Below are 110,311 nucleotides of genomic sequence, written 5' to 3'. Positions count from 1 at the left end.
GCGTCGACCTGATCGCCGCCTTGCCGAAAGGCCGGTGGCGGCCATGATCCGGTTCCCGATGCCCGGTGACCCCCGCCGCACCGTCACCATCCGGCCCTACGTGCCACCACAACCCTCACAGGACAACCCGTTTCACCCCGATGAAGGAGAACCGAACATGCCCGACCATGTCCCGTCGACCGACCTGTGGACCGCCCAACCCGAACCCGAGACCGGTGGCCTGGTGATCCTGTCGACCGACATCGCCTATGACCCGGACGATTTCGTGGCATTGGTGCTCGCGGCGCGGCTGGTGCCACCGAGCCAGCTGGTGGTAGTGACCGCGGATGAGGTCGGCGGCCTGCGCGCACAGTTCGCCCGCCGCGTGCTCGACTGGCTCGACCGCGGCGAGGTACCGGTCATCGAAGGTATCGACCTGGGCGGCAAGCGCCGGTTCCTGCCCGATCCCGGCCAACAGATCCCCGCCTACATACGCCCCACACCCGAGGAACGCGAGCACCCTCACCACGCGATGATCGATGTCCTCACCGACATGATCGCCTCGGCTGACGGCCCGGTGCGGTGGGTGGGGTGCGGGCCGATGGCCGAGCTGGCCGCTGTGCTCACCGCCGCACCGGAGTACGCCGAGCAAGTGGTCGTCACCCAGATGGGCGGATGGCTCGACCACTACCGCGACCTCGAACGCGCTTCCCACAACTTCCACACCGACATGAGTTCAGCCGGCCTCGCCCTGCGGATACTGCCCCGCCCCAGACTGGTGCTCTCCGAGCACACCAACCATCCCGCGATCCGGGTGACCGAGGACTGGACGCTGCTCGACGCCCTCGACGCCGATTCCGCCCCGGAGTGGGCGCGATGGCTGTCCACGCATTTCCACCGCTGGTTCGCGGTCAAGGACGGCTCCTGGATGCACGACCCCCTCACCCTGTCGGCCGCCCTCGGCTGTCCGTTCATCGAGTTCACCAGCGAACGCATCCGCATCGGCCACGACGCGCGGCTGTACCGCAACCCGTACGGGCGCCCGATGCAGGTATCGACCGCGGTCGACTATGAAGGGTTCCGGGACTGGATGCAGTCGGTGGTGACGTACTGGTGATGTGCCCCACCTGCGGTCAGACCACCCAGCTGGCTCGTGACCTGGACACGATCCGGGCGCGTGAGCGCGCGGTCAACGCCGAGCTGTCGGGGCCGACACACGCTCGCGTCCTCGATGCGCTGCTGCCCGTCGACCTCGACCGTCCTTACGACCCTGACCAGATATCCGGCAAGGACAACTTCGCCTGCGACCGCGACATGGCCGCCCTGTTGGACCGTCGCGCGCCGGGATTCCGCGCCAGCGTCCACGCCGGGCACATGTTCTTACTGCAAGCGGTAGCACAGCTGGCGCGGGCGGGGGTGTCGCAGTTCGCTGTCATCGGATGCGGGTTCCCGCGCAAACGCAACGTGCACACCGTCGCCCGCGAGATCAACCCGACCGCCCACGTCCTCTACCTCGATGACAGCGCGTTAGTGGCAGCACACGGGCGCGCCTTGCTCATGGCCGAATCCCGGTTCACACGGGCCGACCCGGGTGACCCGGCCGCGATCCTGGCCGCCATCGGCCACCCACACGGCCAGACAGGCTGGCTCGACCCCCGCGAACCGATCGCGCTGGTGTTCGGATCGCTGGTCCTCGAACAACTCGACGCACCCGGAGAAGTGATCGCGGAACTTGTCGCCGCACTCGCCAGCGGATACGTGGCAGTGACTCACATCTGCACCGACACCGCCACCGACGTCGCACGGCGCGCAGCCGCCGTCTACACCGCCCACAACCTGACACTGCGGCCCCGCACAACCCGCGACGTCACGACCATGCTGACAGGGCTGGAATTGCTCGGCCCCGGCCTGACGGTCGCCCAGGACTGGACACCCGCCCACGCCACCAGCCCCAGCACGGGCGAGACGAGCTGGCGCTGCTGCTGGGCCGCACTCGGAACATGGGGAGCGACCCAATGACACCCGAGAACCGCCCGGGGCGCGGCGGCCGGGGCGCGGCCAGGATCGCCCACCGCACCACACTGCCCGCGATCCAGAACAGCAACACCGCCGCCACCGATTGCGCCGTCGATCCCGGCGACCTCAGTCCCGACGACGCGATCCACACCCTCAGCGTCCACCACCACTGCCCATCGCCCTGTCATCCGCGTCAGCGGGCGCTAGCGGTACTGGGCACCGAATACAGCGCGGCAGCAACACCGGGCACGCGGCGGCCCGCGCGTGCACTGGACGAACTGGACCAACGGCTGGCCGAACTGATCCGCGAATACCTACGCCAAGTCGCGGAGCGCGCCGACCGGTAACCGCAGCCGCGACACAACGAGCCCGGACGGCACCGTCCGGTGCTCGTCTCAGTCCTTCCCGCATGTCGGATGCGGGAAGGACAAGAGGTTTCGGATTGTCACGGACAGATCATCGTCATCCGCCTCGACTGGGCCAGAGATATTCTGATGTCGGCTTGTCAGCCAAAACGTTCTGGTGCTTGGGGGGTTTGGTGATGGCATTCGATCCGTACGCCTTCGACATCGTGGTGACCAATGCCTGCGCTGATGCTGCGGCTGAACTATTCGGACTCGGGGGTCGCGAAGCTGCGCGCGCGTGGGTCGTGCAGGTGATCTCCACCAAGGGTGAGATCGTCGAGAAAGTGCCGTCGGTGTTCGGCCGACGACGCAGTCCCTCCGGCTGGTTCCTGCTCGCCGAAGGGCTACTCCTCTTGCCGCTGGCCTCCGGCGCTGACCGCACCGGTACACCGCAGTGGATCGCGACGCACTGCATCGGCCTGCCGCGCGACCATGAAGTCGACCCGTTCCGGCTCGGCAGCCGCGAATTGCTCGACCATGTCAGCTTTGCCGCGCACGCGATCGAGCGGTTCCAACTGCGCGGAGGCGGCCACCCCGATTCGGTACTCGCACGCCAGCAACTAGCCGAGGTGCTGGCGCCGAGCGTCTACGCCAGCCCGAAGCCGCCAGCATGGTGGCGCTCGGCGCAGCCCGCCGAGTTCTACCTACTCGCTGGCAGCCGCGACGAATTCTGCCTACCCTGTCGAACGGGCGACGGCCTGCAGCCCTTTACTGCCACGACATTCATGCATCAAGCGGCCGACCTGTTCGTGCTTCCGCCTGGGGAACTCGGTTCTCGGTGCCGCCTCGACCCGAGCCGTTTCCCTCCTGGTGGACGCGCCGAGCGTCGCGCCACTCGTCTGCTGGACCGTGGCGGTCAGTTGATTTGGCACAAGCCGGAGTTCGCCCCGGCAGAGGTGTGGGCGAAGTGGTGGCTGGTGTTCGCTGATCGTGTCGCCGCGCCGGTCACCTGGGAGCCCGAGAATGCCCGCCATCCACTGCTCGTGCTGGGCCTGGTGGACGCCCGTCCCTGGTGGCGGCGTCTGCTCAGCTAGCGGCGACGCGCCAGCTCGAGCAATGCGTCAACTTGCCCGCATGCAGCCGGGACGGCACCAGGATCATTCATGGCGATTGAGATGTGCGCTTGAACACGATGCTCGGCCAACCTGGGTGACCATGCCGAGGCACTATGGAAGCGGGGTCGCCAACGTGGCCGGTGCGGTGAAGGGGGGTCGGGATGGATCAGGCGTGGGATATCGGTCGGCGGGTCATCGTGGACGCGATCGAACTGAGCTACCGCACCGAGGCAACGAGCGGCCCCTATGAATGCGTCGGCTGCGGCTGCCCAGTCACTCCGGCGGCACTGACGTCCGAGCACGTCACACCATACTTCCGGGCAGGAAGACAGCAGCCGCATTTACCTGACTGTCAGATCGCCGGGGACCCGGTTCTGGTAAGGAGTTCCGGTCCGCTCGAACCCGCGCGTACCGAACGGCTGGGCGGCGGGGTGAGCGTTCCCTACCAGCTGGTCCGCGCCGAACGGCGCGAACAAGTCGACCCCCACGCGACTGAAGATCCCGAACGGCAATCCAGCCACAGCAGAACAAGCTCGACCACCACCAGCGAAGGCAAACGCGGCCTACGGGAAGCCACCGCCTCCACCATTCGCCCATTCTGCCGCACGTTCATCCGCTACCCGAACAGCCGCACCGTCCTGCGCATCAACCTCCCCGACGTGGACGCTCAGCACTATCAGTACGCATTCAAACGACTCGATCTCTACGCCATCACCGCCTACCCCCACCAGCGGATCTTCTACGCCGAGGTAGCTTGGAGCAGTCCGCCTGAATTCACCACCAACACCGCAGTGATATCGCTGTACGCCGGAGACCGAGACCCGGACAACCGGGCGCGAGTAGCCCGCCCGTACCGCGTGGTCATCGACTGGTCGGCATGGGGAACGAAACTACGTGCGGCGCTGCGCCGCGAGATCACCGCAGCCAGGCGCGAAGCCCGCGAGTCCACCGGATCCGAAGCCCGCAGCTGGTTATTCTTCCTCGCACAACAGGACCCCTTCGAACCCGAACGATTCTGGGTCGACCACCACGCCGACTACGCATTCATCACCGCCCACCTCACCTACCCGAACACAAAGAAACCCATCACACGGCCCAGAAGGACACGGCGAGCTTGAAAGACGCTGCGAGCGAGGGCATCCCACATCGCGATTGTGACAGCACTGGTTGGGGTGGCAGGGCGTTTAGTCGGTGGAACGGACCCGGATTGCGCTGTGCTTGATCTAGGGGAGACCCGGCGAGCGACGCCCCGCGCGGGAACACCCTCGGCAGATAGGACCTCGAAGCCACATGCAGTACGGTCCCCTCCCAACCAGGCGGCGGAGACGGCCGTCGAACCGCTGAGCGAGCAGATCCTTGTACGTCGTGAACGTGAGCTGTTGTCGATTCCGTTCGGTCTTTCTGTGACTTGAGGGCCGGGCCTGTAGCCCGATCGGCTCCTGCGCCCTCGCCATACACCGGATTGCGGCCGCCCAAACATGTCTAATTTTCGTCTTGCAGGCCTGCAGTTCGAGCATTCCTTCCGTACTTGCCGATGCAAGCACAGGTGCACAAAACGCCTCGGGAGGGATCGACATAGGACTCTCCCCGCGTCAAGACGAGATACTGACGTCCCAAAAGCGCTGATCAGCGCAGTTTCCGAGGTGATCTTGATTCTGCAGCAGCCCATCGACACGATGTTCGAGATACTTGAATGTTATGCAATATTAGTTTGAAACGCGGGTGCACCGATTATCTGACCACGCGCCACTAATTCACGCGAATTTCACGATAAACCAGTCGGATCACGGTTATTCTTCGATGACGATTCGGTTTACGCCACGCCTGAGGTTGGGGGTTGTCGTGGATCGCTTGCCGGTAATCGATCATCCTGCTCTGGCGGTACGTCTGTCCGTGCCACGGGAGCGTTGGGGGTGGGAATTCACAGTCCCCTCCCCGCCACAGCCGAGCCCGCTGCTGGCGCGGGTGCCGCGGTGGGTTGACCCACCGCTGCCCGCGCATGTTCAGCGGGAGCAGCGTAGAGCCATCTCCGCGCCAAAGGTTTTCGGCGCGGGGTGTGTCGTGTCGGTGTGGGCGGCTGGATTGGCGGCTGCGTGGGAGTTGGCATTGTGGCCAATGGTTCTGCCAGCGGGGGTTGTGGTGTCGGCCGGGTGGTGGGCGCAGGCGGTGCTGCGGGCGGGAGCGGCGCGGCGCATCTATTTGGACTGGCGCGAGGGCGAGCTCGCGAAATATCAACGTGCCCACGCCGAGTGGTCAGCGCAGGTAAGTGAACATGAGCGGCGTGAGCAGCTGCGGGTGTCGGCGTCTGCGTTGTGGCACCCGGTGGGCTTGAGCAGGCAAGTGCGGCGCGTCGATGTGTTTGGAGGCACTGCCGACGGCTGGGCGAGCCTGTTGGGCACCTTGGGCATGTCCTTGCTGGCTGAGGATGCCCGGTTACTGGTGCTGGACTTCACCGAGCAGCAGGTAGCTGCGGATCTTGCCGCTTTGGCGCGCGTCAGCGACCACGCCGTATCGGTCGTTGATTTCCCGGACGCCGGTGTAGGCCTACTCGAAGGTCTGTCGCCGCAGCATGTCGGCGAGGTGATGGCCGAAGCGTTGACCGGACTGCGGGTTGGTGAGGGAAGGGCTGCGCAGGTGGTGGCCTTGGACGCCGAACTGGTCACACTGGTGGCCGGGGTGCTGACGGCGCCGGTGACATTCGGTCGGCTCGCCGCAGGGCTGCGAGTACTGCGCAGCATCTATGACGCCGAGCACGAAACGTGGTTGTCCGCCACCGAAATCCTCCGGCTCAACCGGCTGCTGGATGTTGTCGGGTCCTCGGAATCGGTGCGTGAGGAGCTCCGGTTCTTGGCTGGCGTCCTGGGGCTGCTGTCCGATCGCGACGCGGAGTTGGGTGGTAGCCCGCTGGTGTGGCCACGCTCTGGACTATCGGTGATTGCGACCTCGGGCGCGAGTGCGCGTAGCAAAGACCTGCTGGATCGGGTCGTGTTTCACCGAGTGCTGCATGCTGTCCGGGCCGGCGACAACGCCGCTTCCCGCACCGTGCTGGCAGTCGCTGGTGTCGATCATCTGGGACTGACCGCCGTAGAGCTGCTCGCCCGACATGCCAGCCGAGCCGGCGTGCGGCTAATCCTGATGCTTGAGCACCTACGCGGCGAGTTCACTCAGCTGCTCGGTGGCGGTGACAGTGCGGCAATCGTGATGCGCCTGGGGAATGCTGCTGAGGCAAGCGCGGCGGCAGATTTCGTCGGCCGGGGGCATCGTTTCGTGCTATCGCAGTTGACTGAGCAGATCGGCCGGAGTTTCACCGACGGCGGCTCTGACACCGTCGGCGATTCAGTGACCTCCACGACGTCCGATAGCTTCTCGGGCGGATCGGGTAGCGTGTCGGATTCACTGTCGCGGGCGAGTACCTGGTCGCGTACCAAGAATTGGTCGGAGTCAGACTCTGTCTCCCGCAGCCGTACCTACGCCCGAGCCTACGAATACGCGGTGGAACCGACCACCTTCCAGGCTCTACCGACGACTGCCTTCGTGCTCGTCGAAACGGGTGAGCAGGGCAGACGAGTGGTCGCTGGCGACTGCAACCCCGGCATCGCCTTGCTCGACCGCGTCGCCACGAAGCCTCGGCAGCCGCACCGGAGCCGAGCATGAACGAGTTGCGGGGCTTTCGTTTTCATCAACTCGTGACTGTCCCTTCTGCGGTTGCGAGCGAACATGAGAGCGCCCGCGAAGGGCAGGCAGCGCTATTCGCGGCTCTGACGGCGGCGCATCCCGAGTTGCTTCGCGAAGGTCCGGCGGCGGGGCTAGCAGTCGCGTGGGACCGTAGGCCGGCGGAGCGGGCCATTCGTGTCTTGGTGGGAGGCAATCCTCGGTTTCCGCCGGTAGCGTCCGAAGCTGGAGAGTTGCGGGTGCTGTATCCGCCGGGTACTACCGCCCACTGTGTCGACGATGTCGTTGATCAGTGGGCGCAGCTGCCATGCTGGGTGCGCTGCGGTGGACGCGCTGATTCTCTGTGGTCGGCGGATGGTCCAGCTGGGAAGACACCGCTCCGCGGATGTTTTGAGGACTATGTTGCCCATCTTCCGGGCGCATTTGTATGGCTGGTCGTCGCGCGACCGCTACCAGACACCGATGTCGAGGCCGAGCTGGCCGACCTGGAAGTGCGGCTTCCGCGTTTGCGGGCACGCGAGAACTCCGAACCGGACCGCATCGCACTGCAGCGCGGTGAAGCGCGGTACCGGGAACTGTCCCGCGCGCGGTCAGCGGGCATGTGGGCGGTACATGTGCTCGTCGGCGGCCCGGATGAAACCAGCACCGCTCGCGCAGCTGGGTTACTCTGCAGTGCTTCGGATTTGGATGCGCTGCCCTATGTACTCAGCCCGCAATCGGAAGCGGCGCCTCTGAGGCATACGTGGGAATCGACCACGACCAACGGTACGGGGTTTGCTTCCCCGTTCAACGCCAGTGGTGAGCTGCTCGCCGCGCTTGCGCGGCCTCCGCGGCGTGAACTGCCCGGCATCCGTGTGTGCGAGCCGGTCGCCTTCGACCTGACCCCTGAACGCGACGGGCAGATAGATCTCGGGGCGATCCTCGATGACGCCGATACCGAAGTCGGGCGGTTCGGTGTCGGCCTGGACACCCTCAACCGGCACGGCTTCGTCGCCGGAGCGACCGGCTCCGGCAAGTCACAAACCGTCCGACACTTACTCGAAGGATTACATTCCGCCGGAGTGCCGTGGCTGGTGATCGAACCCGCCAAAGCCGAATACGCGGGAATGGCCGGGCGCATCGACTCCCCCGTGATCCGGATTCGGCCTGGCGATCCGGATGCGGTGCCGGTGGGGCTCAATCCGTTGGAACCCGAGCCGGGCTTCGCGCTGCAAACCCATATCGACCTCGTACGTGCACTGTTTCTGGCGGCATTCGATGCAGTCGAACCCTTCCCTCAGGTGCTCGCGCACGCCCTGAGCACCTGCTACACCAAGCTCGGCTGGGACACAGTCATCGGCGCACCGCGCCACGAGACGATCACCCCAAAGTACCCCACGCTTTCTGACCTACAGACCACCGCTCTGGCCGTCGTCGACGGCATTGGTTACGGCCGCGAAATCACCGACAACGTCCGCGGATTCATCGACGTTCGGCTCAGTGCCTTGCGCCTGGGTACCCCTGGTCAATTCTTCGAAGGTGGCTACCACCTCGATGTCGCGGATCTATTGTCGCGCAACGCGGTGCTGGAGATCGAGGACATCGGCAGCGACACTGACAAGGCCTTCTTCATCGGCGCAGTCCTCATCCGTGTCTTCGAGCACCTGCGCGTGCGCCGCACCAACACCCCACCCACGTTGCGTCACGTGATGGTAGTAGAGGAAGCCCATCGCCTCCTGCGGCGCGCCGAACCAGGCACGCCCGCAGCGCATGCTGTGGAGTTGTTCACCGCGCTGCTGGCTGAGATCCGAGCTTACGGCGAAGGAATTCTCGTCGCTGAGCAGATCCCCACCAAGATCTCGACCGATGTCGTCAAGAACACCGCGCTGAAGATCGTGCATCGTCTACCCGCTGCCGAGGACCGTGACCTCGTCGGCGCGACCATGAACATCGGCCCGCCACAATCCCGACACCTTGTCTCGTTACCAGCCGGCCGCGCAGTCGTGTTCAGCGACGGCATGGACCGCCCCATCCGTATTGATATTCCCCTCGGTGAGTCACGCGAAGCAGACCGACCAGCCCCAACACCAGCGCTTTTCCCCGCCCCAACCTTGACACCACTGACCCTGCGAGAGCTGCATCATGCCCACGCGCTCGCCGATGACCCGAGGTTGACGGTATGGATCGAGCTGATGGTGATCGCGCACCTCGTCGGCCGTCCTAGTCCACGCCCGCGCCTCGACTGGCTCTCGGCATGGGCTGTCGGAACCAAGCCAGCGATCCTGGCCGAAGCCGTCAACCGTCGCATCCGTCTCGCAATCGACCAGCGATACACCGGACTGGCGCTCTACTTTCCACCAGAGCCGCTCGCCGACCATCTTTCTGCACTCGCCACAGCAGCGCTTCACCACACGGCCACCGCGTGCTCGAAAGACGAAACATGCTGGCAGGCAGGAAGATACCGCTGGGCGGATGTCGAATACGCGCTACACGATCCCGCCGTGCCGTTGGACCGACCACACCCCGCCACGAGCATGTGGGCGCAGCGTGGACTCCACCTCCATGGCGCGACAGTCGCCGAGCAACGCGACCTTCTTCACGATCACCCGGATAACTGGGCCGACCCCTCTATCGTGACCGGTCCCGATCCTATGGTGCTGACTTCCAGCATTAAACGGCTCAGCCATGCCCGCTCAATCGAGCAACGACTGCGCCACGCTACAACGCACCTCGATGGGCTGACGAGATGGCCGCTGTCCCTGCTTGAAGCGCCCGACAATGCGCCGACACCGCTGCGAGGTGAGCCGCGATGATCGCTAGTCTTTCGCGGACACGCAGCGCAATCCAGCCGACGATGCCTGCAGGCGTGCACGCAAAGAGGCATCCGCCCTCCTACCAAGCGGCGCGGCGATCGACGTTTGGTCCTCGTCGCTGCGCATTGCTCCCCGCACATCGGCCGATACCAACGGCTTCGCGATGTAACCGAGCAGCTTCTCTCGGCACTTCGGTGACCGCTGTTCCTTCTCACCGATCCCACCGCGCAGGACTCGCCATGAACGTCGATGCACGCCGTCACCCGGATGACGATCAAAGCAACCTTGCCCCCGCCGGGGACGAGGCGTCCACGCCGGGTCGCATGCTCGACAACGGCCGCGGCACCACCGATGCCCAACAGATGCGGCACGTCGACACCGGTGACCAGTCCAATGACCGTTCGTTGCAACCGATGACCGGTGCAGACACACCCCGAACCACTGCCATCGAATGGCTGCGGCAAAACGACTACCTGGATCCCGTTGCCATCAGGCGGGAACCCGACACAGACTCCAGTGACGGAGTGCTCGGCAAAGCTGCAGAACAGACAGCGACTCACCCGACGCTCGATAAGGCCGCCGCGAGAGACAACGAGCTGCCATCAGTTGTCGAGAACCCGCCCGACGCCCGGCTCGAATCCGTGCGGGAGCGGATTTTGGCCGACGCGGCTGCACGCGCTGATCAGCAACTTGATGAAGTGTGCGCCGTTTTCGGCGTTGATACTCCAGACCGGATCAGCGCGGTCGCGAAGGCTCGGGATGTCATCGCCGAGACTTTGGCCCCATTCACCGTCGATGCCACGATCCGGTTGCTTCGCGCCGTACGCAGCGAGATCGCAGAACGACCCGACGCAACTGTTGCCATCGTCTACCGCGACGGTGCCAGCATCGGTCTGGCAATCAAGGAACTCGACCCCGACCTGTTCGAATCACATTGCCGACCGGTGTACCTGTCGCGAAAGACCACGGAGGCCGTCCTGCAGGACCAGGAGAACACCGCAGAACGCGAATTCACCCTCCCCGAGCAGTTTCGCGTGCGGGACAAGGCGGACCCCGAAGAGATTCCCGGCGCTTCCATCCGAGTCGGCAGGCATCTGGTGCTCAGCGGACTACCGGTCACCACCCCCGGTGCCCACATCATCCTGATCGACTCCGGACACAAAGGCACCATCCAGGAGCAACTGAACGCGGCGTTCCCGAAACCGACTTACAGCGGTCACTACCTGTTCTACGTCCAATCCGAACACGATCCACACCCGAACGCCAAGACCGGGCACGTCCTGCACCAATCGCCTGAACGAACCTTTCCGGCCGAAGCCGACGACCCGGCCAGAATCTACGCTGAGAAAGACCCGGCCGTGGTGTTCGAGCACCTTCTGCGCGGAACCATGTCGACCACCCACGGCCACGACAACCGCGGCAGCCCCATCCACGACCGTGAGAGCCCGTCGCTCGACGAGATCAATCCGTTGGTCGTTGCCCCCGAATACGACGATCCAGGCGTGCGGATCGCGATTATGGATATCGCCCAGCGCACCGTCACCAACTACGCCCGAACTATCGCCGAACTCGACAAAGCCGGTATCGACTACCAGCCAAACCTATCCGAACAGGCCCGTGCCTGCACCCAACGAGTGCGATCATGGGCCCACGGCCACGACACCGGTGACCCTGCGTTCAACGCGCTGGCGGACTCGTTCGTCCGCCGCGCCGATAAGGATCTGATCCCCCGATTACGCAACGTCATTACCGACCTCAAACTCGGTGAGGCCGCTACCACTGCGGCATGGCGGGGCTACCAGCAGCTCTCACTCGACGATAAGGAGCGCTACGTAGAGCAACTCGAACTCACCACTCCATCGCCGGGCTCGGCTCCACCGGAAGGGACACCCCATGGGTGACTACGACGACACCGACGAAACCATCGAATCCGCGCACGCAGCAATGCTGGAGTTCGCCACCCGCTACCCCGAGTACTCCTCCCTTGCCGCCAAACTCCGTGCCGCCGGACCACCATCACCACGAGTCCTCGGCACACCGATCATTCTGGACACCGACATCGGCGGCGACCCCGATGACGCCGTCGCCCTCACCTGCGCCGCCCGACAACCCGAGCTTGCACTGGTGATCACCGCCGACGAACACAACGGTCAGCGAGCACGGCTCGCCCGCTACCTGCTCGATCTGGTGGGGCGACCTGATGTTCCCGTCGTGGCTGGCGCCGACCTCGGTAACACCCGCGACTGGGTTGCCGAGGGACTGACCCCCACCACCATCGCCGCACAGCCAGACAACGTCATTGCCGCTGTCCGCGCTATCTGCACGGACACCGACGGACCGGTGCGCTGGGTCGGGTGTGCGCCGCTCACCAACCTCGCCGCAGTCCTGCGCGCCGAGCCCGACCTCGCCCGACAACTGGTTATCACCCAGATGGGCGGTGCGATCAACTACCGAGACCCCGCCCGTGCCGAACACAACTTCCGGCTCGACCCCGCCGCCGCCCGCTTCGTCGTCGCCACAGCCCCAGAACTCACACTTGTGCTGTCTGATGTCACATTTACCGACGAGATCGCGATCAGTGCCAGCACCGACGTCTTCACGACTCTCTCGGCACCCGAGGGACCGGAATGGGCCGCGCTGTTGACTGCTCACCTCGAGCGCTGGTTCAGCTTGCGCTACCCCGCCAGCAAGCAGCACGACCCGCTCACCCTCACCGTCGCCCTCGAACTGCCCTTCGTCGAACTCTCCCGTCCCAGCATCCGGGTCGATGCCGACGCCCGAATGAGCGTCGATCCCGCCGGCCGCCCCACCTGGGTGACCTCTGACGCCGACTACCCCGCATTCCGCCGCTGGCTTGCCACCCAACTCGCCACTTAACCCGTGTCGTTCCAGTGCCTCTCCGACAGTGCGAGCGCACGTCGGACGCTCACCTGCGGCCACGGGCCACCCGCAGGACGACCCCCATAACCGCCGCAATCGCCATGAGCCCCGCTAGCACCACACCAGCGTCGACCGATTCTCGATACCGACTGTGCCTGCCCATCTCGTGATCACTTCCTGTCTCGCGCTTGAAGATCCGGTTGTGACACGTCCGTCGGCAGCGGCCGCGGGCGTCAGGACAGAGCCTACGTCCAACCCGAACCTTCAGTCGGAAGCAATCTTTCGGCGATCTTTGGTGCGGAGCGCCACACCGTCCGCACACAGGGCATCATGTGCCTGTGAGATCATCACGGACCAACACGCCACTTGCTGATGCGCTGTTCAACTTCTTCCGCAAGGGGGCCCGGAAGCTGACGACCGAGGCGCTTGCGGCCACCGGAGATGACGTCATGCGCGCCCTAACCGGCGCTCCCGCCCCTGAAGACCTACCTACCCGCACCGCGCTAGCCAGCTGGATAGTCCACGCTATCGACGAGCAGATTGCAGCGCTCAATGACCCTATGGAAAAGGGAATCGCACAGATCGCACTTGCTGCACACTCCGATCTGCACGGAAAGTACGTCGAGGAACGTCTCAAACTTATCGGCACCGAGTGCGCACTAACATGGAACCAGTACTGGCGCCATCGCAATCGAGTCGTCGACGAGATCGTGGTTGGCCTCCTCGGCGCTTACAGGGCGCGTCCGCGGAACGAGCCATGTTCCCCGGTACAAGCTCACCACATCACAACACCGGGCATCCCCCGCAGCGCAGCCACCCCCAACGTGTTCCTCGCTGGCTACTACAGCGGCTCTTCCCTGGATCCCTATGCAACCAAGTTGGGTACTGCTCTGGCACACCAGCCCGTACCCGTCAATCTTTTGTCGATGGCATCCAAGGCTGGACTCCTGACCGGTTACGCCATGGCGGCCGAGTCCAGGAACATGAACACCTACACGCCCGAGCGCTACACCCTCGTCCGCCGCACCGGCTCTCGCAGGCGCCAGCCCATTCACCGCTACCTCGGACGGACCGAGTGCCTTCCTGGGAGTCTCGACGAAGCGCGTCTGAGCATCCTCGGTTCCTCCGATGTCGCCATCGTTTTTGCCGGTGACGCTGGAACGGCCTATGAAATCGAGTTGGCCGACCAGCTCGGCATTCCCGTCGTGCCGTTTGCAGCGACCGGAGGAGCTGCCAGGGATCGCTGGGACACGGGCAGCGCCGCCATTGCGCAGCACGACCCGACCATCACAGCTACGTATCACGATCTTGCCAACCCCGACAAGACCACTTCTTTGCACGCAACGGTTCGTATGGTCACTCACCTGCTCCTAGAACCTGCCTCCTAAGCCAAGTGGCGGGGCCTCAGCCGACGATCAAACGACGGCAGGCCGCGCCATCACGGACGCACACGTCTGGAGCTTCGTCATGACCGCCACCGGGCCAAGCCGTCGCATGTGCTGGCCTCAGCGGCGGTCATCGAACACTCGCGACGCCGAACACAGCCACGCGCACATCACATCAACGGCTTTGTACCCTGCCCCATTGTCGCCTTGACCTAACCGAGGAAGTACAGCCCAATGCCCCTTCCGTCCCCAGCCGATTCCCATTGCTCTGCTTCCGAGACTGCTCCGCAAAAACGCAAAACGATGCGAGCTCCAGGTTTGCGTCTGATCCTCATTCGGCACGGCGAAAGCTTGAGCAATGTCGACGGCGTGGTCGCCGGTCCCCGAACTTGCCTCGGGCTGACCGACCGCGGCCACAGCCAAGCCGTGGCCGTCGCTGACTACCTTGCAGCTGAATGCCACCGATTCGGCACCATTGTGGTGTACTCAACCGCAGTGCGACGAGCTGTACAAACCGCCGAGCCGATCGCAGCGAAACTCGGAGTGCCTTTTCGGCCGGAGTTCCCCTACAACGAACACGGGGACGCCGAAGGTCAACGACGGGTCGAAATCACTGCGGATCCAACACACCCACTGGCTCTGTCCCCCGACTACCCACTTGCAACAGGAGCCGACTCATGGCCGGTGGCAGCCCAACGAGTCGGCCGCAAACTCGACATGCTGGCGACACTGCACCCAGGTGCGACCGTCATACTCGCCTGCCATCGAGAGACAATCCTCGCTGCAGCTCAACACTTCCAACGGATTCCACCAACTCTCGCCTACGCGAGCGCCGAAGTCGATTACACCGCAATCACCGAATGGGAGCGCCGCCCACGGACGAGAAACCCTCAGCAGTGGCGATGGGTACTGATCAGGCATAACGACACCCGACATCTCAGGGGTTCCGGGACACCGGAAGCGGTACGGGTACCTCTTTGACAGCGATTTGGCGAGCTTGCCGAACGGGTTGCAATCCGGACGAATGCGTTTCCGGCGCAGCCTTGCGGAACGCACATCCCAAATTTCCCAAGTCTTGGCGGTGGCCCCACACCCGACGGTTCAGTCGCGCCGCGACGTCATGTGCAGGGTGATTGCCTGTGGGGGGGTGGGGCCGCGGAGTTTTTCGGTGGTGCGTTGTTGGCGTTTGTGGCCGGCGCTGTGCCACCAGGTGGTGGCTTCGGTGAGTTGGCCGCGGTAGCGCAGGCGGATGGCTAGGTTGTGCATGGCGTTGGTGTGGCCGGCTTCGGCGGCGTGTCGGTACCAGGTGAGGGCTTCGTCGTAGCGGCGGGTTTTGTCGAGCATGAGGGCGAGGTTGTACATGGCGTCGGTGTCGCCGGATTCGGCGGCACGTTGCCACCAATACTCGGCCTCGGTGTCTTCGTGGGCTCGGTGCAGCAGATCCGCGAGGTTGCTCATGGCGATGGTGTTGCCACGGTGGGCGGCTTCGAGGTAGAGGGGGTGTGCCGCGCGGAATTTTCGCTGGTTATACAGCAGGTGGGCGAGGTTGTTCATCGCGCCGGGGTGTCCCTGCGATGCTGCAGTGTGCCAAGCTTTTTCGGCTTCGGTGAGGTCGCCTTGTTCGGCGGCACGCTGGCCGTCGGCGAAGATCTGCTCGGTGGTGCTGTCCGGGGTGGCGAGCGGGTCGATGAGCAGCGGGGTCACGGCGTTGTCGGGTGTGGGCCGGTGGCCGGGTGGGGTGAACAGGCGCAGGTTGCCGGTGATGTTGACGCTTCGCCGCACGGGGCGGGGATGGCCGTTGCGGTGCAGGATTTGGTCGATGTTGCCGTAGAGCTGGTCGAGTGTGAGTCCGGTGCTGCTGGTGGCGGCGGTGAGCAGGGCGCCGGTGAACGCGGTGTGGCGCTGGCCCACGGGCGCGACGGAGGTTTCGTTGCGGGGGGAGGAAGCGATGATGTAGGTGCCGTTGATATCGATTTGGCCGTCGACGACGGTGTCGGGTGCGCTCATGGCTTCGAATGCTCGTCCGGAAAAGCAGCAGTCGAGGATCAGGATGCGGGCGCGGGCGCGGGCGGCGGTGAGTTCGTCGCGCACCGTGGCGAACGGTATCGAGCTCCATTCGGGGTGGTCGCGGTCACTGCCGGTCAAGCTCAGGTGCAGCCGTCCGCGCCGGTCCAGCAGGCCGTGTCCGGCGTAGTACACCAGCAGCACCTCGTCGGCGTGGTCGGCGGCGTGCGCGATGAGTTCACCGACCTGCGGAGGTGTGTCGGGATCGACCAGGGCGGTGCAGTGCTCGGTAGGCAGTGCCGCACCAGTGGGTGCGGTGAGCAGCCGGGTGATGTCGTGAACGTTGTTGGCGGCGGCGGGGATATCGGTGATTGCGGAGTGGGTGTATCGGCTCACCCCGATCAAGGCGGCGCGCCAGCCGGTGCGGTTCGGCGCGGGAATCACTGGCGTTTGTTTGCCTGGTCGAGCAGTGTCTGCAGTGCCTGGGTGATTTCGGGGGTTTTGACGCGTTTGGCGTCGAGGGTGAGTTCGGTGTGGTCGAGGGTGAGGGTGACTGCGATGTCGGAGCGCCGGTGGGTAAACCATGTTGTCAGCGACTGGAACAGTGCGGACGCGATTCCTTGCGCACCGAGAGCGACGACGAGCACCTCGGCCAGGTCGCCCATCTGGCCGGGTCGAATGGGCGTCGTCGGCATGCTGACCCGCCCGCGCAGTTCGTCGTCGTCGTTGAACCACTCGAGCAGACCGAACAGCTCGTCGGCGCTGCCGTCGGTGCGGATGATCAACTGCTCCTGATGTTCTGGCATGCCATGCATCCTTGTCTCGTTATCAGTGCTGGTTCGTGTGCCGCGACGCCTCGCGGCTGCGGCGGTAGTCCTCGGCCTCGGCGAACTCGGTGAACACCAGCAGTTCTCCGGCGAGTTCCTGCAGGTGTTCGCGCACCTCCGCGGGCGTGGCGCGGAAGAATTCGCGGCGGGAGTTGACCAGGTTGACGCGCCGGTGTGCCAGCCGGTCATGCAGTTCTTCTTCGATACCGGCGGCATCGGAGTCGTAGTGCATGGCGTGCACGTCGTACTTGAACGGCACCGACGAGTTGCTCAGATCGCTGATGCGGTCGTACGGGTCGAGGCGGCGGGTCATGCCGATCTGGACCATGTTCTCGCCGAACGCGCCGATGTTGGAGATGACGTAAACGTGACCGGCGCGCAGATTGCCCGCTCGGTCGGCGAGGGCGGTTCTCTTCTGTTCCAGGTCTGCGAGCTTGTCTTGCAGATCGCGTCCCTTGGCGGAGTCGGTGTCGCCGGCGGCTTCGAGCGCTGCGAGGGCAGACCTGTACTGCTGATGCTGTTTCTCGAGTTTCTGTTGCTCGCGTTCGATCTCCTGCTGCGCCTTGCGCTCCTCGCGCAGCCGGTCGCGTTCGTCGCGTTCGGCTTCTTTCTGGCGGGCGAGCTTCTCCAGGTAGTCGGCGGTCAATTCCAGTTCGCGGCGGCGGAGCTGGTGATACCACGGTGTGATGCGCAACTTCATGGTCTCGCCGAGTCGTTCGATGGTGGTTGCCAACCGCTCGAGGCGTTGCAGCGCGGTGTCGACCTTGTACGGTTTGAGAGTCCGGACGAGGTTGTCGGCCTCAGTGTTGTAGGCGCGCAGCATCAGCTTCGAATACTCGCGCATCAGCTTGCGGCCCTGGGCAGCAGAGCCGTTGACCTCCCAGCTCTGCGCGGTTTCGATCGCGCCGCCGTCACGTGCCGCGGCGGACTTGATTTCGCCTTGCAGCTGATCGAGCGCGGCGCGGTAGGCGACCACGTCCGACAGTGGATGACGGTATCGGTAGATACCGATCTCCTGGAGCACCTGTTCCTCTTGGGTGTTGATCACCTGCATGCGCACACTCTCCAGGCGCGCCTGCTCCGCGGTGATCTGCGCGGCGAGTTGCTCACGGTAGCGCTGAAGCTCGGCGACCTCGAGGCCACCCACGCCGGCCAACTCGACTCGCAGCCGTTGGATCTCGGCCAAGGCATCGGCCAGATCCTGAGCTTGGCGCTTCGCATAGGCGCGAGTGCCGAACATCGGCACCTTCGCAACCGTGGCCACGCCCCGCGGGGGCTGTGCAGCAACGTCTGCCGCTGGGGCGGGTACCGGGTCGCCGGTCCAGTCCACGCCGTTCCAGTATCTGAGAAGGCCTGGATTCTGCGGGTCTGGATACCAATTAGCGGGCGCAGAGCTCATGATCTTCCCCCTTATTGCAGTCGCTCCTTCGAGAATGCCATCACCGGCCCGCGCCGCACGACCCAAACGCACGATTGCGGGCGTTGTCAGTGCGGTCGTCCTACGGGGTCGCGGCGTTCGACCCCACGGCGCTGGCGGGCGGCGCGCATCGTTCTATGGCATCGCGAGCCGCCGACTTCGAGCCCTCGCCGCACGGCACGCCTCCGCGACAGCGGGTATTGCCGGGCTGGGGCCGGTTGTCGAGACCTCACCTGACCTTGGGGCCGGGTCGCGAAGTCACGCGCCGGTGTGGGCCGCCATCACTAGGCAGTCGAGTCGGCCGGTCGACATACATCTCGGACCGCCGTAGTATCGGTGTGGGTCGCATGTAGCCATAACGTCAATCCTGAAATGTTCTGGCGCTCAGTGTAACTGAAAATTCTCTAGAGCGACGAGCTCGCCTGTACTGACTTCGAGCCGGACCACCTAACGCATCCTGAGTCGAATAGCGCGGCCCCGCAGGGCTTCCCGCAGTGTTGTGCTGCTGGGAGGCGGTCGCCTATTCCACGAAGGGTGTTATCGAGGTGGGTACCTCCAACAATCTGACGGTGGCGCTGGACACGCTGAGCGATCAGTATGTTTGCGCGCCAACTGATGCCGTAGATTGTCGCCTCGATGATCTACGGGCCCATGGCTACACCGGTGATCGAACACTGGTGTGCGCACTGTGTTACGCGGGAGTCGGCGCACCGCCGGGCACTGTGGTGCCGGTGGTGGTGAAAGGCCGGGTCGGCGGTATGCGCCGACCGCACTTCGCGCATCCGGCGGGTCGTGGGCCTGTGGGCGGTGCGCACGATCCGGAATCGGTGTGGCATCTGATCAGCAAGACCGTTCTGGCGGAGTGGTCGCGAACCCAGCCGGGCGTCATCGACGTCCGCACCGAGATATGGCTGCCCAACCGTGAGCGGCGATCCGATGTGCAGGTGGTGTTCGCCGACGGCAACCGAGTCGTGCTCGAGGCACAACGTTCGCCCGTGACCGATGCGGATTGGAGCCGCCGCCACCGCGACTACGTACACAACGGCGTCGTCGATGCCTGGCTGTGGCACCCGGACAGTCCTCTCCCGTGGGTCGTCCTCGCCGACACCGACCACCCCCAGCAGATGTGGCTGTTCGATCCCTGGGCACCGGCGATTACGCTGCTGGTCGGCGCACCGCACACGCGCCCACACCCCGCAGCCGGGCCCCGCTGTGGTCGACCGTGTCGAGCACCTGCCGCCGTGTATCGGCGATGATCTGCGGCCCTACCGGTTTGCGCTGCATGACGTCGCGCTGACCCCGGCCGGCGTGCAAGTACCGCTCAGCCTGCAAACACGATTGGCTGCGGCGGCCGAGCAGGATCGGCGACGCATTCTCACCTCCACGCCCGAAGGCGGATGGATTCGCCAGTTATCCAACTCATTTGAGATCCGACCCGCAGCACGAAGATGAGGACGCGGAATGTCGAGGAGAAAGTCTCCCCCGCAGAGGAATCCGTCGATTCCGCAGCGCAGACCCAGCTCGACTGGCTCGCACTTCAAAACGCTGTGATGGCGGCCGGACACGACCTCGATTACCGCGACGCCCCCAACCTGCCTCTGCCGCCGACCAAGCCGCGCACAGTGCGCTGTACGCACTGCGCTGCAGTGATCCCACCAACTCTGGGACCCGATGCCGTCGCGCGGTGCCCGCAACGGCATCAGGCTACCGAAGCCGCGGCGCCGGTCGAACCCGGCATTGGTGTCGGTGGCGTGGGCTATCTTGGGGCTTCGGCAGATCCCACCGGGCTGTCATGGGGTGGATCGTTGAGGAGGGGCGCGTAGTGACCGTCGATACCGTCGTGGAGCTGGCCCTGTCCTGGGGTATTCGCGACTGCACCGTCGCTGTGGACCGATTCACTCAGCCCGTCTGGTCATACGAGGAGACCCTGCTGCTGGCGTGCCCGAGCCAACACACGACAGTGCATGTCGTGCGAAAGTCGTTCGAGCGCAATGGTAAACAGCTTCGCTACGTGGCATTGATCTGTCCCGGCTGCGCCCACGCCTACCAGATGGCCGATCTCGGATTCACCACGTACGCAGAAGTGCGAAACGCCTCCCGAGGACGCGGACCTCACCCTGGCACATCAGGAGCCGGCCAACCCCGCACCCCAGCTTCCACGGCCTCGGCGCGACCGAAGCACCGACCAACCCCGGAACAGCAGGACGTCATCGCTACTGCTCGGGCGGGGAAGAATCTAATCGTGCAGGCCGGAGCCGGTGCGGGTAAGACGAGCACCCTGGAGATGGTCGGCCACGCGTTGACCGGCCAGAAGGTCGCCTACATCGCCTACAACCGCGTAACCAAAGACGAAGCCAGAAAACGCTTCCCACGCCATGTCCACTGCTACACCTCCCACGGCCTGGCGGGCGACTATCTGAAGCGCTACCGTGACCGCCTGAACAACGCCCAACGCCAGCGGTCCGCCGACCAAGCTCGCATTTTGGGCATCACCCGCCACATCCCGCTCGCCTCCACCGTGTTACTGCCCCGCGACCTGGCGAGGATGGCGATGGAGACCGTGACCAGATACTGCCACTCCGCGCACACCGACATCGTGTCCCAGCACGTGCCTGCGCAAGTCGGCATCAGCACAGAAGAACTCGCCTACCTCGCCGACGCGGTGGTGCCGTATGCCCAGCGCGCGTGGGCGGACATCCGAAACATCGACGGCAAGTTGAAATTCGAACACGACCACTATTTCAAGATGTGGGCACTGAGCAACCCCCGGTTGCGTTTCGACGTCATCATGCTCGATGAGGCCCAAGACACCAACCCCGCCCTCGCAGCGGTCATCGCCGCCCAGGACGCCCAGCAAATCCTGGTCGGCGATTCCAACCAGCAGTTGTACTCCTGGCGCGGCGCTGTCGACGCCCTCAAGAACTGGGACAACGCCGACGAGCATCTAACGCTGCGCCAGTCCTGGCGCTTCGGTCCGGCGATCGCCAACGAGGCCAACCTATGGCTGGCCATGCTCGGCACCGATCTGAGGGTCCTCGGCAGCCCGCACCTGGCATCGACCGTCGGACACGTCAAACGCCCCCATGCCATCCTGTGCCGCACCAATGCCGAAGCGATAAAACAAGTCATTGACATCCTGCAAACCGGGCAACGCCCCGCACTGGTCGGTGGCGGCGGACCCATCAAACACCTCGCGGAGGCGGCGCGGCAGCTCAAAAACGGTCAGCCCCCAAGCCACCGCGAACTGTTCGCCTTCCGAACCTGGGCAGATCTGCAGGACTACGCCGAAAACGACGGCAAAGATCTCAAACCCTTCGTCGATCTCATCGACGAACACGGTGTCGAGGAGATCCTCGGCACCATCGAGCAACTCGCCGACACCGAAGACGAGGCCGACGTCGTCGTATCCACTGCCCACAAAAGCAAAGGCAGAGAATGGGACACCGTCGCCATCGCCGAAGACTTCCGCGAACCCGCACCCGATGACGACGGCAACCCCACCCCGATACCGGCGGCCGATGCCATGCTCGGCTACGTCGCCGTCACCCGAGCAAAACAACGCCTCGATCTCGCAGGACTCGAATGGATCTACGACTACCTCGAAGACGTGGCCACCGCCGCCCGCCGGCAGACACACCAGACCCCCTCACCCCCACCACGACAGTCAGCTCCCCCGGTGCAGATCTTCCCGACCAGAGTCCATGGCCGGAGCGCACTGGTCACCAACGCATTGATCGACCACCTGCAACGGTATGCAGGGCTGGTCACAGACCGCATAGAAGCACACGACTTGACAGGCAAGACCAGCGGTTACACCGTGCTCGTCTGCCACCATCAGAGGCACCCTGTCGTCACCGTCGCAACCACGGGACTGCGACTGTGCATGCCCGCCGACACCGAAATCGTGGTCACCGCCTACAACGACCAACTCGACCTCGCCCGCGCCCTGCTGGAACGAATCGCAATGACAATCCTCGTCCAACCCGGCAGCCTCGAACCCGGCCACCAGCTGGTCAGCACCACACCCATTGTCCGCAGCACCGATATCCGCGGTGTACTCGCCGCAGACCATCCCTACTTCAGCACCGCGTTCACCACCGTTCACGACGCGATCGGCAACGAACTCATCCAGCTGAGAACCCTGCTACCGCTCGTAGGCCAGGAGGTCGAAACACCCACCGCCACGGGGCAGAAACTATGATCAACAAATGGCTGCGGACCGACACCCGGCTACCCGATCTGACCCGTGGCAACATCGTATGACCAGCGATGCGCGCCAGGACAAGACGCCGACGACCGGTCGCGCCAGAGCGAAGCGATGTCCCGATGGCGGCGCACAACTCCATACCCGCTCGAATGCGGTCTACCTGTTGCCGCACGAAGGCGAGCAGGGTGCCATCGTGCGGCTGGCCCCCGATACCGATCTGCGCCGACAGCGGGCTACCACCGCAGCTGCGGTCACTCGCTGGCTGAGCGATCAGACAACTGAACCGCTTTGCCTCCGGCCGCTTCCGGGTGAACAGCCGGTGATCGCAGCCGGTGCGGTTGCAACCTTCTGGCCCTACTGTCCCACCACCGCTGCGGCGAACCTAGCCGACGTTGCCAGCTTGCTGCAGCACACCCGCCTCGCGAGCTTGTACTGGCGCAATCGCGGTCCCGAGCGACTTTGAATGCGCAAGGCTATGCGGATTCACAGTCGGAGGTCAAACTTGAAACGTTCCGCCGATTGATCGTAGTTAGGAAGCCCGGACGGTCGGCTCGTACGCCGAGCCGACCGCTTCAAAGGATGACCTCATCTTGCAGCAGGGCAACCGGCGAGGGCGTGCAGCGTAATAACGACTTCACAGAGTGCCGAGGTGGGTGAGTAGTAGCACGGTTAATGTGACTGTGCCGGCGAATCCAACTGCGCCCTCGCGGATGGCGACGGCAAGGTGTGCTCCACGTGTGCGAGCCAGCAGTGCGGTGGCGATGCCCACGATGGTGCCGAGCAGCAGCGCGATAGCCAGCAGCAGGGCTCTGGTGGTGCTGTACATGGTGGTCGGCCTTTCGATCCAGCAAATGTTGATACCCGTCCAGCAGACAGGCATGGATCACTTCCGCCAACCACGTCGGACGAGCTAGGGTACGTGAATGCGCATGTCAGGCATATATTTTCGCGCTCAGGATTCGTGTCGACTCGCTCCGACTCACCGCGAGTCGCCCGATCAGTCACCCGGTCGATGACCAAAGGCGGGTCACGAGAGCAGTTCTTCACCAAGCTGCACGCCTTGTATCGCGAGGCGCAGTCCCCAGACTTGCCTTTGGTCGCAAAGGCGACCGGAATATCTGTCGGTACGCTCAAGGGCTGGTTCGGAGTGGAGTCGAGGGAGCCGAGGGTCCCCCGCACCGACAAGCAGTTCAAGCCGTTGCTGGAGTTTCTGCTGCACCGGACCGGGAAGACCCGCATCACCCAGCATGAGATCAACCTCTGGGCCGAACTACGGAGTGCTGCGTATCAGCGGAAACGAAAAGGACCGGCGGCCCTTGCCTCGTCTGAGGTGTGGGCTGGATTGGCGCAGCAGCTCGGAGCCGATCGCGGGCTGCCTTGGGGACGAGATCTTGATCCCTATCAGCTGGGGGCCACGCCGACTCAGTTTGGTCAAGCCGGGCGGGCGGAGTCTGCTGAAGACCCATACCTGCCGCGTACCGCCCGAAAGGTCGACGCCGAGATCGACGCGGCGCTCGACCGGCAGGGCATGGTGCTCATCACAGGACCCTCGAAGGCGGGCAAGACGCGCAGCCTGTTCGAAGCTGTCCGCCGGAAGCTGCCCGATGCCCGGATCTTGGTCCCTGACCGACACGCCCTGCATCTGATCCCAAATCATCCCGGGTTTGTCGGCAGTACTGACACGATCGTTGTCTGGCTGGATGACGTGCAGAAGTTCTTCGCCACGGACAATCCGCTCACCCTGACGATGCTTGCGCATCTGACTGCACGTTCGGCGCAAACCGTCGTAGTTGCCACGCTCCGCAGCGAGGCGCTTGACCGCCTGACCCATGACACCAGTGAACTGACCCACGACATCCGCGCCCTGTTGGAGCAAGCACACAAGATCGAGATTGCCTCGACCAGCGAGGACGCCGACGAGCAGGCCGCTGCAGCCGCGCTATACCCATCCTTGCAGCTCGAGTTGCATAGTCCGGACAGCGAGCAACCTCGCCCGCGATTCGGGCTTGCGGAAGTGCTTGCGGGAGCACCCGCTCTTCTACGCCAATACGACGTGGCTCGTTTCCAAGACCCGCCGCTGCACGCCGTCATCCAGGTGGCAATCGACTGGGCGCGGATCGGCCGTTTCGACGCCATACCCGAAAGGACGTTGTCAGAACTTGCCTTGGCAGCCACCGACATCGCACGTTGCCCGAACCTGAGCCTTCCCCGCATCGAGGCCGCGATCTCCACAGCACGAGAGCCGGCTGAGGAAACCGGGTACACCTCTGCCCTGATCGCCACGCTGCTCCCTGACGGTGGCATCGGCTACAGGCCCTTCGACTACCTGGTTGCCGCCGACGACGGCGAACACCAACGCACACCCCGCCCCATCCCACGCCCCTTCTGGCGCACAGCGACAGACGGAGCCGAAACCGCGATCCGGAACATGGTGGCCATTACCGCACGGTTGCGCGACGAGACAGACGAAGCGATGTGGTTGTGGCGCTGCGCCGCTGATGCTGGCGAGCCCACCGCCATGTATAACCTAGGCTCTCTATCGCGTGAATGCGGCCGCGACCGGGACGCCGAAACCTGGTACCGCCGCGCCGCCGAAACCGGCGAGCACCAAGACGAGGTCGCCCTCGATGCCATAGAGAGACTCGCAGCGCTGTCAATCAAGCGCGGCGACATCGACGAAGCGATCTCATGGTACCGCCGCGCCGCCGACAGAGGTGCCGCCAAGCCCATGCTCCCCCTAGCGGCCTTGCTCCGCAGTCGCGGTGATACCAAGGGTGCCGAAGACTGGCTCCGACGCGCCGCCGGAATCGGCGATACCACCGCGATGGTGCAATTGGGAGCGATGCTGCGTGATCGCGGTGATTCCAAGGGTGCCGAAGCCTCGTTCCGACGCGCCGCCGAAATCGGCGACCCCGAAGGCATGTCCGCACTTGGAGTTCGGCTGTATGGCCGCGGCGAAACCACGGAGTCCGAATACTGGTTGCGACGCGGCGCTGAAGCTGGATGCGTCTACGCTGAAACCAATCTCGGAGTGCTACTGGCTGAACGAGGCGACGAGGATGCCGAAATGTGGTTACGCCGCGGCGCCAACAGCTGGGAACCCACCGCCATGATCAACTACGCCGTATTTCTGCGCGACCGAGGCGACACGGACGAAGCCAATAAATTCTTCAATTTTGCCTACTTTCTTAACGAGTATCCGGGCCTCCGATTCCCGAAAAGCTTCACTGAAGCTGTAGAAATCCCTTTTGTTTTGCACGGTCAGCGCTCGGCGCGAAACAACTAAGGGCATTCTGACACATATCAGCGCGATCGTTATGTCGGCAAATATGCAAGAACCTCGCCAGCGAGCGGTATCCCCCATCACGCATGCAGCCGGCTGCCCCCCGGGTTACAAGTGTCTATCTCGGAACTCAAGAACCACTGTTCGATCGCACGAAATTAACACGTGAGTTTCGAACGTTTGGGACTGCTGCAGGATTCGGCGACAGGTTCGGTCACGCGGCCTGACTGGCCGATGGGGTCATGATTCCTTCATATCGACGGGCGTCAAACGCCCGAGGCTGTTCTGCCGGCTACGGCGCTCGCGATACGGCTGGCTTGCTCGACGATGCGGTCCGTCGGCTGCGAGAGATCGAATACCCAGGTGTGGAGCTTGGTGCCAGCCTCGCGCACAGTACAGGAGCTGCGTGCGTCCCCCGAGGCGTATACGAGGTGTCCTTCGGGCACTCCGAGAGCGGTGCAGTAGGCGAGCATCTGGTAGAGGTCGGTGTTGGGCCGCTCGTTGTCCTCCACCCGCTTGTATTTGGCGTCAAGGACTGCGACAGGTCGACCGCGCCGTTCCCATACGAGATCGGGACGGATGCGCACTTGCCGCATCGTGTCGAGATGACCGGGGTATTGACCGCGCAGTCGGCCTCCGTGAGTTTCGAGTGCACGTCGGAGTGTGAACGTGAGCCAATCTTCGAATACCTTGTTCAGGTCGAAGAGGAACCCGCTGGCCGCAGCGGATCCCGGAGGCTGATCAATGCTTCGTCCGGCGAGAACGATACGAGCCAGTCGGAGCGCCGGTTGATAGTTGCGTGTCAGCCTGCTCGACGGGGTGGCGGGCAGCATGTCCCCGACGATCAGCGGGGTGACGTCAGCCAGAGTGGTCAGCAAATGACGAAGACCCGCGTGGGTTCTCTGCGGTAGGCCCGGGACACGGAGCAAGCGGCGAGTGGCGCTGAGCAGGATTCGGTTCTCTGGGATGTCGACGGTGTAGTCGTCGTAGCGGATTTCCAGCGGCACGGCGAGGCCGAGACGACTGCGCATCTGGTCTGCTTCGCGCAGGCGGCCACGCAGAAGCGGAAGCGCTTCTTCGACGGTGCGGTAGCCCTGGAGCACTCCATGGGAGAGAGCTCGGCGGGCTGCGGCGTGAAAGGACACTGCTACCGCACTGACGAGGTCGTCGACAGTGGCGAGGTCGACGATGTCGTCCTCGCGCCACCCGCTGGGGTCCTGGGCATGGCCGAGCAGCCACAGCAGCCGGTGGATCCCGATCTTCGGGGTGATTCGAAGTTCGACCTCGCCGCATCGAAGCACGCCGACGTATGACGAGGCTTTGAGTACGGTGCGGCCTTCCAGGTCTGCGCTTACTTTGACCGCGCCGGTGGCTGTGAGAGCATCGGCGATGGGCCGGGCGATCGGGCTGAACGCTCGGGCTTGATGTTCGGCCAGGGTCAATCGCCTCACGTCGGTGGTTCGCCAATCTCTTCCTCTGGTATGGCATCCTTTCGTGGTCGGGTGGGCGTGGTGGTGCGGTTGCGGAGGGCGTCTAGGCCGTAGAGGGCGTGGAGATCGACGTTATCGCCGATATGCCGTTCTTCCAAAAGCGGCATGATGTGGTGTTTCCAGATGCGGGCGAGACCTGCGTCGGTGCCCGCCCGCGGGTTCATTAGGTAGGAGGGCCCTATGGCGGTATCTCGATCGGCGACGCGGGCGTTGAGTGCGTCCAGCAGGTCGGCACGGTCGGCCGGTAGGCCGTGGGCGTGGAGCCAGCAGCGCAGCATGTCGGCGACCGGGGGTTCGCCGGGAAACAGTCCCTGCCAGGAGAATCGCCGCCGCATGGCCGAGTCGACGAGGGCGATCGACCGGTCGGCGGTGTTCATTGTGCCGATCACGTAGAGATTCGGTGGTAGCCGGAAGTCCTCGGTCGGCGAATATTGCAACTGCACCGAACGGTCCCGGTATTCCAGGAGAAAGTAGAGCTCACCGAAGACCTTGGCGAGGTTCGCGCGGTTGATCTCATCGATGATCAGCACATAGGCGCGGGTGACGTCCTTGTTAGCTTCATTGACGAGCAGTTTCAGCGGTCCGTCTTCCAACTCGAACGCGACGGTGCCGGGTGTGGTGCCGCGCTGCGGTCGGAAGCCTTCGAAGAAGTCCTCGTAGGAGTAGGACGGGTGAAACTGAACGAGTCGATGCTCGCCACCAGTCTGCTCAGTGAGGAACTGGGCCAGCTCCTGTGCCAGGTACGTCTTGCCGGTGCCTGGCGGCCCATACAAGATGATCTGCTTCTTCTCCCGCAGTAGGTCTACCGTCTCCGACAGCCACTCGAGGTCGACGAACAGCTCATCGGCGAGCTCGGCAGTGGGCTCGGGCAGCACGACCGGTTCGCTGACCGGCGGTTCAGGGATGTCTTCGGTGGGGTCGAGGTCGGGGTCAATTCCGGCCAGCGCAGCAAACTCGGCGACCTGGGCCCCGAGGCTGCTGACAGTCATCTGCCCGGAGAGCCGGTCCCTGGCGGTGGAGGTCAGCTGATCCCTGGTGAAAGGGGCGTCCGCGTTGGCCCATTGAACGGTACGTCGGCGGCTGTTCAGGTGCTCGGGTGATTCGGTCCATGTCGCCGGGCCGGCGACCGTGCCGACATAGACCTCCGTGCCATCGACGGTGACGATCATGTCGCCTGGTTGTATTTGGTTGAGGAACCGATCGAGCACGCCGACATGGATCGAGCGCTGCTTACTCGTGAGATCCGGTTGTCTTTCGGCGAGCTGAGCATCGATCTGGGAACGAGAACACCCGACTGGCAGTTCGCCAAGCTCGGGGTACGCGAGCGAGCAGTAGCCCTTGGCCAGCCACTCGGGAACCAGGTTGCGGCCATGTACATTGGCTCCCCGCACAAGCCAGCCCCGCAGTTCAGCTTCGCCGTCACCGGAGGCTGCGCGTGGGCGCCAGCGCCTCTCGATTTCGCTGTCGTAGAAGTCGATATCCTGGCCCCGTTGCCGTTCGAGTTCATCTCGCAACGCGGCGAGATCGCGGTCTTCGTCGCCGGTCGGGTAGGCCAGGTCGGCGGCGAGTCCTTCGACGATCAACTGCTTATGACGGCGGGACACGATGCGTTCGAAGGTGTCAGGGAACACCAGGTGCAGCAGAGCGTTGCGCTGGCTGTACGCGCTGTTGATTGGGATGGAGTCGGCGATATTGCGGAATGCCCACGGGTCGGTGAGTGCATTCTGCCGGGCATCCAGTGGGAGCGCCTTCCACGCCACGACGAACCGAACCAGCCAAGCGAGTTGCCGGTCGCGGTACGTGCGGTAGGCCGTGCCAGCGCTGCCGAACCCGGTCTCAAGCGCCGCATCAAGTTCCGCTGGCACCTGGATCGGCTCGGGCGCGAACGCCAAGACTGTCAGCAGAAGGTCGCGTTTCGCCGTTCCGCCGAAGTCGTTTGGAGCGAGCAGGTGCAAATACAGCAGCTCGGCCGCGAGCTGGACCGTCTCTTGGGGAGCCTCAGCGAGCTGCCGTCCCAGCTTCTCGGTGAAACTGGCGGCGCCGAGCTCCGGCGCGTTGACGAACCGCTGGAGTAGATCATCGGCGGCTACGGCTGTCCACACTGGACGGCCACGTGTGAAGGCGGAATCATCGTTGGCGAGGCCGGCGTCGATGACGTGCCGGGCGGCGGTGTACAGGCGACTGTTCTGGTGGGACACGGTTACGACCTCCGGTCCGGGTGGCGATGCCCCTGCCCAGGAGGGGGATGGAGCGGGCTGACGAACTGGCCTTCGGCCATCGCGTCGTACGCCGCCAGCACCAGTCGCTTCGTACGGAACTCGCCGTATTGCCGCTCCTCGTTCTTGCGCAGCACGAAGAACGAGTCGATGACATGCTCAGCGTCGCTCCTATCGAGCCCATAAAGGTGCAGATAGGCCGCGTCCAACTCGGCCCGCAACTGCGCGCGCCGCTCTACGTTCCATAGAAAGGGGGAGCCATCGTCACCCAGGTCGCGGGCGTATGGCTGTATGTCCCACGTCGTGTACGACAACTCCAGTACACGTGCTGTGATCCAGGCATGCAGGGTCAGACCCTCGTCATTATTCCATTGCGGCGTGCTCGAATAGACCGCGGGAGGCAGAACCGGCAACTGCCTAACCAAACCGAAGGTAAGGTGGCTTCCGCTCAGTTTCACCCTTGCGCAGTAATCTAAGACCAGTGCCGACAAGTTCGCCTGCAGGCAAGCAACAGGATCGTTCTTAACGTAGATCAGCGGAGCCGTGTGCCCTACAGCAGAGGTAGGAATCGCGGTAGCTATCATAGACCGCTCGTTTACCGCCGGCCCGACGTCACGCCAAATCAGTAGCCAGTCGCGATCCCATCTATTGTGCAGCTCTTTTCGCACAAGTGACTCGTGAACCCAATGACGGGGCTGCGACACAATGGACGGATCCGCATGCTGTTCACTAGTCAACTTTGGAAGGGTTCCCTTGTTGAGCTGAGCTTGCGTCGCCCCTTCATATGTCGCATACCGATGATCGAAGTGATGAATCATCTTTCCCTCAAACAGCGGCATCATGCATTCATCACGCTTTTTGAATTTGCCGCCCTCAAGTCGCCAATCGTCCTGGACAAGGGTCTTCATGCCACGGAATAGACTTGACTTGGAAGACATGTTAAATAGACCTTGATCAAAATCAACATCCCACGGGTTTCGCCCCCCTTGACCTCGGGCCCAAAAGATAGGGACGCGACCATGGATAGCGATGGTGATCTCCGCATCGCGGCGACTTCGAAAAACTGGCAAGGTTCCACTGTTTGGGTTCACGTGCAGCACCTCGGACGGATGGAGTGCGAACCGACGGGAGGGAAGGTCTCTCACATGTCTGACCGAGAAAGCAAATGAAGCTTCCAACACTGGAGCTCCGCCAGTTGCAACGAGTACTGCGAATCGAAATTTGTTGGTAACCCCAGGGAAGATCTTGGCTTCATTCTCAAAGTCAAAGAAGCACGCCACGCTGTTAGTTTCGACCAGTTTACTGAAGAAGAGGGAAGTAGAGTCACCGGTGGCGATTGCCGTCTCAAGAACGAGGCCCACTCGACCACTCTTGTTAACAATCTCTATGCCAACCTCGGCAAACAGCGCGTAGGTGTTCATGCGACCGCGAGCCGATGTTGGAAGACGTCCACTCGCTTGATAGAAGCACTTCTCTGCGTCGACAGATCGCATTGCATTTTGATACCGCGCCCACAAGGCTGGACGTTCCGACTCCAATGCGGCGATGAGTTCCTTACGCTTCGCCGTCGTCTCGGCTGACGCAATCTCCGGCGCTACGGATGCAAAGAACTCCTTGTCTTGGAACTCAACCTGCTCCCATGGAGGGTTGCCGACAACGCAGGTAAACCCATCGGGAAATATCTCGGGAAATTCCAGGTGCCAGTGAAAGAAATCGTACTCGTCGCGGAGTCGGCCTACCTCGGCTAGTTGTTCGGTCGTGATTCCAGATGGCCCCTGCGTGACAATTCGGCGGATGTCACCTGCAGTGAGACCGGGAGTGGTGTCGGGCTGGTGGTGCCAGACGAAGGCAGCGCACCAGGCGTCGGCCGCGAGCCGTGCCTGTGTCAGTGCCGGATCTTTCTCTGCAGCATGCCAGGCGGCGGCCTTGGCGTGTACGTCCGTGAGAGTGTTTTCGGGGGCGTCGGCCAGCTCTTGAAACGGCTTGCCGAAGTCTCGTGAGGGTGTGCCGAAGTCGAGCTCCGCTTGCTCCGAGTGGACGGTTTCGTCGCGGTTACGCCGCCTACGCTTCGTTACGGTGTTCGAGTCATCGCCGGTCAGAGCTGTAAAGGCTGCGTCCGGAAGACCGTTGTCGATGAGTTCTGGTCCAGCGGTTCCGAGCAGTGCGTTGCCGACCTTGATGTGTGCGTCGAGGAACGACAAGGGACGGCCTGGTTCGAGTGCTTCGAGCCAGAGCGCCACTTTGGCCAGTTCGGCTGCAAGCGGATTGAGGTCGACGCCGTACAGGCAGTGACCGATGACGTCACGCATCGCATCGCGCAGAGCTGGTTCAGGTGGTTCGGCCTCGCCAGTTCTGTGCGATGCGAGTCGGCGCGCTATGCGCCGTCCAGCCGCGACGAGAAAGTGCCCTGAACCGCAGGCGGGATCGCAAACGGTGACGGTGAGAAGCGCTTCTTCAGGATCGGAGCTTGCTGCAGCCTGGTCGAGTACAGGCTTGAGTGTTTCGTCGAGGAGGACGTCGACGAGGTCAGACGGCGTGTAATAGGAACCGCTCTTCTTGCGATCGTTGCCTGCTGCCACTTCGAGGGTGTAGCGGCCAGTCTGTGCGTCATAGTCCGGGACAAGTTCGAGCAGTGATTCGTAGACGCTACCGAGTTCTTCGGCACCAAGGTTTCGGTAGTCCACTGCGCGGGCCATGCCGGTCTCGTCACGTGTGACCGACAGGGCCCGGATGGCGGCGAGGAGGTCGCGGTTGGTCAGGGTGGCGTCTTCGAGCGGGCCGAGCGAGCCGCTGTCATAGATGCCACCGAGGCCGGGCAAACCGAGTGCTGGGAGGCCTTCTTCGTTGCCGAGGCCGCGGGTAATGAGGCGCAGTGCGCTCCATTGGTCGGTGTGGCGGTCGGTGGTGTGGCGGCCTTGAGCTTTGCTGCGCAATCGATCGGTGGAGAAGTGTTGGGCGTAGCGGCGGCGTTGTTCGGTGGTGGCGTGGTCGTGGTGGAGGAGGTTGCGGTCTTCGGCGACGAACAGGACGAGTAGTTGGTAGACCACGCGGAGCACGAGTCGGTGGTAGTCGCGTGGGGTGAGGCTGCCCTGGCGGAGTTGTTCTCGCAACGCGGGTGTTGCGGAGAGGAATCCGGCGCCAAGGATGTTGAGGGCCTGCTGGACTCCTGCCGACAGGCGTTTGAGGGCGCGGGTTCCGCGGGTGGTGGAGTCTTCTCGCCAGCGTTCCAGCCAGCAGGTTGCGGGCGCGGCAGATGGGTCCGGTTGCGGTTCAACGCGGCTGGCGTGGCAGAGCTGCCACATCAGGGTGAAGTCGGCGAACACCTCGCCGTCGAACATTCCGGCGAGGTCGAACTGGATGTAAGCCTGCCGGACTAGGGCGGCAGAGTCTCGCAGCAGGCGCAGCTCGAGGCCGTTGCTGAGGATGCCCCACAGGTGGTCTGGGGAGCGGTTGAGGAGTTCTTGGAGCATGGAGTGCGGTGCTTGGCGCGCTGCGCCAGCTACGCTGGGTGTGCGGTGGTCGAGGTCGACGCCCACTCCGAGCAGGTGCAGCGGGGTCCGTTGCCACAGGTGACTCACCGGATAGGTGGTGTCGCCGACAGTTAGGCCCCCGGCGGGGACGGCCGGAAGGCGGCCGTAGCCGAGTTCGTCGAACAGGACTCGGAGCCATTGGGAGCGGGTGGTTTCGATCTGGTGGCCGCTGTCTTCTCCGAGGGGTACCGCGCGCCGGAAGGCCAGCCAAGCGCCGCGGAGCCGCTCCCAGGAGCGGTTGGCTGCTTCGCGCACAGTTTCGGATTCAGCGAGGCCGTAGCTGCTGGGTTTGAGTCCGTCGAGTTCGCCGGTGGTGATGGCTTCGAGGGTTTCTGGGGGCAGCAGGCCACCGACGGTGCGGATGGTGCTGACGGTATGGGCGCGCATCACGTTCCTGCGGGCAGGTAGAGGTAGACGCCGAGGATGTCGGCAGGGCGTTGAGCGGTCACAGCGAGGCCTCGGCGGATGAGTTCGCCGGTGCTTCCGGCGGCTTCTCGTACTCGACGGTGGCTGGCGAGGAGTTCGGCGGCCAACCGGTCTCCCTCCTCGTCAAGGTGGGGAGTCAGGTGGTCCAGGCGTGCCAGCACTCGATGGATGTCTTCGGCGGCAAGGTCGCGAGGCATGTTGCCGGCGGGCCGGGCCGTCAATAGGGCGGTGACCTCGTTGTCTGGCAGCCATTCGGGCGCGGTGGCGCTGCCGCGGTACGCCAGCAGCCGAGCTTCTTCCACGACCATCGACCGGCGTTCGGTTTTGGCGGGCAGGGTGAGGTGCAGGCGGTAGCGCAGTAGAAGCAAACTGGTCCGAGTGTCCACGGCGTCGGTGACAAGGACTCCGCACCGACGGGCCGGTCGGTCGGTGCCAGCCTCGGGGTCGAGTGCAGTGTCGAGAATGTAGCGGGCGAGCGTTTCGACGATCGGGTCGGTGCGGGCCAAGACCGCGCCACCGTCGGGGGCTGGCGGGGTTCGTACGAGGAGCAGATCGGTGATGCCGCCGAGTTCTTCCCGCAAGGTGGACGGCAGTCCGTCCAGTGCGGCGACGTGTCCGTCGGGGGCGGTGGTCACGGTGGCTCGCAAGGAGGTGAGTGCGTCCACGACGAAGGTCTCGGTCTCAGCCGGTCCTCCGAGAGCCGCGCGCAGGGCGTCGACCTCGCGGGAGACCTCGTCGGGTTTGATCTGTTCCTGGGCGAACAGGCTGCGGGAGCGTTTCTCGCGTTGCGCTGCACCGTCCCACCGCTGATGCAGGTTGGCACGGGCGGTTTCCTCGACACCTTCCAGTTGGAGTTGGCCGCCGGTCTCAGCGCGCAATACACCTTCCAGCACGGCGGTCAGGACGGCGTCGCTGTCTTGTGGGACAGGAACGGCCACCCCGGTGTCGGCTTGGATGACGCGGTGGCGACGCAGCAGCACATCCAGGACGAGGCCGTCGATGCCGTTGTCTTCGCCGTAGTAGGTGATCGCGTGAACCTTGGGCACGCGTTGTCCGAATCGGTCGACGCGACCTTCGCGTTGCTCTTGGCGGGTGGGGTTCCACGACAGGTCGTAGTGCAGGACTGCGGTGAAGTGGTCCTGTAGATTAACTCCCTCGGACAGGCAGTCGGTGGCTACTAGGACGCGGCGCTCGGCTTTGCCCAGTTCGGCGACGCGCCGTTCGCGTTCCTCCGGTGGTTGGGCGCCAGTGACCCAGGCGACCTCGACGTTCGGCAGAGCTTGGCGCAGGGCGGTTCCCACGTATTCGGCGGTGGCGATGTAGCGGCAGAACACTACGATGGCGTCGCCCGCTTCCACCTGGTCGCGGACGAGCCCGATTCCCTGCTGGAGCTTTGCGTCCTTGGCGCCGCGCAGTCGATCAGCGTCCTTGGCCAGCCGCAGTAGACGAGCCCGCGGGGTGTCTTCCGCCGGTAGTGCTCCAGCGATGGTGTCGCGGCCGTCGATGGCTTCGTCCTCGTCGGGGAGGTCTAGGACACCGGCTTGGCCGCGGAGGTCGGCTTCCTCGACGGTGGTCACGTCGTCCTCGCCGCTGCGGTTGCGTAGGGTCGCGGCGGCCGCGGCCGGGGAGGAGGCCATCGCCCGCAGCAGCGCGAGGATCGACCACCACCGCACCCGCTGGTGCACCGGGCCTCCAGCCGAGCCGCGCACGCTCTCGCGGGCGTAGCGCAGGACCTGGTCGAACAGCTTGCGGTACTCCGGGGTCAGTCGATAGGTGGCCTCCAACGGGAGACGGGTGGGGAACGGGGTGTCTTCGTCGAGGTAGGTCTTGATGTCCCCGCGCTGGCGTTGTACGACGTGCCGGGCGATATGTTCGCGGTCGCGCCGGCGCGCGTCGCCGGACAAGTCGTCGGGCAGTTCCGCGAGAGACTTGTCGAGCAGTCCGAGTAAAGCCCGGAATGCTTCCGGCTTGCCGCTATGCGGGGTTGCGGTGAGTAGCAACAGGTGCCGGTCAGGATCGGCGGCGAGGCGCGACAACAGCGTGTAGCGCTGCTGGCTGGCACGGGCGGTGCGACCATCGGCGGCACCAACACAGGTGTGGGCTTCATCAACGATCACCAGTTCGGGACAGGCCCGGATGAACTCGTCCGCACGCCGTGACGACTTGATGAAGTCAGTGGACACCACCGTGTACGGGTAGCGCTCGAACAGTGACTCTCCAGCGGGCAGGTCGCGTTCCAGTCGGCCGGCGGTGGAGGGCAGGACCAGTTCAGCGTCGAGTCCGAACTTATCGGCCAGCTCGCGCTGCCACTGTGGCGCCAGAGCAGGGCTGCACATCACGGTGAATCGACCAACGCTGGCTTGAGCGAGCAACTCGGCAACGATCAGACCAGCTTCGACGGTCTTACCGACGCCTACAGCGTCGGCGATCAGAAGTCGGACCGTGCGCATCCGCAGCGCCATCAGCAGCGGGACCAGCTGGTAAGAACGGGGGCTCACAGCGATCTGTGCCAGGCTGCGGAAGGGGCCGCCGCTGGAGCGGAAGCCCAAGCGCAGCGCGCTGCGTAGCAGGCGCGCGCTTACTGCGTCACCGAGATCGTCGGGGTCCGGGGGCGCGAAGGTCGCGGACTCGACCGATTCGAGGTCCGGGAGTACTCCGGCGATGTCCTCCGCGCCGCCGCCCAGTGGACGAAGCAAAAGCAGATCGTGGGTGCTGTCGGGCAGCACGACCCAGTCACGGCCACGGGCTCGGACCAGGGACCCAGCTACCCAGCTCACGAACGTCCTCCTCCAAAAACAGTTGGCATTCGGTCGATCACCGCGCTCCAGTCTTCGCCTTCGCGGAGCCGAAGCACGTGCCACCGGGGCCGGGCCAGAAGCCGTTCTTCGGCGTCCTCGTCGGTGAGAGGGTCATTATTGCCATCGTCGATGAATATCGCGTACCGCCCGACGGTCAGGTCGTACACAAAGTGCGGCCGCGCTTGTGCTTCCTCGACGAACACGTTGACGGCGTCCGGGAGCCGTGCACCCGAGGCGCGCAGCAGGTCGATGAACGGGTGTTCGCTCGCGCCCCCGTTGGAGGGTGTGTCTGTCAACGGCGAGACAGCGCCCGGCGCAGGTGGTGCCGGGACAGTAGTGGCGTCGGCGAGGTCTCGCAGCATTGTGATGATCGAGTGGCGGTCCAGTAAGAGGTGGTCGGGCTGGTTGCCGTAGGACAACAGACAGTCGTAGCAGGCACGTTCGCAGCGTTCGGTACCGGGCTGGGCGGAGCCCCGGTCATGACCGTCTGGGTCGAAGTGCAAGATGTCGAGCGCTTCACGGGCGACCAGGCCAAGGTCGTAGTGCTCGCCAGCGACGAGGTTGCGCAGCACGCCGGCACCGCCTTCGGCGGATTCGTACAGCAGGATCCGGCGGCGTTCTCGGGTGTTCGGCAGTGCTTCGGCAGCAAGTTCGTTGTCTTCGAGATCGAACGCGGCCTGAATGCCCCTTTTCAGTGCCCATTGCAGCGTTGCCAGCCGCTCCGGGGACACCTGATCCGACCAGTGCACGACAAGGGTGTTACGGCGGTCTTCGACGAAAGGGATCACCAGTTCAGGCGGCGCACCGGCCGCTGCTGCGGCGCGGCCTTGGCGGTTGCGTTGAGGGCGTGGCTCCCACCGTCCGCTGGTGGGGTTGATGAAGTAGCCGTCGGGCGTGCCGGGTGCGCGCCGCCGCAGGCCGATGTTCATCCGGCGGATTGTCGCGGTGTCGGCGTAGGTCAGCCGCGCGAGTTCGCGCCCATCAGCGGCGACGACTCGCGCCTCGCGTCGGGCATCGGGGCCGCTGGTTGGCAATCCCACTGCCGTGACCAGGTCGAAGCCCTGGCGGCGGCGTTCCTCCTCATCGGAGGAGATCCGCTCGCGGCGGCGCGTAGTCGCGGTCGTCATCCGGAGCAGGTTCGGGACGGACGCTCCAAGATCGACATGACAGATGTCGCAGTGGTCATCGGAGTCGCTCCACAGCGCGCCGCAGCTCTCGCAACGTTTGGCTCTTTCCAGCGCGAGTCGGCCGTCGGCCTCGCCCCGAGACGGCACTGACACCTTCACGACCTCGTAGCGAGCACCCTCGTGGTAGACGAAGGCACCGGGCCCAAACTCGCTGATCGCCAAGAACCGCGGACGGGACAGGTAGTCGCCGTCGCGGCGGCGGCCCCCGGCACGAGCCGGGATGAATGCGGACACCGGCAGTCGCGGGAACGAGTAGCCGGGCAGGAACCCTTCGGTGGCGAAATAGCGGTAGCTGTAGAAGTCGCTGTAACCCAACTCGTCCGATTCGTTGCGCAACAGGTTCAGCTTCGTCGCGGCTTCCAGATATTGCGCCCTGGCACGGTTGACGGCGTCCGCCGAAGCGGCTGCGTCCGTGAGGACCCGGTTAGCCGCTGCCATCTCGGAGCGTGCCGCCCGGAACGCCTCGCGCCAGCGGTCGCAAGCGCGGTCGAACTCTCCGACCGCGTCCTCGACGGTGCGTCGGACCCAGTCCTCGTCGAACCACGGCGCGTCATCGATCTCCACGACGGTACCCAGCACCTGGCGAGCGCGATGCAGCGCCGCTTCCGCCGCCACTGGGTCGGACAGGGCATGCCTCACAGTGGGATCGAGCTCTAGGCTCGGGTCGTCACCACTGACATCCAGCAGCTCGACCAGCGACTTTCCCAGTGGTTGGCGCGTCTCGGCCAGCCAGATGGCGTGGATGTGGGACCGCACGAGGTCGGCGTTGGCCAGATCAAGGCGAGGCGGAGCGACGGCACCAGCCACCATCCGCGCGGAGCGGTGGAAGTAGTACTGGTCGTGCGCGCTACCGGTGGTGCAGTAGGTGACCACGATCGCGGGTTGCCCGGCACGCCCGGCACGCCCAGAGCGCTGGGCGTAGTTGGCCGGGGTCGGCGGGACGTTGCGCAGCACAACAGCGTTGAGGGTCGCGATGTCGACGCCCAGCTCCATCGTGGGAGAGCAGAACAGGGCTTGCAGACCGGCGTGACGGAACGCTTCTTCCCGCTCCTCTCGGATCGGCGCCGGGACCTGTGCGGTGTGTTCTGCCGACCGCAACCCGGTCAGCCCGGCTGCGAGGGTGCGGTAGAAGTCGACGAAGTACGGGTTCGGGGCTGCGCCAGTCTCACCCGGCGCATTGCGTAGTGGATCCGGTGTCCGTGTGACGCCATCGCCAGCCAACCAACGCAATGCGGCCGCGTTGAGCTGGTACGCCCGCTCGCCTCGGTCTTCCTCTACCACAGTCACCAACCCGTAGAGCGCAAGTGCGTCCAGCATGCCAGCGATGGTCAGTTCGGTGTCGGATGCGGTGATCCGCGGCCCATCCCCGCGCAGCTGGCGGCGCAGGTACCGGCCGTATGACGAGAGGCCGGAAATGAACGCATCCCCCCTGGTGTCGTCCTGCCGCCGGGACCGAGGCCAGACACGGCCAGCGATAAATCGCTCTTCCTCAACGATCGTCCACGGATCACGCAGATGCTGGTCGGAGAGGTTGCGGACGGCCTCGAACCCGTCGGCGGTCAGCGCGGCCACCCTGATCGCCAACGATCGGCGCATTTCATCGAGCAGAACCCGTGCGAGGGCCTCACGCCGCTCGGCGGACACGTCCGCCAGGAGCCCACCGCGCCAGATCTCGTGGTCGGCACATGCCTCGTCCAGCGCGACGTAGTCGATTCTGAGCAAAGCGGACTGTTCCAGGTTCGGCATCGTGATCCGCCAGCCTCGCTGTAGATCCTGGTAGAGCCGGTAGGCCACCGCTTCCCGAAGTGCCCGTTCGGCCTCTTGTCGGGCGAGACCGCGAACATCTGGTTGAAGCGCGTACTCCTCACGCGGCAGCCCGAGCGCTTGGACGACGGCACTGGCCATCGTGTCGTGCCGCAACCCGTCCGGACCGGCCTCCGTAACCGCCCGGTGCAAGGCGCTACGCAGCAGGCCGACCTGAACGAAGTCGTTGAAATGGCCTGCTTGCAGTGAGGCGTCCTGCCGATTGTCGGTGAACGACAGCACTTTCCGGGCGTCGTCATGCAAATTCTCGCCGCGCAGGGCACGCACCAAGCTGGAAGCCAACACCGTCGTCGCCGAGCTTCGGCCCTCCGAGCCGAGACTGGACAACTTCGCGAAGTCCTGCTGACGCGCCGACTCATACGACACGCGGCACCGCAGGCAGAACCGGAAAGGGGCGGACACGAACGCTGCTGGGACACCGCCTCGCCCGTACACTTCCTCGTGACCGTCTGGCTGCACTACGACGCGGACAGGCAGGTGATCAGTCTTGGGCGGATCGACCTGCTCCGCCCCAGCGCGACCGACCAGCCAACCCGCAGGGAGTCTGTCCATCACGTCGATCGGGTCCGCAGGCCACGGGGTTATCGAGTCGACGTACAGGTAACCGCTTCGAGGATCACCAGCAGCATCGTCGGGCAACCTCGGACGGAAGCCGTCCGACGTTCGAATGACTGACAGGTACTCCTGACCGCATTCACGGCAAAACGCTAGCGGTGCGAGAACTGCGTCCGGACGACCTGGCACTGCCAGTTGATACCGGGTCGTCAGATACCGGTCGGCTTCCGACTCGATCGAGCAATAGACGGTGTCACCCTTACCGATGAACTGGTGCAGTCGGAACGCGAAAAGCGAACGACCGAAGTCATCGAGCTGGTCCGCACCAGCCAGCAGCACCTGTCGAAGCGCACCGGTGCAGGTAGCCTCGTTCAGCCCGGTACGACGTGCTAGATCCGTCGCCGCGTCGGACAGCTTGGCAGGCGGTTGACGAACGAGCCGCCCGCCGACTGTCGCTACGCCAAAAGTCGACTCCACCCACGCGGCCAGAGGATCATCCCGAAGATCCTCGACTGCCCCGACGCTCTGAACAGCGGCCCGCAAAACCTCGTCGTCCGGGTCGGGAGCGCTGCGAGTGGCTCGACGCAACGTCTCACCGATCACGTGCTGCGGTTCCACCCGCGTACCGAACAACCGCTCGGCTACCTCGGCGATCGCCGCACGCTGCTGCTCCAACGTGCCCGGTCCGGCCAATGTCGCAGAAGTACCTACGTACTGAACCGAAGGACTACCACACGCATCACGCACACGCCTAACCAGCATCGCGACGTCAGCGCCCTGGCGTCCGCGGTAGGTGTGCAGCTCGTCCAGCACGAGGAACCGCAGCTCACCAGCCTGATCAATAAGCCGACGCCGCTCATCAGGGCGAGTTAACAACAGATCGAGCATCACATAGTTTGTCAGCAGCACATCTGGTGGGTGCTGCAAGATCTGCTCACGCTGCTCGTCGCTTTCCTGTCCCGTGTAGCGGGCGAAGGTCACTCGCCGATCCGTATCACCCAAGAACTTCGCAAGCTCCAGCTCCTGGCTGTTGGCCAGCGCATTCATCGGATACACCACGATGGCACGAACACCACGACCACTACCTTCACGCAGCACGTGATCAACAATGGGCACGAGATACGACAAGCTCTTGCCCGAACCGGTACCCGTCGTCACGACGTAACTCGCACCAGCCTGTGCGGCCGCAACCGCGTCTCGCTGATGCTGATGCAACTGCAGCGTGCGCCCACCCACCTGGAAGATCTCGGCGCACGCGGAATGCAGCACCTCTTCCGTGACCAGCTGCCGGATATCGCCCCCACCGGCGAACGCGGGATTGAGAGAAAGCCACGGCTCCGGCCACAGCAACCCGGCGTCTAGCTCGCGGTCCACCAGGCTGCGGATCCGGTCATCGCGTACCCGCAGGAAACCATCGACGTACCTGCGGTAATCATCAATCAGCCGATCACGCACCGCGAAGACATCCACCGTGTCCCCAACCCCCATATTCTTGTTCCGACGCCGAGACTCAACAGAGAGTAGTAGCGCAGTCCGACAACCGAGCAGCCCCTCACCGGCCCTCGAAAACACCACCATCCTGATTAAGCGCCGTAGGACGAACCGCCGTTACGAGAGTTGATGCTCTGGTTAAGCATCGTGTCACATCATGTGACATGAACTGCCCGAGACGGCCGTGAGGGCACCGGCAGTGCCACGAGAAGCTCGAAGTGGGAATGGTCTTCACCAGGCCTCGAAGGCGCGGAGCTGCCCTTCGGCGGCGTCAAGCGATCCGGCTTCGGACGTCAACTCGGCCGGGCCGGCATTTACGAATTCGCCAACAAGAAGTTGATCCGCACCGCCCAGAACTGACCTGACTGCCTGGCCCTCAGCTCTGCCCAGACGCCCACGCCCACTGCGGAGCGGCCCACGAGTGAACCGGCTCAGACGCGCCCGACCCACATTCCCGTCCTGGTGGCCGACACCCAACGTCAAAGGCATTCCGGTCTGACCATCGAATTCGACGCCGCCGTCTTCAGAACACCGAACGCCCCACTGACGATCGAGAAGTCACACTGGCCTCGGATCCTCCACCCAGCGAGGTACTCGTCCGGATCGAAGCAAGTGGACTGTGCCACAGCGACCTTCACGCGCTGATCGGCGAATGGGAAATCCCTTCTCTCATGATCCTGGGTCATGAACGTGCCGGGATAGTGGAAAGTGTCGGAGACGGAGTGACGACACTGACCAAAGGCGATCACGTCGTACTGTCCTGGACTCCGTCCTCTCGCCGGTGCCGGTACTGCATCAGCAGCAGACCCGTCCTGTGCGACATGGTGCACCAGCACTCCTCGAACCACCTCTCATTCGACGGGCGGTCACGCATCACTACGGTAGAAGCCTAGGACATCTACAGCTTCGCCGGCCTCGGAACGTTCGGTCGATAAACACTGGCGCCCGAGTCCGGCGCAATACCCATCCGTGACGAAGCTCCCTTCGAGCAGTCCGCGCTGGTCGGATGCGCCGTCACGACCGGTATCGGTGCGGTGGTCAACACCGCGCACGTGCGTCCGAGCGACAACGTCCTCGTCATTGGCTGCGGAGGTGGCGGGCTGAACGCGATACAAGGTGCTCGCCTGGTCGGCGCGCGACAGATATCGCTGCCGATATCTCCCACGAAAACTCGACAACACACGCACTTTCGGAGCTACCGCGCTGGTCAACAGCGCCCGAGAGGATCTGGCCGAACGGGTCGCGCAACTCATCGACGGCCGCGGTGTCGAGGTCGCCATCGAGGCCATCGGCCTCCCGAAGACCATCGAATCCGCCTATGCGGCGCTGGCCCGCGGCGGCACAGCCGTTGTCGCAGGTCAAGTGGCCGACGGACTGAAGATCACGATCGATCCGTTCGTCATGTCCGATCCGAAGCTATCGCTCATCGGTTCGAGCACACCCACCGCCGACTTTCCCCAGCTCGTCGAGCAGTACCTGCACAACCGCACCGACCTCGACTCGCTGGTGACACGCGTCATCGACCCACAAGACATCAACGAAGCAATCGACGAGATGAAGCGCGGCATCGGCATCCGCTCGGTCATCCGATACTGAGTCCGAACGTTCGCACCGCACCGCAGCGGAATCGAACGCACGACCGGTGCAGGACGACCGCCGTAGTCCAGTGTGGGGCACATGGCGGCCGCGTTCAGTCAGCCGACTACCCAGCGACAGGGAGCAAGCCGACCGTTCCGGCCGACGATGTCCTCCTGAACTCTCGTGGGCGCCGACAGCCGGATCCAGCTCGGCGAACTCGGCGGCCCGGAGGCCCTGCAGTCTTTCAACGGCACGTTCGGTCTTGACGAGGTCCGCGCACACCTGCGGTTGCAAGGAGCAGAAGGAGGTGCCTAGAGCGCTTGCCTTTTGGAGCGAACAAGACTTGTCCGATCCGCACGGCCGATCAAGGCGCAGCCCAGGTCGGCAATGGTTCGGTCGAACTCACCGGTGTTGCCCCTCGGATCGGCGCTCGCACACCCGGTTCAGCACGCCTGAATCACCCCGTTCGTACGGTGCCGTGAAACGGCGGCCGATGCCCGCGGGAAGCGCCTCGACGCGGGCTCGAGCGCGGTGAGTATTTCGTCGAGGTCGCGGCCGCCGGCGCGCCTGCTCACACTCCGCCGTGTGCCGAAGAGCTTGGAGGGGAGCCTGTTCGAGCGCTTCCTCGGCCACCATGATGGCCACATCCTTTCACGAGCGCCGCTCATCGACCGTTCCATCGCAGCCGTGCGGCATCCGTGGCGGTCGGCCGGGCAATTTGCTACCGAACACTCAGCAGTTCGGATACCCCATGATCACCGCTGGGCCAGCCTACAGTTGGTAGTCGGCTTCGATCCTCAACTGACCGCGCGAAAACGCAGGTCGTCCCGTTCCCATCTTCGATGTGCCCGCCGAGGGCACCAACCTGCGCATCATTTGCGCAAGTTCAGGGCGATGTATGCAGAACTCAGGTCACCGGACCTCGCAAGAAACCCGAGGTCACGCGTCGCAGGTTCGCGCCCTAGGCACGCGCACCACACTGACCAAACTGCCAGACACGCCGATCAACCAGATCGCCTGCCTGGCCAGCACCGCCCCGATTCAGCTCACACCGCCACCGTCTCCATGATCGCGGAGCCAGACCAACAGCTCGGCAATCGCCTTGGCCTGCACCGCGGCGAGGCGCTCTCCTTCCGCACCGTCGACATAGCGAATCTCGAACGACGCCGAGATGCCACCGCGCGCACCAGGTAGCTCGCCCAGACGACCACGACTAACATCCTGGCCTTCCGCTCTTGCGGTACCAGCAAACCCCTGACTCGGCGATACTTCCAATCCCGATGCCGTCGAGTCGGCGGGATCGACCTGTTCCTCGCCAGCCATACCGACAATTGTCGGCCACCCACGCACCGAGCGCGGGCAACTACGCGAACATTCTCGCCGACAGGCTCACACAACGCGGTCCAACTACCCCACACTTCGCGACGGCAGCCGATGACCGTCGCGAACCCGGCTCCATGCAAGTAACCGAACTCGACGCTGTACTTAATGCCTGGAGTAGACCAGGCTTTCGACGCTCGCGGCCATCCACCGGAGGCCCTACGATCAGCGGCACGGGTTGCGTGCCGCTTCGCCTGTGGCGGGCGAACCAGGGATGCGTGAGGGGAGCCCACTGTGGAGAACGTCGACATCGAAGCCCTGCGGTCGGCATTCCGGAGCACCGTTGGTGACGAGGCAGATCCGGTGCTATTTGCCGCAGCAGCGATCGCTCAACGGGCGTGGCGCAACTCCGAGGTCGAGCTCGCTCACGCCGGTGACGGACTCAACCGGATCAGCGACGGCGAGATGTTCGCCGCGAACGTCGTGATGTTCCGGATCGTGCGTGATCATCTGCGCATGCCCGGGAGCGAGTGGCCAGAGCTGGCATCGGAATTGATTCGCGCAGACAGAGTGATCGCTGGCCGCACGGCCGCCGACCTCCTCGGCACCCTCCACGAGCCTTGGACCCACACCGTCACCAGCGTGTTCGACACCTGTTCGCAGATCGAGGGCCAGCACGGACGCGACTACTTGATCGGTATGAACGCCGCACTGGCGTCCCTCAGGGTCAGTGCCACTGACTGGGGGATGCCGCAATGGCCCGCTGTCGTCGACGCTTTCGTCAACGACCTCGACAGTACGCCGCCGGTGGATACCGAGGATCTCCGTCGCGAGTTGATGACGGCTCCTGACACTCTTGGAGGCAAGGTTCTTCAGTGGTGCATCGACCAAGGAATCGGATTCACCTGTACCTGAGACCCGCAGGGCCTCCACATCTTCGGCAGTGAACTCGCGCGCCGTAACGTTCGTGTAGCAGGCCAGCAGTTTAGGCGACGAGTCGCTGTGACCTGACCCCGTGAGGTCGGTCCATCGGCTGTGTGGGTCTTGCGGGCCCACGTTGTGGGCGGGAAGGCTCGATGGCGATGACCACGAGGAAGAGGCACACCCCTGAGCAGGTCGTGCGCAAGTTGACCGAGGCCGATCGGCTGCTCGGCGAGGGCAAGGACGTCGCTGCTCATTGGTGGCGACGTTCAGGCAGGTTTCGGGGCGGAACTGGGCCATCTTCAACCGGCCACCGCCGATGTACTGCCCCCCGTTTGCAGGATGTTCGGCGTCCCATCACCGTGTTCGAAGGGCTTGTCAAGTGCCGAGGGTCAGCACGACGAGGAACTTCGCCTCCGCCCCCGCGGCATTCAAGGCTTCCTCGTACCCCGTCTGCTCCACCCAGGCGAACAGGTCCTTGAGGAAGAGCGGCCGCTCGCGGTCATAGGCGGTGTCGTCCACCGAGTACGGTCACCGGTGGCCCTCCAACTACGCACAGATCTCGGACTCGAAGAGGACGTCGATGTGATCGGCTTCCTCGTCGGTAACTCCGATCGTCGGCTACCGTTAATGACCTTGTGGTCAGGTCTTACGCGGCGAGAACGTAACTTTGGCCGAGTGGGCAAAGGAGGGGACGAGCACGGTGCGGGTACGTCGGATTACGATCAGCAACTTCCGCGGTGTCAGATCGGGACAAGTTCTACTCGACGGCCACGCCCTGCTAGTCGGTAGCAACAGCGTTGGCAAGTCGACGATCTGCGAGGCACTCGACCTCGTACTCGGCCCCGAGCGAATGTCCAGGCGCCCCGTCATCGATGAGTATGACTTCCATTCAGCGGCATACCTGCCCACTGACGGTGAACAACCAGAGATCTGCATCGAGGTCGTTCTCGTAGGCCTGTCGGCGCAAGCGGAACGCCGATTCGGCGGCCACCTTCGGAAGTGGAACGCTGAGCTCGACGACTTCGCCGACACCATGGCCGACGCCATCGAGCAAGCAGACGGACATGAGTGGTGCCTGCCGCTGATGTTCTGCGGCAGGTTCAACCCGGCCGAAGATGACTTCGAAGGCGGAACATTTTTCGCGCACCCGGAGCCTGTGGTCGACGACCTGGCCGAAGAGTCCACACAGCTCGGTCACGGGCGTCGCGTCTTCACCCGAGACGACAAGCGCCACTGCGGATTCCTGTACCTGCGTCCGAACAGGACCGGGTCGCGCGCCTTGAGCTTTCAGCGAGGGTCGCTTCTCGACACCATCATCCGTCTGGAGGCAGAGACAAAGGATGCACTATGGGAGAAGGCCCGCACCGATTTGAAGGAAGTGGACCTCGCCGACGGATCCGCATTCACAAGCATCTTGGAAGGTCTGGAAGAGCGCATCGAGCGCTTCCTGTCTTTGAGTGGTGCCGACGACGACGTCCGGGTGCACGCATCTGAACTCACCCGGGAGAACATCCGGGAGACCCTGCGAGTCTTCGTCGCAACTACGCCGGGTGCGTTCCCCGTCCCGTTCAGTCGACTTAGCACTGGATCGCTCAATCTCATGGTCTTCGCGTTGCTGACCTACATCGCCGAACTGAAGGGTGACGATTCCGTCATATTCGCGATGGAGGAACCGGAGATCGCCATCCCACCACACGCGCAGCGACGCCTCGTTGACTTTGCCACCCAGCGAATGGGACAGGTGATCGTCACTTCACATTCGCCGTACGTCATCGAGCGATTTGCTCCTGAACGGCTGCTGGTCCTCACCCGCGACCGGGACGGCCGACTCAGCGGTGGGCCGATTACCTTGCCAGCAGGTTTCAAGATGAAGCGCTATCGGGAGAATCGCCGTCAGTTCGCCGAAGCCGTGCTGGCGCGGGCGGTGTTGGTCGTGGAGGGGGCCACTGAGTCATCGCTGATCCCGATAGTGGCGGATGTGTTGGAGGGAGATCACACGGTCGCGTACACCCATCTCGACCTGGCGGGTGTGTCAGTCTTCGATGCCGGTGGCGACACTTCCGTCCCTCTCTACGCTCCACTGTTCAAGAGCCTCGGAAAGCCGGTGTACGGCATCCACGACAAACCCCAGGAACCTTTCAACGAGGAGCTCCAGGCGAAAGCACAGGACTTCATGTTGTACGAGCAGATCTCGTACAGCGGAATCGAGGACCTGCTGATCGCCGAGATGCCACCCGCACCGAAAAGACGCTTCCTAGAGAAGTCCGCAAACATCGACGACTACCCAACCCAGTGCGGCGTGGTCGCCCTGAGCGACACGGATGAGGATGTCGACCGACTGCTGAAGAAGGTGCTGAAGGCGCGAAAAGGAACCTACGCTGCGGCACTAGTTCGTGAGGCGCACAACGTCTCTGAGCTTCCTGACACGCTCGTATCGTTCTTGAAACGCGTCGACCGCAGCCTCTCTCCTTCAGCCGACACGACCAGCACAACGGCCGAAGCTTCCGATCCCGACTCTTCACCCGCGAGTTCGTCTGAAGCTGAGGCAGCCGAATCGGCGACGGGCTCCGACCCCAGATGACCGCAGCAGCCGTTGAATTGCACTTGGACGACCAGCGACAAGCGATTCTAACCGCCTCAGGACACCTCCTCATCGAAGGTGGCCCGGGGTGTGGCAAAACCACGATCGCACTACTCAAGGCGCGCGTGACCATTCCAGCGTTGGAATCGGACCAGCGCATCCTGTTTCTCAGCTTCTCACGAGCGGCGGTCAGACAAGTCCTCGACCGCACACAAGGCGTCTTGACGCGAGGCGATCGCGACAGAATCGAGGTTCGGACGTTCCACGCGTTCTTCCTCGATCTCGTGCGGAGCCATGGCCGTCTGCTCACTGGGAACCCCGCCAGGTTCATCACACCGGAGCGCGAAGCCCAACGCCAGGCCGATCACGAGGGCGACTGGGCCACTGAGATCGGACGGCTTGCTCGTGAAGAGTCTTTGTTCGTGTTCGACACGCTGGCTCCCACGGCGGCGAACCTTCTCGAACGCTCCAGAAGCCTGCGTTTGCTCTACAGCGATATCTACCCGCTCATTATTGTCGACGAGTTCCAGGACACCGATCGCGACCAGTGGCGGGTCGTCAAGGCTCTAGCTGAGGCCAGCACCATCGTGTGCCTTGCAGACCCTGATCAACGGATCTTCGACTACATGGACACTGTCGACGCGCACCGTTTGCTCGAGGCCGAGCTATTCCTACAGCCACAGAAGTTTGACCTCTCGACGGACAATCACCGCAGCCCGGGCAGCGGGATCCTGGACTACGCAAACGCTGTCCTCAACAACAGGCCGACGAGCCCACCGACAGAAGTTCGCTCCGGCGTCTACGGCTGGCAAGAAGCTATGGAGGCAAAGACACACCAGGCCGTGCTGTGGGTGCGGCATCTCCTCTCCGAGCAACTCGGGCGTACCCCGACTATCGCTGTTCTCACCCGCACAAACGCGCTCGCTGTACGTATCTCCGAAACGCTCGGACAAGAACAAGCGGGATCGAATGGCGCCTCGTTGGCCGCCGTCGATCATGTGCTGCATTGGGAGCCTGAACTGTCAGCGGCGGCCGGTCTAGTGGTTGCCAGTCTGCTCGAGTGGCCCGCCATGATCCGACACGAGGCAGTTGCCCACACGCTGATTCACATCGCGGACTTCTACCGACTGAAACTGGGGCGCGGCACCGCAGGAGCGCGCGGCACGATCAACAAGCTGGATCGTGCCGTCACCGCCGTCGGCGAGGGCAGGACACCAACAGCGAAGGCGGCAAAAGTGTTGCTGGCGATCTTCGACAGCTCCACGGAACTTACCGGACAACCAGTCCACGACTGGCGGATAACGCGAAATCGACTTGCCGGGTCAGTAGAGCTCGATGAGATCTTCAAGCAAGCCCGGCTGCTCCGACTCCTACACGCGACCGACACCCTCGCCTGGGCATTGTTGGACGCATGGGACGGCGCCACCAGCTACCGCAACGCCGCAGACGTCGTACGTGTCGCCCTTGCAGACGAGGTCGTAAACGCAGCTCGAGTGGAGCTACCTCTGGTAAGCGTGATGACCATACACAAGGCGAAAGGCAAGGAGTTCGACGCCGTCCTTATCGCCGAAGGTCGCCACCAGGGCACGCTATTGAGCGAAGATCCGAACGATCAAGATGCCGACCGCCGCGTCTTACGTGTGGCGATCACCCGCGCCCGACACTTCGTCGGGTTCGTCCGGCCGCACGACGCACCCTCGCTGACACCAGTTGGCCCACAGACTCCATAAACCACATCTCGCCGCGGTCCAGCGCCTCATCGAAAGTTGCGTGCGTCGTGACCGACCGTGCGAGTTGTCTGACGGCGTGCCGACAGCCCCAGCCGATGACGAAGCCCTTCGAGGGTTCCTCAGGTCATCGAGTTGTCGCGTCGCACGTCGGCGGCAACGGTGTTTCGCCCTGTTCCTGTCGTGGATCGGTGAACCGGTGACACCGAACCGACATCGGCGCGCCGCCGTTCAACCGTTGGAAATCTGGCCCGGAAACTTTGGTGTATTCCTGGCTACACACCGATAAAAGAAGCAGGTCAAGCCGAACATCCGGCTTGACCTGCTGTTTCTGCTCCCCCATCTGGACTCGAACCAGAAACCTGCCGTCAACAGTTCGAGGTGTCTCCATGATCACCGCTGGCTCCACCTTCGGGTGGAGTCGGCTTCGATTGAGATGGGTGTGGCTGTTCCGTCCGTTGCATCGGCGGAACCCCGCGACGGTACGAGCGGATGTTCGGCCGAGGGAATCTACAGCCTCGTGTGTCCGCCATGGCTTGTCATGACTGGCTGTACGTTGAACACCCGTCGTCGGTCCCCATCTTCGCCCCGGCGACAGCAGCGTCTCGACGAACCGCCCGCCTGTTCAGAGCCGCAGCCACGCCCGGTTCGTCGGTTGCCCGACGGCACCTCTCTACGATTTTTCTACGATTTTCAGGCGGGTCAGCACGGGCAGCGGTGGGAATGAAGGGAGATCACCGGGTGCCAGAAACAGTCATCTACCTGCACAGACAGGGAAGGCATGGGAAACGTTGGGCGACGTCGGGGACCTGCAGAAACGCTGTGCCGACTTCATGACCTACAAACCCTATCCCACCGCGACCTGCGCATCTGCGGGGTATCCCGCCGCTGTCTACGATTTGTCTACGATTCCCGCACCACATGCAAGCCCAGCCGGGCGCGACGGTATTCCCTCAACCCCCACGCCAACGCCTCTTCCAGCATCAACGCCTCCGCCGGTTGTCCGTCTATCAGGTGCGTGTAGACGTCCAAGGTGGTCGTGTTGTTCTTGTGACGCATCCGCCGTGTCACATCCGCCAAGCTGTAGGCTCCGGCGGCCAACAGCGACCCGTACAGGTGCCGCAACGAGTGGAACCCCATCCGCTGGCGCGGCCTGCCGTGCCTCACACGCAGCGCTCAGATGACATGGCCTCAAACGCCGAAACCGCCCTGGGCCAAACCCGCAACAAGCCGTGGCTGGAAATTGAGTGCTTGCGAGAAGCGCTGCGCCACACCCAACTCGAACGTGCACGGTCACTCTGTCGCCGCGGTCCTCATATCAGAACACGACGAGGCTCACATGGAGCCGCCGGTCAGCCCCTCCGGTTCAACCCGCCACCCCGGCGGTTACCACATCAAGCTTCTCAGACGTGGCACTAGTAACCAGATTTATTGATGAAGTCGACGACAGCAGACAAAGCAGAGGCAATATCCCGGTATATTTGCACCGGATCCTCGATCCCGATAGAAAGCCGCACCAGACCATAGCCTATCCCGAGGTCGGATAGATCTCTGGATTTTCTCGTAAAGGTTCCGAAATGATATGCGAGTGATTCGAGATTGCCAAAAGTAGTCGCAACGCGCAGCAAACGAAGGTTTCGCAGAAATTCTGTGCCACAAGCCGCCGACGGCAAGGTCAGAGAAACTACCCCCGGCACTCCGGTTATGTTGTTTTCAATAAAATGGTCGGCGTCCTTGGCGGTCCGAACCGGAAACTTACCGAAATTAGCTCGAATCAATCCGACCACAAATTCTGTGTTGACAGAATGTCTCTCGAGACGAAGGGGCAGAGTACGCAGTCCACGAATGGTCAGCCACGCCGAGAAAGGATCCAGTATGGTTCCGGTAAGGTCACGGTATGCCGATAAACGTCGAAACAGACGAATATCATTCGTGCAGACAACACCGCCCATCACATCACCATGCCCATTTATCGTTTTCGTAGTAGAGTACAATGTCAACGCAGCACCCAGTCGTAGCGGATTCTGATACAACGGCGTCAGCAAAGTGTTGTCGACCACCAGAATCACCTCACGCTCTCGACAGGCATGGGACAATTCTCGGATAGGCACGTCCGACAATACAGGATTAGTCGGCGACTCCACGAAGACTAGTTTTGTACGATCAGTTATCGCAGTGACGAAATCTTTCACCGAATCGCCGTCGACAAACGTCACATCGACACCAGAGGGCTTGACACCATAAGAAAGCAAGTCAGAGATTTCATGGTAAATAGCATGCTGCGTCACTATATGATCCCCCACCTCCGTCAAGGATCGGAATATCGCATAACATGCAGTCATCCCGCTGTTGAAAGCCAAGCAGTGGTCGGCACCCTCGAGTTGGCTGAACTTGTCCTCAAGTACCGCTACCGTATGATTCGAGTAGCGCTGATACGCAGTATTGGCCACCTCATCATGAGTGAGTTGCTCCCAGCCTTGCTCGATCGACTCGAGCGGTATTGCTGCTCGTACCGAAATAGGTGGTGCTGGCAGGTTCTCGATTTCCGACTGGCCTCCGTGCACAGCAATGGTATACGAGTTATCGCATACCCGAGGAACGGAATTCGGCGTAATTGGCACTGGTCTACCTCTCAGACAAATGGAATAGATCGAATTCGACATAGTCTGCCATGTCTTAAGGACCTCAGCTTTACATCACGTGTGCCGCCCAATCAAGCAGATCCAACTTCAATTTATCAATTTCGGCAGCAAAGGATGCCGTAAAGCAGTACGGACCTATACGGGCGACTGGATCACCGCTTAGCCACCCCTCCTCAACCACCGCAATTGCGGTCTAGTGCTGCCTCTACCATAACGGACCGATACATAACGCAACCCGTACGACTCCGTCCGGCCTCGACCGGGCTTTCGGCCATCGACATCGTTCGCGATTTTCACCGCAACAACATGCCTACAATCGGAATTCGACCGTATCTTTCGGAAGAAGACAGACCATGATCGCTGTTTGGACCTCCCTGGCGGGAATCGCCGCAACCCTGCTCGGCGCTTTCGTCACTCTCTATATCCAGTGCAATATCGTTGATCGCACAGCATGCCGGGAAATGGCGGAACGAGCCCGGCAGGAGCGGCTCGACGTCTACAGCCGCTTCGCCGGAGTGGCTATCCGCTATCGACTCAGCGAACTCGATCGATGGCGGCACGAGCACGAGTCACCCGGTAGCGACGCGGCACGAAAAGCGATAGACGAAGCGCATCGCCAGCGGTCAGCGCTGTTCGAAGTCCTTTCGCGCTTGCAGATACTGTCCGACGATCCCGCGCTCCGGGCCGTAGCCACCGGTACTGCGGAGCTGATCGATGCTATTCACAGGGCGGTCGACGCCGAGGAACGACGACAGCGTGGTATCAGAGCAGGCAAACAAATCGAGTTGTTCGTCACGAAGGCCACCACCGACATTCGACCGGAACACGACGGCGGCGTCGTTCTACCATTCAGACAATGAGTTCTCGTGCCTTCGATCATTCTGTCCGACCATATTCGCAGCAGGCTCCGAACCTCGGGCGGCTTCACCACAATGCAGGCTCGCTGTCGTTCGATGTAACCGGGTCGGGGCCCGCCGTAGTTCTGATCCACGGTTTCTCTTTGGATCGGCGCTCCTGGCTGCAGCAACTGTGCGCATTGTCCGCGTCGTTTCGCGTCATCACATATGACTGCCGGGGATTCGGCCGCTCCTCGGCGCCTGCCGGTCCTTATAGCCATGCCGAAGACCTCGCGGTGCTGCTCCGACATATCGGTGTCGATTCCGCGCATATCGTCGGATCATCCATGGGCGGTCGCATCGCGTTGAATTTTGCGCTGTCGTGCCCCGAACTAGTCGAGACGGTCGCGTTGATCGGCACTGATGTCGGAGGATACGGATTCCGAATCGACTGGGACGTGCCGGTGAACTCGGGGGATCTCACGGCAGCGCGCTCGCATTGGCTGTGCCACGAACTCTTCGATACGGTCCGGTGCAGGCCCCTCGCATGGCGTCGGGTACGCCAGATGGTCACGGACTACTCGGGTTGGCACTGGCAGCACCCCGACATTCGGTCACCGGGCGACACCGACGTCGTCGATCGATTGGCTGATGTCGACGCGCGTGTGATCGCGATTGTCGGTCGACACGATCTGCCCGACTTTCATACCGTGGCAGACTTGGTGGCCGCGCGGGTGCCGCGGGCTCGCACTGTCGTCGTGGAAGGTGCAGGGCATCTGGTCAATCTGGAAGCGCCGACGATATGCAACCAGATTCTTCGCCGTCATTTCATGGGACCGCGGTGAGTTATTCAAAGGCGCCGCATTCGGTCCAGGCGGCTCGTTCGTACCATTGACGGTCGAATGCTGTGACGACGGGGGCAGCATTCCCCTCGTTCACTTGTGCTGCCACCGCCCGCCACAGGGCATCGACGAGCCCGCTGTAACGCACCGCGGTCCACAGATCTTCCCGCGCGAAGGGGCTACCGCTCATCCGCACGGCGCGAATATCGAAGCAACCACGATGGGGATTGCCGCCGACATTCAATGCCGCGCGCCACAGTTGGGCACCTGGCGCACGCAGCGAATATCGAACCCGCGCCGCGATATGGCCGCCGTGCCACAGATCGCTCGACTCGGCGACGTCCGGCATCAGCGGCGGGAAGAAATAGTGCCTTTGGGCGGGCACTTCCGCGCGGTCGAAGTTGCCGGGCAGGAAGTGCCAACGGTTGTATTGCATCCGTTGCGCAACCAACCACAGCATGCGCTGGATCTCGGCGTCCTCGCGCCCGGCCAACCGGCTCGGATTCGGGACGACACAGCAGAAGAAGTCGGGCTTGCGTAGGTCGAGAATTGTGCCGAGCCGGTTCTCGGTCATCGGCGCCAACCGACCGATGTCGCGTACAGCGCTGGACATCGCGTAGTCGGCGTCCACGTCGATAGCGGCTGACCGCACAATGGTGGCCAGCAGCTGTTCGATGGCGGTCACCGCGGTATCCGGCGGCAACCTCAGGGCATGTTCGACAACCTGGCCGAGGGCCGCCTCCGCGGGCAGCATCGGGTCCGGGGAGATGCCCAACGTGTCCAGGACGCAGGTCCGAATCAGCGGGGGCAGGACGTGGTGGCTGCGTCGAGATCGGGGAAGTTCGACAAGAACTTCGGACTTGGCGAAAGTCGGTCCCGCGACGCGGCGGAACCGGATCCACCCGGACTGGTCCACGGCACCACTGAGCTCCCGAATCTCCAGGGCCAACTGTTCGAGGGGCAGGCAGGCCAGGTCGGCGGGGATCGCCTGTCCTGCCGCGTGCGCATAGCGTCGCCGCGTGCCGACCAACCACTCACGCAACGCGGTGGCGGTGAGTTGTCGGCCGTTGAACTCCTCGAACCGGATCGAACGCCCCGTCGCGAACAACAGGTGAGCTGCCGAGACGAATAAACGCTCCGCGGCAGACCACGAATCCAACGCGGTTGTCTCCAAGCGTGCCAGGACTCCGCCTCGCAGCAGGGTATTCGTTCCCGCGTCCGACCGTGTGAACACCTCGTCACCGATGTAGATCAACACTGTCTCCACGTGGTCTACCCAATCCGCCACCTGCCGCACCTGCTCGGCGAGAACGCCGGTGTCAGCCCACCTGCGCAGCATCGCGTCCAGTTGCTCCCGATCAGCGCGCTGCGCGAGTTCCCATTCGGCGACCTCTTCCTCGACCCGCTCCCGCATCGAGGAGGTGAGGCTCAGCGCCGCCACCGTCATAATGTCGGTGGATACATCGACGCAGGCGGAATCCATGAACGACAGCCGACCCTGCGCCGATTGACAGACAAGCAACACATCGGGTGGGTCGTAGTCGGAGGGTAGACGCAGCCGCAGGGATTCGACGCCGAGCAACTGGTGCAGGACAGCCATATCACGCGGCGTGAGCGCGGCCATCCCCTGTTGAAAGGAGATTCGCCCACCGAAGGTGAGCAACCTTATCAGCGCAATGTAGGCCGGCTCATCGGTCCGTACGTCGCTGCGCAGCGCCGCGAAGACGTCTGCCGCGCTGTTTCTCACGATTCTTCACCACCTGCGATCGGCTCACCGTGTATATCTCCACCCAGAACGGTCGTTTCTTGCGGCACGGTGGCCGCCGCCGCCAACGCGGTCTCCACTCGAGCGATCCAGGCGCCCATGAGGGCCGGTGCCGGGAAGCCGCCCGTGGATTCGACGGTGCCGACGCACTCGCCCGAACCACAGCGACATCGGAACCGCCACGGCTGCTCGTACCGGAAACCTCGGTAGTCGCAGGTCACCTCCTCACCGGCATGGATGTCGCGCACCGCGATGCCTACCGACAAACCGATATCGAGGACCGATGCGGCACACGAATGGTTAAGCAGGAATGCACCGCCACATGGTGTGATCAATCCGCCGTCGGCGCGGCGGTAGCCGTATTCGTCGATCCAGCGCCTGACCTCCGGCGGCATGGCGGCCAGTTCGCCGATCGGCACGACCGCGCACCGCGGGCACGGCCACCACAAGGCGGTGCCCATTGGCACGTCGCGCCGCGCGATGACGCCCATACCGTCTATGCGGCTATATCCGGGGTGCAGTGCGGAATGCATCATCAGCTGATCCTCAGAAGATCGATGACCTCATGTTCGACTGCCGCGACTGCACCCGCGGTGCGACCGGCGACCAGATACCGCCACTTCCCGTCGACCGCGAGGGTGTCGACGATCAGCACCGCCCGCGCGTCTGCGTTCTCGTCGCCGAGTCCCGCGCTGTCGATGCGGCGCAGCGCCTCATGGAAGGACAGTGACGAGGTTCCGGTACGCGCGTCCGCCCGCCAGTACACGGCAGTGCCGGGGAACAGCTTTCGTGCCAGCTGCTCGAGATACGTTCCTCCGGTGCGGCGGACATTTGCCTCGGTTACGACGTATCCGTCTCCGACGAGGCCGCCATCCACGTCGAAGAATCCGCGATAGCCATGTTGATGCAGCCATTGGCCGATCCGGTGGGCGGCGGCGGCGAACCGCGTGGACGCGACGGTGAGCTGCGGGGCGAATGAGGCCGGTGTGATCATGCCCGTCCAGGCATTGTCGCGGGTCCGCTGATCGCACAGATAGAAGTCCTGTACGCCGTGATCGTCGGAAAGCATCTCGAGGCTCGGAGCCGCGGCGAACGGCAAAAATTCTTCGTACACCCAGCCGCACGGCCCCACTGGCTGTCCCCCGACCGCTTGGTGAACACGCTCGGCCAGCGTGGCGCGCTCGTCGGCGGTAACCACGAACGTGCCGTAGCCGTTCGACGACCGCCCCCGCTTCACGATGGCGGCCTCATGGTCGTTCAAGAACAGCCGGAGTCTGCGCAGCAGCGATGATTCGGAGTAGGCGAAGCCGCCTTGAGGCACCGCGAGGCCGAGCTCGGCGGCCACGGCACGGAAACCGGCTTTGGTGTTCATCCAACGGATCGCGGCTAACGTAGTCGTGCTCGGTACGCCCTGATAGCCGCAGATCTGGACGCCCCCATGTCGCGCCAGCTCGACCACGGGGCGATCTATGACGAATGGCACCAGCATCGGTCGTGCGGTGGCGCGATCGGTCGCGTCCAGCCGCGACAGCACCTCGCAGGCGTGGTCGGGAGCCAACTCCGAAGGCGCTACCAGATCGATATCGGACGGTGCGACACCGGTGATATCCGCTACATAGTCGCGAAACGCGTTGCTGCACGGTGCGAGCGTGACCACACAATCGCCGGCACCGGCCAACCACAGCTTGCGCGGCGTCACTGCCGCCATGGCCCGGGCATAGTCGCGAGGCGGCGGAGATTCGATCATCACGTCGTTGACGAGATTGGCCAGCAAAGTTCTGGGTTGATCATTCGGCACTGCCGGCACCTTCATCCGCAGTAGCGGGCCGCACGGCACTCACGATCGCGTGACCGGCGAAAGCCCACGGCACATCGATCCCGCCGAATCCGATCCGCCGCAGCCATAACACGTTGTCGACGACCGTCGCCGGTTGATCGACCGGATCGGGAAAACGGAAGGTGTTCCACCGCGAACGCTGAAACGCGATGTGCGCCTGGTGGTTTCCGAACAGTTCGACCGACTGGTCGGCGACCGAAGCATCCCACGTCGCCGCCGCGAGCGTGGTGGTCGCCGGTGTCGCGGGCCGGATCAGGTCGGCTTGGACGAACACTCCGCCCGGCACCAGCAGGTCGTACACCGCGCGCATCAGATCACGCTTGGCCTCGTCATCGAGATGGTGGACCGCCAGCGATGTCACGACCGCGCCATAGCGCCCGCTGCACCACGCGCTGTCGCGTAAGTCGCCTCGGCACAGAGACACTCGGTCAGCGAAATGAGCGACCTGCCGACGCGCCATGGCGAGCATGGACTCCGAGGAATCCAGCGCGGTGACCACGGCAGCAGGCTGGGATTGCAATATCGCGGCGGTGAGCAGCCCAGCACCGCAACCCAATTCGAGTACCGCCTGTTCGAGCAGCGGATCGATCGATGCGCATATCGCCGCGTACTGCTCACCGCGACGCGGGACGAACGCATCACCATAGGTGCAGAAAAGCTCGGTATCGTCGGCTGTCCAGGAATTCACTGTGGCACCTCCGCTGTCGTTACGGTCGGCGCGTCCGCGGGTACGACATCGAACGCGCCCTGTTCGTGTAGCCACCCGGCGAGGCCCTCGAGTTCGGCCGGTACATCCGACTCTGTTCCGGCATCGCGACGTTCGGACAACCAGTCAAGTGCGGCGACGGCACATTCTTCACGCCGGACCGCACCAAGTGTCGCGATGAACAACTCACGGCCCGCGGTCATGGTCCACAGCAGCGGAACATCGAGCCGCCAATGCCCACGGCGACCTCGCCGCGGGCCTCGCACCGGACGAGCCGGGCGCATCCCTAGAGCGGACACCCTTGCCAGCAGGGCCGCTGGCGCCACATCGCCACCGATATGGTCGCGATACCGGACCAGCCAATCCTCTGCCACCTCGCCGTCACGCCCGTCGCTCCATCCGCGCATCGACGGCTCCGCATCGAAATCACGCTGGTACGCGGCGATATTCAACGACATGGCCCGGCCGTGCGTCTGTCCGATGTGCCAAGCGCCCGCAGGCCAGCAGAAGCCCTCACCCGCTTGCGCGGTCAAGGAATTCGCTGACTTGAGCGCGGTGGTCACATCGATATCGGGGAGGTACTCCTCCCTGGTGCCACTGCCATCAGCGACGTCCACCCGCCGCGGCGCGTCGGGAGGCGGCCATCGACTCGCGTTCCAGAAGTGCATCGACTTCGCGCCCGACACCACCAGATGAATGTTCGAACACGTTTCGCGATGGATACCGCCGGGCGTATGCGCGTAGTCGCCGAGGAACAGTTCCGCTTCCACCAGCCCGCTGGGCAATCCACGTCGTCCGAATTCGGCAGCCATAGCCTCGACGAGCGTCTCGAACAATCCTCGGTCGAGCGTCTGCGCCGACCGAGCCCATGCGAGATACCCGCCGCTGCCGCCACCCATCGCCGCCATCCAGGATTCGAACCGATTCCGGGACGTGGCGCGATGGGGCCATCGATCCTGTGCGACCACGACCCGCTCGTTCTCGAGCAATTTGACCGAAGTGGCGTGGCGATCGTCAGTGGCGCGCGCGAAGGCCGCGCACAGCACCCGCCAGATGGTTTCGACCGTCAGGTCGGGAATACGCCATCGCACAGTGGCGCACCCGTCAGTGCCCACTCGGCTGATCATCGTCCCCACTGGTTTGCTCATAGCCGAGACTCCGGTGCAACGGTATCGCGGCGAAGAGAGTTCGCGCGGTCGTTCACCGTATGCGGTGCGTATCGATGAACGGCACCGTCCGGATCTCGCACAAGGTACCCGTCCACGTCCTCGTCGAGATAGCTCGCTCCGATCGGCACTTTGCCGTAACCACCCGGGATGTCCAGTACATATGTCGGCTGGCACAGTCCCGACACCGGCCCACGCAACTGTCGCATCAACTCCTGACCAGCGGCGATCGTCGTCCGCATGTGGCCGGTACCCGGCGCGAGATCGCCCTGGTGCAGGTAATACGGCTTCACCTTCAACGCGACGAGATCCCGGAACAACGTCGTCAACGCCGCCGCGGTGTCATTGACGCCTTTGAGCAGCACGGTCTGGCTCAACAACGGAATACCCGCAGCGGTGAGGTCGCTCAGCGCGGCCCGCGACCGCGCACCGAGTTCCTGAGAGTGATTGCAATGCAGAACCATCCAGACCGGAGTGTCGGCGCGCAGAGCATCAACCAACGCGGTGGTGAGCCGATCCGGCGCGACGATCGGTACTCGGGTGTGCACTCGAATCACGCCGATATGGGGGATCCGGTCCAGTGCCGCAACAATCCGCCGCAAGCGCGCGGGCGACAGCAGCAGCGGGTCACCGCCGGAGAGTATAACCTCCCAGATCTCAGGATGGTCGGCGACATACGACAGCGCGGCGGTCAGCTCGTGTTCCTGGAGCAGACCCTGCCCCTGACCGACGCTCTCCCGCCGAAAACAGAACCGGCAGTAGACCGGACACACCTGCAACGCCTTCAATAGGACGCGGTCGCGGTAGCGGTGCACGATCCCGGGAACCGGCGAATGCGCGTCGTCACCGATCGGATCGGCCAACTCGTCGGCGCTAATGTGCAATTCCTCGGCACTGGGCACGAACTGCCGGGCGATCGGATCGTCCGGCATCGCCCCCATCTGCTCCACCATCGTCGGGGTGATACTCATCGCGAACCGAGCAGTGACCTCATCGATGGTCTCCGGCGCGGCTCCCGCGAGCAGTCCCGCGTCAGTGAGCGCCTTCGTGGTTCGAATGGTCCGCCTCGGCGGATCGCCGTTCTCGGATCGAACTGTCATAGATTCATGCAAACAGCGGCCATCGGGATACGGAAGGGCACCCGAACGACCCGTACAACGTCGTACAAGTTGTTCTGCGCCGCAGCCCGATACGCTGGTGCCAGCACCAGACGGGAGTCGCTGTTGGCTGAATGGGAGTTGCCCGATGCGCACGCCCCGCACGATCCGGGCAGGCCGGTCGACCCGCCTTCGAAGGACTCCGGGATGACGAAACCGAACGATTCAGCGACGCCAGACCCGCGGCGGATCGCTACTCGGCGCGACTTCGGCGCGGAACTGACTGTGGCACGCCAACGTGCCCGCATGAGCGTCCGCCAAGTCGCCAAACACGTGGGCGTGCCCGCCAGCACGCTCGGCGGATACTTCGCCGGGACACACCTTCCAGCACTGCAACCGCCCGACCTGCTCGACCGGATTCTGCACGTGATGGGCATCCACGCCCAGAACCACGCGGCCTGGTGGGACGCCTACTGGCAGGTGCGGGGATCGGCCGGCGATGGGCGACCGGACGACACGGGCGACACAATCGCCTCCTACGCCACAGTGTCCACCCGACCGCCGCTGGGACGGCTGCTCGTCGAGCCGACCATGCGGGGCCGCGACGACCTGGTCAGTTACCTGAACGACGTCGCCGCCCGCGCTTCGCAGCTACATCGCGCCCCCCGGGTGCATGTCCTGTACGGTCTCGGCGGTTGCGGTAAGAGCATGGCTGCCCTGACCGTCGCGCAATACGCGGCCGCGCGCGACATCGACGTCTTCTGGATCACCGCACAGGACCGAGTCACCACCGTCACCGGAATGCATGCGCTAGGCGAGCGGATCGGCGTGCCGCGTGACCGGCTACGGAGTGCAAGCCTGCCGGACAATTTGTGGCATCGACTGCGTGAGCAGACCACGCCATGGTTACTCGTCATCGACAACGCCGACGACCCGATGGATTGCCTGGCGCTGCCCGGCCAGCAGGTGACCGACGGCACCGGCTGGCTGCGGCCCGTCGACCCCGGATTCGGCACAGTGATCGTGACGACGCGCGATGGCGATGCCGCGATCTGGGGTGACACACCGCCAGCATGGCTCCGACTGCATCGCTTGGTGGGCCTACGCCGTGAACACGGCGCACAGTTGCTCATCGAGCTGGCGGGCGAGCATGCTGGCGACCTCGCCGACGCCGCGACTCTTTCCGACCGGCTCGGCGGACTACCACTGGCACTGATGTTGACTGGACGCTACCTCGCCGAGGCCACCCGCATCCCGGCCGCCATGGCCGACTCGACGGTCGCCAAGACATATCCGCAGTACTGCGCGGCTCTGGAGCGTGGGCACTACGCCGACCTGTTCACCGCCGCACCGACACCCGCGAACTCGCGCACCACCATCGGAAAGAGTTGGCAGATCTCGCTGGACTTGCTCGTCACCCGAGGGATGCGTCATGCCCGCCCCATGCTGAACATCCTCGCCTGCTTCGGATCCGGCCCGATTCCCTATGCCGAACTGCTGCGTGCGGATGTGCTCGCCCGCACGCGGCAGTTCCCGGGAATCGTCCCGCATGAGGTCTGGCGAAACCTTCGCGCGCTGGAGAGTCTCGGAATCATCGCCCTGTCAAGCAATAACGATGGCCTCCCAGTGCTCGACATGCATCCGCTCGCACGCGACCTCGCGCGAAACGACACCGACCTGGCCGAGCACGGCGCGGACTACCTCGCGACCACGACCGCGGTGCTCGACCTCGCGACCGCCGACGCCCCGCCGAAGTCTCCGGCCTCGTGGCACGCCTGGCGCACCATGGCGATACATTGTCTGGCGGTGCTCGACCTCCTCGCGAGCAGCCCACCACGATCAGCTGTCGCGCACACCGCGATCGTCCTCGCTTCCCGTGCCGCACAGTACTTTCGAGCTGCAGGCCGCCACCACGAAGCCGATGCCGCCTTCGCCACAGCACTGCACGCGTGCGACGACCGACTGGACGCTCACGACCTGACTCGACTCGAAATCGAGCACCACCTCGCTCGACTGCGCTACGACCAAGGTCGTTACCCCGAAGCGGAAGACTTGTATCGATCGGTACTGTCGGGACGCAACACCGAACTCGGGGCCGAACATCCCGACACACTGACCACTCAGCACTATCTGGCTCGGACACTTCGCGCCAGAAATCAGCTGACCGAGGCCGCTACCCTGTCGCAGCAGACCTACGAGGCGCGTCGGCGATTACTCGGGCCGCGGCACCCCGACACGTTGACAAGCCGACACGGCCTCGCCGATGTGCTGCGTGCCGAAGGAGCGATCGCCGAAGCCGCCGACCTGTACACCGAAATCCTGGCGGCCCGACAAGCGGTTCTCGGTGCTGAACATCCTGCCACGCTCACCACCGGCCAGTATCGCGCCGAGTTGCTGCACAAGCTGGGCCGGTCCGACGACGCGCAGACCCAACTGCGGTGGCTGTGGACCACCAATTGCCGGATCCGTGGTCTCGAACACCCCCGCACACTGGCAACTGGATACGCACTCGTGAATCTGCTGCACGACCGCGATCACCTAGATGACGCGACGTCGCTCGCGACCACAGTGCTGGCGGGCTGTCGCCAAGTCTTCGGCGCCACGCATCCGACGACGATTGCCGTCCGGCATCGGCTCGGTCTGATTCGATCCGACGCAGGCGACCCGCACGCCGCCGTGCGCGATCTGACCGCGGTACTCGCCGACTGCACCCAGGTTCTCGGATACGACCACCCGCAGACCAGGCGAGCAGAGCATGCCGTCGATGCGGTGCAGCGACGTATCGCGATGACGGATTCGAACACGAACTCTGCTGGCCCGACGGGAGATGCGGACACGACCAGGACGGACCTCGGCGACGAACCCGATTCCGGCCGCGGCGGTACCGTCAGGCAGGGCTGAATCGCACCGGGATCGAGTTCGGCGGCGAGGTCGTCACTGCAAAGATCGGAAAATCAACCGTCGCAACAGGTTTGCCCTGTCACTATGGGTTCGATGGTGCACGGAAGTACAGACGCGCGGCATCGACGTACCGTGTCTTCCCCGATTCGAGCCCGAGAACCGCCAATGCCAACGGCGCGAACGCGATGGCCTCGGCCGCGTGGGTGCGCGGACCCGGCCCGGCTTCGCCGCCATGGCGTTCGTAGGCATCGAAGAGTTCATCGAGCACGGGAGGTTCGAACTTTCGCGCAGCCTCAACGAATTCCTTTGCCACATAACTGATCTCGGCGTCCGTCCAATCAATTATGCCGAGCAGGACGTTGTCCGCGTCGACCAGTTCATGGCCGGGATGCAGGTCACCGTGAATCAGGGCCATGGATTCCGGCCACAGATCGTCCCGCTCGAGCCAGCGGGCGCCACGCTCACGCCAGGTCGTGTGCATATCGAGTTCGGTGGCGGCGAAAGCCAGCTGGTCTGCGAGGTCGGCCCGTGCGGCGGCTGAGGAGCGGACCGGAATCCCCGCCGCCTCCGCATCGGCGAGCGGAGTGCTGTGCAACGCGGCCATGAATTTTCCGAGTGCATCGATATAGTGTTTCGGCGGGTCACGCCGATCGAATCGCCATTGCAATTCGTACGTTTTCGGATCCTCCCATGCGACCGGCTCGCCCGGCAGCCGTGGATAGGCGATCAAATCGTCGTCGCCGAATCGCCACCGCGGAATGGCGACATCGAAACGGCCCTGCAGGATTTCGAGGATTCTGCCCTCTCTCGCTATCGCCCGCACCGTCTCCGCCCGACGCGGAGCGCGCAATACCCAAGCCACTCCGTCGGCATCGGTCGCGTGGATCACCCGAAAATCCCAGCCATTGTCGTCGACAACCACGGTCTCAGGCCGCAGTGCCAGACCCTTACTTGCCGAGATCGACAGAATTACATTCACGCTGTCCGTGAAATCGTCCATGAACTCGGATGCTACCGGCGAAAAGTGGGCCGAGCAACGCGATCGCCTATGTCCGGTGTACTGACAAATCAGTACAACTCCGTACAGTCGCGCTACTTGTCATGACAAATTCTAACCAGGATTATGAAACAATGATTCCCAGCGATAGTCATGTTCATTCTCAATGGTCTTGGGACGCCCTCAACGGATCGATGGAGGGTGCGTGCGCACGCGCAGCCGAAATCGGCCTTCCCGCCGTGGCTTTTACTGAGCACGCCGATTTCACCACATGGTCCATTCCTGCCGCCGGTATCGCCACGATGCCGGAGAGATTTCAGCAGATGGTGCAGTCGGATGGCCTCTTCCATCCGCCGCGCCTCGATGTATCCGGATATCTGGAATGTCTCGACAAATGTCGTATCCGATTCCCGGAGTTGCGGATCCGTTCCGGCGTCGAAGTAGGTGAACCCCACTGGCATCCTGCCCAAGTCGACGAATTGCTCGGTGCCGGCGACTTCGACTGCGTGATCGGCTCGGTACATTCGATCAGGAAGGGCGGCGTCGCACTGGTGGTCGATCGCGCTTTCGCCGGATACGACGCCGATGATGTGATGCACAGCTATCTTTCCGAGGTGCTGGACCTGATACGATCCCCGGCCCGGTTCACGGTGCTCGGTCATCTCGACTACCCACTGCGCGAATGGCCGGAATCGGCTGGAGAACTGACGACTGCTAGGTTCGAGGACGAATTCCGAACGGTCCTCGCCGAACTCGCCGAATCAGGCCGCGCACTCGAGTTCAACACCCGGCTGCTACCGCCGATCGTCCTCCTGGAGTGGTGGCGTGACGCGGGAGGAACATCGCTGTCATTCGGTAGCGACGCGCACGACGCCGCCAGACTCGGCGCCGGCTTCACGACCGCCGCGGCCGTGGCGCGCAACGCTGGCTTCCACCCCGCGACCGATGATTTGTGGATGTGTAGAACGCCATCCGGGCGCGCGGCTATTCAATAGACTCGTACGCATGCCCAGGCAGACTCATAAGCGTGCCCCGGCGAGCGCGGTGGTCCGATGAGGACGAGGTCGTGAGCCAGGCGTCGTCCCCCGAGGTCTACGCGACTCGCGACCTCCACGCACATTCGGCAGTCCGCCTCCAGGCACCGCACCAACCACGCACTCCACCCACGATCACTGTCCGTCGCCAGGTCGAGCCGTGCGAATCGGACCTCTCCCCCCATCGCCGAGCCGACCATCGGAGGACATATGACCAGTTTGGACGACGGCCTCGGGCCGGAGGTCGCCCGAGTACTGAGAGAATGGGCCGAGGTTCACAACCGTCACTACGACCTCGAACGTTGGCTCGTCAACGGGCGGAGCCGTCAGCCGGTGGCTGTCGTCTGCGAGACCGATTCCGACGACGAGAAGACCACGATGCTGGTGCTGAAAGTGCTTACGGCACAGGATGGCTCGGCAGCCAAGATTGAGTACACCCGGCACCGCCAGGCGTCGAAACAAGCGCCCGAGTTCGCCGAGGCGCACTTGAGCACCTTCGTCCACGGCGCGATCCCGGTGCCCGGCGGACAATGGATAACCTTTCAGCGGATCGCTGCCAAGAGCCTCGGCAACACCGAGGTTCTGACTGTTCTGCTCCGTCGAATGCTCGGTCTCCACGATGAAGTCGAGCCCGAACACGTGACCGAGATCGCCTGCACCCCAAATACCTTCGCGAATGCCTGTAGCACAGTTGTGGCGGGTGTGCTGCGGGACTGGGCCGGGTCTCCGTTCATCCCACCCGGCGAGCGGTGCGCCCTCGCCGAGTTCTTTCGCTGGCACATTTTCGACCAGTTGGAACCCGGCGGGCGGCTCGCCGAATGGGCGAGCCGTTGTCAAGGGGACCAGATCACCGTCCCCGGTGAACGCGACCCGCTGCCGAATCCATTCGCGGTCGCCGCAGGACAGCTGCTGGCGGAAGTGCGCATCGCGCCATTCCGCGGACGTTGCCACGGCGACCTGCACACGGACAACGCGCTCGTGCGGGTCCGACCACACATCGACACCGAAGACTATTTCCTCATCGACACCGCGCTGTATGAGCAGGTCGGGCCGATGACCCGGGATCCCATGCATCTGCTGCTCTACATCGTCGCCCGGTCGATGGAGACCATCACAGCGCCCGCGCAGCAGTCGGCGTTGATCGAGCTGCTGCTGGACCCGGTCCACGGACCCGCACACCTCTTGCCGAGCTGGCTTTCGACTCTGATCAAGCAGGTCGATGCCGAAATCATGGCGTGGGTCGAGCCGTCCGGGCTGGCTCAGCGATGGCGCGAACAAGCCGCTCTGTCGCTCGCGGCATGCGCGATGCTGTTTCTCGGTCGAACATCGACGAGGACCGAAGACAAGCCGTGGTTTCTGCGACTCGCGGCCCGCGCTGTAGCACGATTCGCCGCGCTGGCCAGAATCGACGCGTCCGGTCAGGGGGCGCTCCGCACCTCGACGAATCCGGCGGCGCCGTCGCCGCCGGACGATCCGCGCGATCCGATCACGTTGGATTACCGCGATCCAGTCATGTTGGATGACTCCGCCGAAAATTCAGGCGATTCGCCCGCACGAGTCGATCCCCGTCCGATGACGACGGGCTCGGTATTCCAGTCCGGTGGCGGTACAAACATCGCGATCACCGGAAGCACCCATGATGTGACCGTCAACGACCGCCGGTGACCGGATCAGTCGAGCAGAATACGGTCGGCGGCCTGTCGATCGCGATCACCGGTGCGGTGCACGGCGACTTCCGCGTGAATTCCGATCGTGCCGATTACCAGTTGAACGAATTTCCCCCCGCAGCACCGGATGTAGACGATCTGCTGCGTCGAGGACCGGCTGCTCTACTCCTGGCGGCAAGTCGCGTTGTCGACTTCATCGGCCGCGAGGCGGAGCTGGCTGAGCTCACCGATTGGCTCACCTCCCCCGCCGCCGTCGCTGTGATGTTGCTGCACGGGCCCGGCGGACAGGGCAAGACCCGCCTGGCCACGAAGCTGGCGGAGAACGCCTGTGCCGAGGGCTGGGCCGTGGCCGAAGTGCGGCATCACGCTGATCCCCCGACAATCGCGTCTGCCAACGACTTCACGAAACAGGGTCGGGGGTTGTTGATGGTGCTGGACTACGGTGAGCGCTGGTCACATCAAGAACTCAAGCGATACCTGGTCGCCGGTGCACGTCATCAGCACGGCCCGACGCGGATCCTGGTCGTCGCTCGCCCGTCCGGCCTGTGGTGGAACACTCTTCGGCATCCGCTTCGCAAAGCCAATATCAACGCGACGGAATGCGCGCTCGGTCCTTTGGCGCCGTCGTTCGCCGACCGCCAGGTCGTGTTTACCGCGGCCCGCAACAGTTATGCGGCGATACTGGATGTCGCCAACTTCAGCGAGCTCCGACCGGCGGGATCCCTCGCCGATGACGCGTACGGCCTGGCACTGACACTCAACATGGCCGCACTGGTGGCCGTCGACGCGTGTCGGCGCGGAATCCGGCAACCGACCGATCCTGGTGAACTGTCGTCGTATCTGCTCGATCGCGAATACGACAGCTGGCGGGCGCTGTTCGGGTCCGGCCGGATCGGGACGGAGCCGCCGGTACTGCGACAGCTGGTTCTGCTCGCCACCCTTACCGGGCCGACTGCGCTGCCAACGGCCCTCGAGTTGGTGCAGGCTGTCGGGCTCGCGGACGGCCAGGCCGAGGCGCACCAGCGGCTTCGGGACCATGCGCTGTGTTATCCACCGGAGGACACCGACCGGCTTCTCACACCGTTGGCGCCGGACCGGATCGGGGAGGACTTCCTTGCCGACGCGCTATCCAGCAGCGACGACACCACCGGCGCGTGGAGCGCGCAACTGCTCGAATGGCTGGTCACCACTGATGGCAAGAGCAAGCCCGGAATGCGCGCATCCTCGGCTTTCGGCGTCTTGGTGCAGACCGGGCGCCGCTGGGATCAAGTGCGCCGCCGACATCTGTTTCCTTTGGTCGATCGATATCCCGACATCATCGTCTCGATCGGTGGGGAGAGTCTGGTCGCCTTAGCGGAAGTGGCGGATGAAGGTGTTCTGCGGACTATCGAGCCGCATCTGCCGCCGAATCGGGATCCGAACCTTGATGCGGGCATCGCCGCCGTCGCTCGTCGACTCACCGAGTTCGGACTGCGGAACACCCGAGACGCAGCTACTCGCGGTCACCTGTACAAGCTGTTGGGCATCAAGCTCAGTCATGCCGGCCTGCATGAGGACGCGCTGGACTCGACGAACCACGCGGTGCGGATCTACCGGGAAATTGTCACGACAGATGCGGGCACTGGGGAGCCGGAATTGGCGTTGTGCCTAAACAACCGAGCGGTACACCTGTCGAATCTGGGGAGGCGGAACGAAGCACGCCGAGCGGCTGAGGAAGCACTCGATATCCGTCGACAGCTGTATCGGAAGCGACCCGACGCGTTCGCTGCCGACCTCGCGTCCTCCTGGAACAATCTCGGCCTCATACTGTCCGACCTGGAAGAGCACCGGGAGGCACTCGAAGCGACGACTGCCGCGGAGAAGCTCTATGCGAAACTCGCCGAAGAATCCTCGGCTGCCTTTCTTCCCGATCTCGCCTCGGCACAGAATAATTTGAGCGTCATCCACGCCGATCTCGGACACCTGACCGAAGCGCTCACACTCGCCGAGAACGCCGCCCATATCCGTGAGCAGCTGGCCGGTAGGAACGCCGCTTACGAACCGGACCACGCGATGGCGTTACACAACCTGGCCGGTCGCTATTTCGCGACGAAACATTTCGCGAGGGCAGCGGCCACGGGCGAACGGGCCGTGAAGATCTACCGCTCGCTGGCCGAAGCCAACGAACACGTCTTTCTTCCCGAGTTGGCGGCGGCGCTGATGAATCTCGGGAACTATCGTTCGACCGTCGGCCAGTGGGAGGAGGCGCTGCAGGCCGCGCTGTCCGCCGCCGAGATGTATCGCTCGCTGACCGAACTTCAGCCGACTGCCCATCAGATGGACCTTGGCCGCTCACTGACGAACCTCGCGGCCCGCCTTGTCGATCATGGCGACTACGAGACCGCGCTCGCTGCCGCCGAGGAGGCGGTTCGGATTCACGAGCAGATCGACGCGGGAGACGCGACCGAGGCCGGTGCTCACCTCGCCACCGCGTTAACCAATCTGGCAGTTGTACTCACCGGCCTGGGCCGCCACGCCGATGGGCTACAGGTGAACCGGCGGGCGCTGGAGATTTACCGCCGCTTGACGCTGTCTGATCCCCAAGCGCATCGGCCCTCGCTCGCGCGGATCCTTACGAATCTCGGGCTGGATCTGTCCGATACCGGTCAATGGGTGCAAGCCCAGCACGCGTTCGCGGAGGCGGTCGAGATCTGGCGATCCCTATCGCGAGAGAACCGTGATTCCTTCGAGCCGGACCTCGCGAAAGCCCTGCACAACGCGGCGTTGCCGCTGACCAATGCGGGTATGGGCGATCAGGCTTCGGCCGCTGCCGAAGAAGCCGTCGCCATTCGCAGCCGGCTCGCGGAACATGATCCTGACGTGTTCGAGCACGAACTGGCGGCGTCGCTGACGAATTTGAGCATCATCACGCAGGACGTCGACAGGAAACGGGCATGCGATGCCGCGGCGCGCGCCGTCGAGATCTATCGGCGGCTCGCTGCTCGCGCGCCCGCCAGGTTCCTGGCCGAATTCGCACGGAGTCTGCTCGGTTACGGCCAGGTGTTGGGGGCATCGGGTGAACGTCGCTCAGAGGCGGCATCGGCTGTGCGCGAGGCGAAGCGGATATACGAGGAACTAGCAGTGGAGAACCCCGAGCGATTCAGCGGCTACGTCACCTTGGCGTACCGGATGCTGACGGAAAATCAGGATTCGCCGCACCCAAAACCGGAGTGAGCAGTGGATCATTCCGGCGACATCACCCAGTCCGGCGATGGGCTCCTCGTCGCGGTTACCGGCCCGGTCAGCGGTAATGTCACCGCGATCTCCGGTGCCGAGTCGTTCCGTCTCGAAGCCTTTCCGCACGATTCGCCGGTCAGCGCCGTGGACGTCGGTGGTGTCAGTCTCAGCGTTCTGTTACGGGGTACCGCTCGAGTCGTGCCGTTCATCGGTCGAGTCGCCGAGTTGTCGCACCTGTCGTCGTGGCGGGACGCGCCCTCCCGGCTGTCGGTGATGCTCGTGTTCGGACCCGGTGGGCAGGGTAAGACCAGACTCGCGGCGAAGTTCGTGGATGATGCGTCGGCTGCCGGCTGGATGGTCGCTCAGGCCAGACACCACTCCGACCCGCAGACAGCGCAGCCGACTGTGGGCGCGGCACAGTCACGTGAGGCCCGCGTTCTGATCGTGGTGGACTACGCCGAACGCTGGCCGCGACTCGACCTCGAACGCCTATTGCAGCACAGGCTGGTACAGGACGCCCATCAGGTGCGGATCCTCTTGCTCGCACGGCCTGCGGGCTACTGGTGGAAAGCCCTCGCCAATCCACTGCTCAAACTCGGGGCCACAGTGTCGGAACTACGCCTGGGCCCGCTTGCCGACACTGTGGCACAACGTCAGATCGCGTTCGTCGCGGCACGAGACCGGTTCGCGGAACTGCTCGGTTGCGCAGGCACAGCACATCTACAGCCACCCGGATCGCTGGCCGATCCGGCGTACAGCCTGGCTCTGACGCTGCACATGGCGGCGCTGGTGACCGTCGACGTGTACCGGCGCGAAGGGTCATCACCCAGCGGGCCGAACGGTCTTTCCGCCTATCTCGTACAGCGGGAGTATGACCATTGGCAGACGCTGGCCGACAACGGCCGGATATCGACACCGGTCGCGGCCATGGCACGACTGGTGGCGCTCGCCACGTTGACCCAGTCACTGGCGCACCCCGCCGCGGTCGGACTGCTACAGGACGTCGGGCTGGCAAGCAGTGCCGCCGATGCCCAATCCATGTTGGACGATCACCTGTTGTGCTACCCGGCCGAACACGGAACCGGTCGTGTGCTGACACCCCTGCTGCCGGATCGGCTCGGCGAGGACTTTCTGGCTGAACTCCTGCCAGGCTCTGGCTGCACCGAAGTCGGTGTATCGCACGTGTCCACGAAGTCGTTGTATCGCACCCGTCCCGGCCTTGACGGCGCTCACTGAAATCGATGAGCGCAGTCAGCCGAGAATCGCGGAAACATCAGACCGGGTAGATGTCCACGATGACCAGCCGTTGTCCAGTTGCCCATGTTCTGCGTGTCCTGCCGAGGGCTCGAACCTGCGACAACTGTCAGGGCTGGCGTCAATATCGCGCGGTGGTGAGGTTCTGGCCGGATGCACGCCCAGCGCACTTCTTGGTCTGCCGGAGCCGCCCCGCCAGAGCCTTGCCGCTCGGGACCACCTCACACCACGAGGTGGAAGTGCAGGGCGCTGCCGGGCCTGGCGGTAAAATCGAGCGCTTCGAAGAATCGCCGACGGCCCCACCGCCCTTGCGGCTCGGTGTCGAGAACCAACGTCACCTCATCAGTCCCGGTCCAGTTCACCGACTTGAGTTGCTGCTGGGTGGCGGTGCGGCGCACGCTGCTGTTGGCCCACGCGGAGTGATCACTGGTGTGGCCCCTGGACACGATCTCGGTGCCGACTGCTGCCACAGCAGCAGGTCGCGGTGGATTGGAACGGCGACAGGGCGGTGCGCAGGCGGCACCCATCAAACACACAACCAAAACGGGGGGTTTAAGGGGGGCCAGGACCGAAAACAGGTCAGGCCCGGTCATTGACCGGGCCTGACCTGCTATTTCTGTGGAGCTAAGGGGACTCGAACCCCTGACCCCCACAAAGAGGTTCATAAGACTCATCGACCGGGCGCGGTATCGACGTTCGGCATCGACCCCAGCGACCGGTCCCTGCGATGGCAACGCAGACGGGCACACCAGCACGCGGCAATCCGGGCAATTACGTCCAGCCACAACAGAATACAGCGTCCCAGTGAGAAACTACCGCCGGGACCCTACCGCACGGGCCCCGGGGCGAACCAGCCGGAAGCTACCGCAACAACGAACACTCGCCCCTCGATGACCTGTCGTCAGACGTCAAGTCGACCCGTAAACCACACAGCGGCCGGCCGGCTACGCCCAAGACGACGCACGACACCTCAACAGACGGCCGACCAGGGAAAAGCTACACGACCGGCGATGCGCATTCGACTCCACGAGCATCGCCCTCCCCCGATAGACACCTGACGCCGACGCCACCTCGACAACGAAAGCGCGGGGTAACCGCGGGGCTTGCTCAAGTCTGCGCCCACCTTTGAGCCTGTGGGCCACACCTCGAGCAGCACTCGCCACCTACGCCCCGTTCCTGCGGCAGTTCTTCGAAATCCTTGCAGACCGCGCTGTACTTCTCGGAATCTCGTTCGGCCGCCCGGACCGTGACCACCCGGCCAACAGTTACCAACGCGTCGCGCCGAACTCGACCAGATCGTGCAGTGGTGAACCGCGTGAACTGCGGCTGCGTTGTCGATCGCCGCTTGTGGAGGCGGATTCGGTTGGCGGTGCGGACCGGTGTTCGTGCCGCCGACGATTGCGAGCACGGTGTCAGGAGCGGTCCGATTTTCCGCCGTAGCGGAGGCCAGAAGGTCGCGCCCATCGTCCAGCAGGAACAGTCCCTCGGACATAAGACAACCGTCCCCAGGGTCACGGTAAGACCTCGGTGACCGACCCACGAGTTGACCGGATGCCACCTCCGCTTTATGCTCGAATTTCATACGGAGGTCGCATCCGTTTTGAATGGCAGCAGTATCACCGGAGGTAGGAGGGCACATGAACGTCAGTGAGCAACGGGGGCGCAAGCCCCGCGCGGACGTCCAGCGCAACCGCGCGGCTCTGCTGGAGACCGCGCAGCGTCACTTCCTCCAGCATGGGGTCGGCACCTCCCTGGAGGCGGTGGCCAAGGAGGCGGGCGTCGGGCCCGGCACCCTGTACCGGCACTTCCCCACCCGGGAAGCGCTGCTGGCGGCCGTTCTGCAGACACGCTCCGAGGAGCTGGTGGCCCGCCGAGCGGACATCGAACAGTTGGGCGATGCCGGCGAGGCGTTGGAACTGTGGCTACGGGCAATGGAGGAGTACTTCAGCGCCTTCAGCGGGCTCCCGGACCCGCTCATGGCCGCGGCCCAGGAGCAGGACCCGGACAATCCGCTCACCATTCCTTGCGACATCTTCATCGCCGCCACCGACAAATACGTGGAAGCAGCCCAGAGCACGGGACAGGTACGCGCGTCGGTGCGTGGCTACGACCTGTTCCTCGCAGCCTGTTCCATTGCCTGGATCAAGGGCAACGGCGCCGACGAGGAATCACTCGACCGGCTCCGCACCCTCCTCGCGAGCGGCTACCGCCAGCGGGACGAGAAGGCGTAAAACGCCGGGCCCCGCGCTCAGGCTCGAGCCGCCGACGTCCGGGACCGCAGTTTTCATCAAGGAGGATTTATGAGTCATTCGCCAAGGGTTTGGCCCGCCGACGCTCGCCGCATTGTGGCGCAGGGTGATCTCGGCTACCTCGAGGGCGCCCGGTGGCACCGCGGGGCGCTCTGGTTCTCGGATATGACCCGGTGCAAGATCAGTCGCCTCTCCCCTGGCGAGCCACCCGAGGATATCGCCGATGTACCCGGGCGCCCCTCGGGTCTCGGGTTCGGCCCCGATGGGACACCGATGGTTGTTTCCATCGACGACGGACGGCTGCTGCGCGTGGGAAGTAGTGGGCTCGAGGAACTCGCCGATCTCGCGCCGGTCGCGTTCCATCCCAACGATATGGCAGTGGACCGGGAGGGCCGCGCATATATCGGCCCGCAGGGCTTTCCCTTCGGAACCGATCCCGTCGGCGTGAGTTTGATCATCCGCCATCCCGACGGCCGGATCGACACGGGCGGCGAGGACCTGATATTCCCAACGGCATCGCGATCTCCGGCGACGGGCGCACCCTGGTCGTCGCAGAATCGTTCCGGGCACCACGTACCAGGCTCACCGCGTTCACCGTGACCGACGACGGTGCGCTGACCGACCAGCGAGTGTTCGCCGAATTCGGGTCAACGGACACCGAGTCCATCGATGGCATCGGCATCGACAGTGAGGGTGCGGTGTGGGCGGCCTTCCCATGGATCGGTGAATTCCGGCGTGTCCGCGAAGGCGGCGAGGTCACCGACGTCATCCGGATCGAACCCGACGCCGCGTATCCCGACGGCGGCACATTCGCCGTGGACGCGATCCTCGGCGGACCGGAGATGCGGACCCTCTACCTGCTCATCTCGGATACAAGCCCCGAGCGCCTCGTCAACGGCTTCGATACCACGGGCCGGATCGAAGCCATCGAGGTCGAGGTGGCGGGAATCCGGGACTGACGGCAACGCATGCGTCGGCGCGATCGTCTCCGCGACAGCGTCCCGGAGCGTTTCGCGCCCTCCCGGCTACTGCCATCTCGCAGCCCATCGTGGAGATGAATCGCGCCCCGCCCGCCGCCGACCGACCCCGCTGGTACGTCACGTACACCCAACACGTCACATACACGAACACGAAGAGCGCGCAGTCCCCACACTTCGACCGGGTGGTCGTGCCGTGCCGCGGTCTGCAAGCAGCCTGCCGGTACCTGCAAAGTGCGTGCCACACCCGGCCCTTACGACGGCTGTCGCCTTGGAGCAGACAGCATTGTGCCCGGCCGCCCTGTCGGCGACTGCGCGCCTTGGAAAGGAAACGCCTTGTCCGGCACAGCGTCCCTCTTCACCGACCTCGTACGCTCCCGGCGCTCCCCCCGCAAGTTCCTGCCCGCCCCGCTTTCCCCGGCGGACATCCGCGGCGTGCTCGAAGACGCGCAGACGGCCCCTTCGAACAGCAATACCCAGCCGTGGACCGTGCATGTTGTCTCGGGCGCGGAGCGCGACGCGCTCGCCGAGGAACTGCTTCAGGCCGACACGGAGGGACGCACCTCCCCGGATTTCACCGATGGCTACGGCGACGGCATCTATCTCGAGCGGGCGCAGGCCCTGGCCGCGAGCTACTACGGATCCCTCGGCGTCGCGCGCACGGATCTCGAAGGCAGGAGGGCGGCGGTCCGCGAAAACCTGGAGTTCTTCGGGGCTCCCCATGTCGCTTTCCTGTTCATGCCAGCCCTGGGCGACGGGGTGCGGACGGCCGGTGACATCGGTATGTACGCGCAGAACTTCCTGCTCTCGCTGGCATCCCGGGGGTTCGCCGGTATTCCGCAGACCATGCTCGGGATCTATGCCGATACCGTCCGCGAGTTCCTGGATGTTCGTGAGGATCTCAAGCTGCTGTTCGGTATCTCCTTCGGCACGGCCGACCCTGCGGGGCCGGTGAATCCGTTCGGTAGGACACGCATCCTGCTCCAGCAGAGTGTGATCCTGCACGGCACTCCCGGCGTCCTCGAAGGTCAATAGTCCGTCAGCCCACAGATGCCCCCGGCGCGTGGATCCGGGCCGCCACACGGCCGGCCCGGATCCGGAGCCCGCGCTCACTTCGGTCCACACGCGCGGCATCCGTCTCGGGTTCCTCCCGCCGGCAGATCGCACCACTTGACAATTCGGAGGCTGCCTCCGTATTCTTGGGAGTCCACGGAGGCACCCTCCGTTTCCATTGCCTCGTTGGGAGGAGCTTCCCAATGAAGTTGTCAACCTCGGAAGTTGATTTCCGATGACGGGATCAGGCTGCCACCGCGACGGGTGGCAGCGGTTGGTAGGGCCGTTTCTCGCGGATGAGTGCCCACAGCACGTTGACGCGGCGGCGGACCAGGGCGAGGACGGCTTGGGTGTGTTTTTTGCCCTCGCCGCGTTTCCTGTCGTAGGTGCGCGATTCGGGGCTGCAGCTGATCGAGATCATCGCCGACTGGTAGAAGACACGGTTGAGTCCGCGGTGATATCGCTTGGGGCGGTGCAGGTTTCCGCGTATTCGACCGGAATCCCAGGCAGCGGGTGCGAGCCCGGCAAATCCGGCGAGTCGGTCCGGGGTCCCGAAGTAGTCCATGTCACCGCCGGTGGCAGCGAGGAATTCCGCGCCGAGCAAGGTGCCGATGCCGGGCAGGCTGATGATCACTTCGGCGAGTTCGTGGCGGTGAAATCGGCCCTCGATGAGCTTGTCGGCTTCTTTGATTCGCTCGTTGAGGGCCATCACCTCCTCGGCCAGCGCCGCGACCATCGACGCGGTCAGCGCTTCGCCGGGCAAGCGGGTGTGCTGGCGGGCCGCGGCCTCGATCGCTGCGGCGGCGACCTTGCCGGGATTTCTCACTTTTCTGGTCGACAACCAGGTTTCGAGTCGGGACGCACCTGTTCTGCGCAGAGCGGCAGGGGTTTGATAGCCGGTCAGCAGAGTCAGCGGTCCGACCAGGGTGAGGTTGTCGAACGCGCGGTCCAACGCGGGAAAGATCCCGCTGAGCAGGCCACGCAGCCGGTTGATCGCGCGGGTTCGGTCGGCCACCAGGTCAGCGCGGCGGGTGGTGAGCAGCTTCAGCTCGATGGTGACTTCGTCACCGGGGCGCAGCGGATGCAGATCGCGGCGCATCCGTGCTTGATCAGCGATGATCGCGGCGTCGCGGGCGTCGGTCTTGCCTTCGCCCCGGTAGCCGCCGGCGACCCGGTTCAGCGTTCGGCCGGGGATATACAGCAGCTGCTGATCGCGTTCGACCAGCAGCCCGATCAGCAGCGCCGCACCGCCATCGGGCAGGTCCACCGCCCAGACCGTGTCCTGGCCCAGCTCCCGAACCTCGTCGATGAGTTTTACCAGCTCGGGTTCATCGTTGGCTATTCGCCGCGACAGCAGTCGTTTGCCGTCGGTGTTGATGACCACGCAATGGTGGCCGGTCTTCCCGATGTCCACACCAGCCCAGATCTGGGCCATGCCCGCCTCCATCAGCTCGTTGGAACCTCACGCCACAGACGACCGCGCCGACGTTGCCCTACACAGCGATTCGCTCGCACATCCCAATATGCGGCCGGGTCGTCACGGGGAACCGGGCGGCCAAGCTCCTGGAGCCACACGCGGCACAACCATGTAAGCCACACCCGATTCCCCTGGGCCTCAGGGACTTTACGACCCGCCCCTACGACCTACTCAGAAAGGTAGGGCAACCATGACAAGCCGGCAGATGATCCTGGGCATGCAGTTCAGCGGCGGCTACGGGGCCGAGCCCGGGGCCTGGCGGCTGCCGGGTGCGAACCTGAACAGCTACACGGACATGGACCAGTTCGTCCGCTACGCGCAGGCCGCCGAACGCGGCAAGGTGCAACTGTTGTTCATTGCCGACACCCCGGTCCTGGATATGGACCTCACCCACCACGCACCGCGCCAGGCGATCGAGCCGCTGCTGCTGCTGACCGTCCTCGCGCGGGAGACCGAGCGGATCGGCCTGGTCACCACCGCCTCCACCACTTTCAACGAGCCCTACAACCTCGCCCGCCAGTTCAAGGCCTTGGATGTGATCAGCCACGGCCGAGCCGGCTGGAACGCGGTGACCACCTCCGATCCCGCTGCCGCGGCGAACTTCGGCAGCGAGGTCCCGCCGCGCGCGGAGAAGTACGAGCGCGCCCACGAGGTCATCCAGATCGTGCAGGCGTTGTGGGGCAGCTGGGAGAAGGACGCCTTGCTGCTCGACGTCGAGAACAAGCGTTACGCCGATATGGACAGGATCCGGCCGGTCAACCTGCGGGGCCGCCACGTCGCCTCCCGCGGCCCGCTGCCCATCCCCCCGTCCGAACAGGGTCAGCCGGTCATCTTCCAGGCGGGCGGCGGCGGTTACGGCCTCGAGATCGCGGGCCGCTACGCCAGTGGCGTGTACGCCAACCCGTACAGCATCGAGGATGCCCGGGCTCAGCGCCAGGCCCTGCGGGACGCCGCCGAGCGCGCCGGACGCGACCCGGACGAGGTGAAAATGCTCGCCGGCTTCATGCCGACCATCGCCGGCTCCCGCGCTGCCGCTCTGGAGCGACGACGCTTCCTGGACGAGGTCGTCGACCTGGACCAGCGCGTCCGTTATCTCGGGGCCATGATCGGCCTCCGGCTCGGCCCCGAACAACTCGACCAGCCGCTCACCGTGCAGCAGCTGGCCGCCGCGGTGCCCAGTCCGCGCGACCCGCGCTCCGGCCGCGCCCTGGAAGTGGCCCGGGAAGGCTGGACGCTGCGCGATGTCATCGCCCACGGTGTGATCGACTATCACCCCGTGGTCGCCGGTACCGCCACCGACGTGGCCGAGCACATGCAGGAGTGGTTCGAGGCCGGGGCCTGTGACGGCTTCTCGATCGCCCTCGACGCCTTCCACGACGGCTTCGACGCCTTCGTCGACCAGGTCGTCCCGATCCTGCAGGAACGTGGCCTGTTCCACGAGGACTACGAAGGATCCACCCTGCGCGAGAACCTCGGCGCCCACGCGCAATACGGCCTCGACCCGCGCCTCACCGAGCCGGCCTGAGCATGACCACCCCACCGGCGAGGCGGGCGCGGACGGCCCGTGGCCCCTCATCTACCCACGAGCGCTCCTTCGGTACGCACACCACGCGGGCCGCCTGACCACAGGACGCCACAGAACACATCTCCCGCGACCTTCATCGGGGCCGGCAGCAAGGAAACCAACCATGAAACGCTCATTCGCCCAATTTCCCGACGTCACTTCCGGCAGCGACCAGGCGCAGCACGGCGGACCATTCGCGCCGCCCCGGGAGGACCCCCGCATGGTTCACGCTCCGCTGGCCACCGACCATGGCACCTTCCGTAGTGACGAACCGCCCCAGGGCGCCGCCGCGGTGTCCACATCGGCCATATCGGCCTCCCCCGCCGCCACAACTCCCACAGCGAGCGGGCTCGTCCCCGTCCTCGCCTTCAGCGGCATCGTCGTCGCCGTCATGCAGACACTACTCGTCCCCGTCATCGCCGACCTCCCCCGACTGCTGGACACCACAACGTCCAACGCCGCCTGGGTGATCACCGCGACCCTGCTGTCCAGCGCCGTCGCCACTCCGGTCATGGGACGCCTCGGCGACCTCTACGGCAAGCGCCGCTTCGTCCTCGTCAGCCTCGCACTGATGGTGCTGGGGCTCGCTGATCTCCGGATTCACCTCCGACCTCGTGCCGATGGTCCTGGGCCGCGCCATACAGGGCTTCGCATTGGGCGCCATCCCGCTAGGCATCGGCATCATCCGGGACGAATTACCGCCCGAACGGCACGGATCGGCAATGGCGCCTGATAAGCAGCTCGCTCGGCGTCGGGGGCGCGCTCGCCATACCGCTGGCCGCGGTCGTCGCCCAGAACCTCGACTGGCACTGGCTGTTCTTCGGCGCCGCCACCCTCGGCGCGGCAGCCATGGCAACGATCTTCGCCGTCGTCCCCGAGAGCGCGCAGCGCGCCCCCGGCCGCTTCGACGTGATCGGCGCGCTCGGACTCGCCCTCGGCCTCGTCGCCCTGCTGCTGCCCATCTCCAAGGGCGCCGACTGGGGCTGGACAAGCACCACCACGCTCGGACTCTTCGCCGCCACCGTCGTGATCTTCGCGCTGTGGGTCCTCTTCGAACTGCGCACCGAGCACCCGCTGCTGAACCTGCGCACGGCGTCGCGCCGCCAGGTCCTCCTGACCAACCTGGCCGCGATCACCGCCGGCCTCGCGTTCTTCGCGGTGACACTCGTCCTGCCGCAACTACTGCAGCTTCCCGAGTCCACCGGGTACGGGTTGGGGATGTCCATGATCGTCACCGGCCTCTGCGCTGCCCATATGGGTCTCGCGATGATGATCGCCGCCCCGCTCGCCGCCCGGCTCTCGGCCGCGCGCGGGCCGAAGGTCACCCTGATGACAGGGCTCGCACTGCTCGCCGTCGCATATCTCGCGGGCACCATGCTGCTGGGTGCGGTGTGGCAGATCGTGATCGTCGCCGTCCTCGCGGGCAGCGGCGTCGGCACCGCCTACGCGGCAATGCCCGCCCTCATCCTCGGCGCCGTCGACCCGTCGGAATCGGGCGCGGCCAACGGACTGAACTCACTGATGCGCGCCATCGGCACGGCGATGTCCAGCGCCGTCGTCGGCGTGGTCCTCGCCGGCACGGCTCAACACGTAGAGAACACCGAGATACCCACGCTGGACGGCTTCCGCATCTCATTCCTGATCGCCGCGGGTGCAGCGCTCCTGAATCTCGTCCTGGCAGCACTTTCTCTCCCCCTGCCGCCGGCGAGGCCGGCAACCCATATCCCTCATAGTTCAGAGAAAGCAAGGTCTGTTCCTGATGCGCACCAAGAAGAAGTTTCTTATCGCGGCTGCGGCCGCCATCACAGTTGCGGCACTCGCCGGCAGTAACGTCGGATGCGCTGAAACGGCGGACGGTGCTGCCCGCAAGATCACCGGCACACTGCCCGACGGATCCACCTATCTGTTCGAGGTGCCGGCCAACTGGAACGGCACCGTGCTGCTCTTCTCCCATGGCTACAACCCCGGACCGTCGAACCCCGCCCAGAACGCCAACTCGGCCGAGGTGAGCAGCATACTGCTCGCTGACGGGTATGCCCTCGCCGGTGGGTCCTACCCCGGCCTCGGGTGGCAGACGCCCAACGCGCTGGGCGACCAGATCGCCACGTTCGACGAATTCGCCGCGCAGGTCGCGTCGCCTTGAACCGTCCTGGATGCGGTGGAGACCCTAGTTCAGGCCACCTCGGCCGAGATGGTCTGTTGATGGTAGAGGTGTTCGTATTCGACCGGTGGCCGGTATCCGATCGCGGAATGTAGCCGTTGGGTGTTGTACCAGTGCACCCATGATGCGGTTTCCCGTTCGAGCTCGGCCCGCCCCGAGAACGTGGTGTGCCGGTCGATCAACTCGGTTTTGTAGAGCCCGATCGCCGATTCCATGAGCGCGTTATCGAGCGCATCTCCCACGCTGCCTATGGATCCGGCGATTCCCGAATCCCGTAATGCCTCGGTGAAGGCCAGCGACGTATATTGCGACCCCGCATCGGAATGATGTATCAATCCTGTTGCGGTGAAACGGAAAGCGGTTCTACGGCGGGTGAACAACGCCTGTTCGAGCACCGAGATAACCAACGGTGTCGTCTTCGACGACATAACCCGCCAGCCCAAGATCCGTCGCGAATACACGTCCACGCAGAACGCGGTGTAACAGAACCCGGCCAGAGTCCAGCAGTAGGTGAAATCGGCAACCCGCCATTGATCTGGACGCATCGGCGTCGACCAGGCGCGCCCGATCAGGTCCGGATGCCGCGGCGTCGACGCGGGCCCGGGTTCGGTGGTTCTCGTGGTCCGTCACCCGCGCACAACCCCGTCTATCCCGGTCAGCCGCATCAGCCGCGCTACCTGGTCGCGGCCGATATTGTGACCGGCGCGGCGGGCGGTGTGCCAGAGTTTGCGCACCCCGTACAGGCCCCGATTCGCGCTCCACAGGTCGAACGACACGTTCGCGGTGTGAGCATCGGCCCAGGTGGCGTCGCTGATACCGCACTGTTTGGCGGCATAGTAGGTGGACGGGGCGATCTTGAGCCCGTGCTCGGTCAGCACGCGGCAGATCGGGTCAACCCCGAAGCAACCCTTGTGGTCGTCGATGTAGTCGACGATCACCGCAGTCGGCGGTCGACCTCCGCCGCCGCGAAAAACGCACTCGCTGTCCGCAAAAGCTCGTTCGCCCTGCGCAATTCGACTACTTCACGCCGCAGAGCCCTCAACTCCGCATACTCCGATTCCGCCGCGGCCGCCGGCCCGGTCTCGCCCTGCTCGGCGCGGGTGACCCAGTTCCGCAGAGTCGCCGGGTTGATATCCAGCAGCGCACCGACATGCCGGCGCGCACCGGCCATCGAGTCACCGTGCTCGCGGATCCGATCCTGATACATCCTCACCGCCCGAGCGCGGGTTTCCTCGTCGAACTTCCGTGGTGCCGCCATGGCTGACAGTCTCCCTTGCTAAATCAGGAGTCTCCAGCCAGTCCAGGACGGTTCACGTCGTCGGCCCGGTCCCGGGCCACCGCCTGGGGCTACCCCATCCCCCACAGGCGCACTTCACCACCGGTCTCGAAGCCGTAGCGGATGTACCTGTCTGCAGACAAGCTGGTTCAGAGTGAGTTGGCGGCGGCGGCGAGAAGATCTGCCAAGGTTTCCTCCAACTCTGGCAGCACGGCGGCATGCCGGGCTACCTGAACCGAGCGTCGCGATGGGGTTTCATCGGAGACGGCGATATGGGCGAGCCTCGTCCAAGACTGTGCGGCCAGCCGTGCTGCGCGTGCGGCCGCGTGAACCTTCGGATTGCGCGTGTAATCGGCGAGATCGACGCACCCTTGAGCGATGAGGCGTCGAAACAGACCGCCTCCGGTACCCGCTTTTTCGATGAAGGCAGCGAGTGACCTGAGCACAGCCTCGAGGTCTTCGTTTCCGAAGATGTCGGGCCAACGGGAGACGTCTTCAGCGAAGCGGCGAACGCCGTCGAGCCCGGTGCCGGAGACACCGTTCGAGGCCGGCGCGGCAATCGAACTGGGGCCCCCATGTTTCAGGGTTGCCGCCGATTGTTCGAGCGCTGCGGCAGCCATGGACGGGAGGTCAGGCACGTCGGACGGCCAATCGACTATGTACGTGGCGTGGCGTGTGGGTGTCGGGAACCCCGTGGAGGCTCGTGCCCGTGCCAATGCGTCATACGACACCGTCTGGATCTCATCGCGGTCGTTGTCGACGATATACGCGTCGCGAGCCTCGTCATCATAGCCGACGATAACGATGTCGTGGCGGCTCATGCGCAGTCGTACCCGCAGGTATGGGAGTTCAGCGATGTCGGCCCAGACCATGACGGGCCGTCCGGAGTCCAGTTCGGTCCTCACCCATTTCCAACCGAGGTCGGGATCCTCGGTCTGACGTAGTTCGGTCTTCGCACCGAGGCGCCTCAACAGGTCGACCTCCAAATCCCCACCACGCCCCACCAGGTAGATCGGAGGATTGATCGCATCGGCGCGCAGGTAAGCGAAATCGAGTGCGCCGCCGAGTGTGAACACGAGTCCTTCGCTCAGCTCGCCGTCCCAGCCAAGCCCGGCCCAGGACATAAGATCGCGCAACGCACCCGAACCACAATGGCCGCCCTTCAGGTGCGGGTAAGGCTGGATCAGCATCCGGTGACCACCTTCAGACTCGACAGCCCGCGAAAGGACAACCCCGTACGCCAGCGAGGTTGTTCGACGAGCCTAAGACCGGGAAAACGCGCCGTGAGGAGTGGGAACAGTACGGCTCCTTCGAGCCGCGCCAACGGCGCGCCAAGACAAAAGTGAATGCCGGCACCGAACGATAGCGGCGGGGTCCCGGTTCGGGTGATATCGAGGCTATCGGGGTCGCAGAATCGGTCCGGGTCTCGGTTGGCCGCCCCGAGCAAGGTCAATACAACCTGGCCAGGATCCAGGTCGACTCCTGCCACCCGTGTTGGCTCGAGCACCGTGCGCCCATTGGTCTGGACCGGCGAGTCGTAACGCAACAATTCTTCGACGGCGTTGCTCGCCAGATCGGGCCTGGCCCGCAATAGGTCCATTTGGCTGGGATGGGCGAGCAGTGCAGCAACGCCGTTACCGATGAGGTTTGTGGTGGTTTCGAACCCTGCCGCGAACAACAGTATCGCGGTGCCAACGCATTCGTCGTCGTCCAAGACGTCGTCGCCATGCGCCACGGCGAGACGGCTGAGCAGGTCGTCGTCCGGGTGGGCGCGTTTGGCCGCCAGGAGGTCTGTGAAGTACGTTGCGAGTTGGTCTTCCGCTTCACACGCGGCAGTCAGCGCCGCGGCGTCCGCGCTGGGCTCGAGCGAGGCGACCAGGGCGCGTACCAGAGGAGCGGCCACGGCTCGATCGGTCACTGGCACTCCAAGAAGATCGCCTATTACATTCACGGGCAGCGGGAGGGCGAGATCGCTGATGATATCGGCGGAACCCTGGTCCTCGATGACATCGATCAGATCACGGATCTGCGTGACAACGCGGCCTCGCAACTCGTCGATGTGCCGAGGGGTGAAAACGTCAGCGACCAGCCGACGCAGCCGGTGGTGGTCAGGCGGGTTGCGGAACAGCATGGTGCGCCGGAATCGATGCATAGCCTGACGTTGCAACTCTTCGGGAATCTCCGACAAGCCGAATCCCAGCGACTCGTCGGCCTTGCCGAGGCTACGGTTACGGAGCGCAGCTGCGCAGTCGTCGTAGCGACTCAGTACCAGGACCCCCGATCGCGTGACAAGCACGGGCTGAGTCTCGCGCAAGCGTCGGAACGCCTCGTAGGGGCCGGCTGAGCCGTGATCGGTCAGCAAGACGTCGAGGAGTAGTTCCCTCTCAGTTGGTCCAGCAGTCACGCCTGCCTCCGAGCCTTCGCCCGCGACTGCAGGAAGTGTTCGGCCTCGACCACGATGAACACGGCGGTTGCCGTAGTGACCGAGCGCCCTTCTAGATCCTCCATCCTGGCCGCGAGATTCAACTTACGGCCATGCCGCGACCGTACCTCGGCGTGCAGCGTGTAGGGGGTATCGAGCAGTACCGGGGCGAGATAATCCATGTCGAGATTCCGGGTCACGGCGAGTTCGCCGACCGTGTACAGCAAGAAGCCGAACAGGTCGTCGATGACGGTCGCCACCGCGCCACCGTGCGCGATCCCCGGCGCTCCGACATGACGCTGGTCGAAAAGATGGTGAGCAACGACGCCGCCCTCGCAACGCCGCACCGATAGGGAATGTCCGTGCGGGTTGGCCGGCCCACAACCAAGACAGTCGGGATGGTGCGGCGGCAACTCTGGCGATCCGGATTCCAGGAGCCGGAACGAGCGCACCCAGTCCTCCACGCCTGGGTCAGACAACCTACTGACCGCATCCGAAGCCTTGTCCATGGCCAGACCTCTCTGTCGACTAACGCGCGCCCAACATCAGACTCGAGCAGGACCGCGATACAACTACATTGGAGACAATCAGAACCATTTTGTCAACAATTGATCAGATCTCCGCTGCTTGTCGCACATAGCTCGCGATCAAGCAACGCGCGCGGACATGACGAAGTGTCCGGGAGTTTGTCCACTCATGAACAAAACCCACGTTCTGTTACCATCCGAGGGGTGGTGGAAGAATCGGTGAGGCTGTCGTTCAGGCGACACCTCCGCGAGGCAGCAATCCGCGCCGCCCGCGCCCTGACGGTCGAGAAGGGCTGGGAACGTGTACGATTCGGCGAGGTAGCCGGTCTGATCGGAGTATCACGCGCCACGCTGTATCGAGAGTTCGGCGACAAGCAAGGGCTTGGAGATGCACTCGTTCTGCACGAAGCGGAGCAATTCCTGACCGGGATCGAGGATTTGCTTGCTTCCAACCGCAGCGCGTTGCCTGAATCGATCCGAGCGATAGTTCGCTACACGCTCGACGAGGCTGCAGCCAGCCCCTTACTCAAAGCCGTCCTGACTACACCCGGTAGCGGCCCGCGCGATGAAACCGGCGTCCTCCCCCTGTTGACAACCTCTGCCTCCATGCTTCAACTCGCGTCCGAGCGACTGGTCACCGCGTTCCTCCACCACTACCCCACCATCGACGCCAATGACGTGGCCGACGCAGTCGATGCGCTCATTCGATTGACGATCAGCCATCTCGTACTACCGGCCAGCGACAGCGCCGAAACGGCACGCCGGATCTCCGAGATTGCCCTACGTTATCTCGGGGTGGGCTCTGCGGGTCTCAGACCAGATGCCTCAGCTGCATGCCACAACGCGGTACCGAGCCATTGAAGCAGCGGTACCCTCGTTTCCCTTGATTCCACAGCAGCTGGTTCAACGACAAGTAGGCGGCGACGCTCTCGAAACGTAGCTCGGACTCGGCCGGAGGAACGTCGAGCGCGAAGTGGTCGCCAGCGGTTGCGGGCGGTCTGAACCAAGTTCGCGTCGGATCCATCGATTCGGGTCCGCAGGTTCGCACGAAAGCAATCCCGAAACTATCAAATGACACATGAGCTGTCATGCACAAGCCGGGCAAGCCCAACCAGCTGCTGCGTTGGGTAGAGCAGCACCGACGACGCTGACGCACCGAGCAATCGATGCGGACCAGGCCGATCGGCGGTCGTCCCGCCCACCGGCGATGGCGCGACCACGGCATTGCTCACGGGTCTTTTGCCCCGCGGGGATGCAATCCGGCAGTGTCACCGCGCTATGGCAGATAAGCTCATCCCGCGTCGTCTTCGACCGGCGTTTGGCTCGAATTCGCTCAGCTAAGCCTCGATCAGTCCAATATTCTCAATCCGCAAAGTCGAATCCGGGTCTATCCGGATTCCACGAGCTCGCGCCGAGGAATCGATAATCCCCCAAATGATTGCGCTGAGATGCTCGACGAAAGCCTTTCTCGGCATAGCCGAGGTCGGATCGGATTGCGAGTTTATCCACCAATCCGTCGCGGAGAGGCTCGCCCCTACGATCGACTGCACCACCAAGTCTATGCCCGACGTGTCAGCCCCAGCGGTGTCCAAAACCGTGACGAAATGACCCGCAATGAAACCTGCCAGTTCACGTGCGTTCTCAAGAGCTGGATCCGATCCCGATGAATTGTCGCTAAAATGACTACGAACGAGAAACTGGAAGACGTTCTTGTGCTCGTCGACCAGCTGCGAGTATTGCTCGACGAGCTGATTCATCACACTTCGAATCGGATCGGATCCGAAATCAACGGTAGCAAGCACATTCGACCACATGAGTTCCTTCGCACGTTCGATAACAGCTGCACGAAGGCCCAGTTTGTCCTTGAAGTGGCGATACAGCTTGGGTTTTGTCGCACCCGCCTCCCGAGCGATGTCGTCCATGCTCGCGTCCGGACCGTACTTGCCGAAGGCACGGTACGCTGCGTCGACCAGTTCTGCTCGAACCAGGACCCGGTGCTCTTCCCATCGGCTCGAGCGTGCGTCAATTCGCCGAACCACCGAGCTACCGACCTCCCGAATCCGCTTTTGTGCGCCCGCCATCTGGCCGAGTATACGCTATCGGACAAGTGACCGATATCGCGGGCGGCGATTGCGCGCTGGATCGGGCGAGCATGAACGCCGTTACGGGGCCTGCGCGAACGCATGGTCAGTCGAATGTCACAGTCACCGAATTGGTGGCGGGTACCGACTGGCATGCCAGCCGATCACCTTCCTCGATATCATCATCATCGAGTACCTCGTTTACTCTCATCTCTATATCGCCGTCGATAACCTTGCACACACATGCACCGCATCCGCCTTCCCGGCAGGAATACGGAGGCGAGTACCCCTCGTTCAACAAGACCTCGACCAGGGTCAAATCTTTCGGCCATTCCAGCTCGGCGCGATCACCATCGAGATATACTACTAGACGGGCTTGTTCGTTCGTCATTGATTCCTTGACGTAGTTCTCCACGTCGAAGGGATCGGAGTGCAGAGATTGGAATACTTCTCGGTGTAGGTTCCGGTGCTGCACGCCGGCTTCGCGCGCCGCGTCTACCACCAAATCCATGAACGCCGCCGGCCCGCACAAGAAATACATCCGATTTCGGTACTCACGGCAGATTTCAAGGATTGCGCTTCGGTCCGGTAGCCCACGCTCGCTCTCCAGCCACTCGATGAGAGTCAGTCGCTCGGGAAACTGCTTGGCGAGGTAACGGAGGTCTTCACCGAAGATGACGCTCTCGGCATGCTGGTTGGCATAGAAGAGAACGAGATGGCCGCCACCTTCGAGCAGAGCCGACTTGACGATGGATAACACCGGGGTGATTCCGCTACCAGCTGCGAACAGAACCATGTCCGCATCCAGGTCTTTCGGTGTGAAGTGCCCGGTGGGCGGCAGAACGGTTACCTCAGCTCCAACCTTGATGTTGTCGCACAGCCAGTTAGATCCGTACCCGCCCTCCGTGCGTTTCACTGTGACAGCTAGCGAGTCGTCTGCATGCGGGGAACTCGAGAGCGAATAGCATCTGGCCACATATTCCCCGTCACCGGCTCCGGGAATACGCAACGTAAGAAACTGCCCGGGGTCGTAGGCAAATACGCCCAATTGCTGCTCGGGCACCTCGAACCAAATGGACACCGCATCCGCTGTTTCCTGCACTACACGGGAGACCGTGAGTTCACATGGCATGCTCATCTTCCAGGATATTCCTTCTCTATTATTCCGGCCCGTGGCCCAGATTCAACTGTCGCGCTTGACAAGGCCGTAACGACGGCCGATCGCATAGCCGACACGGGCCAGCGGAGCGTTCAGGTCCTGATACCTCGGCCCCACCGCGCGGGCGACGAAATCGAAACCCAGGGCATCGGGTCCGATAAGGACTCGAGGTTTGTTCCGTCGCACGCCCTTCAAGATCGTTTCGGCGGCGCCTTCCGGAGTGGTGAGCGCTATACGATCGAAACCGGCGACAATCTTCTCCTGATCACCCATCGCGCCGACACCTCGAGCTCCGCGCACAATATTTGTGCGAACACCACCCGGATGCACGCATGTTACACCCACCGGTAGCCGGTTAATTCGCATCTCCTGGCGCAACGCCTCGGTAAAGCCTCGGACGGCGAATTTGGAAGCATTATATGCGCTCTGACTGGGAATGGCCATCAGTCCGAAGACACTCGACACGTTGACAACATGGCCGTCGCCCGAGTCGATCAGATCCGGAAGAAATAGTTTCGTGCCGTTCACGACTCCCCAGAAATTGATCGACATCAACCATTCGAAGTCGATCCATTGCATATCCAGTATGTCGGCGCCGAGTGCGACCCCGGCATTGTTGATTACCATACTGACCGAACCGAAGTCGCTGAGGACCTGACGACGATATTCCGTGAATGCGCTACGATCGGCCACATCGAGCTGATAGTGCTGGCATTCGACACCCAGCGCGGTACACATGGAGGCGGTTTCGCGGGCCCGTTCGCCGTCGATGTCGGCAATGGCCAGCCGCGCGCCCTCGCCGGCGAGTCGAATTGCAACTGCACGGCCGATTCCGGAACCTGCCCCGGTTACCGAGACGACTCGGTCGCTGAACTCTCTCATCGCGGCAAGCTACCCTTCTTGATCGAATTCGGAAGGAGGTCGCCGCTTCGATCACCTGTCGACTCGCCGACCAACGCGAAATCAGAGTCCGCGACATTGCGGGTACGCCGCCAATACTGCCAGGTGAAACCTGGCCAGACCGTCCGATTGACACCCTGTGCATCGAGGTACCAACTGGTGCACCCCCCGCTGCTCCAGACCCCGTTCACCAATTTCCGCTGGATGTCCGAGTTGAATTCCCGCTGAACGGGTTCACGCACCTCGAGCGCAGCTGCGCCACGTTGCTTCGCGAGCCGAATCGCGCCGATGATGTACCTGATCTGGCATTCGATCATGAATACCACCGAGTTGTGACCGAGCCCGGTGTTGGGGCCGAGCAGGAAGAACAAGTTCGGGAAACCTGCGGTGGTGATGCCGAGATGGGTTTGAATCCCTTCGTCCGACCATACGGAGGAGAGTTCACGACCGGACGCACCCTTGAGCCGGAGGTGGTCGAACCCGTCGGTTACGTGGAAACCGGTGGCATAGATGATCACGTCGACCGGACGCTTGTCACCGGACTGGGATATGATGGCGTCCTCGGTGATCTCGGCGATCCCGTCGGTGATGACGGATGTAGTGGGCCGATTCAGCGCTGGGTAGTAGTCACTGGAACCGAGGATTCTTTTGCACCCGATGCGATACGTGGGGGTGAGCTTCTTGCGCAGCGCGGGATCATCAATTCCCCGCGCTATGTTCCACTTTGCGACACTCTCGAGCGGACGCATGAAATTGATATGTCCGTTCAGTCCTATCGACAGTGACTCCGCTGACCAGTAGATGGCAGTCCGGAGGGCTTTGGCGAGGATCGGCGCCCTCGTGAGCAGGGCTTGGATCGCCTTCGGGACCTTGACGTTCCTACGGGGCAGTACCCACGCCGGCGTCCGCTGGTATAGATGCAGTTCATCGGCTACCTTGGCAATTTCCGGAACGAATTGGATTGCGCTCGCACCCGTCCCGATAACAGCGACCTTCTTGCCATCCAGTGTGCAGTCATGATCCCACTGCGCCGAGTGAAATGCTGCACCAGCGAACTTCTTCTGCCCCTTGATCTGGGGGATATTCGGTATATGGAGTGCGCCTACGCCTGAAACCAGGAATCGGGCAACGTACTCGTTGCCGTCGGAGGTCGTAACATGCCACGCGGAATCACCAGGATCCCAGTATCCGGATTGCAAGGCCCGCCCGAAATGCGTGCGGCTATAGAGATCGTACTTGCGTGCGAGACTCAGGAGATACTGCTGAATTTCATCCTGTCCTGCCCACAAGTGACTCCAATCCGGCTTGGGCTCGAAAGAGTACGAGTACATGTGAGAAGGGACGTCGCAGGCACAGCCCGGATATGTATTGTCGCGCCAGGTTCCGCCGATTTCGGAATCCTTCTCGATTATCAAGAAGTCATTCATTCCCGATTTCAGCAGTTGAATCGCCATTCCCATGCCGGAGAATCCGCTCCCGACGATGAGGACCTCTGTTGTGTGCACCCTCTCGCTCGCTGCACGACCTCCCGAACCATTGGTCTTTCCCGTGTATTTGGCAGAACGGTTATTACTCATCGATTTCCTCTGGACGTTGGCTCACGTGCGGTACAGGTGGCCACAAATTTTCGATAGCTACTCAGCTACTGCGGATATGTCGGACCGGCGGCAGGACCGAGGAGTTCGCGGGATTCGACGAGTGCCCGCCGCAACATATCACGGCGCGACTTGCGCTCAGCAATATGCGTGGTGCTGTTCACGCCGGTCCGAGTCTGTTCACCGCCGGGCGATATCGTCGGGCAGGCTCCTCGTCAGGCGCCAAAGGAACATGGTGAAGCGACCTTCCATCATTCCTGCCTCATCGAAGAATCGGATCATCGGCTCGGACATGAACTGCAGGTTCTCCCGGTAGTGCGGGCCGAATTGGCAAGCGAGGAACCCCCGCAGAGGATGCACGCCGACAGCACGGTACAGCTTGGGATTGATCAAGATCGGGTAGGACAGGTTCGCGACAACTGCGAGGACGCCGCGGTGCCATGCCCGCGAGATCCGGCCTCGCGACCGCATACCCTCGACAAGCTCGGAGCGCGCGAACGTGATGTGGCGGGCCTCCTCGAGCACGTGAATTTTCATCAACTGCCGGACCTGCGGTTGTAGGCGTTCGTCGTTCATCGCTTCACGCTGTGCCCGATCGAGAATCTCCTCGATCAGCAAGGTCGCGCCCTGGATCGAGGGCCCGAGCGGGACGAAATGCAGGATCTTCGCCAGCGACAGAAACCCCGGCGGAAGCTTGTAGGGCGGGATCCCCGTTTTGGCGATCAGACGCGCGAACATTGTGGAATGGCGGCTCTCGTCGCCAACCTCGGCAAGTGCGTATAGGGCCTTGTTGTCGACGAGATCACCCGTCGTGTTCAGCCGTAGCAACGCCATACTCAGCAAATTCTCGGCGTAGATCCCGAAGCTGAGGATGCTCACCAACTCATGTTTGCCCAGGTCGATCTTCTGTTCCTCGGAAAGCCGGTTCCACAGACCGGTGCCGTAGAGGGACAGGCGATGCTCGGGGAACCACGCCTTATCCGGCAACCACGGACTATCCCAGTCGATGTCGACTTCGGCGTCGTAGAACTTCTCTACGGAAGTCTTGAGCAGTCGTCCGGCCGATCGTTGCAGGTCAATGGGTCGCCGACCGCTCACGCGCGCCATACCGTCGGTGGTTACGGCAATCTGCCCGTTGGTCTCGGCCCTGACGTCACTGGTCGTCATCTGTCGCTCCTTTGAGACTCGATCGATGACTCTGCATCGATACATCCAGTCCGGATCAACGTCCGGTGGCAGTAACCCGGTATCCGCTCAAGAGTGCAATACGGGCAGTAGCGGATACTTTGGGTATGAGGTAACTTTGACCCCGGCGGCGCGGCTTGTCAAGGGCCGGCCCCGATCCCGACGCCGGGCTACTTGGCCCCAGTGCCGGGCGATCCGATCGCTGGCGTCGACTATCGACCAAACGGAGGAGTTCACAGTGAAGTCTCAGAGTCCGCACGATGCCTCTGACTACATCGGGCCGGCCACAGTGGTGATCGCAACCGACGACGTCGAGGTGCAAGTCGAACTGCGCGGCTATTTCCAACCCATCGACGGCCGCTTCAGCTGGTACGGGCGCATCCGCCAGAACGACGAACTCGACAATCTGTTAGGGGGACGCCGACGTTCCGTGCTGATCCGGACCAGTACGGGCGAGGCGCCGGCGACCATCGGCGATCGTGACTTCTGGGGCCGCTATCGAGTTCAGGGCAGAGGACGACCGCCCTATCACGTGCCGACGACGCTGGAGGAAGTAGAAGCTACGCAAAGCTGAGCCGTAGGACCTACGCGAATGCCGACGACGCCCCGAAGGGACCAGGATACCGACATGATCAGCTTTGGAGACCGGCTTCGCGACCGCAACTCCGCGGCTTGGACGCTGGCCATAACCTGTGCCGCAGTAGCATTGGTTGTTGCGGCCATGGCAGCGCTGTACACCGCTCTGCCTGCCCTTGCGCTCGACATCGGCGCAGATCAAAATGCTCTCACATGGATCGTCGACGGATACACGCTGGTCCTCGCCTGCTTGGTTTTGCCCGCTGGCGCGATCGGCGATCGGTATGGGCGCCGACGCGTTCTAATCGTCGGCCTGGCGGTCTTCGCGGCCGCTTCAGTTGTGCCTGTATTTCTCGATACTCCTGCGGCACTCATTGCCTCCCGGGCCTTGGCGGGCGCAGGAGCAGCTTTCGTCATGCCGGCGACCCTCTCGCTTCTGACAAGCAACCTCCCAGTGGAGAAGCGGTCGTACGCGGTCGGAGTCTGGGCCGGGATCGCCGGCTCGGGTGGCGTGATCGGCATGGTGGGATCCGGTCTGCTTCTTACCCAGTGGTCGTGGCATTCGATCTTCGTCGGTCTGACCGTCGTCGCACTACTACTGCTGGTTCTGGCCTTCACCGTGCCTGATTCACAGGACGCCGAACTCCCGCCGTTCGATCTTTTCGGCATGTTCTGGGTCGTGCTCGCCATCGGCACGTCGGTGTTCGCGGTCATCGAGGGTCCGTCGCGCGGCTGGACGGATGTCCGGGTTCTTGTCGCAGGTGCGGCGGGAGTAATCGGCACCGTGGCATTTATCCTCACCGAGGTGCGTGCCGAGCACCCGCTACTGGACGTGAGCCTGTTCCGCCGCCGGGGCTTCTCGAGCGGCGCGCTATCGATAACCATCCAGTTCCTCGTGACTTTCGGTGTGATGTACCTACTGGTACAGCACTTCCAGCTCATCCTCGGGTTCGATGCCCTCGGCTCGGCGCTGGCGCTGGCGCCGATGGTCGTTCCGCTTATCGTGATGTCACTCGTGTCGCCGGCAATCGCTGCATGGGCGGGATTGCGGGTGACGACAGCGACCGGTCTTCTGACCATCGCCGTCGGCTTACTCGCCATCCTTCGCCTCGACACCGGTTCGTCGTACTTCGACGTTCTCTGGCCCCTGTTGATCATGAGCGCCGGGCTGGGCTTGTCGGCCGCCCCCGCGACCAACGCGATCATGCTCGACACACCGTTGGAGAAGCACGGGGTATCCGCTGCGGTCAACGACGCGACTCGCGAAGTCGGCGCGGCCATCGGCATTGCCGTCTCCGGTAGCATTTTGTCCGCGAGCTATACTTCGAGGATCAACGAGGTGCTGGACCGCCTTCCCGAGCCCGCGCGCGCTCCGGTCCGCAGTTCCCTGGCCGGTGCCCTCGAAGTCGCTGAGCGTGCCGGTAATGTAGGAAGGCCTCTCGCCGACTATGCGAAGGATGCCTTTTGGAGTGGGGTGGAACATTCGGCGCTCGCGCTGGCAGCGATCACCATAGCCGGGGTTCTGATCCTCGTCCCACTTTCCCCTCCACGAAAAGCCGCCGAAAGCGGTATCCGACGGCGCCGCCGACGTCACCTCCCCTGGCCTACACACGCCGCTCGAACCAGTCGATCGGATGCCCACGCCAATGACCGATCGATGGCATCAGTGCGGCGAACACTCGATCCATAGTCAGTTGCGTTGTCCCCCATGCATCGCATAGCGGCCCGTAGGTCGAATGGGCAGTGTCTGATCATCGAGGATAGGTAGGTTCAAGTGGTGCGCGCTTTGCGAATTCGTCTGACCTGACCCGATGACATTTGGTCCGGCGGCTGTGAGAGCATTGCCGCCCACGTAGTGGGCAGGAACGCTCGATGACTATGGCGACACGAAAAGGGCACACACCTCCACAGGCCGTGCGCAAGCTGAGCAAGGCCGTCCACCTGCTGGGCGAGAATAAGGAAGTCGCCGTCACTGCAGATCACCATGGCCACCTACTAACGGTGGCGCAACCAGTTCGGCGGGCTGAAGGCCGGCGACGGCAAACGGTTGAAGGGCCCCGAACGCGAACACTCCACTCTGAAAAGTCTTCTCGGCGAGGCGAAGCTAGAGAAAGCTGCATTGAACGAGATCGCCAAGGGAACCTTCTAGACCCGGAACGCCGGCGGGCGGCCGTGGCGCACCTGGTGCGGGTGCTCGGGGTCCGCGAAAGGTTCGCCTGCCGGTTACCGGCGAACATCGAAGTACACAACGGCGCGTTCGAACCACCGACACCAACGCACATCCCGATGCGGCTTTGCGTGAATGGCTGCGTGCCTGGACGAAACCCATCCACGGCAAGGATTCCGCCGCGCCTACCACGGCGCCCGCAGCGAGTGCTGGACAGTCAATCACAAGAAAATCCAACGCCTCTGGCGCGACGAGGGATTACGAGGGCCGCTGCGGCGCCGAAACGCCTGGAAACCACCACCACGACGGAGGCAAAGGGCACCCAACCGTGTATGGGCAGTGGACTTCCGATTCGATGCCAGCGACGACGCACGCCCAGTCCAGATCGTCTCCATCGTCGATGAAACACACCCGCGAATGCTTGGGCCGGCTGGTGGAACGATCGATCACCGCCGACGGACTCATCAACGAATCGCTGTCGATCGCAACTACCCCGCCGCCCTGCGCTGCGGCAACAGACCAATTTCGCGTGCCAGGCGACTGGGCGGCGGAACGGGTCTGCTCAGCGTTCGTCACACTAGCCGACCCTGCCGCAACGGCTACATTGAATGGTTCAGCCGCCGCCGACGCGACGAATGCCCCAACATCAACAGCTTCTGGTCGTTGGCCCAAGCCCGCGTCGTGATCAGCGACTGGAAGGAAGAATACAATCACCGCCGAAGAGATTCCGGCCTGGGCTGCAACGCCCCAGCCGGATACGCTACAACCCTGCATCCCCTACAACTGGTTCTCACACGCGGCGGACCGACTACCGGGTCCCGTCACCGCTCAGGATACTCCGACCCGGTCGGCGCAGAACTGGTTGCAGGGCAACCGAAATCATCTCCCGACCGTTGTCCAACCTAGAACCGGGGCGGCGGACCGATGATGGTGACCAGCATGTTCTGTAGCTCGGTACCTGCCGCCGGGCACAACCTTGAACAACAGCTTCGCCGAGACGTTCGACAACAAGGTTGCGAACCCGCGCGCCGGGCCGCAACCGCTGAAACAGCCAGCTGGAACCCGCATTGAAATCGGTGGCTTCAAAGCCGACCATAACTAGCGGCACCGGCAGCCGGCGCTGGACTATACGACATCGGCCCCAGCGCGCTGCGGCTGCACCCACTACCCTGACAGTCATCATCCGGCTGTTGAGAAAGGGCGTTCCGCGGTTCCCGGACCGATATCAAGCTCTGATAGCGAACTATTCGCCTATCGTTACCCTCAGCGTATGACGAATGTTAATGCCGCTATGCGACGGTTGCTTCGCGTATGCGCGCTTCCCGAGTCAATCCGAGGAGATGGACGGCCACCTCACCGCTGCGTTCGTAGGGCAGGTAGTGCCCAGCCTTTTCGAAGATGACCAAATGACTCCCTGGAATACGATGCCGAAGCGCACGCGAGTGATGAACGGGGGTCAGGCGGTCACGAGACCCGACCAGCACGACGACGGGACAGCTGAATCTGCCCAGCACGCCGTAACGCTTGTGAGAGAGTATCGAACGGGTCAGCTCCGCGACATTGCGAGAATTGCTCTTCGCGAGCTGCAGCACAGCACGGTTCATATCGTGCCGACGAGGACGCGCTCCGAATAGGATGCCTCGTGTCGACTGCCGCATCAGGAAAAGCGGCCGGGAAGGAATCCTGATATAGGGTAGCGCCTCCAGACCCAGCATTATCAGCCTTCGCCAGAATTTGCTGCGCAGCATATTTCCCAGAATATCGCCCGCCCCTGTCGACACCAACGCGACGCCGAGGATTCTCGGTCCGAGCACCTCACTGTGACGTTCAGCCAAGGCCATGAGAGTCATCCCTCCCATCGAATGACCACCCAATACGACCGGACCCGTAGGCACAGTTTCCGAAAGAATAGTCGCAAGATCGTCCGCAAGAATCTCGAGGCTGGCCGGAGCCGACTCCGAATCCCCGTGTCCCCGATGGTCGTAGGTGACGACGCGAATAGTCGGGTCCGCAGCGATCACAAGCTGAGCAACGTCCTCCCAACTCTCGTGCGACAACGCGAGTCCATGGGTCAAGACCATAGTCACTCGCGGGGTCTGCGAGCCCCATTCGGTGATCTGCAATGTCGGACCGTCGTCCCGTGTGAGAGCGAGTCGGCGGCAGGGAACACCCGCGCTGGAAATCGAAGTCATTATTCCAAGCTCCTCAACGTCGAAAAACCCCGGTGACTATTTGGCCGGGAGTGCCGAGTCGACACCACCGACATCTGTTACCTTCCAATCCAGATTCTTGTCAACTGTTACGGTATAGGTAACAGTCGTTTGCGCACCCTCCGGTATCTGCGCACTCTTCGATGTCACATTCAGGAACACATTGACGACATAGACACCCGATCGTTCGGAGCGCACTGTCGCCGCGATGGGAACTCCACTAGAACTCCACTTCAGTGGCAGCACAATTTCTTTCAGCTGCGGAGCAGTGGCATCGAACTTGTTTGCAAGAACGGGCGAGACGTTGGACTTCAAACCACGAACCCACTGGTCGAAATTCTGATAGTCGATATTCGAGGCTCCGACTGCATACTCAGACGCTACTTCTTCGGCGCGCTTCTCCGCGGCTACGACAGCGTCCCGATCTTTCAACTCGCTCCTAGCCGAGAGCCACAACGGAATCGAAACGGCCACCGCGACAACAAGGAGGGCTACTGCGGTTCCCAAGGCCAGAGAACGCAGGCTTATCGAGAACGACCTCTCCGACCCGCGTGCGCTCGAGCCACCCTTGACCGACGTCCGAGGCACACCCGCGTCAACCGGCTTTTCTTCCGCAGCTTCGCGGTCAGTATCATGAGAATCTTCTGTGGGCATAATCAGCTCCGGTGTCTCTCGTTCTTTCACATCTATTTGACGGCGATCCGCATTCGCAAAGCACCGTCCCCCGTGACACTGAGTGCACGATCTATCAGGTCGCTTATGTTGATTTGCGCCATGGAGTTCGACGCGCTTTCCGCCAGTGGCTGTACCGCCGGGACCAGATCACGAAGATCGGGGCCGATCTCATTGATGTAAGACGTCACTTTATCAAGGAAGGGAATAAGTCCGTTTCCTTCGATATAGTCCCCGGGCATATTGCCGATTCGAGACAGTCGCGCCAGAGAGTCCGCGATGAGTGCGCCCCACGCTCCGGCTTCCTCCCACAGAGGGCCGGCGGCGGTCATCGACTCCTCGGCCCACTCCATATCAGCACCCATTGTTTGCAAATTCGTCAAGATATTACGGATTTCGGGTGACCTACTCAGAATCGTTTCCGAAAGCAGCGTTGTCGATGCCGCCAGACGCGGCATCACGGCTTCCGTTCCCGACAACGTCTGATCCAAGGTCTTGACGATATTGCTGATCGCCTGTGGGTTCAGTTGCTCGACCAGATGGGTGACAGTATGCGCCACATCAGGTATCGAGCGGGGTAGAACCACTTCAACCGCGTCGATACGCTGACCGTCGGCCAGGTAGGGCCCGGCATCAGTATCCGGTACGAACTCGATATAGGGCTCCCCCAACCCCGAAAGGTCCTCAACAGTAGCGCTGCCGGTCGCAGGAACCCTGTACTTGGGATCGAGACCCAGCACCAATTCGACACCACGCTCGGCCTTGTCGATAGAGTCGATCTCTCCTACCTTCACTCCTCTCAACAGGACCGGGGAACCGGGTAGCAAACTCCCGGTCCTCGGCAGAGCCATGGTCACAACAGTCCTGCCAGAAAACCAATCAACTCGAAGCACACCGAATGCTAGGTATGCGGTGCCCAAGACCAGCACGATTCCGATCGACACCAGGGATAGCACGGAACTCGACTTCATCGAACCACTCCGATCATCCGCAGCGACGCAAGAATACTGTCTATCCGATCGTCGTCCGATATGGGGCCGACGCCTTCAATGCCTACAATATCAACCTTCGGACCGCGCTCAACAAATGGAATAACCTTTTCGCGCAAAATGGCCACGGCTTTGTTCAAATTCGAGGGGGCGTTCAGATCAAGCGGGCGGCGAGTGAACAATAGCGGCACGAAGGCACGTGCGGCCTCATTGCCCGATTGCGCCAGGGGGCCGACCCACCGGAGAGATTCTGTGAGCAATTTGAATCCGTCGTACAACGTGATCAACCCGATCATGGAAGTCATCGAAGCAGCGGCCTGACTCACCCCCGACTCGGTCAGCAAATACTCCAGTTCAGGGGTTCTACGCTGCACCACGTCCGTGTTCGCGCGCAGACCGTTCAGCATTGCGTCGACGGCATCCAGGTGGTTGGCCAGGTCAATGATATCCGCACCGACTACCTCGGATATCGAAGCAGTCTGCCGAGTGTCGATCGGCAGCACCCCGTTCACGCGGTTCATTATCTCCTGAGCCTGTTGAATCCCTCCTCCTTGGACGAAGGTCGCGAGTACGTTCATGGTGTCCTCAACCTGCAGCAGCGGCTTCGTCTTGTCCAATCCGATGGTGGCGCCCGGGGGAAGGGCATCCTGCGTGCCGGTCGGCGGAGTCATCAGCGCGATGGAGACATCGCCAAGTATCGTCGGCTGGCGGAGTTCAGCGGTGGTGCCGACCGGCAATCGAACCGACGCCATCAGGTCGACATCGACGGCAACATACCCGTCGTGGTCCTCGCCCGCGTCGACCAGTGACACATCGCGCACGACCCCTGCTCGCAGACCATCGACTGTAACCTTCGCTCGCGCTGGCAGATTCAAGGCGTCAGCGAACAGAATCCGGATACCGTACCGGTCTCCAGAAATTCCGGTCCCCGGAACGGGAACCTCCGCGGGATCGAATCCACATCCGGGAACTATGCACACCATTGCCACCGCGGCCGCAGCGATGAACCGACCACCACGCTCACGAGCAGATCGCGCCCATACGACTCGTCGCAGAACCATCACCGCGCACCTGCCGTCCCGAATATCAACGGAAGAACCGAAACCTTCTCCAACTCGTTCTCAGCGGACTTGCAGCTACCTGGCACGACACGCTCGATGGCCGCGCATACCCGCTCTGCGTCCGCCGGCGGCAGCTGAGCCACCGGCGCCGCGTAAGTCAGGATCGGTGAACCACCCTCCTGCGCCGTCGCCCTCTGAAAAGCCTGCACCAGCGGTGGCGTCAGGTCGATTATTTCTTGTACCGAGCCGATATTCGCACGGGCGAGACGCGCTAATGGGACTGTCGCGTTCAACGCTTCGAGAATTTGGTCACCAAACATTGAAGTAATCTCGTTCAACCATGGCACAATGATCCGCAACGAATCGATAATCGACACGGTGCGCTCAAAGATGCCATGATCGATCACTTCGAGACCTGGAGCCAGACGAGTGATCATGGCCTTGATATCGCCCCATCCGCCGGCCATGCTGTCCGATAATGATCGCAGTGAGTCGATAAGCGCACCGATATGCCCGATAGCAGCATTGGGGGAATTGAGAGCACGACCCAACTTGAGGATCGTATCATTCATTTCAGGTCCTGTTCCGGATAATGCGGCATCTAAGGCCGCGAGCTCATCCGCAAGCCTTTCACGCTGTGTCGAATCATTTCCATCGGTGATCTCTGCAGCGAGGTTGCCCAGCGCATTCATAGTCTGCGACATGCTCTTTGGCGTCAGTGTACGGGTAATGCACTGTCCAGAATCCCATTCATGCTCGGCTTCGCTGTCATCGAGTAATGCAAGCGATCGGTCCGCGACGATTGTGTCGGATACGGTGGTAGCTGACACCTGACCGCGGGGCGAATGGCTTACCTCTACCTCGAATTCGACACGGACCATGTCACCATGAGGTTCGATACGCGTCACCGAGCCGACTCTGACCCCTCGCATGGTGACATGGTTCCCGGCGTACAAGCCGATTGCATCCGGCATATTCGCGCAATAGCTACGCATCCTCTTGGGAGGCTCGATGATCACGAAGTATCCGACGATCAGAATTGCACATACGACCGCGACACCGAGAACGGACATGAGACCCCGGGACGCCAAGAGCTTATTCATCGTCAGCACTCCTTTCCGGGGACCGGAATACACACCGACGGTACCTGGACAACTGTCGCGGATTGGTCGACCACGAGCCCATCCTTCGACGACGCGATCGGCTGGAGCCGCGCCAGTAGGTCGCGCGTATTCGTGACAACCTGTCCCATTTCTTCACCCAGACGTTCCAGCTCAGGGATGACGTCGGCCAGGGCTCGCGCAACGGATTGCAACCTGGATCGATACGCCGGCTCGAGGCCCGCGATACGCGCGAGAAGCTCGTCCATCAGCCGGACGGCTTCGTAGATCTCGGCCTTTTTGTCGAGGCCCACTGTCTCCATCAGATTGACGCTGTCGATCATTCCGCCGAGTGTCGCCTTCGACTCGTTGATCGCGCCGAGATACTCGTCCGCCATCGCGAGCGTGTCCGAAATGTCACGGTTCTGGCGGTCGAGGATGTCGACCAGAGATCCGAATGCCTCTGTTGCTCGGCGAATGCCGGACGGTCCACTGGCAATCGCAGCGTTCATGTTCGTCAAATTCTGCCGCAACGTATCGCCATCGATATCATCGATCGGCCGAATCGCGTCCTCAAAAGTCCGACCCAAGCTGTACGGAAGATGGACCCTCTCGGCGGGAATGGACGAGTGTAACGCAGAATTCCCCGCCGGCGTCACCGCGAGGTAGCGGCCGCCGATCAGTGTCAGCATACGGATATCGAGACTCGTCTGGTCACCGATGAAGATGTCGCTGTCGACGGTGAAGCTCATTCGAACGTTCCTTCGGCTCAGCTCGATGGACTTCACCGCACCAACCGGCACACCCGCGATTCGGACGTCATCGCCAACCTTGACCGAGCCCACTTCCGGCATTTCCGCCCAGTATGTGGACTCGTCGAAAGGTACTACGTAGACTACTACGCTCGCCGTCAAGACCGCTCCCATCACTGCGGCCCCGACGGCAGCCCAGCGCAATTCTCGGTCCATGCTTCGAAGGGGAGCACTCACCGTCTGCAACGCGGTACCCCCGCGAACACGGAATAGCTTACTGATCACCGCTCGCATATCGAGATCCTTTGCCCACTGATCAACACATGTAACGGCGCCGGAACTTCGGCGTTGCCGTTCGAGCAGTTACGATTGATGACCGGTCCATCGGCGGGAACCCACGCATTCAGTGTCTCGAGAACGGCCGGCAGCTTCCGCAGCACCTCGACCGCCTGTTCCGGGTCCGGAAATACTGCCCCCAACAGGGCATCGGCATCGGCGTTAGGTCCGGCCGTCAAGCCGAAGGCCTCGAGAAGGCCGTTCAATGGCGCGATCACGTCTGGTGCCATGAGGGCGAATTCGACAATTCCATCCACCTTGCTACGCAACGTGGACACAACCGAGGCCAGCTCCGAGACAAGTCGGACGAGATGCGAGGATCGGCCACCGATATGGTCGGATATCTCTTTGAGATTTCCGACCAGAACGGTGACTACCGCTTGCCTGTCCAGCGCATAGTTGGACAAGGCTTCGATAGAGTCGAGGACGGAACCGACGCCCGCTCCGTCTCCCTCGATGACAGCGATCATGTTCTCTGCGAACTTGTTCACCGCTTCGGGCGACAGCTCTGCGAGTACCGGTTGTAAGCCGTTGAATAAATCCGTAATGTCGAACGACGGGATCGTGTTGGCAATATCGATCTTATGTCCGGCCGTCAACTCCGCTGTGGTCGGCGATGATTGTTGAACATCGAGATATCGCTGTCCTACGAGGTTCTGATAGCGAATCGCCAGCACAGTGTTCTCGTAGATCGGGTGATTGCGCTGGACCGCAAATCCAACCACCGCTCGACCACTGGCATCCAAGGTAATCGATCGTACCTCGCCAACTCGAAGACCATCCATACGGACATCGTCGCCGGCCTTGAGGCCGTTCGCGTCGACGAATTCAGCCGAGAATTCTACCACGTCTCCAGATACGGGGCGTTGCACCGTCTGAACGATGATCGCGAGCAGCACAGTGATCACGACGGCAGACACGATAAGTTTTGCGCTGGTCGCCAGAAAACTTCGCTGTCTTGTCATCGGCCACCTCCGATGTTGGATGTCGGCGGAAGACCCGGCAAGAACGCGGTGAACGCTGGAACCATATCGAGAACCAACTCGATGTTCAGAATCGGACCGTCTGGAGTCGACGTGAATGATCGGTCTAGACGTGATAGGAGTTCAGTGAGCTGCATGCTCGAGGCGCCGGGGGTAGGTACCATTTTAGTTGCCGTTGACAGAACCGGAGCGAGCATAGCCGCATAGTCCGACAGATGACCCTGAGCCGCGAATAGAGTTTCCGCCAGCCCAGGAAAGAACTCCCGACCTACAGTATTGACTGTCGAATCGAACAGCTCACGATCTGTATTCAAGATCTCGATCGTGGTGAGCCGATTTATGAGGCCGACCGTACCGTCGATCATCGATGCAGTCCCGACTAGCATGGAACCGTATTGGTCCAGCAGCTGCGATATCGGCATCGTCTGGGTTTCAGCAATGTTCCGGCTGGATACAACGATTGCCTCCATGAGAGGTGTGAATTGCCGGGCTATTGTCGCGCCCCGTGTCAGGATCTCGGTCAATTCCGGGACGAGAATGTCTCCAGTTGCTTGAGCTACGCTGCGGATGAGAACACCCATCGTTGCGTCTCGTTGCCGGTCGGCTCGCGGCCCCGTCAAATCGACGATACTGCCATCCCGTAATGGAGCCCCACCATCACCTGGTTTCAGCGCAATTTCACTGATGCCGAACAAGTTCGATGGCGAGTAGTCGACGAACAGCCCGTCCGTGAGACCTGCCGATTCGGCGCTTTCCAGTCTGAGAATCAATTGTTTCGCCCCATCGTCCGATTCGATCGCCGAAACATCACCTATCTCGATACCGTCGAATCGAACGGGTGTTCCGACGGTGATTCCGTCGCCGATGGACTCGGTACGCAGCAGTACCACTATTCGATTATCATCCTGTAGGGCCATCACAACAGTCCAGGTCAAGGCTACTACGATCACTGTGATCACGGCGAGAACACCCAGCATGACCGATGACCGCTTCGATGTCGACACACCCGGCATTTCATAGCGAGACATCGTTTCTCACCCCGTAAATTCGATGGAGGAGTTGACGCCCCACAGGAGGAGGGTCAACACCATATCCAAACCGATGATTGCCACGAAGCTTGCTCGGACAGCACGTCCAGATGCGATTCCGACGCCTTCTGGCCCACCAACGGCGAAGAACCCATGATAGCTATGGATAAGAATCACAGCCGTCCCGAATACGAGAACCTTTATCACCGAGGCCGTCACATCCCAGCCGCTGATGAATTGATAAAAATAGTGATCGTAGACACCGGCGGCTTGGCCATGAAGTTGCACGATCACCGCGCGACAAGCGGCATAACTCAGGATCAAGGCGATCAAGAATGTCGGAATGATTGCCACGGCCCCGGCGATGACCCGGGTGGTCACAACGAACGGTATCGATCGCAGTCCAAGCGACTCGAGTGCATCGATCTCCTCGGAGATCCGCATAGCGCCGATTTGGGCCGTAATACGGCATCCGGCTTGTGCGGCGAACCCGACGCCCGCAGCAATCGGTGCAAGTTCCCGTGTATTGGCAAAGGCCGAAACGATGCCGGTCACCGGCCCCATGCTGATCAGGTTGAGAGTGGTGAAGGACTCTACACCGACCGAGCCTCCGATCACCAGACCGAGTACCACCAGCATCGGCACAGTTCCACCGCCGACGATAATGGACCCTTGGCCCCATGTCATATCCGTGATCACGCGCATAGTCTCGGCTCGATATCGCCTGATCGTGAACGGGATCGCGGACAGCGCCTCCCAAACGAACGCGAGTACGAAACCGATCGACTCCAGGGGCGCGATGCGCGCTCCGAACGGCGCTATTCTTCTCCTGAGCCTCGCCAGCCGAGGTGGAGTAACCTTTACCTCCGACATCTAGGCCAGCCTCGTCGGAAGGAACATCGACACCAGCTGAGTAATTATGAGGTTCGTGATGGCGATGGAAACTACGGAGAGAACTACAGCCGCGTTCACGCCATCCGCCACTCCGCGCGGACCGCCTTTTGCCTCGAGCCCCCGCTGGCACGCGATCACGACCACGATGAATCCGAACAGCACGGACTTGGCTATCGAGACACCGATGTCCGCGACAACGGTGAAAGAGCCGAACGTTCCCCAGTAGCTGCCGGGGGTCACTCCCTGGGGGCCGATTGCGACCGCATATCCAGCTATCACGCCCGTGAAGATGATCAAGATATTGAGCATCGGCGCGACGAAAACCATCGCCACCATCCGAGGAATAACGAGTCGGTGCAAGGGGCTGATGCCCATCGTTCGCATGGCATCGATTTCTTCGCGAATGTTACGTGCACCCAGATCCGCCGCGATTGCGGCCGCTCCGGCCGCACCCAGCAGCAGCCCTGTTGCCATGGGGGCGCCCTGTTTGATCACACCCAATCCACCAGCGGCACCGAGCAGGGAGTCCGCCCCGATTTGATGAATCAAGTTTCCGACCTGGACGGAAACGATGACACCGAAAGGCACGGCCATCAGGATGGCCGGAATCGCAGTAACGGTGATCAGATACCAAGCTTGATTCAGTGCCTCTCGCCACTGGAATCTCAAACGAACGATATCGCTTACTGCTCCCGCAGCCGACTCAGAAGCCATCTGCGTCGACCGGCCAAAAGTTCTGAGCGCCGACACTACGGTTTCGGAAAAGTTTTCCCTGAGCAACCTCGTCGACGTCGATAGCGCGCTACGTTCAGGCATTACCACAGATTCCCGTCCTAACCAAGAGTATCGCTCCGCAACGCAACTGGCGCGCCCGCTAGGAAAGTGTCGACGATCCGGCATAGCTCGTTCTCCGAATGATCGGAATGGCTTCGCCGGTATGACGTACCTCGTCGGGTCATTATCGAGCGCACCCTGCTCACGGCACCTCCTTGTGCACTACTGCAAGTACCAGATACTCTGGGTATGAGTATGTGGTGCTGCTCACGCAGTGTCAATAGAGGATTTCGATCGATCCCGGGACGCGCGAGCGACCCTCTGGCAACCGAGCGATATCGCCCCGGCGAAAGTCGGCCGATAGCAACCGCGACGTGCGACGACACCATCCACATGAGCAGTCTCGCCCATCTACGGCCGAGGAAAGTGCGGTTGTGGTGCAGGGGCGGTTGGCAGGCATCGGCCACCGAAGATACTCCCTCGGTCACTACTCCGGCTGCACTTTGCTCCGCTTCCGTCGCTGGGTGGCGCCGTTTCGCACTGCCTGCTTCGGCATTGCCAGTCCACCCATAAGCCCTGATCGACGGGAATGATCGCGACCAGGCAGCTCCGGCAGATGAACCGCCCGGGTGTGGTGCCCACGCATTTCGGCGGAATGAAAGCGGTCTCTGCGAGGCTCGGAGCGACCCGTAAGCCCTGCGCAATTGGGTGCGCCGCGCCGCGGTCGACACCGGCGGCGCCGAAGGCGTGTCGACGGAGGCAGCGAGGGAGATTTGCCAGCTGCACCGCACGAATAGGGAATCCGAGGAACGATCGGAATCCGCGAAGCGGCAACATCTTTCTTCGTGCGACTAGCGGCCGCGATAGCAGTGGCTGATCGTGCGCGGCAAGAAGGTCGGCATGACCAAACCGAACCAGGCCGCGTCGAGAGCGACCGACCTGGCGGACCGGCAGTTTCGGGTTCTGGCGCAGAACACGCGGCTCATGGCCGATTCACCTACATCCGCCTGATCACCGATGTTCGTCTACCGCGTTCGTCGTCGATGCCTACGCCGGCTGCGTCCTCGGCTCGGAATGCTCGACCAGCGAAGACGCCACGTTTGCGGAGAAGGCGATCCGGCCCGCGGTCGCTCTGCGGGCTCGCGAAGGTCTTCCGGTCGGTGGAGCGATACATCATTCCGATGTGAGGTCTCGATACACCGCAGTAAAACTCGTGGAAGCACTGGCGGTCTCGGATCTCCGACGGTCGATCGGGTCGGTCGGGTCGGTCGGTGACGCCTACGCCAACGCGTAGGCAGCAACCACGATGCGGCTCCACACAACCGACGCGATCCCCAGCGATTCCTGTTTCGGCGCCGATCCGCTCACCCGGCTCGACGACGTCGAGCTCCTCAGCGAGGACTGAGTCGGCTGGTTAAGTCCCGAATCGTGCACTGCTGGGGCTGCAACCATCGGCCGAACACGAGACGGGCTGCTATGCACTGAACGTCGCGCAATCGGCTGAGGGTTGGGCAAAACCGGTGCATCGAAGCAAGAGCGGGTCAGCCACCGCTGAGCCGGCCTACGCCCCACGCACTGCCGCGTAGCCATCACCCAACAGACCGTGGCCTCAGGCCGAGCCGGCGAGCAACAGTTCGTCCCGGTTGATGTGGAGTTGCTGCGTGATTGCCCGCTTACTGAATACGAAGTCGCGGGGGCGGTTGATACAGTCGGCGGCAACGAGCTCGCCGGCGCGGAGGTAAAAGCAGGTGAAGTCGCGGTCCCCGGATGGGTCCCCGCTGAGGACGACTTCGTCGTATCCGGTGTTGAGGCCGGCGATCTGGAGCTTGAGATCGTATTGATCCGACCAGAACCACGGAAGCGCCGCTATCTTCCTGGACTTCCCGTTGATGGTCGCGGCTGCGACCTTGGCCTGCTCGCTGGCGCTCGGCACCGACTCCAGGCGTATACGGCGGCCATAACGGGCCATCCGGTGACTGGCGCAGTCCCCAGCCGCGACGATATCGGGGTCCCAACGCTCGCAGGGAGGCGGCCGTCTCCAGTCCGATGTAGCCGCCGCCGACGATCACGGCCCGCCGCCCGGGGCGGGCAGCGGCTCGGATCATCTCGACATCGGCGGCGGTGCGTAGGTAGTAGACCCCTGCCAGATCGGCGCCCGAGGTGGCGAGCCGACGAGGGCGGGCACCAGTGCACAGCGCGAGCTTGTCATAGGGCAATGCGTCGCCAGTGCTCAGTGCGAGGCGACCAGCCGATCGATCGATCGCCTCTACTGTCGCATCCACGAGTTTGATTCCCTGCTTGCGATAGAATTCCGCGCTGCGGATCGCGAGCTCGTCAATTGTGCTCTTCCCGGCCAGATAGGCTTTCGACAGCGGAGGGCGTTGATAGGGTAGAGTCGGCTCCTCACCGATGAGGACGACCTCGCCCGTCCACCCATCCTGGCGCAGACTGGCCGCGAGTTGGACTCCACCATGGCCGGCCCCGACGATGAGAGCTCGCTGTACACTCATACGTCTGCCTTCGGAGTGAGGCGGACCATCATCTTGCTGATGCCCCGCACGAAGTTGGACTGCACGTACTCGGGCTCCCCCACGACCTCGATATTCTCGAAGCGAGGAAGCAGCTCCTCCCAGAGGATCCGAAGCTGCAGCTCGGCCAGCCGGTTGCCCATGCAGCGGTGGACGCCGAAGCCGAAAGCGATATGGTTGCGGGCGTTGGACCGGTCGATTATGAACTCGTCCGGTCGTTCGAACACGCGCTCGTCGCGATTGCCCGAGGCATACCACATCACCACTTTGTCGCCCTTGCGGATGAACTGGCCGTTCAGAATTGTGTCTGCCTTGGCGATCCGGCGCATGTAGGCCAGCGGAGTTTGCCACCGGATGATCTCCGAGACCATATTGGGGATCAAGCCCGGGTTCGCCTTCACCTTATCGAACTGGTCAGGGAAGCGGTTGAGTGCAAGCACACCGCCGCTCATCGAGTTCCGGGTCGTGTCGTTGCCACCGACGATCAGCAACAAGAGGTTGCCCAAGAACTCCATCGGGCGGTCGATCAGATTTTTGGTGTTCTCGTTACCCTGCAACATGGTGATCATGACCCGTCCCCCATGGATGCGACCAGCCGGAATTAGAGTCTCGTTGGCCCTGATCAGGGGTTAGAAGGGACTATGGGAACCATGGCTGGACGGAAACGGCATTCCGCGGAGGACATCGTGCGCAAGCTGCGGCGCGCCGATGAACTGGCCGCGGAAGGCTTGACCGGCGAGCAAATCGCCGCTGACCTGGGAGTCTCGGCGGCGACACTCTATAACTGGCGTCGCCAGTACGGCGGCATGGACACCGACGCCGCCAAAGAACTCAAGGAACTGCGGGAACAGAACGCCCGATTGAAGCGGCTACTCGCCGACGCGGAACTGGAGAAAGACGCGCTGCGCGAGATTTCGAAGGGAAAATTCTAGGCCCAGCGGCCAAGCGCCGCGCCGTGGACATGCTCAGCGAGGTCATGGGCATGTCGCAACGGTTCGCGTGCAAGGTCGTTGGGCTCGCTCGGTCGACATACCGCCGGTGCCCTGCCACGCAAACACCGGCAGACCCCGACGCCGGGACGCGGGCGTGGCTGCGGAATTATGCGGCCAAGAACCCGTGTCATGGGTTCCGCCGGGCCTGGGCAGTGCTGCGGTTCGACGAAGGCCACCGGATGAACATCAAGAAAGTCCACCGGCTCTGGCGGGAAGAAGGTTTGCAGGTGCGGGCGCATCACCCGCGTAAACGGGCCGGCACCTCGTCGGTGCCGGCGGTGGATGCGGATGCGCCGAACGTGGTGTGGGCGCTGGATTTCCAGTTCGACTCTACCGTCGACGGGCGGGTGGTGAAGATCGCGTCGATGATCGACGAGCACACCCGCGAATCCCTACTGCACCTGGTCGAGCGGTCGATCACCGGCGAGCATCTGGTCGCCGAACTCGAGCGGGTCTTCGCCGTCCACGGGGCGCCGAAGGTGCTGCGCCTGGACAACGGGCCGGAAATGATTTCGGCAGCACTGCAAACATTTTGCCGAGACCGGGTCGGGATCTCGTATATTCCGCCGGGTACCCCCTGGAACAACGGGTACGTGGAATCGTTCAACCGGCGCCTGCGCGTGGAATGCCTCAACCGCAACCACTGGACCAGCCTGCTCGAAGCGAGGGTGGTGATCGCGGATTTCAAGCACGAGCACAACCACCGGCACCGGCATTCGGCGCTGGGCTACCGCACCCCGGCCGAGTACGCTGCGGCCTGCACCCACACCCACCACCCCGTGGGCTGCGACATCAACTGAACACCGACCGAACGACACCGACTCTGAAACCGGGTGGTCGCGTTATCGGGGACTGGCCAAATTATCAATCCTGGACGAAACTACATAATTAAACTCCGGCAAAAGTTTGCCCTAACCTCCCCGATTCGCAAATACAACGGATCTCGAATCGACGACCGTCAGGGAATGTAACACCCTCTGTCGAATCATAATAATATCGATCGCGAAAATACCGTGACGTCGAGAATAAGGAATCTCCATGGTGAGCGCGTACGTAGGCCCGGGGAACGATGCGGATGACGACTTGGCATCCGAA

The 110,311-nt window shown here is 63.1% G+C and carries 76 protein-coding genes, 8 pseudogenes and 1 other annotated feature; of the genes and pseudogenes, 39 read left to right on the top strand and 45 right to left on the bottom strand.

Going from position 1 to position 110,311, the window contains the following annotated elements:
- From HOV91_RS08260 to HOV91_RS41030, 11 genes are all read left to right on the top strand, one after another.
- Nucleotides 1-1,096, top strand: a 1,096-nt coding sequence (locus tag HOV91_RS08260; protein WP_217439881.1) for a nucleoside hydrolase, incomplete at its 5' end; no start/stop codon positions are given.
- A complete protein-coding gene (locus HOV91_RS08255; RefSeq protein WP_246349926.1) occupies nucleotides 1,096-1,998 on the top strand; it encodes an SAM-dependent methyltransferase in 903 nt (300 codons plus the stop codon). The genes HOV91_RS08260 and HOV91_RS08255, both read left to right, overlap by 1 nt.
- Entirely contained in the window at nucleotides 1,995-2,342 is a 348-nt protein-coding gene (locus tag HOV91_RS08250; RefSeq protein ID WP_174184836.1) for a hypothetical protein, read from the top strand. Before HOV91_RS08255 ends, HOV91_RS08250 begins: the two co-directional genes overlap by 4 nt.
- Before the next feature lie 62 nt (nucleotides 2,343-2,404).
- Nucleotides 2,405-3,433: a hypothetical protein gene (locus tag HOV91_RS08245; RefSeq protein WP_174184835.1), complete on the top strand. Its 1,029-nt coding sequence runs from the start codon at nucleotides 2,405-2,407 to the stop codon at nucleotides 3,431-3,433.
- Between the two features lie 182 nt (nucleotides 3,434-3,615).
- The gene (locus HOV91_RS08240) at nucleotides 3,616-4,572 is read left to right on the top strand and encodes a hypothetical protein (RefSeq protein ID WP_174184834.1); all 957 of its coding nucleotides are present in this window, start codon (nucleotides 3,616-3,618) and stop codon (nucleotides 4,570-4,572) included.
- A gap of 1,048 nt (nucleotides 4,573-5,620) precedes the next feature.
- Nucleotides 5,621-7,108, top strand: a complete 1,488-nt coding sequence (locus tag HOV91_RS08235; protein WP_174184833.1) for a hypothetical protein — start codon at nucleotides 5,621-5,623, stop codon at nucleotides 7,106-7,108.
- Nucleotides 7,105-9,918 (top strand): ATP-binding protein, encoded by a 2,814-nt coding sequence (locus HOV91_RS08230; protein WP_174184832.1) that lies wholly within the window; start codon nucleotides 7,105-7,107, stop codon nucleotides 9,916-9,918. The genes HOV91_RS08235 and HOV91_RS08230 overlap by 4 nt, the downstream gene beginning before the upstream one ends.
- Before the next feature lie 239 nt (nucleotides 9,919-10,157).
- Nucleotides 10,158-11,819, top strand: coding sequence for a hypothetical protein (locus HOV91_RS08225; RefSeq protein WP_174184831.1), 1,662 nt, complete (start codon nucleotides 10,158-10,160; stop codon nucleotides 11,817-11,819).
- A complete protein-coding gene (locus tag HOV91_RS08220; RefSeq protein WP_174184830.1) occupies nucleotides 11,812-12,795 on the top strand; it encodes a nucleoside hydrolase in 984 nt (327 codons plus the stop codon). The genes HOV91_RS08225 and HOV91_RS08220 overlap by 8 nt, the downstream gene beginning before the upstream one ends.
- Nucleotides 12,796-13,136: 341 nt before the next feature.
- Nucleotides 13,137-14,186, top strand: a complete 1,050-nt coding sequence (locus HOV91_RS08215; protein WP_174184829.1) for a hypothetical protein — start codon at nucleotides 13,137-13,139, stop codon at nucleotides 14,184-14,186.
- A gap of 231 nt (nucleotides 14,187-14,417) precedes the next feature.
- On the top strand, nucleotides 14,418-15,164 hold the full coding sequence (locus HOV91_RS41030; RefSeq protein WP_369009315.1) for a histidine phosphatase family protein: 747 nt from the start codon (nucleotides 14,418-14,420) through the stop codon (nucleotides 15,162-15,164).
- A 120-nt stretch (nucleotides 15,165-15,284) separates the two neighbouring features.
- On the opposite strand, the gene HOV91_RS08205 is transcribed toward HOV91_RS41030, so the two are convergent.
- The 4 genes and pseudogenes from HOV91_RS08205 to HOV91_RS41025 all read right to left on the bottom strand — a co-directional run.
- Nucleotides 15,285-16,631: a caspase, EACC1-associated type gene (locus HOV91_RS08205; protein WP_174184827.1), complete on the bottom strand. Its 1,347-nt coding sequence runs from the start codon at nucleotides 16,629-16,631 to the stop codon at nucleotides 15,285-15,287.
- A complete protein-coding gene (locus HOV91_RS08200; RefSeq protein ID WP_174184826.1) occupies nucleotides 16,628-16,993 on the bottom strand; it encodes an effector-associated constant component EACC1 in 366 nt (121 codons plus the stop codon). Before HOV91_RS08200 ends, HOV91_RS08205 begins: the two co-directional genes overlap by 4 nt.
- Before the next feature lie 22 nt (nucleotides 16,994-17,015).
- Nucleotides 17,016-18,254: an SNIPE associated domain-containing protein gene (locus HOV91_RS08195; protein ID WP_246349916.1), complete on the bottom strand. Its 1,239-nt coding sequence runs from the start codon at nucleotides 18,252-18,254 to the stop codon at nucleotides 17,016-17,018.
- Between the two features lie 60 nt (nucleotides 18,255-18,314).
- A pseudogene (locus HOV91_RS41025) lies at nucleotides 18,315-18,413 on the bottom strand (DUF2510 domain-containing protein); the annotation flags it as partial.
- A gap of 563 nt (nucleotides 18,414-18,976) precedes the next feature.
- Here HOV91_RS41025 and HOV91_RS08190 point away from each other — a divergent pair.
- From HOV91_RS08190 to HOV91_RS08180, 3 genes are all read left to right on the top strand, one after another.
- Nucleotides 18,977-19,687 (top strand): competence protein CoiA family protein, encoded by a 711-nt coding sequence (locus HOV91_RS08190; protein ID WP_174184824.1) that lies wholly within the window; start codon nucleotides 18,977-18,979, stop codon nucleotides 19,685-19,687.
- Nucleotides 19,688-20,253: 566 nt separating this feature from the next.
- Nucleotides 20,254-22,632, top strand: a complete 2,379-nt coding sequence (locus tag HOV91_RS08185) for a UvrD-helicase domain-containing protein (RefSeq protein ID WP_312884516.1) — start codon at nucleotides 20,254-20,256, stop codon at nucleotides 22,630-22,632.
- Nucleotides 22,633-22,690: 58 nt separating this feature from the next.
- Nucleotides 22,691-23,101, top strand: a complete 411-nt coding sequence (locus HOV91_RS08180) for a hypothetical protein (RefSeq protein WP_174184823.1) — start codon at nucleotides 22,691-22,693, stop codon at nucleotides 23,099-23,101.
- A gap of 171 nt (nucleotides 23,102-23,272) precedes the next feature.
- Here HOV91_RS08180 and HOV91_RS08175 read toward each other — a convergent pair whose 3' ends face one another.
- Complete coding sequence (locus tag HOV91_RS08175; protein WP_174184822.1) at nucleotides 23,273-23,464, bottom strand: hypothetical protein; 192 nt, start codon at nucleotides 23,462-23,464, stop codon at nucleotides 23,273-23,275.
- 186 nt (nucleotides 23,465-23,650) lie between these two features.
- Here HOV91_RS08175 and HOV91_RS08170 point away from each other — a divergent pair, with 186 nt between their 5' ends.
- Nucleotides 23,651-25,924, top strand: a complete 2,274-nt coding sequence (locus HOV91_RS08170; protein WP_174184821.1) for an SEL1-like repeat protein — start codon at nucleotides 23,651-23,653, stop codon at nucleotides 25,922-25,924.
- 263 nt (nucleotides 25,925-26,187) lie between these two features.
- Here the strand turns inward: HOV91_RS08170 and HOV91_RS08165 are convergent, their stop codons facing one another.
- The 5 genes from HOV91_RS08165 to HOV91_RS08145 are packed head-to-tail and all read right to left on the bottom strand — an operon-like array spanning nucleotide 26,188 to nucleotide 41,417.
- The gene (locus tag HOV91_RS08165; protein WP_174184820.1) at nucleotides 26,188-27,363 is read right to left on the bottom strand and encodes an McrC family protein; all 1,176 of its coding nucleotides are present in this window, start codon (nucleotides 27,361-27,363) and stop codon (nucleotides 26,188-26,190) included.
- 5 nt (nucleotides 27,364-27,368) lie between these two features.
- On the bottom strand, nucleotides 27,369-29,609 hold the full coding sequence (locus HOV91_RS40795) for an AAA family ATPase (protein ID WP_174184819.1): 2,241 nt from the start codon (nucleotides 29,607-29,609) through the stop codon (nucleotides 27,369-27,371).
- A 2-nt stretch (nucleotides 29,610-29,611) separates the two neighbouring features.
- Nucleotides 29,612-33,544 (bottom strand): Eco57I restriction-modification methylase domain-containing protein, encoded by a 3,933-nt coding sequence (locus tag HOV91_RS08155; protein WP_174184818.1) that lies wholly within the window; start codon nucleotides 33,542-33,544, stop codon nucleotides 29,612-29,614.
- Nucleotides 33,544-36,360: a DUF8741 domain-containing protein gene (locus HOV91_RS08150; protein WP_174184817.1), complete on the bottom strand. Its 2,817-nt coding sequence runs from the start codon at nucleotides 36,358-36,360 to the stop codon at nucleotides 33,544-33,546. Before HOV91_RS08150 ends, HOV91_RS08155 begins: the two co-directional genes overlap by 1 nt.
- Nucleotides 36,357-41,417: a DEAD/DEAH box helicase gene (locus HOV91_RS08145; RefSeq protein ID WP_174184816.1), complete on the bottom strand. Its 5,061-nt coding sequence runs from the start codon at nucleotides 41,415-41,417 to the stop codon at nucleotides 36,357-36,359. The genes HOV91_RS08150 and HOV91_RS08145 overlap by 4 nt, the downstream gene beginning before the upstream one ends.
- A 258-nt stretch (nucleotides 41,418-41,675) precedes the next feature.
- Here HOV91_RS08145 and HOV91_RS39445 point away from each other — a divergent pair.
- The 3 genes and pseudogenes from HOV91_RS39445 to HOV91_RS39435 form a co-directional block, all read left to right on the top strand.
- Nucleotides 41,676-41,798 (top strand): annotated as a pseudogene (locus HOV91_RS39445) (aldehyde dehydrogenase family protein); the annotation flags it as partial.
- A gap of 146 nt (nucleotides 41,799-41,944) precedes the next feature.
- A complete protein-coding gene (locus HOV91_RS41020) occupies nucleotides 41,945-42,331 on the top strand; it encodes an alcohol dehydrogenase catalytic domain-containing protein (RefSeq protein ID WP_369009316.1) in 387 nt (128 codons plus the stop codon).
- 223 nt (nucleotides 42,332-42,554) lie between these two features.
- Nucleotides 42,555-43,034 carry a zinc-binding dehydrogenase gene (locus HOV91_RS39435; RefSeq protein ID WP_217439876.1) on the top strand — a complete coding sequence of 160 codons (480 nt, stop codon included), beginning with the start codon at nucleotides 42,555-42,557 and terminating at the stop codon, nucleotides 43,032-43,034.
- A 1,023-nt stretch (nucleotides 43,035-44,057) separates the two neighbouring features.
- Here HOV91_RS39435 and HOV91_RS08135 read toward each other — a convergent pair.
- Nucleotides 44,058-44,339 (bottom strand): hypothetical protein, encoded by a 282-nt coding sequence (locus tag HOV91_RS08135; RefSeq protein ID WP_174184815.1) that lies wholly within the window; start codon nucleotides 44,337-44,339, stop codon nucleotides 44,058-44,060.
- A gap of 291 nt (nucleotides 44,340-44,630) precedes the next feature.
- On the opposite strand from HOV91_RS08135, the gene HOV91_RS08130 reads away from it, so the two are divergent.
- Entirely contained in the window at nucleotides 44,631-45,251 is a 621-nt protein-coding gene (locus HOV91_RS08130; protein WP_174184814.1) for a hypothetical protein, read from the top strand.
- A gap of 384 nt (nucleotides 45,252-45,635) precedes the next feature.
- Here HOV91_RS08130 and HOV91_RS39430 read toward each other — a convergent pair whose 3' ends face one another.
- Nucleotides 45,636-45,779 carry a hypothetical protein gene (locus tag HOV91_RS39430; RefSeq protein WP_217439874.1) on the bottom strand — a complete coding sequence of 48 codons (144 nt, stop codon included), beginning with the start codon at nucleotides 45,777-45,779 and terminating at the stop codon, nucleotides 45,636-45,638.
- Nucleotides 45,780-45,927: 148 nt separating this feature from the next.
- Between HOV91_RS39430 and HOV91_RS08120 the strand changes: the two genes are divergently transcribed.
- Nucleotides 45,928-47,841: an ATP-dependent nuclease gene (locus HOV91_RS08120; protein WP_217439869.1), complete on the top strand. Its 1,914-nt coding sequence runs from the start codon at nucleotides 45,928-45,930 to the stop codon at nucleotides 47,839-47,841.
- Nucleotides 47,838-49,571 carry a UvrD-helicase domain-containing protein gene (locus HOV91_RS08115; RefSeq protein WP_246349915.1) on the top strand — a complete coding sequence of 578 codons (1,734 nt, stop codon included), beginning with the start codon at nucleotides 47,838-47,840 and terminating at the stop codon, nucleotides 49,569-49,571. The genes HOV91_RS08120 and HOV91_RS08115 overlap by 4 nt, the downstream gene beginning before the upstream one ends.
- 124 nt (nucleotides 49,572-49,695) lie before the next feature.
- Here HOV91_RS08115 and HOV91_RS08110 read toward each other — a convergent pair whose 3' ends face one another.
- The 3 genes from HOV91_RS08110 to HOV91_RS08100 form a co-directional block, all read right to left on the bottom strand.
- Nucleotides 49,696-49,965, bottom strand: coding sequence for a hypothetical protein (locus HOV91_RS08110; protein WP_174184813.1), 270 nt, complete (start codon nucleotides 49,963-49,965; stop codon nucleotides 49,696-49,698).
- Nucleotides 49,966-50,471: 506 nt separating this feature from the next.
- Entirely contained in the window at nucleotides 50,472-50,627 is a 156-nt protein-coding gene (locus tag HOV91_RS08105; protein WP_174184812.1) for a hypothetical protein, read from the bottom strand.
- 356 nt (nucleotides 50,628-50,983) lie between these two features.
- The gene (locus HOV91_RS08100; RefSeq protein ID WP_174184811.1) at nucleotides 50,984-52,132 is read right to left on the bottom strand and encodes a trans-sulfuration enzyme family protein; all 1,149 of its coding nucleotides are present in this window, start codon (nucleotides 52,130-52,132) and stop codon (nucleotides 50,984-50,986) included.
- A 431-nt stretch (nucleotides 52,133-52,563) separates the two neighbouring features.
- On the opposite strand from HOV91_RS08100, the gene kilB reads away from it, so the two are divergent.
- Nucleotides 52,564-53,070 carry a plasmid transfer protein KilB gene (gene kilB, locus HOV91_RS08095; RefSeq protein ID WP_174184810.1) on the top strand — a complete coding sequence of 169 codons (507 nt, stop codon included), beginning with the start codon at nucleotides 52,564-52,566 and terminating at the stop codon, nucleotides 53,068-53,070.
- Nucleotides 53,067-53,891 carry an alpha/beta fold hydrolase gene (locus HOV91_RS08090; protein WP_174184809.1) on the top strand — a complete coding sequence of 275 codons (825 nt, stop codon included), beginning with the start codon at nucleotides 53,067-53,069 and terminating at the stop codon, nucleotides 53,889-53,891. Before kilB ends, HOV91_RS08090 begins: the two co-directional genes overlap by 4 nt.
- A 1-nt stretch (nucleotide 53,892) precedes the next feature.
- Here HOV91_RS08090 and HOV91_RS08085 read toward each other — a convergent pair whose 3' ends face one another.
- From HOV91_RS08085 to HOV91_RS08060, 6 genes are read right to left on the bottom strand one after another with little or no spacing between them, the layout of a single operon-like run.
- Complete coding sequence (locus tag HOV91_RS08085; RefSeq protein WP_174184808.1) at nucleotides 53,893-55,635, bottom strand: hypothetical protein; 1,743 nt, start codon at nucleotides 55,633-55,635, stop codon at nucleotides 53,893-53,895.
- Nucleotides 55,632-56,189 (bottom strand): SET domain-containing protein-lysine N-methyltransferase, encoded by a 558-nt coding sequence (locus HOV91_RS08080; protein WP_174184807.1) that lies wholly within the window; start codon nucleotides 56,187-56,189, stop codon nucleotides 55,632-55,634. Before HOV91_RS08080 ends, HOV91_RS08085 begins: the two co-directional genes overlap by 4 nt.
- Nucleotides 56,189-57,451 (bottom strand): preATP grasp domain-containing protein, encoded by a 1,263-nt coding sequence (locus HOV91_RS08075; RefSeq protein ID WP_174184806.1) that lies wholly within the window; start codon nucleotides 57,449-57,451, stop codon nucleotides 56,189-56,191. The genes HOV91_RS08080 and HOV91_RS08075 overlap by 1 nt, the downstream gene beginning before the upstream one ends.
- Nucleotides 57,441-58,178, bottom strand: coding sequence for a class I SAM-dependent methyltransferase (locus HOV91_RS08070; RefSeq protein ID WP_174184805.1), 738 nt, complete (start codon nucleotides 58,176-58,178; stop codon nucleotides 57,441-57,443). Before HOV91_RS08070 ends, HOV91_RS08075 begins: the two co-directional genes overlap by 11 nt.
- The gene (locus HOV91_RS08065) at nucleotides 58,175-59,344 is read right to left on the bottom strand and encodes a hypothetical protein (protein WP_174184804.1); all 1,170 of its coding nucleotides are present in this window, start codon (nucleotides 59,342-59,344) and stop codon (nucleotides 58,175-58,177) included. Before HOV91_RS08065 ends, HOV91_RS08070 begins: the two co-directional genes overlap by 4 nt.
- A complete protein-coding gene (locus HOV91_RS08060; RefSeq protein ID WP_174184803.1) occupies nucleotides 59,341-60,462 on the bottom strand; it encodes a lysine-2,3-aminomutase-like protein in 1,122 nt (373 codons plus the stop codon). Before HOV91_RS08060 ends, HOV91_RS08065 begins: the two co-directional genes overlap by 4 nt.
- A 6-nt stretch (nucleotides 60,463-60,468) precedes the next feature.
- Between HOV91_RS08060 and HOV91_RS08055 the strand changes: the two genes are divergently transcribed.
- Nucleotides 60,469-63,360: a tetratricopeptide repeat protein gene (locus HOV91_RS08055; protein ID WP_312884515.1), complete on the top strand. Its 2,892-nt coding sequence runs from the start codon at nucleotides 60,469-60,471 to the stop codon at nucleotides 63,358-63,360.
- Nucleotides 63,361-63,442: 82 nt separating this feature from the next.
- Here the strand turns inward: HOV91_RS08055 and HOV91_RS08050 are convergent, their stop codons facing one another.
- Nucleotides 63,443-64,360 carry a macrolide 2'-phosphotransferase gene (locus tag HOV91_RS08050; protein WP_174184801.1) on the bottom strand — a complete coding sequence of 306 codons (918 nt, stop codon included), beginning with the start codon at nucleotides 64,358-64,360 and terminating at the stop codon, nucleotides 63,443-63,445.
- 101 nt (nucleotides 64,361-64,461) lie between these two features.
- Between HOV91_RS08050 and HOV91_RS08045 the strand changes: the two genes are divergently transcribed.
- The 4 genes from HOV91_RS08045 to HOV91_RS08030 all read left to right on the top strand — a co-directional run bounded on the left by HOV91_RS08045 (nucleotide 64,462) and on the right by HOV91_RS08030 (nucleotide 71,510).
- Nucleotides 64,462-65,352: a PHP domain-containing protein gene (locus tag HOV91_RS08045; protein ID WP_217439868.1), complete on the top strand. Its 891-nt coding sequence runs from the start codon at nucleotides 64,462-64,464 to the stop codon at nucleotides 65,350-65,352.
- Nucleotides 65,353-65,601: 249 nt separating this feature from the next.
- Nucleotides 65,602-67,056, top strand: a complete 1,455-nt coding sequence (locus HOV91_RS08040) for a BUD32 family EKC/KEOPS complex subunit (protein WP_174184800.1) — start codon at nucleotides 65,602-65,604, stop codon at nucleotides 67,054-67,056.
- Nucleotides 67,053-70,271 (top strand): tetratricopeptide repeat protein, encoded by a 3,219-nt coding sequence (locus HOV91_RS08035; RefSeq protein ID WP_174184799.1) that lies wholly within the window; start codon nucleotides 67,053-67,055, stop codon nucleotides 70,269-70,271. The genes HOV91_RS08040 and HOV91_RS08035 overlap by 4 nt, the downstream gene beginning before the upstream one ends.
- A 3-nt stretch (nucleotides 70,272-70,274) precedes the next feature.
- Nucleotides 70,275-71,510, top strand: a complete 1,236-nt coding sequence (locus tag HOV91_RS08030; RefSeq protein ID WP_174184798.1) for a hypothetical protein — start codon at nucleotides 70,275-70,277, stop codon at nucleotides 71,508-71,510.
- Between the two features lie 239 nt (nucleotides 71,511-71,749).
- Here the strand turns inward: HOV91_RS08030 and HOV91_RS08025 are convergent, their stop codons facing one another.
- The gene (locus HOV91_RS08025) at nucleotides 71,750-71,998 is read right to left on the bottom strand and encodes a hypothetical protein (RefSeq protein ID WP_174184797.1); all 249 of its coding nucleotides are present in this window, start codon (nucleotides 71,996-71,998) and stop codon (nucleotides 71,750-71,752) included.
- A 1,167-nt stretch (nucleotides 71,999-73,165) separates the two neighbouring features.
- On the opposite strand from HOV91_RS08025, the gene HOV91_RS08020 reads away from it, so the two are divergent.
- The 3 genes and pseudogenes from HOV91_RS08020 to HOV91_RS08005 all read left to right on the top strand — a co-directional run bounded on the left by HOV91_RS08020 (nucleotide 73,166) and on the right by HOV91_RS08005 (nucleotide 75,789).
- A complete protein-coding gene (locus HOV91_RS08020; protein ID WP_043737852.1) occupies nucleotides 73,166-73,759 on the top strand; it encodes a TetR/AcrR family transcriptional regulator in 594 nt (197 codons plus the stop codon).
- A 69-nt stretch (nucleotides 73,760-73,828) separates the two neighbouring features.
- Nucleotides 73,829-74,736 (top strand): annotated as a pseudogene (locus tag HOV91_RS41015) (SMP-30/gluconolactonase/LRE family protein).
- Nucleotides 74,737-75,042: 306 nt separating this feature from the next.
- The gene (locus HOV91_RS08005; RefSeq protein ID WP_233060316.1) at nucleotides 75,043-75,789 is read left to right on the top strand and encodes a nitroreductase; all 747 of its coding nucleotides are present in this window, start codon (nucleotides 75,043-75,045) and stop codon (nucleotides 75,787-75,789) included.
- Nucleotides 75,790-76,051: 262 nt separating this feature from the next.
- Here HOV91_RS08005 and HOV91_RS08000 read toward each other — a convergent pair whose 3' ends face one another.
- Complete coding sequence (locus tag HOV91_RS08000) at nucleotides 76,052-77,242, bottom strand: IS110 family RNA-guided transposase (RefSeq protein ID WP_043737874.1); 1,191 nt, start codon at nucleotides 77,240-77,242, stop codon at nucleotides 76,052-76,054.
- A gap of 232 nt (nucleotides 77,243-77,474) precedes the next feature.
- Here HOV91_RS08000 and HOV91_RS07995 point away from each other — a divergent pair, with 232 nt between their 5' ends.
- The 3 genes and pseudogenes from HOV91_RS07995 (at nucleotide 77,475) to HOV91_RS07985 (ending at nucleotide 80,991) form a co-directional block, all read left to right on the top strand.
- On the top strand, nucleotides 77,475-78,809 hold the full coding sequence (locus HOV91_RS07995) for an NtaA/DmoA family FMN-dependent monooxygenase (RefSeq protein WP_043737848.1): 1,335 nt from the start codon (nucleotides 77,475-77,477) through the stop codon (nucleotides 78,807-78,809).
- Between the two features lie 259 nt (nucleotides 78,810-79,068).
- Nucleotides 79,069-80,582, top strand: a pseudogene (locus HOV91_RS07990) (MFS transporter); the annotation flags it as partial.
- Nucleotides 80,583-80,607: 25 nt separating this feature from the next.
- On the top strand, nucleotides 80,608-80,991 hold the full coding sequence (locus HOV91_RS07985) for a hypothetical protein (RefSeq protein ID WP_127516259.1): 384 nt from the start codon (nucleotides 80,608-80,610) through the stop codon (nucleotides 80,989-80,991).
- A gap of 29 nt (nucleotides 80,992-81,020) precedes the next feature.
- Here HOV91_RS07985 and HOV91_RS07980 read toward each other — a convergent pair.
- The 4 genes and pseudogenes from HOV91_RS07980 to HOV91_RS07965 all read right to left on the bottom strand — a co-directional run bounded on the left by HOV91_RS07980 (nucleotide 81,021) and on the right by HOV91_RS07965 (nucleotide 85,216).
- A pseudogene (locus tag HOV91_RS07980) lies at nucleotides 81,021-82,267 on the bottom strand (IS3 family transposase).
- Nucleotides 81,855-81,986 (bottom strand) — a sequence feature (AL1L pseudoknot). It overlaps the preceding pseudogene by 132 nt.
- A 167-nt stretch (nucleotides 82,268-82,434) precedes the next feature.
- Nucleotides 82,435-83,475, bottom strand: coding sequence for a BtrH N-terminal domain-containing protein (locus HOV91_RS07975; protein ID WP_054811360.1), 1,041 nt, complete (start codon nucleotides 83,473-83,475; stop codon nucleotides 82,435-82,437).
- Nucleotides 83,469-84,647, bottom strand: coding sequence for a cytochrome P450 (locus HOV91_RS07970; protein ID WP_178128353.1), 1,179 nt, complete (start codon nucleotides 84,645-84,647; stop codon nucleotides 83,469-83,471). Before HOV91_RS07970 ends, HOV91_RS07975 begins: the two co-directional genes overlap by 7 nt.
- A 38-nt stretch (nucleotides 84,648-84,685) precedes the next feature.
- Nucleotides 84,686-85,216: a PaaI family thioesterase gene (locus HOV91_RS07965; protein ID WP_048833156.1), complete on the bottom strand. Its 531-nt coding sequence runs from the start codon at nucleotides 85,214-85,216 to the stop codon at nucleotides 84,686-84,688.
- A gap of 222 nt (nucleotides 85,217-85,438) precedes the next feature.
- Here HOV91_RS07965 and HOV91_RS39775 point away from each other — a divergent pair, with 222 nt between their 5' ends.
- Complete coding sequence (locus HOV91_RS39775; protein ID WP_174184796.1) at nucleotides 85,439-86,095, top strand: TetR/AcrR family transcriptional regulator; 657 nt, start codon at nucleotides 85,439-85,441, stop codon at nucleotides 86,093-86,095.
- 476 nt (nucleotides 86,096-86,571) lie between these two features.
- Here HOV91_RS39775 and HOV91_RS07955 read toward each other — a convergent pair whose 3' ends face one another.
- The 5 genes from HOV91_RS07955 to HOV91_RS07935 form a co-directional block, all read right to left on the bottom strand.
- Nucleotides 86,572-87,315 carry a TetR/AcrR family transcriptional regulator gene (locus HOV91_RS07955; RefSeq protein WP_051016986.1) on the bottom strand — a complete coding sequence of 248 codons (744 nt, stop codon included), beginning with the start codon at nucleotides 87,313-87,315 and terminating at the stop codon, nucleotides 86,572-86,574.
- A gap of 106 nt (nucleotides 87,316-87,421) precedes the next feature.
- Nucleotides 87,422-88,453 (bottom strand): ferredoxin--NADP reductase, encoded by a 1,032-nt coding sequence (locus HOV91_RS07950; protein ID WP_014349817.1) that lies wholly within the window; start codon nucleotides 88,451-88,453, stop codon nucleotides 87,422-87,424.
- 45 nt (nucleotides 88,454-88,498) lie between these two features.
- A complete protein-coding gene (locus tag HOV91_RS07945; protein WP_036542664.1) occupies nucleotides 88,499-89,356 on the bottom strand; it encodes an SDR family NAD(P)-dependent oxidoreductase in 858 nt (285 codons plus the stop codon).
- A complete protein-coding gene (locus HOV91_RS07940) occupies nucleotides 89,353-90,951 on the bottom strand; it encodes a flavin-containing monooxygenase (protein WP_081597586.1) in 1,599 nt (532 codons plus the stop codon). The genes HOV91_RS07945 and HOV91_RS07940 overlap by 4 nt, the downstream gene beginning before the upstream one ends.
- Nucleotides 90,952-91,149: 198 nt before the next feature.
- Nucleotides 91,150-92,136 (bottom strand): AurF N-oxygenase family protein, encoded by a 987-nt coding sequence (locus HOV91_RS07935; protein ID WP_014349814.1) that lies wholly within the window; start codon nucleotides 92,134-92,136, stop codon nucleotides 91,150-91,152.
- 256 nt (nucleotides 92,137-92,392) lie between these two features.
- On the opposite strand from HOV91_RS07935, the gene HOV91_RS07930 reads away from it, so the two are divergent.
- The 3 genes and pseudogenes from HOV91_RS07930 to HOV91_RS07920 form a co-directional block, all read left to right on the top strand.
- A complete protein-coding gene (locus tag HOV91_RS07930; RefSeq protein ID WP_014349813.1) occupies nucleotides 92,393-92,728 on the top strand; it encodes a DUF4873 domain-containing protein in 336 nt (111 codons plus the stop codon).
- Nucleotides 92,729-92,782: 54 nt separating this feature from the next.
- A complete protein-coding gene (locus HOV91_RS07925; RefSeq protein WP_054811359.1) occupies nucleotides 92,783-94,420 on the top strand; it encodes an MFS transporter in 1,638 nt (545 codons plus the stop codon).
- Nucleotides 94,421-94,602: 182 nt separating this feature from the next.
- A pseudogene (locus HOV91_RS07920) lies at nucleotides 94,603-95,659 on the top strand (integrase core domain-containing protein); the annotation flags it as partial.
- A gap of 527 nt (nucleotides 95,660-96,186) precedes the next feature.
- Here HOV91_RS07920 and HOV91_RS07915 read toward each other — a convergent pair.
- From HOV91_RS07915 to HOV91_RS07860, 12 genes and pseudogenes are all read right to left on the bottom strand, one after another.
- Entirely contained in the window at nucleotides 96,187-97,020 is an 834-nt protein-coding gene (locus tag HOV91_RS07915; protein ID WP_158682527.1) for an alpha/beta fold hydrolase, read from the bottom strand.
- A gap of 105 nt (nucleotides 97,021-97,125) precedes the next feature.
- A complete protein-coding gene (locus HOV91_RS07910; protein ID WP_178128354.1) occupies nucleotides 97,126-97,761 on the bottom strand; it encodes a hypothetical protein in 636 nt (211 codons plus the stop codon).
- A gap of 32 nt (nucleotides 97,762-97,793) precedes the next feature.
- Complete coding sequence (locus HOV91_RS07905) at nucleotides 97,794-98,630, bottom strand: MlaD family protein (protein WP_228792446.1); 837 nt, start codon at nucleotides 98,628-98,630, stop codon at nucleotides 97,794-97,796.
- A 116-nt stretch (nucleotides 98,631-98,746) separates the two neighbouring features.
- Complete coding sequence (locus HOV91_RS07900; RefSeq protein WP_228792445.1) at nucleotides 98,747-99,751, bottom strand: MlaD family protein; 1,005 nt, start codon at nucleotides 99,749-99,751, stop codon at nucleotides 98,747-98,749.
- Nucleotides 99,752-99,828: 77 nt separating this feature from the next.
- On the bottom strand, nucleotides 99,829-100,932 hold the full coding sequence (locus tag HOV91_RS07895) for an MlaD family protein (RefSeq protein ID WP_127516261.1): 1,104 nt from the start codon (nucleotides 100,930-100,932) through the stop codon (nucleotides 99,829-99,831).
- 2 nt (nucleotides 100,933-100,934) lie between these two features.
- Complete coding sequence (locus HOV91_RS07890) at nucleotides 100,935-101,897, bottom strand: MlaD family protein (protein ID WP_048833144.1); 963 nt, start codon at nucleotides 101,895-101,897, stop codon at nucleotides 100,935-100,937.
- Between the two features lie 65 nt (nucleotides 101,898-101,962).
- Nucleotides 101,963-102,982: an MlaD family protein gene (locus tag HOV91_RS07885; RefSeq protein ID WP_014349805.1), complete on the bottom strand. Its 1,020-nt coding sequence runs from the start codon at nucleotides 102,980-102,982 to the stop codon at nucleotides 101,963-101,965.
- A complete protein-coding gene (locus HOV91_RS07880) occupies nucleotides 102,979-104,028 on the bottom strand; it encodes an MlaD family protein (protein ID WP_081505339.1) in 1,050 nt (349 codons plus the stop codon). The genes HOV91_RS07885 and HOV91_RS07880 overlap by 4 nt, the downstream gene beginning before the upstream one ends.
- A 6-nt stretch (nucleotides 104,029-104,034) precedes the next feature.
- The gene (locus HOV91_RS07875) at nucleotides 104,035-104,901 is read right to left on the bottom strand and encodes an MlaE family ABC transporter permease (protein ID WP_036542649.1); all 867 of its coding nucleotides are present in this window, start codon (nucleotides 104,899-104,901) and stop codon (nucleotides 104,035-104,037) included.
- Complete coding sequence (locus HOV91_RS07870) at nucleotides 104,902-105,738, bottom strand: MlaE family ABC transporter permease (RefSeq protein ID WP_036542646.1); 837 nt, start codon at nucleotides 105,736-105,738, stop codon at nucleotides 104,902-104,904. It abuts the gene before it with no gap.
- Between the two features lie 1,567 nt (nucleotides 105,739-107,305).
- Nucleotides 107,306-108,206 (bottom strand): annotated as a pseudogene (locus HOV91_RS07865) (NAD(P)/FAD-dependent oxidoreductase).
- A pseudogene (locus tag HOV91_RS07860) lies at nucleotides 108,203-108,793 on the bottom strand (cytochrome P450); the annotation flags it as partial. The pseudogenes HOV91_RS07860 and HOV91_RS07865, both read right to left, overlap by 4 nt.
- A gap of 81 nt (nucleotides 108,794-108,874) precedes the next feature.
- Here HOV91_RS07860 and HOV91_RS07855 point away from each other — a divergent pair.
- Nucleotides 108,875-110,016 (top strand): IS3 family transposase gene (locus tag HOV91_RS07855; protein WP_086007605.1). Its coding sequence is split into 2 segments (ribosomal slippage): nucleotides 108,875-109,142 and nucleotides 109,142-110,016, totalling 1,143 coding nucleotides; the frame shifts between segments, so codons are not numbered across the junction.
- Nucleotides 110,017-110,311 lie beyond the last annotated feature (295 nt).

The sequence above is a fragment of the Nocardia barduliensis genome, from assembly GCF_013315795.1.
Classification (GTDB): domain Bacteria; phylum Actinomycetota; class Actinomycetes; order Mycobacteriales; family Mycobacteriaceae; genus Nocardia; species Nocardia barduliensis.
This window is presented reverse-complemented; position numbering and strand designations above follow the sequence as displayed.

Bases quoted from the DNA above. Each gene is read 5' to 3' on its own strand.
- HOV91_RS08065 (WP_174184804.1), bottom strand. From the start codon at position 59,344: ATGAGCAAACCAGTGGGGACGATGATCAGCCGAGTGGGCACTGACGGG.
- HOV91_RS07890 (WP_048833144.1), bottom strand. From the start codon at position 101,897: ATGGACCGAGAATTGCGCTGGGCTGCCGTCGGGGCCGCAGTGATGGGA.
- HOV91_RS08255 (WP_246349926.1), top strand. From the start codon at position 1,096: ATGTGCCCCACCTGCGGTCAGACCACCCAGCTGGCTCGTGACCTGGAC.
- HOV91_RS07895 (WP_127516261.1), bottom strand. From the start codon at position 100,932: ATGAATAAGCTCTTGGCGTCCCGGGGTCTCATGTCCGTTCTCGGTGTC.
- HOV91_RS08040 (WP_174184800.1), top strand. From the start codon at position 65,602: ATGACCAGTTTGGACGACGGCCTCGGGCCGGAGGTCGCCCGAGTACTG.
- HOV91_RS07950 (WP_014349817.1), bottom strand. From the start codon at position 88,453: ATGAGCATGCCATGTGAACTCACGGTCTCCCGTGTAGTGCAGGAAACA.
- HOV91_RS07900 (WP_228792445.1), bottom strand. From the start codon at position 99,751: ATGGTGTGCATAGTTCCCGGATGTGGATTCGATCCCGCGGAGGTTCCC.
- HOV91_RS08195 (WP_246349916.1), bottom strand. From the start codon at position 18,254: ATGTTCGGCACTCGCGCCTATGCGAAGCGCCAAGCTCAGGATCTGGCC.
- HOV91_RS08105 (WP_174184812.1), bottom strand. From the start codon at position 50,627: ATGCGTCACAAGAACAACACGACCACCTTGGACGTCTACACGCACCTG.
- HOV91_RS08050 (WP_174184801.1), bottom strand. From the start codon at position 64,360: ATGGACGATTTCACGGACAGCGTGAATGTAATTCTGTCGATCTCGGCA.
- HOV91_RS08080 (WP_174184807.1), bottom strand. From the start codon at position 56,189: ATGATGCATTCCGCACTGCACCCCGGATATAGCCGCATAGACGGTATG.
- HOV91_RS07905 (WP_228792446.1), bottom strand. From the start codon at position 98,630: ATGGCTCTGCCGAGGACCGGGAGTTTGCTACCCGGTTCCCCGGTCCTG.
- HOV91_RS08250 (WP_174184836.1), top strand. From the start codon at position 1,995: ATGACACCCGAGAACCGCCCGGGGCGCGGCGGCCGGGGCGCGGCCAGG.
- HOV91_RS08060 (WP_174184803.1), bottom strand. From the start codon at position 60,462: ATGACAGTTCGATCCGAGAACGGCGATCCGCCGAGGCGGACCATTCGA.
- HOV91_RS08170 (WP_174184821.1), top strand. From the start codon at position 23,651: ATGACCAAAGGCGGGTCACGAGAGCAGTTCTTCACCAAGCTGCACGCC.
- HOV91_RS08230 (WP_174184832.1), top strand. From the start codon at position 7,105: ATGAACGAGTTGCGGGGCTTTCGTTTTCATCAACTCGTGACTGTCCCT.
- HOV91_RS08000 (WP_043737874.1), bottom strand. From the start codon at position 77,242: ATGGCCCAGATCTGGGCTGGTGTGGACATCGGGAAGACCGGCCACCAT.
- HOV91_RS08175 (WP_174184822.1), bottom strand. From the start codon at position 23,464: ATGTACAGCACCACCAGAGCCCTGCTGCTGGCTATCGCGCTGCTGCTC.
- HOV91_RS07880 (WP_081505339.1), bottom strand. From the start codon at position 104,028: ATGTCTCGCTATGAAATGCCGGGTGTGTCGACATCGAAGCGGTCATCG.
- HOV91_RS07945 (WP_036542664.1), bottom strand. From the start codon at position 89,356: ATGAGAGAGTTCAGCGACCGAGTCGTCTCGGTAACCGGGGCAGGTTCC.
- HOV91_RS07955 (WP_051016986.1), bottom strand. From the start codon at position 87,315: ATGGCGGGCGCACAAAAGCGGATTCGGGAGGTCGGTAGCTCGGTGGTT.
- HOV91_RS08240 (WP_174184834.1), top strand. From the start codon at position 3,616: ATGGATCAGGCGTGGGATATCGGTCGGCGGGTCATCGTGGACGCGATC.
- HOV91_RS07940 (WP_081597586.1), bottom strand. From the start codon at position 90,951: ATGAGTAATAACCGTTCTGCCAAATACACGGGAAAGACCAATGGTTCG.
- HOV91_RS08245 (WP_174184835.1), top strand. From the start codon at position 2,405: ATGTCGGATGCGGGAAGGACAAGAGGTTTCGGATTGTCACGGACAGAT.
- HOV91_RS08200 (WP_174184826.1), bottom strand. From the start codon at position 16,993: ATGCCAGAACATCAGGAGCAGTTGATCATCCGCACCGACGGCAGCGCC.
- HOV91_RS08115 (WP_246349915.1), top strand. From the start codon at position 47,838: ATGACCGCAGCAGCCGTTGAATTGCACTTGGACGACCAGCGACAAGCG.
- HOV91_RS07995 (WP_043737848.1), top strand. From the start codon at position 77,475: ATGACAAGCCGGCAGATGATCCTGGGCATGCAGTTCAGCGGCGGCTAC.
- HOV91_RS07925 (WP_054811359.1), top strand. From the start codon at position 92,783: ATGATCAGCTTTGGAGACCGGCTTCGCGACCGCAACTCCGCGGCTTGG.
- kilB (WP_174184810.1), top strand. From the start codon at position 52,564: ATGATCGCTGTTTGGACCTCCCTGGCGGGAATCGCCGCAACCCTGCTC.
- HOV91_RS08045 (WP_217439868.1), top strand. From the start codon at position 64,462: ATGACAAATTCTAACCAGGATTATGAAACAATGATTCCCAGCGATAGT.
- HOV91_RS07910 (WP_178128354.1), bottom strand. From the start codon at position 97,761: ATGCCCACAGAAGATTCTCATGATACTGACCGCGAAGCTGCGGAAGAA.
- HOV91_RS07885 (WP_014349805.1), bottom strand. From the start codon at position 102,982: ATGACAAGACAGCGAAGTTTTCTGGCGACCAGCGCAAAACTTATCGTG.
- HOV91_RS07870 (WP_036542646.1), bottom strand. From the start codon at position 105,738: ATGCCTGAACGTAGCGCGCTATCGACGTCGACGAGGTTGCTCAGGGAA.
- HOV91_RS07875 (WP_036542649.1), bottom strand. From the start codon at position 104,901: ATGTCGGAGGTAAAGGTTACTCCACCTCGGCTGGCGAGGCTCAGGAGA.
- HOV91_RS08135 (WP_174184815.1), bottom strand. From the start codon at position 44,339: ATGGCTGGCGAGGAACAGGTCGATCCCGCCGACTCGACGGCATCGGGA.
- HOV91_RS08155 (WP_174184818.1), bottom strand. From the start codon at position 33,544: ATGCGCGCCCATACCGTCAGCACCATCCGCACCGTCGGTGGCCTGCTG.
- HOV91_RS08220 (WP_174184830.1), top strand. From the start codon at position 11,812: ATGGGTGACTACGACGACACCGACGAAACCATCGAATCCGCGCACGCA.
- HOV91_RS07965 (WP_048833156.1), bottom strand. From the start codon at position 85,216: ATGGACAAGGCTTCGGATGCGGTCAGTAGGTTGTCTGACCCAGGCGTG.
- HOV91_RS41030 (WP_369009315.1), top strand. From the start codon at position 14,418: ATGCCCCTTCCGTCCCCAGCCGATTCCCATTGCTCTGCTTCCGAGACT.
- HOV91_RS07985 (WP_127516259.1), top strand. From the start codon at position 80,608: ATGCGCACCAAGAAGAAGTTTCTTATCGCGGCTGCGGCCGCCATCACA.
- HOV91_RS08180 (WP_174184823.1), top strand. From the start codon at position 22,691: ATGACCAGCGATGCGCGCCAGGACAAGACGCCGACGACCGGTCGCGCC.
- HOV91_RS08020 (WP_043737852.1), top strand. From the start codon at position 73,166: ATGAACGTCAGTGAGCAACGGGGGCGCAAGCCCCGCGCGGACGTCCAG.
- HOV91_RS07935 (WP_014349814.1), bottom strand. From the start codon at position 92,136: ATGACGACCAGTGACGTCAGGGCCGAGACCAACGGGCAGATTGCCGTA.
- HOV91_RS07975 (WP_054811360.1), bottom strand. From the start codon at position 83,475: ATGCTGATCCAGCCTTACCCGCACCTGAAGGGCGGCCATTGTGGTTCG.
- HOV91_RS08090 (WP_174184809.1), top strand. From the start codon at position 53,067: ATGAGTTCTCGTGCCTTCGATCATTCTGTCCGACCATATTCGCAGCAG.
- HOV91_RS08225 (WP_174184831.1), top strand. From the start codon at position 10,158: ATGAACGTCGATGCACGCCGTCACCCGGATGACGATCAAAGCAACCTT.
- HOV91_RS08055 (WP_312884515.1), top strand. From the start codon at position 60,469: ATGCAAACAGCGGCCATCGGGATACGGAAGGGCACCCGAACGACCCGT.